At 69.9% G+C, this 84,724-nt stretch carries 81 protein-coding genes and 8 pseudogenes; 59 read left to right on the forward strand and 30 right to left on the reverse strand.

Features of this window, described 5'->3' with window-relative positions; genetic code table 11:
- Positions 1 to 72: 72 nt before the first annotated feature.
- Positions 73 to 456 (reverse strand): annotated as a pseudogene (locus NLX86_RS27870) (EamA family transporter); the annotation flags it as partial.
- A gap of 4 nt (positions 457 to 460) precedes the next feature.
- Here NLX86_RS27870 and NLX86_RS27875 point away from each other — a divergent pair.
- The 3 genes and pseudogenes from NLX86_RS27875 to NLX86_RS27885 all read left to right on the forward strand — a co-directional run.
- Positions 461 to 1,246: pseudogene (locus NLX86_RS27875) on the forward strand (aminotransferase class I/II-fold pyridoxal phosphate-dependent enzyme); the annotation flags it as partial.
- Positions 1,247 to 1,265: 19 nt separating this feature from the next.
- Complete coding sequence (locus NLX86_RS27880; protein WP_254374564.1) at positions 1,266 to 2,846, forward strand: alkaline phosphatase; 1,581 nt, start codon at positions 1,266 to 1,268, stop codon at positions 2,844 to 2,846.
- Between the two features lie 128 nt (positions 2,847 to 2,974).
- Positions 2,975 to 4,405, forward strand: coding sequence for a GNAT family N-acetyltransferase (locus NLX86_RS27885; RefSeq protein WP_254374565.1), 1,431 nt, complete (start codon positions 2,975 to 2,977; stop codon positions 4,403 to 4,405).
- Here NLX86_RS27885 and NLX86_RS27890 read toward each other — a convergent pair.
- Positions 4,308 to 5,534: a PLP-dependent aspartate aminotransferase family protein gene (locus tag NLX86_RS27890; RefSeq protein WP_254374566.1), complete on the reverse strand. Its 1,227-nt coding sequence runs from the start codon at positions 5,532 to 5,534 to the stop codon at positions 4,308 to 4,310. The two genes, NLX86_RS27885 and NLX86_RS27890, sit on opposite strands and share 98 nt — an antisense overlap.
- A gap of 59 nt (positions 5,535 to 5,593) precedes the next feature.
- Here NLX86_RS27890 and NLX86_RS27895 point away from each other — a divergent pair, with 59 nt between their 5' ends.
- From NLX86_RS27895 to NLX86_RS27905, 3 genes and pseudogenes are all read left to right on the forward strand, one after another.
- Complete coding sequence (locus NLX86_RS27895; protein ID WP_254374567.1) at positions 5,594 to 6,076, forward strand: Lrp/AsnC family transcriptional regulator; 483 nt, start codon at positions 5,594 to 5,596, stop codon at positions 6,074 to 6,076.
- A gap of 72 nt (positions 6,077 to 6,148) precedes the next feature.
- On the forward strand, positions 6,149 to 7,834 hold the full coding sequence (locus tag NLX86_RS27900) for a DUF885 domain-containing protein (protein WP_254374568.1): 1,686 nt from the start codon (positions 6,149 to 6,151) through the stop codon (positions 7,832 to 7,834).
- A 101-nt stretch (positions 7,835 to 7,935) separates the two neighbouring features.
- Positions 7,936 to 8,424: pseudogene (locus tag NLX86_RS27905) on the forward strand (hypothetical protein); the annotation flags it as partial.
- A 102-nt stretch (positions 8,425 to 8,526) separates the two neighbouring features.
- On the opposite strand, the gene NLX86_RS27910 reads toward NLX86_RS27905, so the two are convergent.
- Positions 8,527 to 9,027: a rhodanese-like domain-containing protein gene (locus tag NLX86_RS27910; RefSeq protein ID WP_254374569.1), complete on the reverse strand. Its 501-nt coding sequence runs from the start codon at positions 9,025 to 9,027 to the stop codon at positions 8,527 to 8,529.
- 94 nt (positions 9,028 to 9,121) lie between these two features.
- Between NLX86_RS27910 and NLX86_RS27915 the strand changes: the two genes are divergently transcribed.
- Entirely contained in the window at positions 9,122 to 9,568 is a 447-nt protein-coding gene (locus NLX86_RS27915) for an Lrp/AsnC family transcriptional regulator (RefSeq protein WP_254374570.1), read from the forward strand.
- On the opposite strand, the gene NLX86_RS27920 is transcribed toward NLX86_RS27915, so the two are convergent.
- A complete protein-coding gene (locus NLX86_RS27920; protein ID WP_254374571.1) occupies positions 9,558 to 12,572 on the reverse strand; it encodes an AAA family ATPase in 3,015 nt (1,004 codons plus the stop codon). The genes NLX86_RS27915 and NLX86_RS27920 overlap by 11 nt on opposite strands.
- Positions 12,569 to 13,732: an exonuclease SbcCD subunit D gene (locus NLX86_RS27925; RefSeq protein WP_254374572.1), complete on the reverse strand. Its 1,164-nt coding sequence runs from the start codon at positions 13,730 to 13,732 to the stop codon at positions 12,569 to 12,571. The genes NLX86_RS27920 and NLX86_RS27925 overlap by 4 nt, the downstream gene beginning before the upstream one ends.
- A 196-nt stretch (positions 13,733 to 13,928) precedes the next feature.
- Between NLX86_RS27925 and NLX86_RS27930 the strand changes: the two genes are divergently transcribed.
- The gene (locus NLX86_RS27930; protein WP_254374573.1) at positions 13,929 to 14,984 is read left to right on the forward strand and encodes an enoyl-CoA hydratase/isomerase family protein; all 1,056 of its coding nucleotides are present in this window, start codon (positions 13,929 to 13,931) and stop codon (positions 14,982 to 14,984) included.
- Positions 14,985 to 15,273: 289 nt separating this feature from the next.
- On the opposite strand, the gene NLX86_RS27935 is transcribed toward NLX86_RS27930, so the two are convergent.
- Positions 15,274 to 15,651: a DoxX family protein gene (locus tag NLX86_RS27935; protein WP_254374574.1), complete on the reverse strand. Its 378-nt coding sequence runs from the start codon at positions 15,649 to 15,651 to the stop codon at positions 15,274 to 15,276.
- Positions 15,652 to 15,991: 340 nt separating this feature from the next.
- Between NLX86_RS27935 and NLX86_RS27940 the strand changes: the two genes are divergently transcribed.
- Both NLX86_RS27940 and NLX86_RS27945 read left to right on the forward strand, forming a co-directional pair.
- Positions 15,992 to 16,381: a tyrosinase cofactor gene (locus NLX86_RS27940; RefSeq protein WP_254374575.1), complete on the forward strand. Its 390-nt coding sequence runs from the start codon at positions 15,992 to 15,994 to the stop codon at positions 16,379 to 16,381.
- Positions 16,382 to 16,418: 37 nt separating this feature from the next.
- Positions 16,419 to 17,246, forward strand: coding sequence for a tyrosinase family protein (locus tag NLX86_RS27945; RefSeq protein WP_254374576.1), 828 nt, complete (start codon positions 16,419 to 16,421; stop codon positions 17,244 to 17,246).
- A 33-nt stretch (positions 17,247 to 17,279) separates the two neighbouring features.
- Here NLX86_RS27945 and NLX86_RS27950 read toward each other — a convergent pair whose 3' ends face one another.
- Positions 17,280 to 17,906, reverse strand: a complete 627-nt coding sequence (locus NLX86_RS27950) for a YigZ family protein (RefSeq protein ID WP_254374577.1) — start codon at positions 17,904 to 17,906, stop codon at positions 17,280 to 17,282.
- Positions 17,907 to 17,966: 60 nt separating this feature from the next.
- Here NLX86_RS27950 and NLX86_RS27955 point away from each other — a divergent pair, with 60 nt between their 5' ends.
- Positions 17,967 to 18,374 (forward strand): CoA-binding protein, encoded by a 408-nt coding sequence (locus NLX86_RS27955; protein WP_254374578.1) that lies wholly within the window; start codon positions 17,967 to 17,969, stop codon positions 18,372 to 18,374.
- 268 nt (positions 18,375 to 18,642) lie between these two features.
- Here the strand turns inward: NLX86_RS27955 and NLX86_RS27960 are convergent, their stop codons facing one another.
- Complete coding sequence (locus NLX86_RS27960) at positions 18,643 to 19,197, reverse strand: YbaK/EbsC family protein (RefSeq protein WP_254374579.1); 555 nt, start codon at positions 19,195 to 19,197, stop codon at positions 18,643 to 18,645.
- Between the two features lie 43 nt (positions 19,198 to 19,240).
- The gene (locus NLX86_RS27965; RefSeq protein ID WP_254374580.1) at positions 19,241 to 19,813 is read right to left on the reverse strand and encodes an XRE family transcriptional regulator; all 573 of its coding nucleotides are present in this window, start codon (positions 19,811 to 19,813) and stop codon (positions 19,241 to 19,243) included.
- A 93-nt stretch (positions 19,814 to 19,906) separates the two neighbouring features.
- On the opposite strand from NLX86_RS27965, the gene NLX86_RS27970 reads away from it, so the two are divergent.
- Positions 19,907 to 20,773, forward strand: a complete 867-nt coding sequence (locus NLX86_RS27970) for a DMT family transporter (RefSeq protein ID WP_254374581.1) — start codon at positions 19,907 to 19,909, stop codon at positions 20,771 to 20,773.
- A 7-nt stretch (positions 20,774 to 20,780) separates the two neighbouring features.
- Here NLX86_RS27970 and NLX86_RS27975 read toward each other — a convergent pair whose 3' ends face one another.
- From NLX86_RS27975 to NLX86_RS27990, 4 genes are all read right to left on the reverse strand, one after another.
- Positions 20,781 to 21,542, reverse strand: coding sequence for an acyltransferase (locus NLX86_RS27975; protein ID WP_254374582.1), 762 nt, complete (start codon positions 21,540 to 21,542; stop codon positions 20,781 to 20,783).
- Between the two features lie 77 nt (positions 21,543 to 21,619).
- Positions 21,620 to 22,150 carry a gamma carbonic anhydrase family protein gene (locus NLX86_RS27980; protein WP_254374642.1) on the reverse strand — a complete coding sequence of 177 codons (531 nt, stop codon included), beginning with the start codon at positions 22,148 to 22,150 and terminating at the stop codon, positions 21,620 to 21,622.
- A 74-nt stretch (positions 22,151 to 22,224) separates the two neighbouring features.
- Positions 22,225 to 22,887 (reverse strand): DedA family protein, encoded by a 663-nt coding sequence (locus NLX86_RS27985; protein WP_254374583.1) that lies wholly within the window; start codon positions 22,885 to 22,887, stop codon positions 22,225 to 22,227.
- Positions 22,888 to 23,041: 154 nt separating this feature from the next.
- A complete protein-coding gene (locus NLX86_RS27990; protein ID WP_254374643.1) occupies positions 23,042 to 23,479 on the reverse strand; it encodes a DUF4442 domain-containing protein in 438 nt (145 codons plus the stop codon).
- A 109-nt stretch (positions 23,480 to 23,588) separates the two neighbouring features.
- Here NLX86_RS27990 and NLX86_RS27995 point away from each other — a divergent pair, with 109 nt between their 5' ends.
- Positions 23,589 to 24,641, forward strand: a complete 1,053-nt coding sequence (locus tag NLX86_RS27995) for a hypothetical protein (protein WP_254374584.1) — start codon at positions 23,589 to 23,591, stop codon at positions 24,639 to 24,641.
- Positions 24,642 to 24,843: 202 nt separating this feature from the next.
- On the opposite strand, the gene NLX86_RS28000 is transcribed toward NLX86_RS27995, so the two are convergent.
- The 3 genes from NLX86_RS28000 to tuf all read right to left on the reverse strand — a co-directional run bounded on the left by NLX86_RS28000 (position 24,844) and on the right by tuf (position 27,846).
- Complete coding sequence (locus NLX86_RS28000; protein ID WP_254374585.1) at positions 24,844 to 25,689, reverse strand: fused MFS/spermidine synthase; 846 nt, start codon at positions 25,687 to 25,689, stop codon at positions 24,844 to 24,846.
- A gap of 37 nt (positions 25,690 to 25,726) precedes the next feature.
- Positions 25,727 to 26,569 carry a patatin-like phospholipase family protein gene (locus NLX86_RS28005; RefSeq protein ID WP_254374586.1) on the reverse strand — a complete coding sequence of 281 codons (843 nt, stop codon included), beginning with the start codon at positions 26,567 to 26,569 and terminating at the stop codon, positions 25,727 to 25,729.
- Positions 26,570 to 26,676: 107 nt separating this feature from the next.
- Positions 26,677 to 27,846, reverse strand: coding sequence for an elongation factor Tu (gene tuf / locus NLX86_RS28010; RefSeq protein WP_254374587.1), 1,170 nt, complete (start codon positions 27,844 to 27,846; stop codon positions 26,677 to 26,679).
- Positions 27,847 to 28,340: 494 nt separating this feature from the next.
- Between tuf and NLX86_RS28015 the strand changes: the two genes are divergently transcribed.
- The 6 genes from NLX86_RS28015 (at position 28,341) to lnt (ending at position 33,667) form a co-directional block, all read left to right on the forward strand.
- The gene (locus tag NLX86_RS28015) at positions 28,341 to 29,042 is read left to right on the forward strand and encodes a TVP38/TMEM64 family protein (protein ID WP_254374588.1); all 702 of its coding nucleotides are present in this window, start codon (positions 28,341 to 28,343) and stop codon (positions 29,040 to 29,042) included.
- Between the two features lie 97 nt (positions 29,043 to 29,139).
- On the forward strand, positions 29,140 to 30,015 hold the full coding sequence (locus NLX86_RS28020) for an undecaprenyl-diphosphate phosphatase (RefSeq protein ID WP_254374589.1): 876 nt from the start codon (positions 29,140 to 29,142) through the stop codon (positions 30,013 to 30,015).
- Positions 30,016 to 30,171: 156 nt separating this feature from the next.
- Positions 30,172 to 30,351: a hypothetical protein gene (locus NLX86_RS28025; protein ID WP_254374590.1), complete on the forward strand. Its 180-nt coding sequence runs from the start codon at positions 30,172 to 30,174 to the stop codon at positions 30,349 to 30,351.
- 37 nt (positions 30,352 to 30,388) lie between these two features.
- Positions 30,389 to 31,417, forward strand: coding sequence for an aldo/keto reductase (locus tag NLX86_RS28030; protein WP_254374591.1), 1,029 nt, complete (start codon positions 30,389 to 30,391; stop codon positions 31,415 to 31,417).
- A gap of 51 nt (positions 31,418 to 31,468) precedes the next feature.
- The gene (locus NLX86_RS28035) at positions 31,469 to 31,957 is read left to right on the forward strand and encodes a nuclear transport factor 2 family protein (RefSeq protein WP_254374592.1); all 489 of its coding nucleotides are present in this window, start codon (positions 31,469 to 31,471) and stop codon (positions 31,955 to 31,957) included.
- Positions 31,958 to 32,074: 117 nt separating this feature from the next.
- Positions 32,075 to 33,667, forward strand: a complete 1,593-nt coding sequence (gene lnt / locus NLX86_RS28040; RefSeq protein ID WP_254374593.1) for an apolipoprotein N-acyltransferase — start codon at positions 32,075 to 32,077, stop codon at positions 33,665 to 33,667.
- Here lnt and NLX86_RS28045 read toward each other — a convergent pair.
- On the reverse strand, positions 33,591 to 34,496 hold the full coding sequence (locus NLX86_RS28045) for a Gfo/Idh/MocA family protein (protein WP_254374594.1): 906 nt from the start codon (positions 34,494 to 34,496) through the stop codon (positions 33,591 to 33,593). The genes lnt and NLX86_RS28045 overlap by 77 nt on opposite strands.
- Before the next feature lie 131 nt (positions 34,497 to 34,627).
- Here NLX86_RS28045 and NLX86_RS28050 point away from each other — a divergent pair, with 131 nt between their 5' ends.
- Together NLX86_RS28050 and NLX86_RS28055 are read left to right on the forward strand one after the other, a co-directional pair.
- On the forward strand, positions 34,628 to 35,143 hold the full coding sequence (locus tag NLX86_RS28050) for a DinB family protein (RefSeq protein ID WP_254374595.1): 516 nt from the start codon (positions 34,628 to 34,630) through the stop codon (positions 35,141 to 35,143).
- An 85-nt stretch (positions 35,144 to 35,228) separates the two neighbouring features.
- Positions 35,229 to 35,666, forward strand: a complete 438-nt coding sequence (locus NLX86_RS28055; RefSeq protein WP_254374596.1) for a hypothetical protein — start codon at positions 35,229 to 35,231, stop codon at positions 35,664 to 35,666.
- On the opposite strand, the gene NLX86_RS28060 is transcribed toward NLX86_RS28055, so the two are convergent.
- The 9 genes from NLX86_RS28060 to NLX86_RS28100 all read right to left on the reverse strand — a co-directional run bounded on the left by NLX86_RS28060 (position 35,654) and on the right by NLX86_RS28100 (position 43,350).
- On the reverse strand, positions 35,654 to 36,160 hold the full coding sequence (locus NLX86_RS28060) for a hypothetical protein (protein WP_254374597.1): 507 nt from the start codon (positions 36,158 to 36,160) through the stop codon (positions 35,654 to 35,656). The two genes, NLX86_RS28055 and NLX86_RS28060, sit on opposite strands and share 13 nt — an antisense overlap.
- 105 nt (positions 36,161 to 36,265) lie before the next feature.
- Positions 36,266 to 36,943, reverse strand: coding sequence for a uracil-DNA glycosylase (gene ung / locus NLX86_RS28065; RefSeq protein WP_254374598.1), 678 nt, complete (start codon positions 36,941 to 36,943; stop codon positions 36,266 to 36,268).
- A 69-nt stretch (positions 36,944 to 37,012) separates the two neighbouring features.
- Positions 37,013 to 38,599 (reverse strand): ABC transporter substrate-binding protein, encoded by a 1,587-nt coding sequence (locus tag NLX86_RS28070; protein ID WP_254374599.1) that lies wholly within the window; start codon positions 38,597 to 38,599, stop codon positions 37,013 to 37,015.
- Positions 38,600 to 38,706: 107 nt separating this feature from the next.
- Positions 38,707 to 39,480, reverse strand: a complete 774-nt coding sequence (locus NLX86_RS28075; RefSeq protein WP_254374600.1) for an SDR family oxidoreductase — start codon at positions 39,478 to 39,480, stop codon at positions 38,707 to 38,709.
- Between the two features lie 35 nt (positions 39,481 to 39,515).
- Positions 39,516 to 40,277, reverse strand: a complete 762-nt coding sequence (fabG, locus tag NLX86_RS28080) for a 3-oxoacyl-ACP reductase FabG (protein ID WP_254374601.1) — start codon at positions 40,275 to 40,277, stop codon at positions 39,516 to 39,518.
- 146 nt (positions 40,278 to 40,423) lie between these two features.
- Positions 40,424 to 40,807, reverse strand: a complete 384-nt coding sequence (locus tag NLX86_RS28085) for a DUF3037 domain-containing protein (RefSeq protein WP_254374602.1) — start codon at positions 40,805 to 40,807, stop codon at positions 40,424 to 40,426.
- The gene (locus NLX86_RS28090) at positions 40,804 to 41,646 is read right to left on the reverse strand and encodes a HipA family kinase (RefSeq protein WP_254374603.1); all 843 of its coding nucleotides are present in this window, start codon (positions 41,644 to 41,646) and stop codon (positions 40,804 to 40,806) included. Before NLX86_RS28090 ends, NLX86_RS28085 begins: the two co-directional genes overlap by 4 nt.
- 76 nt (positions 41,647 to 41,722) lie before the next feature.
- A complete protein-coding gene (locus NLX86_RS28095; RefSeq protein ID WP_254374644.1) occupies positions 41,723 to 42,991 on the reverse strand; it encodes a site-specific integrase in 1,269 nt (422 codons plus the stop codon).
- A 47-nt stretch (positions 42,992 to 43,038) separates the two neighbouring features.
- Entirely contained in the window at positions 43,039 to 43,350 is a 312-nt protein-coding gene (locus NLX86_RS28100; protein ID WP_254374604.1) for an AlpA family transcriptional regulator, read from the reverse strand.
- An 852-nt stretch (positions 43,351 to 44,202) separates the two neighbouring features.
- Here NLX86_RS28100 and cutA point away from each other — a divergent pair.
- Complete coding sequence (cutA, locus tag NLX86_RS28105) at positions 44,203 to 44,529, forward strand: divalent-cation tolerance protein CutA (RefSeq protein ID WP_254374605.1); 327 nt, start codon at positions 44,203 to 44,205, stop codon at positions 44,527 to 44,529.
- Positions 44,530 to 44,597: 68 nt separating this feature from the next.
- Here cutA and NLX86_RS28110 read toward each other — a convergent pair whose 3' ends face one another.
- A complete protein-coding gene (locus NLX86_RS28110) occupies positions 44,598 to 45,839 on the reverse strand; it encodes a helix-turn-helix transcriptional regulator (RefSeq protein ID WP_254374606.1) in 1,242 nt (413 codons plus the stop codon).
- A gap of 254 nt (positions 45,840 to 46,093) precedes the next feature.
- On the opposite strand from NLX86_RS28110, the gene NLX86_RS28115 reads away from it, so the two are divergent.
- Positions 46,094 to 46,480 carry an ATP-binding protein gene (locus NLX86_RS28115; RefSeq protein WP_308409655.1) on the forward strand — a complete coding sequence of 129 codons (387 nt, stop codon included), beginning with the start codon at positions 46,094 to 46,096 and terminating at the stop codon, positions 46,478 to 46,480.
- A 62-nt stretch (positions 46,481 to 46,542) separates the two neighbouring features.
- On the opposite strand, the gene NLX86_RS28120 is transcribed toward NLX86_RS28115, so the two are convergent.
- A complete protein-coding gene (locus NLX86_RS28120) occupies positions 46,543 to 47,043 on the reverse strand; it encodes an SAM-dependent methyltransferase (protein WP_254374608.1) in 501 nt (166 codons plus the stop codon).
- 72 nt (positions 47,044 to 47,115) lie between these two features.
- Positions 47,116 to 48,504, reverse strand: a complete 1,389-nt coding sequence (locus NLX86_RS28125; protein ID WP_254374609.1) for a Tat pathway signal protein — start codon at positions 48,502 to 48,504, stop codon at positions 47,116 to 47,118.
- 375 nt (positions 48,505 to 48,879) lie between these two features.
- Here NLX86_RS28125 and NLX86_RS28130 point away from each other — a divergent pair.
- The 35 genes and pseudogenes from NLX86_RS28130 to NLX86_RS28300 form a co-directional block, all read left to right on the forward strand.
- Positions 48,880 to 49,766: pseudogene (locus NLX86_RS28130) on the forward strand (glycoside hydrolase family 15 protein); the annotation flags it as partial.
- The gene (locus tag NLX86_RS28135) at positions 49,766 to 51,229 is read left to right on the forward strand and encodes an ATP-binding protein (RefSeq protein ID WP_254374610.1); all 1,464 of its coding nucleotides are present in this window, start codon (positions 49,766 to 49,768) and stop codon (positions 51,227 to 51,229) included. The pseudogene NLX86_RS28130 and the gene NLX86_RS28135, both read left to right, overlap by 1 nt.
- Positions 51,226 to 51,636, forward strand: a complete 411-nt coding sequence (locus tag NLX86_RS28140) for a roadblock/LC7 domain-containing protein (protein ID WP_254374611.1) — start codon at positions 51,226 to 51,228, stop codon at positions 51,634 to 51,636. The genes NLX86_RS28135 and NLX86_RS28140 overlap by 4 nt, the downstream gene beginning before the upstream one ends.
- A complete protein-coding gene (locus NLX86_RS28145; RefSeq protein ID WP_254374612.1) occupies positions 51,633 to 51,989 on the forward strand; it encodes a DUF742 domain-containing protein in 357 nt (118 codons plus the stop codon). Before NLX86_RS28140 ends, NLX86_RS28145 begins: the two co-directional genes overlap by 4 nt.
- Entirely contained in the window at positions 51,967 to 52,569 is a 603-nt protein-coding gene (locus NLX86_RS28150; RefSeq protein WP_175309475.1) for an ATP/GTP-binding protein, read from the forward strand. The genes NLX86_RS28145 and NLX86_RS28150 overlap by 23 nt, the downstream gene beginning before the upstream one ends.
- The gene (locus NLX86_RS28155; protein WP_254374613.1) at positions 52,566 to 53,744 is read left to right on the forward strand and encodes a cytochrome P450; all 1,179 of its coding nucleotides are present in this window, start codon (positions 52,566 to 52,568) and stop codon (positions 53,742 to 53,744) included. Before NLX86_RS28150 ends, NLX86_RS28155 begins: the two co-directional genes overlap by 4 nt.
- 13 nt (positions 53,745 to 53,757) lie before the next feature.
- Positions 53,758 to 54,990, forward strand: coding sequence for a cytochrome P450 (locus NLX86_RS28160; RefSeq protein WP_254374614.1), 1,233 nt, complete (start codon positions 53,758 to 53,760; stop codon positions 54,988 to 54,990).
- 24 nt (positions 54,991 to 55,014) lie between these two features.
- The gene (locus NLX86_RS28165; RefSeq protein WP_254374615.1) at positions 55,015 to 55,494 is read left to right on the forward strand and encodes a LuxR C-terminal-related transcriptional regulator; all 480 of its coding nucleotides are present in this window, start codon (positions 55,015 to 55,017) and stop codon (positions 55,492 to 55,494) included.
- Between the two features lie 92 nt (positions 55,495 to 55,586).
- Positions 55,587 to 56,303: an HAD-IA family hydrolase gene (locus NLX86_RS28170; protein ID WP_254374616.1), complete on the forward strand. Its 717-nt coding sequence runs from the start codon at positions 55,587 to 55,589 to the stop codon at positions 56,301 to 56,303.
- Entirely contained in the window at positions 56,300 to 58,147 is a 1,848-nt protein-coding gene (locus tag NLX86_RS28175; protein WP_254374617.1) for a hypothetical protein, read from the forward strand. The genes NLX86_RS28170 and NLX86_RS28175 overlap by 4 nt, the downstream gene beginning before the upstream one ends.
- Positions 58,144 to 59,100, forward strand: coding sequence for a thymidylate synthase (locus NLX86_RS28180; RefSeq protein ID WP_254374618.1), 957 nt, complete (start codon positions 58,144 to 58,146; stop codon positions 59,098 to 59,100). Before NLX86_RS28175 ends, NLX86_RS28180 begins: the two co-directional genes overlap by 4 nt.
- A pseudogene (locus NLX86_RS28185) lies at positions 59,097 to 60,826 on the forward strand (carbamoyltransferase). The gene NLX86_RS28180 and the pseudogene NLX86_RS28185 overlap by 4 nt, the downstream one beginning before the upstream one ends.
- The gene (locus tag NLX86_RS28195; protein ID WP_254374620.1) at positions 60,823 to 61,875 is read left to right on the forward strand and encodes a hypothetical protein; all 1,053 of its coding nucleotides are present in this window, start codon (positions 60,823 to 60,825) and stop codon (positions 61,873 to 61,875) included. Before NLX86_RS28185 ends, NLX86_RS28195 begins: the two are co-directional and overlap by 4 nt.
- A 96-nt stretch (positions 61,876 to 61,971) precedes the next feature.
- Positions 61,972 to 62,484: a topology modulation protein gene (locus NLX86_RS28200; protein ID WP_254374621.1), complete on the forward strand. Its 513-nt coding sequence runs from the start codon at positions 61,972 to 61,974 to the stop codon at positions 62,482 to 62,484.
- A gap of 31 nt (positions 62,485 to 62,515) precedes the next feature.
- Positions 62,516 to 63,364: a class I SAM-dependent methyltransferase gene (locus tag NLX86_RS28205; RefSeq protein WP_254374622.1), complete on the forward strand. Its 849-nt coding sequence runs from the start codon at positions 62,516 to 62,518 to the stop codon at positions 63,362 to 63,364.
- On the forward strand, positions 63,361 to 64,119 hold the full coding sequence (locus NLX86_RS28210; RefSeq protein WP_254374623.1) for a phosphotransferase: 759 nt from the start codon (positions 63,361 to 63,363) through the stop codon (positions 64,117 to 64,119). The genes NLX86_RS28205 and NLX86_RS28210 overlap by 4 nt, the downstream gene beginning before the upstream one ends.
- Positions 64,116 to 64,772 carry a histidine phosphatase family protein gene (locus tag NLX86_RS28215; RefSeq protein ID WP_254374624.1) on the forward strand — a complete coding sequence of 219 codons (657 nt, stop codon included), beginning with the start codon at positions 64,116 to 64,118 and terminating at the stop codon, positions 64,770 to 64,772. Before NLX86_RS28210 ends, NLX86_RS28215 begins: the two co-directional genes overlap by 4 nt.
- Positions 64,769 to 65,605 (forward strand): aminoglycoside phosphotransferase family protein, encoded by an 837-nt coding sequence (locus NLX86_RS28220; RefSeq protein WP_254374625.1) that lies wholly within the window; start codon positions 64,769 to 64,771, stop codon positions 65,603 to 65,605. Before NLX86_RS28215 ends, NLX86_RS28220 begins: the two co-directional genes overlap by 4 nt.
- 29 nt (positions 65,606 to 65,634) lie before the next feature.
- The gene (locus NLX86_RS28225) at positions 65,635 to 66,633 is read left to right on the forward strand and encodes an NAD-dependent epimerase/dehydratase family protein (RefSeq protein WP_254374626.1); all 999 of its coding nucleotides are present in this window, start codon (positions 65,635 to 65,637) and stop codon (positions 66,631 to 66,633) included.
- Positions 66,634 to 66,664: 31 nt separating this feature from the next.
- Positions 66,665 to 67,786 (forward strand): adenosylhomocysteinase, encoded by a 1,122-nt coding sequence (locus NLX86_RS28230; protein ID WP_254374627.1) that lies wholly within the window; start codon positions 66,665 to 66,667, stop codon positions 67,784 to 67,786.
- A gap of 4 nt (positions 67,787 to 67,790) precedes the next feature.
- Positions 67,791 to 68,342 carry an NUDIX hydrolase gene (locus NLX86_RS28235; RefSeq protein ID WP_254374628.1) on the forward strand — a complete coding sequence of 184 codons (552 nt, stop codon included), beginning with the start codon at positions 67,791 to 67,793 and terminating at the stop codon, positions 68,340 to 68,342.
- 34 nt (positions 68,343 to 68,376) lie between these two features.
- Positions 68,377 to 69,213: a 3-deoxy-manno-octulosonate cytidylyltransferase gene (locus NLX86_RS28240; RefSeq protein ID WP_308409654.1), complete on the forward strand. Its 837-nt coding sequence runs from the start codon at positions 68,377 to 68,379 to the stop codon at positions 69,211 to 69,213.
- Positions 69,214 to 69,599: 386 nt separating this feature from the next.
- Positions 69,600 to 70,067: an NUDIX domain-containing protein gene (locus NLX86_RS28245; protein WP_254374629.1), complete on the forward strand. Its 468-nt coding sequence runs from the start codon at positions 69,600 to 69,602 to the stop codon at positions 70,065 to 70,067.
- Positions 70,064 to 72,043, forward strand: a complete 1,980-nt coding sequence (locus NLX86_RS28250; RefSeq protein WP_254374630.1) for an ABC transporter ATP-binding protein — start codon at positions 70,064 to 70,066, stop codon at positions 72,041 to 72,043. Before NLX86_RS28245 ends, NLX86_RS28250 begins: the two co-directional genes overlap by 4 nt.
- 21 nt (positions 72,044 to 72,064) lie before the next feature.
- Positions 72,065 to 73,021 carry an NUDIX domain-containing protein gene (locus NLX86_RS34885; RefSeq protein ID WP_254374631.1) on the forward strand — a complete coding sequence of 319 codons (957 nt, stop codon included), beginning with the start codon at positions 72,065 to 72,067 and terminating at the stop codon, positions 73,019 to 73,021.
- A 124-nt stretch (positions 73,022 to 73,145) separates the two neighbouring features.
- On the forward strand, positions 73,146 to 75,473 hold the full coding sequence (fxlM, locus tag NLX86_RS28260; protein WP_254374632.1) for a methyltransferase, FxLD system: 2,328 nt from the start codon (positions 73,146 to 73,148) through the stop codon (positions 75,471 to 75,473).
- Positions 75,466 to 75,786 (forward strand): annotated as a pseudogene (locus NLX86_RS35185) (ASCH domain-containing protein); the annotation flags it as partial. The gene fxlM and the pseudogene NLX86_RS35185, both read left to right, overlap by 8 nt.
- A gap of 202 nt (positions 75,787 to 75,988) precedes the next feature.
- Positions 75,989 to 76,963, forward strand: a complete 975-nt coding sequence (locus NLX86_RS28265; protein WP_254374633.1) for a DUF6551 family protein — start codon at positions 75,989 to 75,991, stop codon at positions 76,961 to 76,963.
- A gap of 216 nt (positions 76,964 to 77,179) precedes the next feature.
- Entirely contained in the window at positions 77,180 to 77,587 is a 408-nt protein-coding gene (locus tag NLX86_RS28270) for a hypothetical protein (RefSeq protein WP_254374634.1), read from the forward strand.
- A 140-nt stretch (positions 77,588 to 77,727) separates the two neighbouring features.
- A complete protein-coding gene (locus tag NLX86_RS28275) occupies positions 77,728 to 78,591 on the forward strand; it encodes a hypothetical protein (RefSeq protein ID WP_254374635.1) in 864 nt (287 codons plus the stop codon).
- Between the two features lie 57 nt (positions 78,592 to 78,648).
- A protein-coding gene (locus NLX86_RS28280; protein ID WP_374213981.1) for an IS3 family transposase occupies positions 78,649 to 79,886 on the forward strand; the annotation gives its coding sequence in 2 pieces (ribosomal slippage) (positions 78,649 to 78,979 and positions 78,979 to 79,886; 1,239 coding nt in all).
- A gap of 46 nt (positions 79,887 to 79,932) precedes the next feature.
- Positions 79,933 to 80,256: a hypothetical protein gene (locus NLX86_RS28285; RefSeq protein ID WP_254374637.1), complete on the forward strand. Its 324-nt coding sequence runs from the start codon at positions 79,933 to 79,935 to the stop codon at positions 80,254 to 80,256.
- A gap of 338 nt (positions 80,257 to 80,594) precedes the next feature.
- A complete protein-coding gene (locus NLX86_RS28290; protein ID WP_254374638.1) occupies positions 80,595 to 81,707 on the forward strand; it encodes a hypothetical protein in 1,113 nt (370 codons plus the stop codon).
- A 184-nt stretch (positions 81,708 to 81,891) separates the two neighbouring features.
- A pseudogene (locus NLX86_RS28295) lies at positions 81,892 to 82,122 on the forward strand (NAD(P)H-dependent glycerol-3-phosphate dehydrogenase); the annotation flags it as partial.
- A 156-nt stretch (positions 82,123 to 82,278) separates the two neighbouring features.
- A pseudogene (locus NLX86_RS28300) lies at positions 82,279 to 82,686 on the forward strand (SIS domain-containing protein); the annotation flags it as partial.
- A 163-nt stretch (positions 82,687 to 82,849) separates the two neighbouring features.
- Here the strand turns inward: NLX86_RS28300 and NLX86_RS28305 are convergent.
- Positions 82,850 to 83,641 carry a helix-turn-helix domain-containing protein gene (locus NLX86_RS28305; protein WP_254374640.1) on the reverse strand — a complete coding sequence of 264 codons (792 nt, stop codon included), beginning with the start codon at positions 83,639 to 83,641 and terminating at the stop codon, positions 82,850 to 82,852.
- Positions 83,642 to 84,162: 521 nt separating this feature from the next.
- On the opposite strand from NLX86_RS28305, the gene NLX86_RS28310 reads away from it, so the two are divergent.
- A partial coding sequence (locus NLX86_RS28310; RefSeq protein WP_254374641.1) for a hypothetical protein occupies positions 84,163 to 84,724 on the forward strand: 562 nt, incomplete at its 3' end.

An 84,724-nucleotide genomic window follows, 5' to 3' on the forward strand; every position in this document is an offset into this window, starting at 1 on the left:
ATAAGCGAGATCATACGCTACTCATGACATGCAATAGACACTCATGGACACTCAATCAGCAGCAGCTTCCTACCCCTGGACGGTGAACGCTCCGGCCGCGACGAGCAGCGCGCCGTACAGCACCGGACGGGCGGGCCGGCGGCCGTCGGAAAGGGGGACGAGTGCGGCCACGAGTACGGGTGCGCAGCCGACGGACACGGCCGGGGACGGCGGGCTCCGCGGTCCGCTCGGCAGCGAGGACGGCCAGGTTGAAGCCGACCACCCGATCGCGGCCAGCAGCCCGAGCCGGCCCCATTGACGGGGGTTCAGGTTGCGCAGCGGCGCGAGTCCGCCCCGGCCGGGCAGGGGGATCAGCAGCAGGCAGGCGAGCCAGTAGCGCAGGGCCTGGCCGCCCGCGGAGGCTTGGCGTTCATGAGACCGACGCCAGGGAGCACACCGGTCCGGCTTAAGGTCCATTCTCATGCAGGTATCGGGGACCAATCCGGCGCGGGGCGGCGAGAGAGGGACAGCCGCGTGGGAGCTGCTGCTGCCCGCCGCGGCCGCGCCGGCGCGCCGGCGCGGGCGGCAGCTGCAGTCGGCGCTGCGCGAGGCGGTGCGGTCGGGGCTGCTCGCGGCGGGGACCCGACTGCCGTCGAGCCGGGAGCTGGCGGCCGACCTGGGCGTTTCCCGCGGGCTGATCACCGAGGCGTACGAGCAGCTGACCGCGGAGGGATATCTGCGCAGCGGCCGGGCCTCGGGGACCTGGGTGGGCGACGCGACGCGGTCGGCGGCCCGTGGGGCGCACGACCGGGCGCCGCGCGTCCCGTGCGGCGCCCGCGCCGACTTCCGGCCGGGCACACCCGACCTCTCGCTCTTCCCGCGCGCGGCCTGGGCGGCCGCCCACCGGGGCGTACTGGCGAAACTGCCGCATCACGCGCTCGGCTACCCCGATCCACGCGGGCTGCCCGAACTGCGCACCGCGCTGGCCGGGTTCGCGCGGCGCCGTGGTGTGGTGGCCGATCCGGAACGGCTCGTGGTGTGTTCCGGCGTGGCCCAGGCGATGACGCTGATCGGCTTGCCCTGCGCGGGCGGGGCGCGGTCGGCGTCGAGGACCCGGGCAGTCCCGAGCACGCCGCGCTGTTCGGCGCGGCGGGGGTCGGCCACCGTACCGCTGCCCCTCGACGACGAGGGGCCGGCACTCGGCCCGCTCGAAGCCTCGCGCGCCCGCCGCGGTGTGCGCGTGCGCCGGCGGCACACTGGTCCGACCCGTCACTGGAGGCGCACCGATGCCGCATCGTTCACCGCTTTCGTTCCCCGGCCGCCGGGCCGTCCTGCGTGGGTCCCTCGCCGCTTCCGCGGCGCTGACCGTGCCCGTGGCCCTCGGCGGCGCCCCGGCGCCGGCTCTCTCGGGCCGCCCGAGTGCCCAGTGGGGCGTACAGACCGGTGATGTGACCTCGACGTCCGGTCTGGTGTGGGTACGGTCGGACCGGCCGGCCCGGATGATCGTGCAGACATCAGCGACCGAGTCCTTCCGCAGGCCCCGCCGCTGGTACGGCCCGCTGCTCGGGCCAGGGACGGACTTCACCGGGACGACGGCGCTGCGCGGCCTGCCGCCCGGCGAGCAGGTGCACTACCGGGTGATCCTGGCCGACCCGGACGACCCGCGACGCACCGGACAGCCGGTGCACGGCAGCTTCCGTACCGCACCGGTCAGGCGGCGCGACGGCGTCCGGTTCCTGTGGTCGGGCGATGTCGCCGGTCAGGGCTGGGGCATCAACCCGGACCTCGGCGGCTTTCGCGTGTTCGAGGAGATGCGCCGCCGGAATCCGGACTTCTTCCTGTGCAGCGGGGACACCGTGTACGCGGACGGCCCGATCCTGCCGACCGTCACGCTGCCGGACGGCCGGGTCTGGCGGAACATCACCACCGAGGAGAAATCGAAGGTCGCCGAGACGCTGGCGGAGTTCCGCGGCAACTTCCGGTACAACCTGCTCGACGAGAATCTGCGCCGGTTCAACGCCCAGGTGCCGACGATCGCGCAGTGGGACGACCACGAGGTGAAGAACAACTGGTACCCGGGCCAGATCCTCGACGACGCGCGCTACACGGTGAAGGACGTGGACGTCCTGGCGGCCCGCTCGCGTCAGGCGTTCAGCGAGTACTTTCCCGTCTCGACCCTGCCCGCGCGCGGCGCGGAGGGCCGGATCCACCGGGTGGTGCGGCACGGTCCGCTCCTCGACGTCTTCGTCCTCGACATGCGTACGTACCGCAACGCCAACTCGCCCGGCCGGCAGACCGACGACCCGACCGGCATCCTCGGCGCGGAGCAGCTGGCGTGGCTGAAGCGCGAGCTGTCCCGGTCGCGCGCGGTGTGGAAGGTGATCGCCTCGGACATGCCGCTGGGGATCGTCGTGGCGGACGGTACCGCGAACTTCGAGGCGGTCGCGCAGGGTGATCCCGGCGCCCCGCTGGGCCGTGAGCTGCAGATCGCCGAGCTGTTGCGGCACATCAAGCGCCGGCGGATCACGGGCACGCTGTGGCTGACGGCCGATGTGCACTACACCTCGGCGCAGCACTACGACCCGTCGCGGGCCGCCTTCAAGGACTTCGCGCCGTTCTGGGAGTTCGTGTCGGGACCGCTCGCCGCGGGCGGGTTCCCCGCGGTGAGGCTGGACCCCACGTTCGGTCCGGAGCAGTCCTTCGTCAAGGCGCCGACCAGGGCGAACCTGTCTCCGGCCGAGTCTCCCCAGTACTTCGGCGAGGTCGACATCGACGGTGACAGCGGTGAACTGGCGGTGAGGTTGCGGGAGGAGGGCGGGGGGGTGCTGTTCACCAAGGTGCTGCAGCCCGGGCGCGTCGGCCAGTAGCCCACGACAGGGCGATCACTCTCAGCCGGAGTCGATAAGAAAAGCTACCTAATCGACCAGAAGCACGCTTAACCCGTCAGTCACAAAGCGTTCGTGATCACGCAACACCGCTCGTTCACAGTGGTGCCATGACTGAAGTGAATTCCTCCGCGAAGACTGCCCGCCACCACCACTGGCGACGGGACCTCGTCGAACTCGCCGCCCTGTTCACCGCCGTAGCCGTCGCGGACGCCATCGCGAAGATGGTCGTGAAGGGTCCGAAGGGCCCGGTTCTGCTGGTCGTCTCGGCCGTCGCACTGCTGATCACGGCCGGCTTCCACACATGGTGGGCCCGAAGGCACAGCCATGCGCCGCCGCCGTCCACGGATGCCCGCCGGGCTGATCACCGGGGCCCGCACTCCGGGCGACCCGGCGCGAGCACCGCCCTGTGGCGGATGCGGACGACCGTACGGGACGAGCCCGGTCGGCTGGCCGCGCTGTGCGGCGCGCTCGCCCGGCATGGCGCGGACATCGTGACCCTGCAGACGCATCCGCTGGCCGAGGGTACGGTCGACGATTTCCTGCTGCGCGCGCCCGACGGCCTCTCCGCCGCTCAGCTGACTCGGGCGATCTCGCTCGCGGGCGGTGAGGACACCTGGATCGAGCGGGCCGACGCCCACGATCTCGTGGACGCCCCCACCCGGGTACTGGGCCTGGCCACCCGCACCGCGCTGGACGCCGCCGAACTGCCGCTGGCTCTACGCCAGTTGCTCGGTCGCTGCACAATCCACTCGCTGCCCGCCACTTCGCTGACCGGCCGCCCGACCGGGGCCGACGCGCCGGTGGAGGGCGTCCTGGAGTCCACGGTCATGCGGCTGCGCGACCCGTCCGGCGGTGCGATCACCATCGAGCGGCCTTATCTGCCGTTCACGCCGACCGAGTTCGCGCGCGCCCGCGCCCTGGTCGAGCTGGACGCCCGGCTCGGCCCGCGCATCCCGCGCAGCCAGGATGTGCTGACCCTGCCCGAGGGCAACGAGATCACGATGCGCCGGGCGGACGTCAGTGACCTCGCCGCCGCCCGGGCGATGCACGACCGCTGCTCGGAGCGCACGCTCGGCCTGCGCTACCACGGCCCGGTGGCGGACGCCGACCGCTACCTGTCGCACCTGCTCAGCCCGCGCTTCGGCCGCACGCTCGCCGTCCAGACCGCTTCCGGCCGGCTGGTCGCCCTCGGCCATCTGCTCTGGGACGGGGACGAGACCGAGGTCGCGCTGCTGATCGAGGACGACTGGCAGCGCCGTGGCATCGGCTCCGAACTGCTGCGCCGCCTCGTGGCGCTCGCCGTCGAGGCGGGCTGCGAGAGCGTCTACGCCGTCACCCAGTCGTCCAACACCGGGACGGTCGCCGCCATGCGCGGCCTTGCCCTCCCCCTCGACTACCAGATCGAGGAGGGGACGCTCGTCATCACGGCCCGGCTGGACGCTACGCCGGTACGGTCTCGTCCTCCGTACGAGGAGACTCCGCACGAGGAGACGGAGCAGAGTCCGCGCTCGGGGCAGACTCGGCACGCCGGGCGCTGAGCGCGCAGTCCAGGTCGCGCCACAGGTCCTCGACGTCCTCGAGACCGACGGACATGCGCAGCAGCTTGTCGCTGACTCCGGACGACCGCCGGTCTCCCTCGGCCACGATGCGGTGGCTGATGGAGGCCGGGTGCTGGATCAGGGAGTCGACGCTGCCGAGGCTGACCGCCGGGGTGATCAGCCGTACTCCGGCGATCACCTCGTGCGGGTCGCCCGCCACCTCGAAGGCGATCATCGCACCGCCGAGCTTCGGGTAGTGCACCCGGGCGATGCGCGGGTCCTCGGACAGCCGCCGGGCCAGTTCGGCCGCCGTGGCCGAGGCGGCCCGGACCCGTACCGGCAGCGTGGACAGTCCGCGCAGCAGGAGGTATCCGGCCAGCGGATGAAGTACGCCGCCGGTCGCGAAGCGCACCTGCCGCAGCTTGCGCGCGAAGTCCTCGTCGCAGGCGACCACGCCGCCCATGACGTCGCCGTGCCCGCCGAGGTACTTGGTGGCGCTGTGCAGGACCAGGCGTGCGCCGCTCTCGGCCGGCCGCTGGAGCACGGGCGTGGCGAAGGTGTTGTCCGCGAGCAGGGGCACCGATCCGCAGGCGTGGGCGATCGCCCGCAGGTCGAGTTCGGCGAGCGTCGGGTTGGCGGGTGACTCGACCATGACCAGGCCCGTGTCGGGCCGGATCGCGTCCGCGATGCCCGCGGGGTCCACCCAGGTCACCTCGGAGCCGAGGAGGCCCGCGGTGAGCAGGTGGTCACTGCAGCCGTAGAGCGGGCGTACCGCCACCACGTGGTGCAGCCCCATGCCGATCCGCACCATCAGGGTCGCGGTGAGCGCCGCCATCCCGCTGGCGAACGCGACCGCGCTCTCGGTGCCCTCGAGCCGCGCCAGCGCGGTCTCGAAGCGGGCGGTGGTGGGATTGTCCAGCCGGGCGTAGACGGGCGGCCCGTCCGGCCGGGCGCCGGTGGTGGCGAACTCGTCGATCCGGGCCGCTTCGGCCCGGCTGTCGTACGAGGGGTACGTCGTCGACAGGTCGAGCGGCGGCGCGTGCACGCCGAGATCCGCGAGGTCTTCGCGGCCGGCGTGCACGGCTTCGGTGGCCAGGGCCCGGGGTGTGGTCGAGGCGTTCGTCGTCATGGCCGAACTCTGAACAGTTACCGGGAAGTAGCGTCGAACGTCCGTGCTACGTTCGGCGTATGGCCGAAACTGTCGCACTGGACCCGGTCGATCTGGACATTCTGCGCCTCCTGCAGAACGACGCACGGATGACGTACCGGGATCTCGCCGCCGAGGTGGGAGTGGCCCCGTCGACCTGCCTGGACCGGGTGGCGCGGCTGCGCCGCTCGGGGGTGATCCTCGGCCATCAGCTGCGGCTGGATCCGGCGAAACTCGGCCGCGGCCTGGAGGCCCTGCTCCTGGTGCAGGTGCGGCCGCACCGGCGGGAGCTGATCGGCCCCTTCGTCGAGCGCATCCGGGCCCTGCCCGAAACACGTGCCCTCTTCCATCTCACCGGCCCGGACGACTACCTGGTGCAGGTGGCGGTGGCGGACACCGCAGATCTGCAGCGGCTCGTCTTGGACGAGTTCACCTCGCGGCGCGAAGTCGCCCGGGTGGAGACCCGGTTGATCTTCCAGCAGTGGGAGTGCGGACCGCTGCTGCCGCCCGAGGCGGGTGGCTGACACATGGCTGAGACAGGTGGCTGAGACTGAACGGTAGTGACGCGGGCCCCTCTCCCGTACAAGGATGTCCGCATGTCCGACACCTTCAGCGGCAGCCCGCTGCCCCGCCAGGTCGCCGACGCGTACGTCGACGACCTCATCGCCCTCGACCCGATCACCGGCACCTTCCTGGGAGTGGCCGAGAGCTCCCGCAGACTGCCGGACTTCTCCCCCGCCGGCCGGCAGGCACTGGCCGGCCTCACCCGTACGACACTGCGCAGGCTCGACGAGGCGGAGCAGCGGCCGGGCGCCGGCAGCGACGCCGAGCGGCGCTGCGGCCGGCTGCTGCGGGAACGGCTCACCGCCGAACTCGCCGTCCACGAGGCCGAGGAGGAGCTGCGGGCCGTCAGCAACATCCACTCGCCGGTGCATTCGGTACGCGAGGTGTTCACGGTCACCGCGGCGGAGACCGACGAGGACTGGGCCGCGATCGCCGAGCGGCTGCGCGCCGTGCCCGACGCGCTGGAGGGCTACCGGGCCTCGCTGGCCCTCGGACTGGAACGCAAGCTGTACGGCGGGCCGCGGCCCACGGCCACCTTCATCGGCCAGCTGACCCAGTGGGCGGGTGACGGCCGCGGCTGGTTCGACGAGTTCGCGGCGGCCGGACCCGAGTCGCTGCGCGCCGAGCTGGACACCGCCGCGGCGGGCGCGACCGAGGCCGTTGTCGCGCTGCGCGACTGGATGCGCGACGTGTACGCGCCGGCGATCGAAGGCGCACCGGACACCGTGGGCCGTGAGCGCTACGCCCGCTGGTCCCGTTACTTCAACGGCACCGACCTCGACCTCGACGAGGCCTACGCGTACGGCTGGTCCGAGTACCACCGGCTGCTCAGCGAGATGAAGACCGAGGCCGAGAAGATCCTGCCGGGCGCCGGCCCCTGGGAGGCACTGTCCCACCTCGACGCGCACGGCACACACATCGAGGGGGAGGAGGAGGTCCGGGCCTGGCTCCAGGGCCTGATGGACGAGGCGATCGAGGCCCTGGACGGCACGCACTTCGAACTCGCCGAGCGGGTACGGAAGGTGGAGTCCCGGATCGCCCCGCCCGGCGGCGCCGCCGCCCCGTACTACACGGGCCCGTCCGAGGACTTCTCCCGGCCCGGCCGCACCTGGCTGCCGACCATGGGCGAGACCCGCTTCCCAGTGTACGACCTGGTGTCCACCTGGTACCACGAGGGCGTCCCCGGCCACCATCTGCAGCTCGCTCAGTGGGCGCACGTCGCCGACCAGCTCTCCCGCTACCAGGCCACCGTCGGCATCGTCAGCGCCAACGCCGAGGGGTGGGCGCTGTACGCGGAGCGGCTGATGGACGAACTGGGCTTCCTCACCGACGCGGAGCGCCGACTGGGGTATCTGGACGCGCAGATGATGCGTTCCACCCGGGTGATCGTGGACATCGGCATGCACCTGGGCCTGGAGATCCCGGCCGACTCGCCGTTCCACCCGGGCGAGCGCTGGACGCCGGAGCTGGCGCAGGAGTTCTTCGGCATGCACAGCGGCCGGCCCGCGGACTTCGTGGAGAGCGAGCTGACGCGCTACCTCTCGATGCCGGGCCAGGCGATCGGCTACAAGCTGGGCGAACGTGCGTGGCTGCTGGGCCGCGAGAACGCCCGCAAGGCGCATGGTGACGCGTTCGACGCGAAGGCATGGCACATGGCGGCGCTGTCGCAGGGCTCGCTGGGTCTGGACGACCTCGTGGACGAGCTGTCCCGGCTCTGACATCCGGGCCCATTCGGACATCGGGCGGCGGGGCCCAGCTCAGCGGTGCGAAGCCCGGCCGCCGTTCGGCCAACACTTCAGTTCCGAGAGGAGGTTTCACGGTGGGGACCGGGTTTCTCTTCTGTTCCGACCCGCTCAGAGCCGTCCGCCCCGATCCGCAGTTCGGCGGCGAGGCGGCCGCGGTGCGTGCCGGGGGCGGGACCGTCGCGTTGCTCGACCATGACGCGCTGACCGCCGGGGACACCGCCGCGGCCGTCGCACGGATCCCGCGCGACTCCGGTCCGTACTGGTACCGGGGCTGGATGATCCCGGCTGCGCGTTACGCCGAGCTGGAGCGGGCGCTGCTCGCCCGCGGCTGCGCCCTGCGCACCGGGGCGGCCGACTACCGGCGGGCTCATGAACTGCCGGGCTGGTACGGGACGTTCGCCGAGCTCACCCCGCGCAGCGTGTGGCGCGAGCAGGCGCCCGGCCGGCCCCCGACGGCCGGCGAACTGGCCGCGCTCGCCGCGCCGCTCGGCGGCGGACCCGGCGTGGTCAAGGACTACGTCAAGTCGCGCAAGCACGAGTGGGCGGCTGCCTGCTTCGTACCGCGCCCTCGGAGTCGATGGCCTGGCCGGTGCCCCACGCCGCCGCTGTCCACACCGGGCCGGGATTCACCGGTCCTGCGCGCAGGAGCTGTCATGCGGTTCGGGTCAGCAGCCGCAGTTCTCGGCGCCGATGGAGGCGGTCAGCGGGTCGGCGTCGCGCTTCTGCCGGCCCTCCCAGGTCTCGACCTCGAAGCCCTCCCGGAGCCAGTACTCGATGCCGCCGAGCATCTCCTTGACCTGGTAGCCGAGTTCGGCGAGGGCGAGGGCTGCGCGGGTGGCGCCGTTGCAGCCGGGGCCCCAGCAGTAGGTGACGACCGGCACGGACTTGTCGAGCAGGCCCTCCGCCTGCTCGGGGATCAGCGCGGTCGGCAGGTGTATCGCGCCGGGCACGTGGCCCTGGTCCCAGGCCTCGGTGGAGCGGGAGTCGAGGACGACGAAGCCCGCCTCGCCGCCGGCCTGCAGGACCGCCGCCACGTCGGAGACATCGGCGTGAAAGGCGAGAGAGGCGCCGAAGTACGCGGCGGCCGCGGCCGGGGAAGCGGGCGGGACACGGAGGACGGGGTTGGTGGAGGAAGGAGCCTGAGGGGTGAGCTGCGGTGTCGTCATGACCGCAAATCTACGACCGTTGATCATCTTCAGGAAGAGAGCTTCCCCGGCACTTGACTTGATCCGCCGGGGAATTCCCTGCTATCTCTGCCGCATGACCGGCTATTCCCCTGACGCCACCGACTGGCGCATCCTCGATGTCCTCCAGCGCGAGGGCCGGGCCAGTTTCGCCGAACTCGCCCGGGCCGTCTCGATGTCCGCGAGCGCGGTCACCGAGCGGGTGCGGCGGCTCGAAGAGGCGGGTGTGATCTCCGGCTACGCGGCCGTCGTCGAGTACGAGAAGCTCGGGCTGCCGATACTCGCGTTCGTACGGCTGCGCTATCCGCACGGCAACTACAAGCCGTTCCACGACCTGGTGGACGCCACTCCAGAGGTGCTGGAGGCGCACCACGTCACGGGCGACGACTGCTTCGTCATCAAGGTGGCCGCGCGGTCGATGCGACACCTGGAGGAGATCTCGGGCCGCATCGCGTCACTCGGTTCGGTCACCACGAGCGTGGTGTACTCCTCGCCCCTCCCACGGCGCCCGCTCAGCCGCTGACACCTGCGCCGCGGTGCCGGACCGCGGAGCCGCCGCGCTCCTTCACCACTTCGAGCTGTGCGGGGATGCGGCGCCGCAGATCGGCGACGTGGCTGACGATGCCGACGCTGCGGTCCCGCTCGCGCAGGGAGTCCAGTACGTCGAGCACCTCGTCCAGCGTCTGATCGTCCAGGCTGCCGAAGCCCTCGTCGATGAAGAGGGTGTCCAGCCGCATGCCGCCGGCCTCGTCGGTGACGACGTCGGCGAGCCCGAGGGCGAGGGCGAGCGAGGCGAAGAAGGTCTCCCCGCCGGAGAGGGTCGCGGTGTCGCGCTCGCTGCCCGTCCAGGCGTCGACGACATGCAGGCCCAGTCCGGAACGGCCGCGGCCGCCGGCCCGGGCGTCGGAGTGAACGAGGGTGTAGCGGCCCGCGGACATCCGCTGGAGCCGCAGGGTGGCCGCCGCCGCGACCTGTTCCAGGCGCGCCGCGAGGACGTAGGACTCCAGGCGCATCTTGCGTTCGTTGTCCGCGGAGGTGCCGGCGGTGAGCGCGGCCAGCCGCGCCACCCGGTCGTACTGCTCCCGCAGCGGACCGAGCCAACGCATCTCCTCCTCGGCGAGCCGCGACAGCCGCACGAGTTCCGCGCAGCGTGTACGGGCCGCGTCGGTGGCGGAGACCGCCTCGCGCTGCTGGCGGCCGGCCAGTTCGGCGGCCGACCGGGCGCCCTCGGGGCGGGCCGGCGGACGGGCTCCCGCCGCGGCGGTGTCGGGCTCGGCCAGCCGGTCCGCGACGAGCGCCTGCTCCGCCTGCCACGCGTCGAGCCGGTGCTGAAGGTCGCGCTGTGCCGCGTCACCGATCACCGCGGCGGCCGCGGCTCCGGGCGTGTCGAACCCCGCCTTGAACGCGGCGTCGGCGAGTCGGTCGTCCGCCGACTTCAGCCGCTGGGCGGTCGCGTCCACGGCCCGGAAGGCCTCGGCGGCCTCCGCGACCTGCCGTACCTGGTGTTCCAGGGCCCGCGCCTGCTCGGCGACGCTGCGCGCGCCGCCTCGGGCCCGCTCCAAATCGGCCTCCAGGGCGGCCTGTTCGGCGTCGAGCATCTCCCGCCGGGTGGTACGCGCCGCGGTGTGGCGTTCGGCGCGCTGCTGGGCGGCGAGCCGCTCGGCGTGTTCCCGGTCGGCGCGGGCCAGCGTCTCGCGCGCCGCGTGCAGGGTGGCGGCCTCGGTGTGGGCGGCCGCGTGCTCGCGGCTCAACTGCACGGTGAGGGCCAGGAGTTCAGCCTCGGTGGAGCCGCCGGCCGCGGCCCGCGCCTCCGCGCATGCCACCTGGGCCCGGCCGAGGCGCTGCTCCGCCTCGGTACGGGCCTCCTCGGCCAGCCCGTGCCGACGGCGGGCCTCCTCCTCGGCCGCGCGGTCGACGTGTCCGGCTTCGAGACGGGCGGGGGCGGGGTGTTCCCGGGACCCGCACACCGCGCACGGCCGGCCGTCAATGAGCGCTGCGGCGAGTTCGGCCGCGATGCCCTGCAGGCGCAGCTCCTTCAGCTCCAGCCAGCGCTCCCGTGCCTGCCCGGCCCGCTCCCGGGCGGTCAGCAGCGCCTCCTCGGCGGCCGCCGACTCACGCTCCAGTCTGTCCCGTCGGCGGGCCGCTTCCAGCCGCTCCCGGGCCGGTTCGAGGCGGCCCGCGAGCTGTTCGGCAAGGGGGGCGGCGGCCTGGGCCCGTTCGATGCGGTGCTGGAGGGTCCGACGGGTCGCGTCCCAGCCGGAGAGCCAGGCCGCCGCCTCCTGGGCGACCTCCTCGTCCGCCCGCGCCTCGCGTTCGAGGTTCCAGCGCTCCTCGGTGATGTCCGCGCTGCGCCGCTCGGCCCTGCGCGCCGCGTCCAGTGCGCCGAGGTCCTGCCGCAACTGCTGCTCTGCGTCGGCGAGTTGGTCGGCCCCCGCTTCCGCGAGGCGGGGCGGCAGCTGCGTCCGGCAGCGGTTCCGGCCGGCGCTCGCGGCGCGGTGCTCCCGCTCGGCGGACTCACGCAGCCCCAGCGCGGGTGCGACCAGGTCGGCCTTACGGGCCCGGTCGAGCCGGGCCCGTACCCGCTCGCGCTCCTCGCGGAGTGCCGCGAGTGCTTCGGCCCGCTGCCGTGCATCGGCGTGGCGGCGCTGGAGGCGGTCGAGTTCGCGCGTGTCCTCCAGCGCGCGGTGGGCGGCGGCGGCCCTGCTGTCGGCGGCCGCGAGGGCGTACTCGGCGATGTCGAGCCGCTCGAGCGCACTGCTGCGGGCCACGGCGGCCCACTCCCGTACCGCGTCGGCAAGGCCCGCCTCCCCGGGCGCGAGCTGCGGAAACGGCCAGTCCCGCAGATCTGCCGCGTCACCCGCGGCCTGGGCGATGCGCTGGGCGGTGGCCAGGACCCGCTCGTCCCCGGCGCGCACCTGCTGCTCGGCGGCGCGCCGCCGTTCGGCGAGCCGCTCCTCGACGGCGGCGAAGCGGCGCGTGTCGAAGAGCCTGCCGAGGAGCTTGCCGCGTGCCTCGGCATCGGCGCGCAGGAAGCGTGCGAAGTCGCCCTGCGGCAGCAGCACGACCTGGCAGAACTGTTCCTTGCTCATGCCGATGAGCAGGCTGATCTCTTCGCCGATCTCCTGGTGGGAGCGGCTGAGCGCCTTCCAGCCCGTGCCCGCGTCGTACTCGCGCAGCCAGCTCTGCGCCTTGTCGCGGGTGAAGCCGGTGCCGCGCTTCTTGGGGCGGCTCTGCTCGGGGCGGCGGGTGATCTCCAGCCGCCGCCCGCCGACGGTGAGTTCAAGACACATTTCTGTCGGCGTGTCGGCCTCGGCGTGGTCGCTGCGCAGCGTGGCGCCGGGCGACTGGCGGGCGCCGGGGACCGAGCCGTACAGCGCGTAGCAGACGGCGTCGAGGACGGAGGTCTTGCCGGCGCCGGTGGGTCCGTGCAGCAGGAAGATCCCGGCGGCGGAGAGTACGTCGAAGTCGACTTCCTGGGTGGAGGCGAAGGGGCCGAAGGCGGTGACGGCCAGCCGGTGCAGCCTCATCGGGCCACCTCGCGCACGGTCTCGTCCGTCCGTACGTCGTCGAAGGCGTCCCGCAGCACGGCGCGTTCCCGGTCGTCGGGCGCGCCGCCGCCGCGCACGTGCACCACGAAGTCCTCCGCGATCTGCTGGTCGCTTCGCCCCTTGAGCCGCTGCGCGTAGGAGGCGAGCGGATCCGACTCGGTCCGCTCCGGATCGAAGGCGAGGCTCAGGGTGTGCGGGAAGCGCGCGGTGAGCCTGGCCATCGGCTCGGCCGGACGGACCGGGTCGGTGAGCGTGGCCTCGACCCACGCGTCTTCGTACCGCTCCAGCGCCGGATCCTCCAGCAGCTCCGCGAGGTGCCCGCGGATCCGGGCGAGGGGGCGGGGGACGGGGCAGGGCAGGCGCTCCGCCGTGACCGTGCCCGCCGGGCCGAGGTCGACCAGCCACATGCTCTTGCGGTGGTCGGTCTCGGAGAACGAGTACGCGAGGGGGGAGCCGGAGTAGCGGACCCGCTCCGTGATGGTCTGGCAGCCGTGCAGGTGGCCGAGCGCGGCGTAGTCGACGCCGTCGAAGACCCCGGCCGGTACGGCGGCGACTCCGCCCACCGTGATGTCGCGTTCACTGTCGCTGGCTTCGCCGCCAGTGACGAAGGCGTGCGCCAGGACGACGGACCGGCTCCCGGCGGGCCGGCCGGCGAGATCGGCCCGCACGCGTCGCATGGCGGCCGCGAGGACCGCCTCGTGTCCGGCCTCCGCCCCGAACTCGTCCTTCACCAGGGCAGGTTCGAGGTACGGCAGGCCGTACAGCGCGACGTCCCCGTACGTATCGGTGAGCACGACGGGCGTGGCGCACTCGGCGGGGTCGGTCCGCAGGTGGATTCCGGCCCGGCCGATCAGCCCGGCGCCGACGCCGAGCCGGCGGGCGGAGTCGTGGTTGCCGGAGATCATCACCGTGGGTACATCGAGGGCGGCGAGCCGGTGCAGGGCCCGGTCGAAGAGCTCGACGGCGGCGAGCGGCGGCACGGCGCGGTCGTAGACGTCCCCGGCCACCAGCACCGCGTCCACCCGCTGTTCGCGCACGGTCGCCACCAGGTGGTCGACAAACGCGGCCTGGGCGTCGAGGAGGCTCACCCGGTGGAAGGATCGGCCCAGATGCCAGTCGGAGGTGTGCAGGAATCTCACTCGACTACTCCGACCTGCACGTTTGCCCTTTCTCCCACCCGCAACCAGCACTCCAGCGGCACGAGATCCGCTCCGCGCAGCCACCACGCTAGCGTCGCCCGGCCTCCGGTCCCCCACAGACCAGGAGTTTCGCACCCGCCTCGTATGCTCGGTCCGCCGCCTCCCCCCGGCTCCGCCGGCTCCCCCGCCTCCCCGCATGGAAGGGAACCCCGCGATGGTCCTCGCTGCCGCCGATGACGCCGATGACGCCGTACTGCTCAGCAAGCAGGGCAGATCGGGGCGGATCACCCTCAATCGTCCGCGAGCCATCAACGCTCTGACTCACCCCATGGTGCTGCGGATCGACGCCGCGCTCAGCGCGTGGGAGTACGACGACGAGGTGGCCGTGGTCGTGCTCGACGGCGCCGGCGGGCGGGGCCTGTGCGCGGGCGGCGACATCCGGGCCATCCGCGACTCCGCGCTGGCGGACGGCGCGGCGGCGCGGGCCTTCTGGCGGGACGAGTACCGGCTGAACGCCCGGATCGCCCGGTTCCGCAAGCCTTTCGTCGCGGCTATGGACGGCATCGTGATGGGTGGCGGCGTCGGCCTGTCGGCACATGCGGGCACCCGGATCGTCACGGAACGCTCCAGGGTGGCCATGCCGGAGGTCGGCATCGGCTTCGTCCCCGATGTCGGCGGCACGTATCTGCTGAGCCGGGCTCCGGGCGAGACCGGCACCCATCTCGCGCTGACGGCCGACGCGATGGCGGCGGCCGACGCGATCCTGTGCGGATTCGCGGATCACTTCATACCGTCGGCTCGGTTGGCGGCCTTTCTGGACTCCCTCGCCGGCACCGGACTGCCCGACGCGGTACGGGCGTTCGCCGAGCCTGCTCCGCCGGGCGGCTTCGGCGACACACGGGAGTGGATCGACGCCTGCTACAGCGCCGATACGGTCGAGGAGATCGTCGAGCGGCTGTCGCGGCTGGCCGACACCGGCGAACTGGCAGCCAAGGAAGCCGCCCGCCGGATCCTCGGCCACTCCCCCACCGCCCTGAAGGTGACGCTGCGCGCCCTGCGCCGGGCCCGCGCGCTGGCTTCGCTGGAGGACGTCCTCGACCAGGAGTACCGGGTCTCGTCCGTCGCGGCCACCGGTCCGGACCTGCCGGAGGGCGTACGCGCCCAGGTCGTCGACAAGGACCGCTCACCCCGCTGGACGCCGGACACGCTGGCGGCGGTCACGGACGCGGAGGTCGAGCGCCACTTCGCGTGACGTCACGCGCAAGTCGGGCGCCGGGACGCCTAGGGGGTGTCCGGCCGATCATGCCGGGCTCCCGTCGCTCCCCCAGCTACCGCTCGGGGTGCCCCCAGAGGCGCCCCCAGCCACCCACATCTGCCGCGTTGGCCAAATCCACCCATAGCTCCGCTATGGCCGAATCCGGCCGCCTTGCAGCTGCGCTCGGCATCCGGAGGATGAATCAAAGAGCCGAGACGGAGCGAGCGGAGCGAGTGCAGTGCACCAGCCGCCGCGCGCTGATCCGGCCTGATCGACCGGACACCCCCTAGCGGCGCGCTGCGTCGCCGACCTTCTTCGCCCAGAGAACGAGCGGTACTTGGAGCGGCAGGCGCCCGTACGCGAGCGCCCGCAGCGGCGCGGGGCGGGTCCGCCAGTCGTAGGCCATCTTCACATTGGCGGGGAAGACGGCCGCGAAGAATCCCGCCGCCGCGAGGGCGCTGACCCGCCGGGTGCGGGGCGCAGCGATGCCGGCGGCCAGGACGAGTTCCGCCACTCCGCTTGCCTGCGTCCAGGCGCGCGGACTGCCTGGCAGGCTCTCGGGCACCACGGCGTCGAACTGCTTCGGTATCAGGAAGTGCGCGGCGCCGGCCCCGGCCAGGAGAGCGACGAGCAGCCGGGCGGAGCGGTCGGTGGTGGCGGACAAGACGGCCTCCAGGGCGGTCGGACGACGACGTGGCGAGCAGCTTATTACTGACGGGTTCAGGACAGCTTGAGGGCGTGAGGGCGGCCACTCGGAGACGGGACACGCAGTAATCCCTGCGGTTTCACCGGGCTTTCGCCACAGAATCTTCACTTCACGTGCCGATCAGCCGCCCACGCCACAAGATCATTTTTGTTCAACTCTGCACTTCGGATCGGGACATGTCCGGATGGCGGCCAACCCGTCCGACCGGACTAACGGCCACCGCCCACGCGCCTGTAGGCATTTCCCCAGGACGACCTCGACCAGGTCGGCCGGGAAATCACCACAGGGGGTTCTCCACATGTCCGGATCCGGACTCACCCGCCGCCGCGCGCTGGGCGCCGCGGCGATCACACTCTCCGCCACTGCCCTTGCCACCGTCGCCAGTGCGGCGTCACGGCCCGACCGGGGCGAACACGACGCCGCGCGGCACGGCGGAGGGCCGCAGCAGTTCGACGAGATCTTCAAGGGTCGCCGCATCAAGGGGAAGCCCCACGGGGGTTCGCACCACCACGGGGTCGGCTACGCCGTGTTCGTCGACGGCAAGGAGCTGCATGTCATGCAGAACGCCGACGGCAGCTGGATCAGCGTGGTCAACCACTACGAGACGTTCTCCACGCCGCGCGCAGTGGCCCGGGCCGCGGTGCTGGAACTGCAGGGCGCCGCGCTCGTTCCGCTCGCCAGAGCCTGACGTCCGACCCGTCCCGTAGAGCTGAGAGACACCGCAAATGACCGTACGCAAGAACCAGGCGAATCTGTCCGCGACCGAGAAGCGGCGCTTCGTCGACGCGCTGCTGGAGCTGAAGCGCAGCGGCCGCTACGACACCTTCGTCACCACCCACAACGGCTTCATCATGAGCGACACCGACAGCGGCAGCCGCGTGGGGCACCGCTCACCGTCGTTCCTGCCCTGGCATCGCAGATTCCTGATCGAGTTCGAACAGGCACTCCAGTCGGTCGACCCGTCCGTCGCCCTCCCGTACTGGGACTGGACGGCCGACCGCACCACCGCCTCGTCCCTATGGGCTGCCGACTTCATGGGCGGTACGGGCCGCGCGAGGGACGGCCAGGTGCTGGACGGCCCGTTCGCCTTCGGCGCCGGCAACTGGCCGGTCAACATACGCGTCGACGGGCGTACGTATCTGCGCCGGGCGCTCGGCAGCGGCGGCCGCCCGCTGCCGACGCGGGCCGAGACCGACTCGGTGCTGGCGATGGCGACGTACGACATGCCCCCGTGGAACAGCGCCTCGGACGGCTTCCGCAACCACCTCGAGGGCTGGCGCGGGGTGAACCTGCACAACCGGATACACATCTGGGTCGGCGGCCAGATGGCCACCGGGGTCTCCCCCAACGACCCGGTGTTCTGGCTGCACCACGCCTTCGTCGACAAGCTCTGGTCCGACTGGCAGGCGCGGCACCCCGGTGCGGCGTACCTGCCCGCGGCGGGGACCCCGAACGTCGTGGATCTCCGCGGCACCATGCGGCCGTGGAACGACGTCACGCCGGCCGACCTGCTGGACCACACCGCGCACTACACGTTCGACAGCGCGGCCTGACCGCCCGGTGACGGGTGAGGCGTACGGGACCGCTCAGGCGTCCCCGTACGCCTCGCCGCCGAGCTCCAGCACGGCCGTTCCGGCAGTGGTGTCCGCGAGCCACGCCCGGAACGGCTCGACGTCCGACTCCGGCAGCCCGATCTCGATGGCGACCGCCTCGCCGTACCGCACGTCGCGCACCGCGCGCCCGGTCGACCGCAGGTCGTTCTGTATCTTCCCGGCGCGCTGGTGGTCGACGGTGACGGTGGCCAGCCGGAACCGCAGCCGGGTGAGGGTGCCGAGTTCGTCCAGGGCCTCGCCGACCACTCTGCCGTACGCCCGGATGAGCCCGCCGGCGCCGAGCTTGACTCCGCCGTAGTAGCGGGTGACGACGGCGACGGCGTAACGGATCTCGCGGCGCATGAGCATCTGCAGCATCGGCACGCCGGCGGTCCCACCGGGCTCACCGTCGTCGCTGGCCTTCTGTACGGAGGCGTCGGCGCCGATGACATACGCGAAGCAGTTGTGGGTGGCGGCCGGGTGCTCCTTGCGGATGCGTGCGACGAACTCCTGCGCCTCCTGCTCCGTGGCGGCGGGCGCGAGCGCGCAGATGAAGCGCGACCGGTTGATCTCGGTCTCGTGCACGCCCTCGCGGGCGACCGTGCGGTACTGCTCCTGCATCACCCCACCCTATGCGGGGCCCGGGGAATGGCCGGGGCGGGCCGCCGGTTGTGGCGGTACATGTATGCAGACGCGGAGACGGTCCACAGAATCCTGACCTCAAAGGGCGACACCTGGGCGGTGGTCGGCCTGTCCAACAGCCGTGCGCGGGCGGCCTACGGCGTCGCCGCTGTGCTGCAGCGCTTCGGCAAGCGCGTCGTGCCCGTACACCCCAAGGCGGAGTCGGTCCACGGTGAGCAGGGGTACGCCTCGCTCGCGGAGATCCCGTTCCCGGTGGACGTGGTGGACGTCTTCGTCAACAGCCATCTGGCCGGGCCGGTGGCGGACGAGGCGGTGGCCGCGGGCGCCAAGGCCGTCTGGTTCCAGCTCGGGGTGATCGACGAGGTCGCGTACGAGCGGACCCGCGCGGCCGGTCTCGACATGGTCATGGACCGCTGCCCGGCGATCGAGATCCCGCGGCTGGGCTGAGGGCGCAAACTGGGCTGAGCGCACAACAGTCCCCGGTAGTCCTCATCGACGCCATGAGTCTCAGTCGTCGCTGATGACTCCGGTATCGAGAAGAGCTGCCGGGGGCCTGGCCAGAGCCGAGAACAGGGTCACGCAGGTCGGCGGACGTCTCCGACGACGGGTGCGGCTCTTTCCGGTTGTCCGGTGTATTGACCAGTTTCCTCCCTATTTGCCCCCAGTCAAGACGTACGGGCAAGACAGACGGGGAAGATGTACTGGCGGGTTCGCCTCAGACCGCGAGACCGTCGAGCACCACGGCACCCGGGAGTTCCGCGAAGAGCTTGCCGGGCACGATGATCTTGCCCCGGCGCCGGCCGCTGCCGATCAGGACGTACGGAATGTCGATGACGGCGGAGTCCACGAGCAGCGGCCAGTCCGCCGGCAGGCCGATCGGCGTGATCCCTCCGTACTCCATGCCGGTCCGCTCCACGGCGGTGTCCATCGGGGCGAACGATGCCTTGCGCGCGCCGAGTTGGCGGCGGACCACGCCGTTCACGTCGACCCGGCCGGCGGAGCGGACCACGCAGGCGGCGAGCGTCGACTCGCCGCCGCGCTTCGCGGCGACGACGACGCAGTTCGCCGACCGGTCGAGCAGCTCCCGGCCGTAGTGCTCGACGAACGCCGCGGTGTCGGCGATGGCCGGGTCGGTGTCGACGTAGATGATCTGCTCGGCCGGGACGCTTCCGCGCCAGGCGCGGACCGCGTCGGCCACGGGCGGGGTCAGCAGATCGAGGCAGTCGGGAGCGGGCGTGGCATCGTCGAAGTGTCCGAGGGGAGCGCGCATGCCCGCACGCTAACAGGGCGAACGGCGGACCCGGTTGGGCGTCTCAGCCGACGGGCGGGATGGAGACCGCCATGGTCATCTCCACCACCTCCGGCCCGTCGTTGCGGTAGGTGTGCGGAACGTTCGCCTCGAAGGTCGCGGAGGTTCCGGCCGGCACGGCGTACGGCTCACCGTCGACGAGCAGGGTGAGTTCGCCTGCGGTGACGTGCAGCAGTTCCACCGTCCCGGAGGGGTGCGGATCGGAGGCGCTCGCGTCCCCCGGCATCAGCCGCCACGCCCAGAGTTCGAGCGGCCCGCGCTTCTCGGTGCCCACGAGGAGGGTGGTGTGACTCCCGGCGTCGGTGGACCACATCCGCACGGCCTGGTCCGGCGGTACGAGCCGGACCTGCGGGCCCTGTTCGTAGTCGAGGAGTGTGGTGATGCTGACCCCAAGGGCGTCGGCGAGCTTCACGGTGGTGCCGACGCTCGGGTTCGTACGGGCCTGCTCGATCTGGATGATCATTCCGCGGCTGACCCCGGCCCGTGCGGCGAGGGCGTCCAGGGTGAAGCCGCGCTCACCGCGCCAGCGCTTGAGGTTCCGGGCGAGCGACTGCGTGAGCTGGTCGAGGTCCGACACGTTCCGTCCAATATTCTGGATGACAGGGTGCAATAGATTGAACTACGGTGTGGTGCACCTGATCGTTCACTGCACTGTACTGCGAGGTCCGCCATGACAGCACTCTTCGCCCTGGCCACCAGCCTGCTGTGGGGACTGGCCGACTTCGGCGGCGGCCTGCTGACGCGGCGCATCCCCGCGCTGACCGTGGTCGTCGTCTCCCAGGGGATCGCGGTCGTCGTGCTCGGGGTGATCGTGGTGGCCACCGGCGCCTGGAGCGAAACCGGTCCGCAGCTGTGGTTCGCGGTGGCGGCGGGCATCGTCGGACCGGTCGCGATGCTCTCCTTCTACAAGGCGCTGGCCCTCGGCCCGATGGGGGTCGTCTCCCCGCTCGGCTCGCTGGGCGTCGCGGTGCCGGTCGGCGTAGGGCTGGTGCTGGGCGAGCGTCCCGGGCTGCTGCAGTTCGCCGGTATCGCGGTGGCCGTGGCGGGCATCGTCCTGGCGGGCGGGCCGGAGCTGCGCGGTGCGCCGGTGCGGCGGCAGGCGCTCCTGCTCACCCTGGTGGCCGCCTTCGGCTTCGGCGCGGTCATGGCCCTGATCGCCGAGGCGTCGAGCACCCTGACGGGCCTCTTCCTCGCCCTCTTCGTGCAGCGGGTGACCAACGTGGCGGCGGGCGGCGCCGCGCTGTACATCTCCGTCCGGCGCGGCGGGCGCGCCCTGCCCGAGGACGGCGGGTGGAGCGTCATCCGCGCCTCGCTCCCGGCACTGGCCTTCGTGGGCCTCGCGGACGTCGCGGCGAACGGTACGTACTCCATCGCCGCCCAGCACGGCCCGGTCACCGTCGCCGCCGTGCTCGCCTCGCTCTACCCGGTGGTGACGGCGCTTGCCGCCCGCGGGGTGCTCAAGGAGCGGCTGCGGGGGGTGCAGGCGGCGGGAGCCGGCCTCGCGCTGGTCGGCACGGTGCTGCTGGCCACCGGCTGAGCGGGCCTCAGGCCGCGCCGCCGCCGGACGCCTGCTCCGCGTCCAGTTCCGCGAGTGCGAGCAGCTGCTCCGAGGTGACGCCCTCCGGTATCGGTACGGGAGGCGGGGTACGCAGCGGTGGCTGCCAGCCCGCCTCCGGGTCCCAGCTCCGTACGATCCGCGCGGGCGACCCGGCCACCACGGCGTGGTCGGGCACCTCGCCCCGGACGACCGCGCCGGCGGCCACCACGACGTTGCGGCCCAGCCGTGCTCCGGGCAGCACCACGGCGCCGGTGCCGAGCCAGCAGCCCGGGCCGATCTCCACCGGCTCCATGCGCGGCCACTGCTTGCCGACGGGCTCGTGCGGATCGTCGTAACTGTGGTTCGTGGACGTGATGTAGACGTACGGGCCGCAGTACGTGTCGTCGCCTATGGCCACCCGGGTGTCCGCGATGACATGGCTGCCGCGGCCGAGTACGACCCCGTTACCGAGCAGCAGTATCGGTTCCGCGCCGAGATCCAGACCGGGCATCATGCCGGCGGTCAGAGTGACCTGTTCACCGATGATGCAGTGGTCACCGAGGTGGATCCACGGCTCACCGAACACCGTCCCCTGCGGGAACGCCAGCCGGGTGCCGGTGCCGATCCGCCCGAAGCGCAGCCGTCCCGGGGTGTCGGCGGTCACCGCTCCGGTCCGCTGCATCCACTGCCAGCCGCGGTGGACGGCACGGGACACGGCGCGGCGCCGCCAGGCGGCGAGCGATGAGAACGTGCTGCGGTTCTTCGGCACCCTTACACGGTACCCGCCGGTAGGCCGGGCGCTCCGCGCCACCTGACCGTCCGGCCTCGGCCGGCGCGCCTCGGTCGTCAGCCGCCGTGCGCCTCGCGGTGGCCCTTTGCCAGCTCCAGGTACATCATCGCGTTGAGCTTGATGCCCTCGCGCTCCTCCTCGGTCAGCTCCCGCCTGACCTTCGCGGGCACACCGGCGACCAGCGAGCCCGGCGGTACCCGCATGCCCTGGGGCACCAGGGCCTGAGCGGCGATCAGCGAACCGGCACCGATGTGCGCGCCGTTGAGCACGGTGGCTCCCATGCCGACCAGGACGTCGTCCTCGACCGTGCAGCCGTGCAGGACGGCGTTGTGCCCGACGGACACCCGCTTCCCGACCGTGACGGGGAAGCCGGGGTCGACGTGCACCGTGCAGTTGTCCTGGATGTTGCTGTCGGTGCCGAGGACGATCGGGCCGCAGTCGGCGCGCAGCACGGCGTGGTACCAGACGCTCGAACCCGCCGCCATCGTCACGTCGCCGATCACGACGGACGTCGGGGCGGCGAACGCCTCGGGGGCGATGTCGGGCTCCTTGCCGCCCACACCCGAAATCAACGCCTGTTCCGCCATCGCCTGCTCCTCGCTCTTCCTCCGTCGCACCTACCGGCACGGTAAGCGATGCCGCGAGGTCACCGGCTGCCGGGTCAGTCCGCTGCCGGGGCGAGTTCGCGTTCCGGGGTCGGTTGGGGCGGCTGCGGCTTCGCCGCCGCCTTCTTCGCGCGGCTCTTGATGACGAGCATCGAGGTGACGCCGATCACCACGGCCAGCACCAGGCCGAGCCACGAGAACCGCTTCAGCCAGGCTTCAGCCACAACGCCGACGTAGTAGACGACCGCGGTAGTGCCGCCCGCCCAGAGGATGCCTCCGAGCACGTTGGCGATGGCGAACTTCCAGTACGGCATGCGCAGCACACCCGCCAGCGGGCCGGCGAAGATCCGCAGCAGGGCCACGAAGCGGCCGAAGAAGACGGCCCACATGCCCCACTTCTCGAAGGACCGCTCGGCCATGGCGATGTTCTGCTCGCCGAAGTGCTTGGGGAACCTGCGGCCGAGCCGCTCCAGCAGCGGTTTGCCGCCCTTGCGCCCGATCGCGTAACCGATCGAGTCACCGATGATCGCGCCGGCGACGGCGCACGCGCCGAGGATCACCGGATCGACGTCCCCGTGCTGGGAGGCGAGCAGTGCCGAGCTGACCAGGATGATCTCGCCCGGCAGCGGGATGCCCAGACTCTCCAGTCCGATGACCACACCCACCAGGATGTAGATGCTGACCGCGGGGACGGTCTCGAGCCACTCCTGGATATGCAACGCCGGTTCCTCCCGCTCGATGGGCCACTGCCCGGTCGCGCGCCGCGGCGGCGCACGGCGGGCAGCCTACCCGGTCGCGCGAGGGCAGGCCGCTTCCGGAACGCGGCAGGGCGCCCCCGACGGGACGCCCTGCGGTGCGGCGGTGCGGACGAGATCAGGAGTGGGGGCGCAGGGTCCACACGACAGTCATCTCACCCGTCACGGCTTCGTCCTCGCGCCGGATCGCGATGGCCACGGGGAACTCGGGGCGGCCGCCGGCGTCGAGTTCGGCGACCACCTCGGCCACCGGACGACCGAGCGTCGCGGTGGCGGTGACGACGCCCATGGCGAGCTTCTTGTAGCCGATCTCCGCCTTGACGGCGAGCGGCACGGCCCGCGACAGCTGGTCGCCGAAAGCGGCCAGGACGATCGCGCCGCTGGCGGACTCCGCCAGCGTGAACATCGCACCGGCGTGCGGGCCGCCGACGTGGTTGTGGAAGTCGGGCTGGTCCGGCATCCGCACGACCGCCCGCTCCGGGGTGGTCTCGAGGAACTCCAGGTTCAGCGTGCGGGCCATCGGCACCGTGGCGGCGAGCATCTCGCCGATCGACATCTGGTCTGCGCTCATGACCCAGGATGTTACCCACCGGTAAGGCCGTTGGCCATCCCGGAAGAGGGGCGGCCGTAGCCCGGGTGGCGCGGCACCTCTATCGTTACTCGCCATGTGGCCAGGACAGCAGCCGCCCGGGGGCGAGCAAAACCCGCAGGACCAGAACCCGAATCCGTACCAGCAGCCGGGTTACCAGCAGCCGGGTCCGGGTTACCAGCAGCCGAATCCGTACCAGCAGCCCGGCTATCAGCAACAGCCGCCGGGCTACCCGCAGCAGCCCAACCCGTACCAGCAGCCGACGGCCCCGCAGTGGAACGTCCCGCCGGCTCCGCTGGGTGCCCCTCAGCCGCCCCAGGGCGGCGGTGGCAAGAAGACCGCCACGGTGGCGATCGTCGCGGCGGCCGTCGTCGTGGTGGCCGCGGCGGTGACCGGCGTCCTGGTCTTCAAGGGCGACGACGCGAAGCCCACCGCCGAAGGCGACGGCAAGCAGTCGGCGTCGCCGTCCGAGCCGGCCGGTGAAGCGCCTTCGTCCCCGGCCGCCAACCCGCGTGACGGCAGCACCGGATCGGAGAAGCCGCTCATCGCGGGCTGGAAGGTCGTGGTGAACCCCAAGTACGGAACGGCCTTCGAGGTTCCGCCGGAGTGGGTCGTCAAGACACCGGACACCTACTCGGGCTTCGCGGACGCCAAGAAGGACGACGGCGCACCCATGATCACTATGTCGGCGCCCGCCTTCCTGAAGGAGGAGTGGTGCACCGACGATTCCGACAAGGACGGCAATACGGAGGAGACCAGCCTCGCCGGCACCGGCACCAAGGGCGGGCAGGGCGCCAAGAACACCGCCGAGGCCGCCCGTAACGAGGCCGGCACCTGGGTCTGGGGCGCATACGCCCAGGAGATGCCCAAGAGCACGGTCAAGATGACCCCTGCAAAGGCCTTTACCAGCACGTCCGGGCTCAAGGGCCACGTCGTGACGGCCACCGCCGTCGGCGTCACGAAGAAGACCAAGTGCGACTCCGACGGCAAGTCGGTCGCCTTCACCTTCAAGACCGCCAAGGGCGACTTCTCGACCTGGGTGCTCTACGCCGCCAAGGGCGTCAAGGACGAGGTGCCGGACGCGACCATCCAGAAGATCCTGGGCACGGTCCGGCTGACCTCGGGCTGACCTCGGCCGACCGGCAACCGCCCGCCCGGAAAAACCGGTTGGGAATCCGGGGCGGCGGCGGGGACAGTCCCCGGGTGCCCCCGCCCGCCGACCCCGTATGGTGCTGCTTGCCACCGCGCCGGCAGGCCCGGCGGTGCTCCTGGTGCCCGGGGTGCGGCAGTTGACCCGCCGTACGAAGCATGTGGCCGCGGCGGTCGCGGCCTCAGCCGATGCTGAAGGCCCCGTCGGGCGGCTCGGGTGACGGCACGGCTTCTTCGTCCCGTACGGGGACCGCGTCCCCGATGAGGCGGGTCAGCGCCGCACTGTGCTCGACCCGCGCCGGGAAGGCGTCCGACGCGGTGCGACGGGCCAGCAGCGCGATGTCGAGCTCCGCGTGCGAGGCCAGCAGTACGGCGTTGCCGAAGCGCCGCCCGCGCAGGACGGCAGGCTCGGCGATCAGCGCCAGCTCCGCGAAGACGGCCGCGAAGGTGGCCAGTTGGGAGCGGAGGAAGGCGAAGGGCGCGCCGTCGGCGAGATTCGCGGCGTACACGCCGTCCGGCCGGAGCACCCGTTCCGCGGCGCGCGCGTACTCGATCGACGTCAGGTGCGCGGGCACCCGTGAGCCGCCGAAGACATCGGCGATCAGCATGTCCGCGGAGCGCGCCGGCGCGCTCTCCAGCCACGCCCGCGCGTCCGTGCCGTGCACGGCGATCCCTGCGCCGTCCGGTACGGGCAGATGCTCGGCGACGAGCGCCAGCAGCCCGTGGTCGGCCTCCACGACCTCCTGCCGTGAACCGGGCCGGGTCGCGGCCACGTACCGGGGCAGAGTGAGCGCCCCGCCGCCGAGGTGAACGAGGTCCAGGGGGGCGCCCTCGTCCGCCGCGCAGTCCACGACGTGCGCGAGCCGCTGCGCGTACTCGAACTCCAGGTGGGTCGGCTCGTCGAGGTCCACGTACGACTGCGGCGCCCCGTCCACCGTGAGCAACCAGGCCCGCGGCAGGTCCACGTCGGGCATCAGCTTGGCGGTGCCCCCGTCCACGTCCCGGGTCACGGGTATCGGCTCGTTCACCGCACCATTGTGCGCGCGGCGCAGCGCCAAGAGCCGCTCAGCCCGTCCAGACGGCCGCGACCTCCTCCGCGTGCGCGGCGGCCTGCGCCAGACCCGCCCTCGCGGCGGGCGCCCGGCGGGCGGGGTCCAGCACATTGCGGCCGAAGGCGTCACGGGCCGCGCGGTCCGGGGTGATCAGCAGGACGCGCGCGCCGTCGGCGGCGAGCCGGGCGGCCTGGGTGCGGGCGGAGGCGATGGGTCCGCCGCCTGCCGTGATGGGGGCGAGGATCACCACGCGGTCGTATCCGGCGGCCAGGTCCGCGTTGGCCGAGGAGCGCATGCCGCCGTCGATCCAGCGGCGGTCGCCGACGGTCATGGGCGGATAGACACCGGGCACCGCGCAGCTGGCCGAGACGGCGTCGACGAGCCCGGCCCCGCTGTCCCGGTCGAACGCCTTGAACTCGCCCGTCAGGGCGTCGACGGAGGTGACCACCAGCCTCCGGTCCGGCCACTCGTGGGAGACGAGCCGCGCGGCGATGACCGCCCGCCGCTCGGACTCCTCCGGGGTACGGGCGGCGAGCGCCATGGCGCCCATGCGCACCCCGTAGCCCTCGGCGTCCCGGGAGCGCAGGACACCCCAGGCGTACCGGGCCATCAGGCCGGTGCCCAGCCGGGCCACGCGCTCGCCGGTGGCGTCGGCGAGCTGACGCTCGTACAGCTCGACGGTGGTCAGCAGGCCGCAGATGAGCTGCGCGCCGACGATCGATCCCGCGGACGTGCCGACGACCAGTTCGGCGGTACTCAGGTCCACACCCGCCTCGGTCAGGCCGTGCAGAATGCCGCACTCCCAGCCGATGCCGGTGAGGCCGCCCCCGCCGAGCACAAGTGCCGTGCCGCCCATCGCCGCCGCCCTCCGTCGTCCGTGTTACTGGCAGCAGTGTGACGGACGGCGCCTGCCCCTCCCACCCCCGGGGGAGGACAAGCGCCGTCCTCAGCAGAATTCAGGACTCAGACAAGGCCGGTCACCGTGCCGGCGCCGACCGTGCGGCCGCCCTCACGGATCGCGAAGCCGAGGCCCGGCTCGAGCGGCGTGTCCCGGCCCAGTTCCACGGTCATCGTGACCGTGTCCCCCGGCCGCGCGACCGCCGTCCCACCGAGGTCGACGTCCCCGACGACGTCGGCGGTACGGATGTAGAACTGCGGCCGGTAGCCGGTGGACACCGGTGTCGTCCGGCCGCCCTCCCGGGCGGAGAGGACGTACACCTGCGCGGTGAACCGGCGGCTGGGCACCACGCTGCCGGGCGCCGCCACCACATGCCCGCGGCGTACGGCGTCGCGGGGCACCCCGCGCAGCAGCAGCGCGACGTTGTCGCCGGCTTCGGCGGAGTCCATCGGCTTGCCGAAGGTCTCCAGCCCGGTGACCACCGTCTCAGTATCCGCGCCCAGCACCTCCACCCGGTCGCCGACCCGTACCGTCCCGCGCTCGATGGCTCCGGTGACGACCGTGCCCCGCCCGGTGATGGTGAGCACGTTCTCGACGGGCATCAGGAACGGCGCGTCGGTGTACCGCACCGGCATCGGTACGTACGTGTCGACGGCGTCCAGCAGCGCCTCGACGGCGGCCGTCCAGCGCGGGTCGCCCTCCAGCGCTCTGAGGCCGGACACCCGTACGACGGGCACCGCGTCGCCGCCGTAGCCGTGGGCGGAGAGCAGCTCGCGGACCTCCAGCTCGACCAGGTCGGTCAGCTCGCCGTCGCCCGCGTCCGCCTTGTTGAGCGCCACGACGATGTGGTCGACGCCGACCTGGCGGGCGAGCAGGACGTGTTCGGCGGTCTGCGGCATGATCCCGTCGAGCGCGGAGACGACGAGGATCGCCCCGTCGAGCTGCGCCGCGCCGGTGACCATGTTCTTCACGTAGTCGGCATGGCCCGGCATGTCGACGTGGGCGTAGTGCCGGGTGTCCGTCTCGTACTCGACGTGCGCGATGTTGATGGTGATACCGCGCTGCGCCTCCTCGGGCGCCCGGTCGATGCGGTCGAACGGGACGAAGGAGGCCCCGCCGCGGTCGGCGAGGACCTTGGTGATGGCGGCGGTCAGGGTGGTCTTGCCGTGGTCGACGTGGCCCATGGTGCCGATGTTCAGGTGCGGCTTGGTGCGCACGTATGCCGTCTTGGGCATGGTTCCTTCCTCGGAACTCGAAGCGGTGTGAGACCCCTGGGCCTTGCCGACCCTCCCCCTGCGGGGTCCGCCGGACGATCCGGGAAGGGTCAGCTTCGGGCGCCGTCGAAGGGCGCTGCGGCAGCGAATGCTGCGGGGAACGCCGCGGGGAACGCGGCGACTGCGGAGGCGGTGACCACTGAAAGCGCGGCAGCCTTCGGCGCATCCGCGACTGCGGACGGCGCTGCGGGGAAGGCGTACCGGGACATGCGCTGATCATGGCTCAGCCGCGGCGGCCCGTCGACCGAATTTCCGCGCGGTGGGCGGTCCTTGTCCGTACGCGGCGGCCCCTCGGGGCGTACTGGATCGGCAGCGGCCGGATAACACGGCGGTCGAGCCGCCCGAGGACGGTGTCGGCGATGTCACTGGACGGAACCGGCCGTGCTGTCGCGGCCGACGGTCCCATGAGGCCCGCATTACGGCGATCACACCCGATTTTCGGTTAGTCTCCCCGGATGCTCGACCCCGCCATCCGGCCCGCCGGCCTCACTGTGCGCTGCGCGCGGGCGCTGCTGTCCCCCTGGTCCCGGCTCTCGCTGCTCCTGGTGCTCCTCGCGTCGGCCGCCGTGACGGTGCTGCTGTTCGAGCCGCAGCGGCTGCTCGCCGACGGCTGGCCGCCGCAGGTCGCCGGCTCGACCGCCGTGGTGCTGTTCGGCGCCGCGTACGGGCTGTGCACCGCCGCCTTCGTACCGCGCCCGCTGCTGAACCTCGCCGCGGGCGCCGTCTTCGGGTCGCAGTTCGGCCTGGTGTCCGCGCTCGCCGGCACGGTACTCGGAGCGGGCATCGCCTTCGGGCTCGGCCGGATGCTCGGGCAGGACGCCCTGCGTCCCCTGCTGCGGGCCCGCTGGCTGAAAGCCGCCGACGGGCAGCTGAGCCGGCACGGTTTCCGCTCGATGCTGGCGGTCCGGCTCTTCCCTGGTGTGCCGTTCGCCGCCGCCAACTACTGCGCCGCGGTCTCGCGGATGGGCTGGCTGCCGTTTCTGCTGGCCACCGGCCTCGGATCGATCCCGAACACCGCCGCGTACGTGGTGGCGGGCAGCCGCGCCTCGACCCCGACCTCGCCCGTGTTCCTGGTCTCGATGGGCTTCATCGCGCTGACCGGCCTCGCCGCGCTGGTCGTGGCGTGGCGCAAAAGGCATCGCCTGCGTTCGCGGTAGCGCGCTCCAGGGGGACCCTACGGTCATTCAGTCTTCGTACGGGCCATAGCATCTGGGTCGAACTGCCCGACGATCACAAGGACGAGCGCACCCCGACATGAGCTGGTTCGAATCATTCATCCTCGGCCTCGTCCAGGGTCTCACCGAATTCCTGCCGATCTCCTCCAGCGCCCATCTGCGGCTGACCGCGGCCTTCGCGGGCTGGGAGGACCCGGGCGCGGCGTTCACCGCCATTACCCAGATCGGCACCGAGACGGCCGTCCTGATCTATTTCCGTAAGGACATCGTCCGGATCGTCTCGGCCTGGTGCCGCTCGCTCACGAACAAGGCGATGCGCGGCGACCACGACGCCCAGATGGGCTGGCTCGTCATCGTCGGCTCGATCCCGATCGGTGTGCTCGGCGTCACACTCAAGGACCAGATCGAGGGTCCGTTCCGTGACCTCCGGCTGATCGCCACCACCCTGATCGTGATGGGCATCGTGCTCGGCATCGCCGACCGGCTGGCCGCCCGCGACGAGGCCGGCGGCAGGCACCGTGCCATCAGGGACCGCAAGACCCTCAAGGACCTGGGTGTCAGGGACGGTCTGATCTACGGTGTGTGCCAGGCGATGGCGCTGATCCCGGGTGTCTCCCGGTCCGGTGCCACGATCAGTGGCGGCCTGCTGATGGGCTACACCCGTGAGGCGGCGGCCCGGTACTCCTTCCTGCTGGCCATTCCCGCGGTGCTGGCCTCCGGGGCGTTCGAGCTCAAGGACGCCAGCGAGGGCGGCCATGTGTCGTGGGGCCCGACGGTCTTCGCGACGATCATCGCGTTCGGTGTCGGGTACGCGGTCATCGCGTGGTTCATGAAGTTCATCACCACCAAGAGCTTCATGCCCTTCGTGATCTACCGGATCCTGCTCGGCATCCTGCTGTTCATCCTGGTCGGCACGGACACGCTGAGCCCGCACGCGGGCGAGTCGGCGGGCTGACGGGCCGCCCGTCGCGCACCGTTGTGTCATGGGCGGGCCACAACTCGGCTCCGGTGCGGTCCCGTCCGCATCGTTCCCCACCGGGCGGAACGTCGTTGTCCCTGTGTGTGGCGGCTCGCACCTGAGCCGCCCGAGAAGAGTGGCTGGGGGTGCCGGATGACCGGCCGAGTGGTGTTGGAGCGGTTCCCCGCGGGGAGCCCGCGGGGAAGTTGGCCGGCCGAGGAGTACGCCGCGGACCGGCTCCGCGAGGGCGTGCCCGCGGAGGTGGTCATGGACCTCGAGTCGGACGCGTTCCTGGTGGTCGTACGGCAGCGCGCGGCGTCGGCGGCACACTGAAGGGCGACGCACCCGAACCGAACAGGAGTGGTCACTCATGTCCTACACCGCCTCCTACGCCGCCGCCGCGGACCGCTACAGCGCGATGCGGTACGGGCGTTGCGGGCGCAGCGGTGTGCTGCTCCCCCGGATCTCGCTCGGGCTCTGGCACAACTTCGGCGACGGCGACCCGCGCGAGACCCAACGTGCCGTGCTGCGCCGGGCCTTCGATCTGGGCGTCACCCACTTCGACCTGGCGAACAACTACGGAACGCCGTTCGGCTCGGCCGAGAGCAATTTCGGCGCCCACTTCCGTACCGATTTCCGCCCGTACCGGGACGAGCTGTTCATCGCCACGAAGGCCGGCAACGAGATGTGGGCGGGACCCTACGGCGAGTGGGGATCACGCAAGCATCTGCTCGCCAGCCTCGACCGGTCACTCGCGCGGCTCGGTCTGGAGTACGTCGACGTCTACTACTCGCACCGCCCGGACCCGGACACTCCGCTCGAGGAGACGATGGGGGCGCTCGACACCGCCGTACGCCAGGGGAAGGCGCTCTACGCCGGCCTGTCGAACTACAGCCCGGAGCAGACCGCCCGGGCCGCCGGGATCCTGCGGGAGCTCGGTACGCCGCTGCTGATCAACCAGCATCCGTACTCGATGCTGGAGCGCGGTGTGGAGGGCGGACTGCTGGCCGCCTCCGACGCGGCCGGGGCCGGTCTGATCGCCTTCTCCCCGCTGGCGCAGGGACAGCTCACCGACCGCTATCTGCGGGGCGTGCCGGCCGGTTCTCGGATGGCCGCCGGGCACTTCCTCAAGCGCGAGACCCTGACCGAGCGCCGGCTGACGCTGCTGCGGGCCCTCGACGCCCTCGCCCGGCAGGGCGGCCGGACGCTGGCCCAGTTGGCACTGGTCTGGCTGCTGCGGGACCCGCGCGTCACCTCCGTACTGGTCGGCGCAAGCAGCGTCCGGCAGCTGGAGCAGAATCTCGGGGCGCTGGACGCGCCGGATCCGGGCGCGGACGAACTGCACGAGCTAGACCGGCTCTGCGCCACGGGAGGGGTGAAGATCCCCTCCGGGGAGTGAGCGTGCCGCGCGGCCCTTGGCGCCGGGCTCCGTCTGTCCCACACTGAGCCGATGACGCAGCGTGTGGAACTCGCGACCGTGATGGACCGGCTGGCCATCGATGCGGTGATCACCGGTTACGCGGTGGCCGTGGACGACGCCGACTGGACCGCCTACCAGGCCCTCTTCGCACCGGACGGACGCGCGGACTACCGCTCGGCGGGTGGCATCGAGGGGCCCGCCGGCGAAGTGGCGGGCTGGCTGGCGGAGACGATGCTGCTCTTCCCGGTGCGCCAGCACCTGATCGTGAACCGGCGGCTGCACCTGGAAGACCTCAACGGCTACACCGGGGACAGCGCCGAGCTCCAGGCCGACTATGTGAACCCGATGCGGCTGGACGGCGGAACGGGCGACGGGGCGGCCGGGTCCACCGCGCCCAACTTCGTCTCGGGCGGCCGGTACGCGTTCAGCCTGTTGCGCACGGCCGACGGCTGGCGGCTGCGCGCGGTCGTCGTCCACGAGAAGTGGCGCCGTCCGGAGGGGGCGCTCGGCGGGGTCTGACGCGCCGCGGCGCATGCGCCGGTACGGCTGCCCTCTGTCGGTGATCGCCGCACTCCCCCACACTGGAAGTCCACACTGGAAGACATACTGCTCGCGGGGTGGACGAGGAGGCGCACGATGCGGGTTCCGGCCGGGCGGCGGCAGCAGCAGCGGCGCCTGACGAACCGGTGGTGGCGCGCGGCGGCCGCGGTACTGGCCGGTGCGCTGCCCGCGCTCGCCTTCCCCGCCCCGTCGCTCTGGTGGTTCGCGTACGTCGCCCTGGTGCCGTGGATGCTGCTGGCCCGCTCGGCCGGCTCGGGCCGGCGCGCGGCGCTGGACGGCTGGCTCGGCGGCGCCGGGTTCATGCTCGCCGTACACCACTGGCTGGTGCCGAATCTGCATGTGTTCATCCTGGTGCTGGCGGCGCTGCTGGGGCTGTTGTGGGCGCCCTGGGGCTGGCTGGTGCGGCACATGCTGGGCGGGGCGCCCTCCCCCGTCCGCGTGGCGGCGGCTCTGGTCGTGCTGCCGTCCGGCTGGCTGGTGGTCGAACTGGTCAGGTCCTGGGAGGGCTTGGGCGGGCCGTGGGGCCTGCTCGGTTCCAGCCAGTGGGAGGTCACGCCCGCTCTGCGGGTGGCCTCGGTCGGCGGGGTATGGCTGGTGAGCCTGCTCGTGGTCGCGCTGAACACGGCGGTCACGGCGCTGGTGGCGGTGGAGTCGGCGCGTACCGCGGCGGTGTCGGGGGTGGTGGTGTGTGCGGTCGGGGTGGGCTCGGTCTGGGTGTGGGCTCCGCGCCCCGAGCCGTCCGGCCTCACCCGTGTCGCGGTGGTCCAGCCGGGCATCATCGACGGCGTGGGCGGCGCGGACCGCCGGTTCGCGCGCAGTGAGGAGCTGACCCGCGCGCTGGACGGGCGTGACCTCGACCTCGTGGTGTGGGGCGAGAGCAGTGTGGGGGCGGATCTGGCCGACCGGCCCGATCTCGCCCAACGCGTCGCCGCCCTGTCCGCCGAGGTCGAGGCTCCGTTGCTGGTGAATGTCGACGCCCGGCGCTCCGACCGGCCCGGCATCTTCAAGAGTTCGGTGCTCGTCGCTCCCGGCGGTCCGACCGGAGACCGGTACGACAAGATGCGCCTGGTTCCGTTCGGCGAGTACATCCCGGCCCGTTCGCTGCTGGGCTGGGTGACCTCGGTGGGAAAGGCGGCCGCCGAGGACCGCAGGCGCGGCACGGAGCCGGTGGTGATGCGGCTGCCCGGCGAGGAGGGCCTGCGGATCGGCCCGCTGGTCTGCTTCGAGTCCGCGTTCCCCGACATGAGCCGTCACCTCACCCGGGACGGCGCGCGGCTGCTGGTCGCCCAGTCGGCGACCTCGACCTTCCAGAGCAGCTGGGCGCCCGAGCAGCATGCCTCCCTCGCAGCCCTGCGGGCCGCCGAGACAGGCCGCCCGATGGTCCATGCCACGCTCACCGGGGTCAGTGCCGTCTACGGGCCGCGCGGCGAGCGCGCGGGTGTGCTCCTGGGCACGGACCGCAGTGCCGCCGCCGTGTACGAGATCCCGCTGGCTCGCGGCACCACGCCCTACGTCAGCCTTGGCGACTGGGCGGTCTACGGGGCGCTGGCCGTCCTGGCCGTGCTGTGCGCGGTCGAGGGCGTACGCTCGCTCAGGCGGCCTGCTCGAGGGCTGCCCGTACCACCCGCTCGCAGAGCTCATGGGTCTGCAGCGCGTCCTGGGCGCTGAGTACCTTTCCGGCCCGCACTGAGTCAAGGAAGGCGAGCACGGCCTGCTCGATTCCGCGCTGGCGGGCGACGCTCACCCAGTCGCCGCGCCGGCGGACGGTCGGCTGGCCCCGGTGGTCGATGACTTCGGCGAGATTGACGACCTGGCGCTTGGTGTCCTGGCCCGAGACCTCCAGGATCTCCTCGGTGGAGCCGCTCATCCGGTTCATCGTCCCGATTGCGGTGAAACCGTCGCCGGAGAGCTGGAGCACGACGTGGTGCATGAGCCCGTCGCGGATCCGGGCACGTACGTCGACATGGTCGACGGTGCCGGGCAGCAGGAAGCGGAGGGTGTCGACGACATGGATGAAGTCGTCGAGGACGAGCGTGCGCGGGTCCTCGGGCAGGCCGACCCGGTTCTTCTGCATCAGGATCAGCTCGCGGGGGTGCTCGATGCACTGCGCGTAGCCGGGTGCGTAGCGGCGGTTGAAGCCGACGGCGAGGCCGGTGCCGCGCTGCTCGGCCAGCTCCACCAGTCGACGTGAGTCGTCGATTTCGTACGCGAGCGGCTTGTCGACGTACGTCGCGACGCCCGCCTGGAGGAGCCGGGTGACGATCTCGGGGTGCACGGCCGTCGGCGCGTGGACGAACGCGGCGTCCAGGCCCTCGGCGAGCAGGGACTCCAAGGTGGTGTGGCAGTGCTCCGCGGGGATGCGGTGGCTGTCCGCGACCCTGGAGAGCGTGGCGGGGGTCCGGGTCTGCAGGTGCAGTTCGACGCCCGGCCGAGTGGTGAGTACGGGCAGGTATGCCTTCTGCGCGATATCACCGAGTCCGATGCAGCCGACCTTCACCTGTGCCTCCCTGTCGCGTCGCCGTTCGAGCGTTTGCCGTTCGAGCGCTCCCTGTCCCGGCAGCATACGGACCGGACCGCCGGAAGCTTAATCCGTGGCGCTGAGCTGGGCGTTCATCCAGGATGGCGGCCATGACGACACCTGGGCGCGACGAGCCCCTCCCCTCCGCCGACGAGCGCGCGATGCTCGACGGGTGGCTCGACTACCACCGGGCCACCCTGGCCCTGAAGTGTGCGGGGCTCAGCGACGAGCAGCTGCGGCGGACGCCCCTCGCCCCGTCCGCCCTCTCCCTGATGGGCCTCGTCCGGCATCTGTCGGAGGTGGAGCGGCACTGGTTCGCCGTGGTGACGGCAGGCGAGGAGCCCGCGCCGATCTACTACAGCGAGGAGGACCCGGACGGCGAGTTCCATCTCTCCGAGGCCGACACCTGGGCGGAGGCAGAGGCGACCTGGCAGGCCGAGATCGCCCGCTCCCGCGCGGTAGCCGCGGCCCGCAAGCTCGACGAGCTCACCGTCCGCAAGGACGGCCGCACCGGGGAACTGTTCAACCTGCGCTGGGTGTACACGCACATGATCGAGGAGTACGCGCGCCACAACGGCCACGCGGACCTCATACGCGAGCAGGTCGACGGGGCGACGGGCGAGTAGGCCCTGTTCGGCCGTCGTCACCCTTGCGGGGGCATTTCCGCTCGCCGGGCCTCCACGGACGCCCGCGACCAGCAGAGTTGCGCGGGTGCACCGAACCCGAACCACGACGACGCTCCTGCTGGGAGTGGCCGTCTCGGCCGTCTCCGGCTGTGTGAGCGTGGACCCGGCCACCCCCTCCCCCGTACCGGCCCGCCACGAGCCTCGGCTCACCCGGGAGGCCGAGCCGAAGTTCGTACAGGCCCCCGCCCGTGAGGCGCTGGATGCCGCCGGAAGGACGCCGGTCCCGGAGCCGGCGTCCACCCGCCCGGTCCAGCCGCCGCCCGAACGGCCGTCCGCTGCCGTGCCCCCGAGTCCGCCGCGCGTCGAACCCCGGCAGCCGGCCGACGAGACCCGTACCCCGCGGCGCGTGCTGCCGTCCACGCCGGTGGAGACCGTTGACGTCTGCGCCCTCGGCCGGGAGTACGGCGGCTGGCGGGCGGACAGTCCCGAGAGCCGTATCTGCCGGGACACCTACGGGAATTGACCCGGGAGCGGGCCGGAACCGCGCTCGCCGGCCATCCGCGCCTCCAGACGCTCGACGGCGGCGCGGATGCCGTTGCCGTATCCGTCGTCCGCGAGGGTGCCGGTCGCGGCCCGCGCCCGGTCGAGGTGGACCCGCGCGGCGTCCGGGCGCTGGAGCTTGACATAGTCGGCGGCGAGATTGAGATGGAGCGAGGGGTAGAAGGCGCGCACCGCGAGCGTGGCATGGTGTTGTGCCAACCGCTCCTCGCTCAGCCCGTCGGCCGCCGACAGCGCCCGCAGATCCCAGGCGAGCTCGTCGGCGGGATCGTCCTGGGTGTCGGCCATGTAGTGAGCGAGCGTGCAGCGGTGCAGTGGATCGCCGTTCTCGCCGATCTCCGACCAGAGCGCACCGAACCGGTTGCGCGCCTCCTCGCGGTCCCCGCCGTGGAGAAGCATGAGCGCCTGCCCGATCCGGGTCATGACGACGTCTTCCGACGACTCCTGCTGCTCCGTCACTGCTGCCTCCCGGGGCCGTACGCCGAGTCCGATGATCCAGACGCTAGCCGGACGCACTGACAATCCGGTTCAGGCTCGGGGACGGCCCCGGCGGCACTGCGCCGGTCAGCCCAGGTTCGGGATGCGCCAGTCGACCGGCTCGTGGCCCTGGGCGGCGACGGCCTCGTTGATCGCGGTGAACGGGCGGGATCCGAAGAACTTCCGCGCGCTCAGCGGGGAGGGGTGGGCTCCCTTGACCACCGTGTGCCGCTCCTGGTCGATCAGCGGCAGCTTCTTCTGGGCGTAGGCCCCCCAGAGGACGAAGACGGCCGGGTCGGGCCGGGAGGCCACCGCGCGGATCACCGCGTCCGTGAACTTCTCCCAGCCCATCCCCTTGTGCGAGTTGGGCTCGCCGGCCCGCACCGTGAGCACGGCGTTGAGCAGGAGGACTCCCTGCTCGGCCCACGGCATCAGATAGCCGTTGTCCGGGACGGGGTGCCCCAGCTCCTCGTGCATCTCCTTGTAGATGTTCCGCAGGGACGGCGGCGTCCGCACGCCGGGCCGCACGGAGAAGCAGAGCCCGTGGCCCTGCCCCTCTCCGTGGTACGGGTCCTGGCCCAGCACCAGAACCTTGACCCGGTCGTACGGCGTCGCATCGAGGGCCGCGAAGACCTCCCCGCGAGGCGGGTAGACGGGACCGTTCGCCCGCTCCTTCTCCACGAACTCGGTGAGCTCCTTGAAGTAGGGCTTGTCCAGTTCCTCACCGAGGACGCCGAGCCAGGACTCGGGCAGCTTGTCGGTCACGTCAACAACCTCCGGTATGCGATCACTTCTTGTCCTGAAGAACCTACCGGCGACCACTGACAGCCGGTCCTACCAGCTGGTCTTGCGGTACAGCTCCCACATCTGCATGACCGTCTGCGGGTCGAGCGCCCGCTCCCCGCCTGCGATGTCCTCCTGCGCGGCGATGTACAGCTTGCCCTGCCAGAGCGGGAGCAACCGGACGTCCTCGACGAGGATCTCCTGCGCCCGCTCGAACTCCTTGCTCACGGCTCCACGGTCGCTCTCCCGGCGCGACTTGGGCAGCAGCGTCGAGGTGATCTCGGGCACGTCGTACGGCGTACCGAGCGCGTTGTCCGCGCCGCCTACGAACGGGGCGATGAAGTTGTCCGGGTCCGGGAAGTCCGGGAACCAGCCGCGGCCGAACACCGGGTACTCGCCGTCCTGGTAGCCGTCCTGGAAGTCCTTCCACGGGCGGCTGTGCAGGGTGATCTTGAACAGCCCGCCGGCTTCGAGCTGGCGCTTGAGCTCGGCGAACTCCGCCGCGGTGGAGGATCCGTAGCGGTCCGTCGTGAACCACAGGGTGAGCTCCACGGGCTCGGTGATGCCCGCGTCGCGAAGGGTCTTCTTCGCCTTGGCGGCGTCCGGCTCGCCGAAGGTGTCGAAGAACGGCGTGGTGTGGCCGGCCACGCCCTTGGGGACCATCGAGTAGAGCGGTTCGGCCGTGCCCTGGTAGACCCTCGAGATCAGCGCGTTGCGGTCGACGACCTGGGCGACGGCCTTGCGGACGGCCGGGTTCTTGGCCGCGGGGTCCTTGGGGTTGAAGACCAGGAAACGGATCTCGGCGCCGACCGTCTCGATCAGCTGGATACCGCTGTCCTTGGACTGCGGCCCCTCCATGTCCTCGATCGCTTCGGCCGTGATTCCGCGGTAGGTGGCGTCGATCTCCTTCTTCTTCAGTGCCGAGATCATCCCCTCGGACTCCTCGAAGTAGCGGATCGTGACGGCGTCGTTCTTCCGCTCGGCGAAGCCCTCATACGCGGGGTTCTTCACCAGCTCGGCCTTGGCGCCCTCCTCGTACGACTCCAGAACGTACGGGCCGGACCCGGTGATCTTCCCGTCCTCGCGGAGCTTGTCCGCCGGGTAGTCCTTGGGACTGACGAGGGAGGCGCCGGGCGTGGCGAGGACAAAGGGGAAGGTGGCGTCGGGCGTGTTCAGATGGAAGACGACGGTCAGGTCCCCGCTCGTCTCCACCCGCTCCAGGCTGCCCAGGAGGGCCTTCGGGCCGGTCTTCGAGTCGATCTTCATGATCCGGTCGATCGAGTGCTTGACCGCTGCGGCGTCGAGCGGCTCGCCGTTGGAGAACTTCAGGCCCTTCCGGAGCTCGCAGCGGTAGGACTCGTTGGCCGCGTCGGTGAACTTGCAGCTTTCGGCCGCGTCCGGCTGCGGCTTGGTGGATCCAGTGGGGAAACTCAGGAGAGTCTGGTAGATATTCCGGTACAACTCCCACGAATCGTCCCATGCCGCGGCAGGATCGAGCGTGCTGGGCGCACTCGTCGTACCGACGGTGATCTTCTGCTCATCTTCACCGCCGCTGTCGGACAGCAGGCCGCACCCGGTGAGCAGGGATATGGACGCAAGGGCCGCAGCGGTCTGCAGACGTCTGGTCCGGTTGAACACGTGCACGCTCCTCGATCAGCCATGGGTCGGCCGACCATACCGCAGTGCCCCGCCGAATCAACGGGCAGGATCGACGGGGCACTTGCCTCAATACGTACCTAAACCGGTCAGTGGACTCCGGCGTTAAGGAAGATGCCACCATCCACGACCAGCGTCTGTCCAGTAATCCAGTCGGACTGGTCCGAAGTGAGGAACGCGGCCGCGCCCCCGATGTCCTGCGGAACGCCGAGCCGGCCCAGCGGATAGGCGGCCGCCGCCTCCGCCTCGCGGCCCTCGTACAGGGCCTCGGCGAACTTGGTCTTCACCACGGCGGGGGCGATCGCGTTGACCCGTACCAGGGGCGCCATCTCGTGGGCCAGCTGGAGGGTCAGGTTGACCATCGCCGCCTTGCTCATGCCGTACGCGCCGATGAACGGCGAGGCGGAGATGGCGGCGACGGAGGCGATATTGACGATCGCGCCGCCGTTCTCCTTCTGCCAGGCCTTCCAGGTCTGCTGCGCGAACCCGAGTGCCGAGATCACGTTGGTCTCGTAGACCTTGCGCGCCACATCGAGGTCGAGCTCGGCGATCGGGCCGAAGACCGGATTCGTGCCGGCGTTGTTCACCAGGAAGTCCACCCGGCCGAACGCCTCCATGGTGCGCTCCACCGCGACGGCCTGGTGCGCCACGTCGTGCGCCTTGCCGGCCACGCCGATGACGCGGTCGGGGCCGAGCCGCTCGACGGCCTCCTTCAGCGCGTCCTCGTTGCGGCCGGTGATGCAGACGCGGTCGCCGCGGGCGACCAGCGCCTCGGCGACGCCGTAACCGATGCCGCGGCTGGCGCCCGTGACGAGGGCGACCTTCCCGCTGTCCGGTACCTGGCCCTGTGCCTGTCCAGTCATGATCGTGTCCCTAGTCCCTAGTCCCTTGATTCGCGTCAGTTGAGCGGGCCGCCGGCGACGTACAGGACCTGGCCGGAGACGAAGCCGGCCTCCTCGCCCGTGAAGAAGGCGATCGCGTTCGCGATGTCCTCGGGCTTTCCGACGCGCTGGACGGGGATCTGGGTGGCGGCGGCGGCCTGGAAGTCCTCGAATCCCATGCCGACGCGCGCGGCGGTCTGGGCGGTCATCTCGGTGACGATGAAGCCGGGCGCCACGGCGTTCGCGGTGATGCCGAACTTGCCGAGCTCCTTGGCGAGCGTCTTGGTGAAGCCCTGGAGCCCCGCCTTGGCCGCAGCGTAGTTCGCCTGTCCCCGGTTGCCCAGGGCGGAGCTGCTGGACAGGTTGACGACCCGGCCGAAGTTCGCGTCCACCATGTGCTTCTGGCAGGCGCGCGACATCAGGAACGCTCCCCGCAGGTGCACGTTCATCACGGTGTCCCAGTCGGTGTCGCTCATCTTGAACAGCAGGTTGTCGCGGAGCACGCCCGCGTTGTTCACGAGGATGGTGGGAGCTCCGAGCTCGGCGGCGACCCGCGCGACGGCGGCCTCCACCTGGGCACTGTCGGAGACGTCGCAGCCGACGGCGATGGCCTTGCCACCCGCCGCGCCGATCTTCTCGACGGTGTCCTTGCAGGCCGCCTCGTCAAGGTCGAGTACGGCTACGGCGCGGCCTTCCGCGGCCAGCCGTACGGCGGTGGCGGCGCCAATGCCGCGCGCCGCCCCGGTCACGATCGCGACGCGCTGCTCGGTGGTGGACATGCTGGTTCTCCTCGCCCTTGGGTGCGGCTCCTGCCGATGCGCTCCGATGCGGCTCGATCGGTGAGCAACCGCTTAGTCTCTCAGCAGACGAGACGCTAGAAGCCCTGGCACTCGGTGTCAACGGCCCACGGGTCCTGTGACACCCCTCAGCGCACCAGCAGCTCGAGCAACCGCTCGACCTCGGCCTCGGGGTCGGTCGTCAGCCCGGTGTGGACCGGCCCCGGCTGGACGACCGTACTGCGCGGCGCGATCAGCCACCGGAACCGCCGTCCGGCGTCGTCGCCCGCGGCCTGACCGGCCTCCGCGCCGCCGCAGCAGACGCCCTCAACCGCACGCAGAGCGGCCCGGACCCCCGCCACGTCCGCCTCCGGATCCAGCGCCCGCAGCTTGCCCTCGTCGAGGTGGGTGCGGGCGGCGACGAAGGACTTGGCGCGGCAGTACACCAGTACGCCCGCGTTGAACTGCTCGCCGCGCTCGACGCGCGGCACCACGCGCAGCAGCGCGTACTCAAAGACGTCCCGCTCGCTCACCTGGCGCCGCCGCTCTTGTCGCTCTTGTCGCTCTTGCCGCGTCCGGTCAGCCAGCCAGGGGCCTGCGACGGCCTGTCCTCGCGCGGGGCCCCGAGCGTGATGCGGGTGTGGATCGTTGCCGCGCGCGGCAGCAGCGCCTCGACGTAGGCGCGGCGCAGCGCGTCGGTGCTGTCGAAGCCCGGCTCGTCGACCAGCCATTCGTCGGGGACGTCGGCCGCGACCTCGGTCAGCAGCTCCTCGCTCACGCGCGGCGCGAGCTCGGCGGCGGCCGCGGCGACGTCGGGCCCGACGGGTGCGAGTACATGGTCGGAGGCGTTGTACGGCTTCGCAGCGGCCGCCTGCGCCGTGGGCCAGTTGTGGTGCCAGATCATCGTCGCGCCGTGGTCGATGAGCCACACATCGCCGTGCCAGACCAGCATGTTGGGGTTCCGCCAGGAGCGGTCCACATTGTTGACCAGCGCGTCGAACCAGACCACCCGGCCCGCCTCCAGCGGGTCCATCGCGTAGGCCAGCGGATCGAAGCCGATCGACCCGGGCAGATAGTCCATCCCGAGGTTGAGGCCGCCGCTGGCCTTGAGGAGCTCCTGCACTTCCTGGTCCGGTTCACCGAGTCCGATGACCGGGTCCAGCTGCATCTGCACCAGGTCGGGCACCCGCAGCCCGAGCCGGCGGGCGAGCCGGCCGCAGATGACCTCGGCCACGAGGGTCTTGCGGCCCTGCCCCGCCCCGGTGAACTTCATGACGTACGTACCGAGATCGTCGGCCTCGACAATGCCGGGGAGCGACCCGCCTTCGCGCAGTGGTGTGACGTAGCGGGTCGCGGTGACCTCATTCAGCATATTCCCAGGCCACCCATCTCTTCAGCCTTGCAATCCACGGTCAACCCTAGAGGGGCGTAACAGCGGGAATCACCCGTCAACGGGCCTGGGGAGAATCTGGGGAGTTTCGGCTGGCCTCCCGATCTCCCCGCTCCCCGAGCAGTCCGTCGATGGCGATGCGCCCCTTGCTTCCGGCCTCCGGCATGAAGTGAGCATAGTAACCGAGGGTGATCGCGGGCGAGGAGTGCCCGAGCCACCGCGCCAAGGTCACGACGGACTCTCCAGCCTCCAGCATGAGCGAGGCATAGGTGTGCCGCAGCACATGGAAGCCGTCCTTCGGGGCCGCCGCCCACTGCCAGGGTTTCGCTCTCTCGGCGCGCGGTGGGATGATGCCGGCCTCTGCCAGCGCGGGCTTCCAGGTGTAGGTGTTCCACGTGTTCACCGCGATGGCGTTGCCGAATCGTGTGGTGAGCAGCAGCGAGAACTTCCTCGCCTGACCCTCCGGCTTCCCCCACGGAAGCTCCACTTCCACCGGTGGGAACGCTTCGACATGACGCTTCAGCTCCTCGGCCACTGAGGAGGGCATGTCGACGGTACGTGTCTTCTTCCCTTTCGGCAGTGCGAAGTACAGCCTTCCACGGATCACCTGGATTTGGCGGCGGACGTGCAGGACGCCTCGCGCGTAGTCGATGTCCTCCGGGCTCAGCCCAAACACCTCGCCCTGACGGAGCCCGCATCCCAGGCCGACTACGACGGCTATCCGGTTTCGTGGGCTGATGACGTCGCGAACTCGCAGCGCCGTCTCCAATCGCCACGCGTCGCGTCGCTCTTGCGGCGCCTTCGGCCACCGCACGGACTTCGCGTGCATGGGGTTCCTGGCCAGCCGCTTGTCGTCAACAGCCGCTTCCAGAATGGAGGAGAGCTCGGACAGAATGCCGCGCTGGTAGTCGACCGAGGAGACGGTTGACTGCAACTTGGCTATGTAAGCGCGCAGATCCGCCGCCGTGATGTTCCTGAGGGGGAGTTGACCCAGGTGCGGAATGATGTGAAGGCGCGCTCTCCGCTCCTGGTTGTCTTGGGTCTTCGGAACTCCGCCCCTGCCCGGCGCCCAGTGCATCGCGATGTAGTCGGCAAGTGTGATGGATCCGTCGCGCGGGTCCACAAACTCGCCCCGCTCTTCGTCCGTGGCTGCTCGACGAAGCCACGCCTTGGCGTCCTCCAACGTGTCGAAGGAGCGATCCCGGACTCCGGGGATACCGGCGACCTTGTACCGCTTCCCCTTGCCGTAGCGAGCGGTTCTTTCCCTCTGCCCGGTTATCGGGTCCTTCTTCTTCTTGATCCAACGATCTTCGATGTAGCCGGCCAGGTGATACTCCTTGTCGAGGGGAAACGGCGCTCTGAGGCGTGGGAGCGTTAGGCGTTGGGGATTCGGCTGGGCCGTTGCTGAGGAGTGGCGCTCAGCGGGCTCAGGACGGCGTTGGAGCGGGAGTCGGCCTGCTCCTGTTCACGGATCCAGGCGTCGACGGCTTCTCGGCGGTACATGACGCGACCGCGAGGACCCATGCGGAAGCTCGGCGGCCCCTGCCGCCGGTGCCGCCAGACGTAGAGCGTGTGCGGTGAAAGGCCGAGATACTCGGCGGCCTCCTTGACGTTGAGGAATGCGGCGCGTATGGCGCCAGCAGGAGCGGGTGCGGCAGATGGAAGGAGCAGCGATCGTGCAGGCATGGAAGTAATGGTCACCACGATCACCGGTTTGGCTAACCGGCGATCGTGGCCTATGTTGCGCTCGCGCTCCGCCAGAGGCTTGTCCCGCGCTGTCAGTCACGCCCCCGAGTTTCCGCACCACGAAACGCTCAGGAACCCCGATGGCACGGGGCCACATGCCGAGTTGCAGCTCCGGGTGCACCGCAGCATGTGCGAGGACGGCCCTATCGCGTCGGTAGCCGCATTGCAGCAAGTCCTCGCCGAAGAGGCCGGCAGCGCGTACGCACAGCCCGGTGGAGACGGCGCCATAGTCGCCCGCCGCCTGGCCGTGCCAGGCGTTCAGTGCGCCGAGGGCAAAGAGAGCGGGTGAAGTGAAGCGAGCCGTCGAATAGCGGGGGCAGACAGGCGAACCTCCCAAGTAGGGGCCATGCCAGCAAGGCAGTCACACGCGGTGCAGGATTCCGAGATATTTCGCAACCCGGGCCGCAGCGGAGTATCTGCGCATCCTGGCCTGGTGTTTTCCGGGACGTTGTACGTTGACATGGCCCCGGCGGAGGTATCCAGTCCTGTCGTCCTATTTCTCGTCTGCCGTGAGCGAATGCCCGTCGGCGGCCTGCATGAAGTCCTCTTGTCGTGGACTTATGGAGGTGCAAGGGATGCGCCGGCGCCTGCATCATGCAGCCGCACAACCTCATTGATGAGTGGACCTGCCACCGCAGTGCCGAAGCGACGCGCAACCCCGAATGACACGCTGCCGACTGACTGATCCACGTCGTGGTCGAGCCCCACTCACCTTCACGGTTGGCGACCGGCTTTCGGTGTGCCCTGGACGGCTGGGTAGGGTCGCGGTACCCGAGCTGGAGAGGTAGTTGCATGGCCAACGAGATTGTGATCGCGCAGACGACCAGTGACGACGAGGATCAGGCGAAGGCGCTGGCCCGGGGCGCGGTCGAGAGCAAGCTGGCAGCGGGCGTTCACATCGATGCGCCGATCACCGCCTTCTACTGGTGGAAGGGGAAGGTCGAGACGGCGCAGGAGTGGCGGATCTCGTACATGACTACGACGGACCGTCTCCCGGCACTGCAGGCGTGGCTGCACGAGAAGCACCCGTATGACATCCCCCAGTGGATCACGCTGCCCGTGACCGGAGGGTCGGAGGCGTACCTGTCCTGGGTGGTCGAGGAGACAGCACAGGGCTGAGGAGCGACGGGCCGGCCGAACGACGGCGTTCCGCGTCCTGGGCTTGCCCGCGTACCGCGCGAGGGGACTCAGGATGCGAACTGCCGGAGGTGCACGGCGAGTTCCCGCTCGCTGTCGGGGAGCGACGCTGCGATGGTCACTGCGCGCTCCTTGCCCATCGTGTTGGGCTTGGCCTGTGCTGCTGCGGCAAACTGGCGTGACACGTAGACCCCTTGGTCAACGTCACCTCCACGCAGCACGGCCGAAGCGAGATCACCGAGAACCACGACGCCTCCGTCCGGGAGTTCGTCTCCGAGGCGGTCGACTGCTGTGTCTGCTGTAGCGGTGAGTTCGGGACTCCCCAACTGACCGTAGACGGAGAGGGCCAACGAGTCCATGCGGTACGGGGTCACAAACCGGACCCACGCCTGCTCACTGGTGTGATCCGCGAAGTCGTAGGCGAAGCGCGCTCGCTCCAAGGCCCGGAGCGCCCCCGTCTCGTCGCCGGCCGCCGCAGCTTCCTCCGCGTGCCTGCCGAGGACCCAGGCGGCAGCAGTAGCGTTGCCGTGACCTCGCACGTCGCTGGCCGCTTGGGAAAGGGACTCCAACTTCGCCTTCGGCGTCGAGGCGCCGTAGCTGCTATAGGTCAGAGCCAGGGCTCGGAGTGGAGGGTGCCCGGCAGTCGCCGCGCACTGCGACGTGACCTTGTAGTAGGCGTCGGCTTTGTCGTGCTCACCCAGGTCCCAGGCCACCCAACCGGCCAGAGCGGCGGTTTCTCCGGCAGCGATAGTGAGAGCCCGCTCGTGCTCGCCGGCACGGGGCAGGGCCGAGGTGATCGCGTCAAGATGCGACTCGACCGTGCCTTGTAGTCGCCGGGCGCTGAGATTGAGTTCCTGGACGTGCAGTTCAGCAGCCCGGTCGATGAGCGCGACGGCGGAGGGCGAATCGATCTTGGACCCCTTACTGAGGGCGAAGGCGAGGCGCCCCCAGGGCTCGGCAGCCGCGCTCACGCCGATGGCGGCACCACCCAGCAGCGTGCGACGCTTCACGGCGTCCTGATCCTCCCCTGCATTGGCATGCCCCTTTCTCTTCCGAGCGCGGGCAGCCTTAGCCTCCCGCTGTAGTTCCTCGAAGGGGACACCGCAGGCCGCCGCGATATGGCCGATTGTGTGATTGGTGGGAATGTTCTCAAAGTTCTCATAGCGGCTGATCTCTCGGCGGGTCATGGTGTCCCGGCCGGAGACAGCGTTGATCGCGTCTGCCTGCTCCTCCTGCGTCCGGCCCGCATCCTGCCGAAGCCGGAGGAGCAGGTCGGCGAACGGATCTGGCATGAGTGTGACCTCTGTTGGTGGGCGGAATCCAATCATGGCCTCAATTCCCCCTTCGGTTTCCCCCCTTGACAGATTTTTCCCCCTCTGGATTCCCCTGGTCGACGGCGTCGCCGCGCGGTGCGATAGCCCCCATGACCAGGTTCGAAGAGGCGACCCCGCCCGGCGGGGGCATCCGTAGTTCTGCGGCCACAGCAGGCATGTCGTGTGTGAGGCCGGCCCAGGAGGACCGACGCAGCACATCGGCCTGGGCCGACATACCGGCGGCACCCCATGCCTGTCAGGCGGCCTTTCTTCCGGATCCCACGAAAGCTGGGGAGATGCGGCAGACAACCAGGGCGTTCCTGCGACGGTGCCGCGTTTCGCCGCCGGTGGCGGGGTTCGTCGTGCTGGCCGTTTCGGAGCTGGTCACCAACGCCATGGTTCACGGTGAGGGCGAAGTCGTGCTCCGGGTCACGGTGACCGTCGAGGTGGTGCGTGTCTCGGTAACCGACCGCAACCCGGCCCCCGCTGTACTCAAGGAAGCCGGACCCGACGGTGAATCCGGTCGCGGAATCCGGCTTGTCAATGCGATCTCAGACGCGTGGGAGAGCAGCGGCGAGGAAACTTGGTGTGAGTTCCGGTACGCGAGGGCTGCGGCTTGAGTCAGACCTCCAGCTGGTCCCCGACCAGCCAAACGACGAGCAGCACAGCTCGGTCACTCCCGTTACGCAGGGCGCTCCGAGGGCCGTTCGCTTGCCTTCGCCCAGTAATTCGGTTCGAGCATCTCGCCAGGCCACGCGGGCTGATGGATCGGGCCCCGAGGTCCCATCTGTTCGAAGTACGGTGCCAGGTCGATCACGGGCGTTCCGTCTACGGCGTCGAGATCGGTGACCAGCAGGTCCCGGCCTTCGACCTTGAGCAACCGCGGGTAGCTGATGGCCAGTTGGTTGGGGCGTCGGTGGTTGCGGTGGACGAACGTACCTGTCGGCGGCCAGTTCTGGTTTCCCCGTGGGCTGCGCGCGTGGAGCTCGACGTCTTCGGGTCGCGCCAGGTGAAAGCGCCACGTCACCGTCAGGTGGGAGAACTCTTCGATTCCCTGCAGCGTTTCGAGAGGGTACGCGTCGTCGAGCCGGATGATCGATTCGACCCCGCCCTGGTAGTCGTCCTGAACGCGGGTGTGGCCCCCGACGACTGTTGCGATCGACTCGGCCTCGTACGTCGCCATCGGCGCTCGTTCCTCTCCCTCGGCGTAGCGTGCACGCCGGCCCCCGGCCAGCGCGGCGAACCTGCTCTGTGGTCAGCCTATGGTGCGCAGCATGCCCCGTGCCCGGTGGTCCAGTTCGGCGACATGGCGACCGCCGCGTTGCCGGACGGGCGAGAGGTCGCTCTGCATGCGGACGATGACGTCGCGGGCGCGGCCGGAATGGACACCGGCCATGGCGTCGAGGGCCTGGTTCCAGGTGGCGCACGCCTCGTCGAGGCGTCCCTGCTGAACCTGGACGGCGCCGAGGTAGCCGAGGGTCACGCTGTGGGTGCGGGCGTACTGCTGGCGGCGGCGCGTGGCCACGCTGCGCTGGAAGTGGATTTCCGCGTCCACCGGCTGGCCCATGTCGCGCAGGGCGCAGGCTGTCTCGTGGGCCAGGGAGGCTTCCTGGAAGAAGCTCATGCGGCCCGGAGCGTCGTTGCTGTCGGCGCGGGAGAGGTCCCGCTCTGCACGGCTGATGGCGGCGAGAGTGCCGGCGCGGTCGCCGTCGGCCGCGAGGGCTCGTGCGTGAACGATCGCGAGCAGTGCTTTCTCGCGGTGGCTAGCTTGGCCGTAGCGGTCGCGGTTCATGGAGGCGTCGGCCAGGACGAGGGCACGGCGGGGGTGTCCAAGGTCCACGGCTTGGTGCGCGAGGGCGCGCAGGATGTGGCCGCCGAGCGGCCCGTCGCCCGCTTCGGCCGCTATGCGGGCGGCGAGAGTGAGGTAGCGCTGGGCGGTGCGGTGCTCGGAGGCGTCGAACGCCATCCACCCCGACAAATAGGTCATCTCCGCCACGGCCGAGTAGGTGTCGCGACGAAGCTGCTCCGTGCGGAACCTGCTGCCGAGCAGGGGCACCGCTTCGTCGCGAAGATGGCCGGCGAGGGCCGAGCGTCCCGAGGCTCCACCGCGCTGCTGGTCACGCGCGGAGTAGAAGGTCGTCAGATCGCGGACATCGTCGATGTCGGCCTGTGTCACCAGTCGGGGCGAGACTGCTGGGCGCTTCGCCGCCGCGGCAGGAGCGGCTGCCCACCACGAGGCGGTGGGCAAGGCGAGGCCGGCGGCCGAGTACGCGGCGGTCGCCAGCAGCTTGCGTCGGTGCATATCGAGGTCGTCGCTTCCCAGCTCGGCCAGCACGGTCAGAGGCTCGACGCTCCAGTCGGAACCGCTGTCGGTCTTGCCTGTCGCTTCACCTTCCAGCCCGAGGTCGGCCAGGGTGAGGCGGCGGCCAAGCCTGCGGGACAGCGTCTCGCGAAGGATATGAGGTGCCTGACCGCTCGGCTGCGTGCCCTGCACCCACATGGCGATGTGCGAGCGGGAGATGGCCTCCAGCTCACGCATCCCGCTCTCCGCGGCTACCCGGGCGACCGCTGCGGCTGCTTGCGGCTGAGACCAGCCCGCTTCGCGCAGAAGTGCGGCGAGGGCGACGTTTCGCACACGGGCCATGGGCTGCCCCTCGGTTCCGAAATGATCTTTGACGCCTTTGACGGCCTCGTCGGTCGCGCAGGCATACCCCCCAACGGGGATTCACGGTTCGCTCAACGTAGCGACCGGATCACTCACTTTGCACGACGACCGTCACCCCCGCACGGCGAACCCCGATCAACTTGGCTTGATCCGAACAGGAGTTGTGTCATGCGTCTCTCGCTGGCTCCCCGCCAGGACGCCTGTCAACGCGTCGCGTCCAACAGGAAGGGCCGCATTGCTGTCGAGCCGGTTTCACAGCGCAATCAAGCGGTGGCCGCGGCGGAGACAGTGGCGCTCGTGCTGGACGAGGGTTCGCCGCTGCCGGAGACCGCCGCCGATGTTGTAGACCTCGCGAGGCGTCTCCAGGAGCGGGAGCTGCGGTGGCTGCCCGGCTACGAGAACTCCGGCCCGGTCCGGATCGGCAACGGGGCTGTAGACCAGCTGCAGCTCGACGTGTACGGCTACGTGATCAAGACCCTGTACCTCGCCCACCAATGCGGGGTAGCCCGCTGCGGGGACGCCGCGGTCCTGCACCAACGACTGGTCGAGCACCTCGCCGAGCGGTGGCAGACGCCCGACGAGGGAATCTGGGAGATCCGAGGTGAGCGCCGCCACTTCGTGCACTCCAAGGTCATGGCCTGGGCCGCGATCGACCGGACCATCCGCCTGGTCGAATCCGGCGCCCTGGACGCCGACCTGTTCGCCCTGATTGAACTGCGCGCGGCCATCCACCAGGAGGTGTGCACGCTCGGATTCGACCCGGTCCGCAACACCTTCACCCAGTCCTACGGATCACATGAGATCGACGCCGCCCTCCTGCTGATCCCCCGGGTGGGATTCCTGCCTCCCGACGACCCCCGAGTGCTCGGGACGGTGGAGGCAGTACGCCAGCAACTGTCCACCCCGGAGGGCCTCGTACGGCGATACCCGACCGCATCGGGCTCGACGGCCTGAACGGTGACGAGGGGACCTTCCTGCTCTGCTCGTTCTGGATGGTCGACGCGCTCGCCCTGACCGGCCGCCCGGACGAAGCCCACGCTCTCTTCGACCGGCTCCTCGCCCTGCGCACCGACCTCGGTCTGCTCGCCGAGGAGTACGACCCAGCCACCGGGCGACAACTGGGCAACTTCCCGCAGGCGTACAGCCACATCGGGGTGATCGGGTCCGCACTGCTGCTGCAGCAGCTCGACTCGGGGGCGTTCGCAGCCGAGGCCGACGTGCTCTTGGCGGCGGGTGTCTGATGAACACGACCGCCACCACCATGGTCATCGTGCTCGCCGCCGCGGCCATCGTCGCCGTGGCAGCGGCCTGGGTTACCCACCACCGCTGGCAGATGACGCGGCGGCAGGCACACCTCCTGGCCCGCGAACAACAGGCCACCGAGGGTGCCCTGCACAAGCTGGTCCACGAGACGCTGCCCCAGATCCACCAGTCGGGCGGTCGGATCACGGTGCCGGCCCCCGCACCGGAACTGGCCGGCACCGCAGTCGGTGAGCAACTGACCAACGTGGTCAAGGGCACCGCCGGCGTCGTCCAGGCCGTGATCCGCGACATCCAGTACGCGGCGCACCAGGAGATCGAGCAGGCGAAGACGCTCGGGGCGGAGGAGTTGCGGCGTTCGCACACCGCCGCCCAGGAAGAGATCGCTCGGGTAAGTTCCACTGCCGTGCGGTCGACCGAGGCCGCAGTGCGCAGTGTGTCGTCGGCGCTCGTGGGCATGGCCGCCAAGACCAGCCGCAAGGTCAGCGAGGGCGTGCGCGAGCACGAGGACGACGCCGCGTTCGAGACGCTGACCGATATCGACCACACCGTGCAGCAGATGCTGCTGGTCGCTCAGGGCTGGACCATCTTGGCCGGCGGCAAGCTGACCCGGCACTGGCCCACGACGACGCTCACCGATGTGGTGCGGGCCGCGATGGGCTACGTCGAGGACTACCAGCGCGTACAGCCCCAGGAACTCACCGTCGCGGTGAAGACCCGCGTGGTCGGGCCCGTGGTGCACGCCCTCGCGCTCCTGCTGGACAACGCGCTGCGCTTCTCGCCACCACAGTCGAGAGTGCACGTGTCCTTCGAACAGGGCCACCACGGAGTCACCGTCTTCGTGGACGACAGCGGCCTGCAGATGATGCCGGAGCAGCTCGACAGCGCCCGGGACATCCTCACCGGGCAGCGCACGGACGACATCACGCAGCTCGGCGCCCGCCCGCAGACCGGGTTCCGAGTCGCCGCCGCCCTCGCGCGCGCCTACGGATTCCGGGTCGATGTCCAGGCGCCCAACTCCCTTCTGGGCACCCGCGCGCTCCTCACCCTCCCCCAGGACCTCCTCACCACGGCGCCCCAGGCGCCGCCGGCATCCTCGCAGGCGGCGCAGGAGGGCCCGTCAGCTCCTCTCGCCTCCGCCCCGTCCGGCCGGCTCCCTGCTCTCGCCCCGGTTCCGGTAGCCACGCAACCCGCGCTCACCCCCGTCCCGCCGACGGCCGGGGAGTCCGACCAGGAGGGTTCCGCTGTCCGCACGACCGCCAGCGGACTGACGGTGCGCAGCCGCCGCGCCGCACCCGCCTCCGCTCCCGTTCTCCGCCCTGCTAACGCCGAGCCGGGGCGGGCGAGCGTGATCGCCGCCTGGGCCCGTGGCACTCAGCGCGCCCGCGCCGAGCAGGGCACCCACGTCCCCACTGCCGACAACGACCAAGGACACGACGCATGACCGACAAGGACCTCGGCTGGCTCCTCGAAAGCCTGGAGGAGACCGCCGGCGTGGAATACGCCGTGCTGGTCGCCGCGGACGGCATGAGCCCGGCCTACACCGACCGGCTGCCGCGCGAGCGCGCCGAGAAGATCTCGGCCATCGCCTCCACGCTGTGGGGAGCATCGCGGGCCTACGACCGGGAGACGAACGGCGGGGGCGTCCGCCAGTTCGTCATGGAGTCGGTCGACCACATCTCCCTGCTCATCCCGGCTGGCGAGAACACCATGCTCGCCGTCCGCACCGACAGCCCTCACGCGGACATCGGGGTGATCAGCGAGGCCGCCCTGCGCTTGGCCGCGAGCGTGGGCGAACAGCTGGGTGTCCAGACACGCATCGCCGGGGGCACGGAAGCACCGCTGGCATGAGCAGGCCGCGGCAGGACCCGGATCTGGTCAGGCCCTACGTCCGCACGGGCGGACGTACCCGCCCCAGCAAGGACGTGCGCCTGGAGAGCCTGGTCTTCGCCGCGACCGGCACCCGTCCCGGCCTCAACCCGGACGCACGGCGCGTGCTCGCCCTGTTCGCACCCGCGCAAGGCGGAGGGCTGGCCGTCGCCGAGATCGCCTCCGCACTCACCCTCCCGCCCTCGACCGCCCGGATTCTCGTCGCCGACCTCATCGGACACGGACTCATGACCCTCGCCCAGGGCCAGGACGACGACCGGCCCCCGGCCTCACTCATCGAAAGGGTTCTCCATGGACTCCGCGCTCACGCCTGACCGGTTCGTCGCGCGCACGGTGACGGCTACCGCGAAGATCGTGGTCGCCGGAGCCTTCGGCGTGGGCAAGACCACCTTCGTCGGCAGCGTCTCCGAGGTGCCTCCGGTCCACATGGAGGAAACCATCACCCGGGCGAGCGCCCTGGTCGACGACCTGGCCCGCACGCCTGCCAAGTCCACCACCACCGTCGGCGTGGACTTCGGACGCAAGCACCTCAGCGACGACCTCGTGCTCTACCTGTTCGGTACCCCCGGCCAGGCCCGATTCAGCTTCCTGTGGCAGGAGTTGATCATCGGCGCCCTCGGCGCCCTGGTCCTCGTCGACCCCCGCGACCTGGACGCCTCCCACGAAATCCTCGGCCTCCTCGAAGAGAACGGCGTCCCCTACGCGGTCGCGGTCAACCAGTTCGACGGCGCGCCCCGCCACCCGCTCGAAGAAGTCCACGAGGCCCTCGCCCTGGAGGGACACACGCCGCTGACCGTGTGCGATGCCCGCGAGCGAGCGTCCTGCATGCAGGCCCTGATCCAGCTCACCGAATACCTCGCCCGTCTCGCGCACCGTCTGGAGCCCCGACCGTGAGCACCGCGACCCACCGCATCCCCCTGTACGAAGCGGACTTCGCCCAGAATCCGCACGCCGCCTACCAGCGCATGCGCGAGCAGTTCGGCCCTCTGGTCCCCGTGGACCTGGCCCCTGGCGTGCCCGCCACGCTGGTCGTCGGCTATGAGGAGGCTCGCCGCATCCTCGGCGACCCGCAACGTTTCCCCGCCGACCCGCGCCAGTGGCAGACCTCTGTCCCCGACACCTGCCCCATCCGGCCGATGATGGAGTGGCGCCCCAACGCCCTGCGCTCGGCCGGTGCCGAGCACGCCCGCTACCGGGCCGCGAACACGGAAGCCCTCGTGGCTGTCGACCAGCACGCGCTGCGAGCCCACGTCGAACTGGTTGCCGAGCAGACCATCAACGCCTTCAAGGGCAGCGGCAAGGCGGACCTGTTGTCCCAGTACGCCTGGCCTCTCGCGTTCCAGACGCTCAGCCACCTTCTCGGCTGCCCCGACGAGGTCGGCCACCGGATCGCGGACGGAATGGCGAAGATCTTCGACGGGGTCAACGCCTCCATCGGCAACCAGATCATGGCCCAGGCCGTGGCGGACCTCGTCGCCCTGCGCCGCCGAGAGCCGGGCGACGACGTGACCAGCAGGCTCCTCGTCCATGTCGCCCGGCTGGACGACACCGAGATGGGCCAGCAGCTCATCACCCTGTACGGGGCGGGCATCGAGCCCCTGACCAACCTGATCACGAACACCCTCCTGGAGATGCTCACCAACAGTGAGTTCTCCGGTGACCTGCACGCTGGCGACGCCTCCGTCCGCGAGGCCCTGGACAGCGTCCTCTATCGCGACCCGCCGCTCGCGAACTTCGCGATGTCCTACCCGCCCCGCCCGGCCGACATCGGCGGGTACCTGCTGCCCGCCGACCAGCCGGTGGTCGTCAGCTATGCCGCCTGCAACAACGACCCTGCTCTGGGAGCCCACCGGCCACTGGGCAACCGGGCCCACCTCGCCTGGGGCGCCGGCCCGCACGGCTGCCCGGCCAGCACGCACGCCTACCTCATCGCCGAAACCGCCATCCTCCACGTCCTCGACGCCCTGCCCGAGATGGACCTCGACGGCCACCGCGACGACCTCGTCTGGCGCCCCGGCCCCTTCCACCGCTCGCTGGTCGCCCTCCCCGTCACCTTCCCCTCAAGCTGAAAGAGGCCCCAACGTGTCCGAACGGCAGATACTCGTCCTTGACCCCACCGGATCCGACCCGGACGCCGAACACCAGGCCCTGCGCGAGCGCGGCTCCGCCACTCTCGTGGACATCCTCGGCGTGCGCGCCTGGTCCGTCTCCGACCCGGCCCTCCTTAAGCAGCTTCTGACCAGCAAGGACGTCTCCAAGGACGGCCGCGCCCACTGGCCGGCCTTCGCCGAGACGGTCCCCACCTGGCCGCTGGCCCTGTGGGTGGCGGTGGAGAACATGTTCACCGCCTACGGCGGCAACCACAGCCGCCTGCGGCGCATGGTCGCCCCCGCCCTCTCGGCCCGCCGTACCGCCGCCCTCCAGGCGGACATCGAGATCCTCGTGAACGGCATCCTCGACGACCTCGACGACCTCCCGGCCGATGAGGTGGCCGACCTGCGCGAGCACCTCGCCTACCCGCTCCCGATCGCCGTCATCGGCAAGCTCATGGGCGTCCCCGCCGGCCGGCGCACCGAGTTCCGCACCGTGGTGGACAACGTATTCGCCACCCACCTCTCCGCCGAGGAACAAGCCGCGAACACCGCCACCCTGTACGGCCTGCTGGACGCCCTGATCGAGATCAAGCGCACCGAGCCCGGCGAGGACATGACCTCGCTGCTGATCGCCGCCCACGACGAGGAGGGCGACGGCTCCGCCCTCAGCGACGCCGAGCTGCGCGACACGCTCCTGCTGATGATCAGCGCCGGGTACGAGACCACCGTCAACGTCATCGACCAGGCCATCACCACCCTGCTCTCCGAGCCAGAGCAGCTGGCGCACGTCCGGGACGGCCGTTGCACCTGGGAGGGCGTAGTCGAGGAGACCCTGCGCCACCAGCCCGCGGTCAAGCACCTTCCCCTGCGCTATGCCCGCACCGACATCGCCCTCCCGGACGGGCAGACGATCAAGACCGGCGAGGCGATCCTCGCCTCCTACGCCGCCGCCAACCGGCACCCCGACTGGCACGAGGACGCCGACCGCTTCGACGCCACCCGCCCCAGCAAGGAACACCTCGCCTTCGGACACGGCGTCCACTTCTGCCTCGGCGCCCCACTCGCCCGCCTCGAAGTCGCCACCGCCCTGCGCCTGCTCTTCGAACGCTTCCCCGACGCCCAACTCGCCATGGACAGGCCCGATCTGAAGAGGCTGCCGAGCCTGATCAGCAACGGACACACCGCCGTCCCCGTGCGCCTGCGACCGACGTCGAGCCGCTGACCGATACCGACGAGGAAGACCACCATGACCGCCCCCGCCCCGACCACACCGCTCACCCCGGCCGAACGGCGCATCGCCCAGCATGTGGTGAACGGCCTGCCAACAGGCCAGATCGCCGACACCGAGACCCTGTCGCACCACACGGTCCGCGCCCACATGGTCTCCCTGCGCAGGAAGCTGCACTGCCCCGAACGCTGCTCCCTCGCCGTCATCACCCATCGTCTGCTCAGCGCAAACGAGGCCACGGCCCCGGCGCCGGACACGCCGGCCCCCGACTTGAACACCGAGCAGACGAACCTGCTGAAGGCCGTCGCCGAGCACACCAAGCCGCTCGACATCGCGCGCGGCGCCAATATGGCGCCGGCGGACCTCCGCGCGGCGCTCGTCCAGCTGCTCGCCGATACAGGGGCACCGGACACCACCCGGCTGGTCGCCTGGGCCCACGGCTGGAACCTGCTGAACGCCCAGCAGACCAGCACGGTGCGGAGCGGAGCGAGCAAGTGACCATGTCACCCGTTCCCACGACCGCCGAGCAGACGACCAACGCACCGACCGCACCCTTGACGCCGACCTTGCAGCGTGTCGCCCAGCACTCCGTGGACGGCCTCACCCCCGCGGCCGGAGTGCCTTCGCCCAAACCGTCGGCACTCCAGCCTCCCGATGCTGAACGGGCGCTTCTTCTTGACCTGGACGGTGTCCTACTGGACACGCGGCCGGTGATGCGCGAGGCGTGGAGGAAGGTCCAGGAAGACCACCACCTCGATATCCCGTTCGCCGCGTACGAAGCCCACCTGGGGCGGGAGTTCAGCGACATCATGGAGCGGCTCGGTGTCGTCGACGCCGACGGCGTCCACCGAACCTACGGAGCCGCCTCGACCGCCGCAGCGCATTTGGCCCAGGAGTTCATCGGGATCACGGACGTCCTGCACGCGTTCGTGGCGGCTGGCTGGCGGCTTGGAGTCGTGACCTCCAAGCACGTCGACCGGGCCGGGCCCCTCCTGGCGCAGCTTGGTTGCCCCTTCGGCACCGTGCGGACACCCACGGGTTCCGGGCGGTCAAAGCCGGCACCGGACCCTCTCCTCCTCGCGTTGGTGGAACTCGGAGTCGATCCTGCATCGGCCGTATACATCGGGGACATGCCGGTGGACCGGGAGGCAGCAACTCGTGCCGGCGTCCCCTACATTCATGCCGCCTGGGGGTACGGCGAGCCCGGCTCTCCTGCTGTAGCGGTCGCCCAGTCCCCAACCGACCTGCTCGCCCTCCTCCACCAGGCCACGGCGTGCACTCCCTTTGTCGAAGGGAGCCTGGTGTGACCACCTCGGCATTCGGAGACTTGGGCCTTGTCCGAGGAGAAGACGGCAACCGGCCCGCCTGGGTCCTCGTCGGCGCCGGCCGCTTCGACCTCGCCAACTCCCCCCGCATCAGAACACGCGACCTGGAGGAGCTACCGCTCAACCAGCAGGACCTCCGCTCGTTGACCGAACACGTCATGGCCGCCCTGCACGAGTACAGCGGCGGCCGAGCCCACACGCCAGGCGGAGCTGACTGGCTCCACGTCCAGCACGTACCGGTCCGCCGACTGGTCACGCAGGTCCTGCGGAAACTGCTGGCACTGAGCCTCTGGGAGCCATTCGTCACCGCACCCGGACCCATCACCCCGGTGCCGTACGAAGGTCTCGTCGGTGTGCGGCCGAGCAGCTCTCAGGAGTACCGCACCTACACGGTCACCTGGTCGGGCATTGCCTATCTGCTCGGCGGCACAGCGGCACACAATCCGCCGCACACTGCTGAGTTGAGCACGCTCTTACCCGCCGACGTGGCTATCACCGAGCCGCCCCCGCTCCCCACGGGCCTGCAACGGGGCGGAGTCGTGGCCCTTTCTTGGTCGTCCCGTCACGCCGAGACCCTGATGCCGGTTCTTCGGGAGTTGGCGCGCAAGGGGCACGACAGCGTGCTCATCGACCTCGCCACTGATCCCGGTCAGCGCTGCTTGGCCGAGGGCAGCGAGAGCGTGCGGGTGTGTCCTGCACCGGTTGGGCTCTTCCGGCGGTCAGGCGAGGCGGACGGACTGCGTCCCGCGGATGACGACCGGACCGTCGAGGTCGGTCCGCACGCGATCCGCCTGTCCCGCCTCGTCCGGTTGTTGTCCACGCTGCTGGCGATGAGCGGCGGCTGCACGCAGCCATCCTGGCCTGCTCTGGTCCAGGCGGAGAACTGGCTGGGCCACGTTCTGAGCGCCGTTCGTCCGCACTCCGTCGTCCTCAGCAACGACACAAGTCCGCTCGGGGCGTTGGCGATTCACCTTGCTGATCGGCACGACTCCAACACGGTGCACGTCCAGCACGGCGCCTGGACGGAAGAGTCCGTCGCGTGGCCCGCCCTCCACAGCCGGGACGTGGTCGTGATGGGCGAGCGCGACCATCCGCTCGCCCTCGCCTGGGCCAAGCACCCGAAGAGTGAGGTGCACGTCCTGGGGCAGCCCCGCTTCGATGCCCTGGCCGCTTTGGGCCGTGGGGCACAGCGCCGGTACCTGGAAAAGCTGTTGTCGGTCGGCACACGGCGTGCCCCGTCAAAGATCGCCCTATGGGCCTGCCAGCCCTTCCGGCCCGAGCATCTCGCCCGCCAGGCCGAACTCCTCCTCGGCGGGCTGCGGTCGGCCGGCCCGGACTGGGGACTGGTCATCGCTCCGCATCCGGCGCAGCGCGACAGCGTGTTCGCCCCGCTTCTTGAGCAGGCGACCGGTCTTCCGGCGGCCGTCGCCGACACTCGGGTTGGAGCACGCGGGTGCCTGGCCGGCGCGGATGTGGTCGCGAGCGCCTACTCGACATGCGGCATCGAAGCCGCGCTGCTGGGCGTGCCCGTCCTTGAACTTGCCGCCCCGGGCGAACGGACCCTCGGCCTGGCCGACCACGGCATCGCGCAACGGTGTGGCTCCGCAAACGAAGTCGGCATCGCCCTCGCGGAGCTGCCCCGCTCTCGCCAGCCGGCCGGAGCCGCCGATTCGGTGTGCCGGTGGCGCGGCGACAGCGCCGCCCAGGTCGCCCGCCTCATCGATCACCGCGCCACGCACCCCGAGCTGCCCTTTGACCCCCTTCACGACGATGCCCGCAGCACGCCGCCCGTGCCTGAGCAGGGCGAAGGAGTCCCAGCCTCATGACCCATCTGACCACCGACAACATCGGCGAGTTGTTCTCCGGAGCCGTCACGCTGACGAAGTCGGGCGATAAGGTCAGCCCGCGCGGCATGCCCACGCGGGAAGTCCGCGACGTCCATTTGCTGCTCACGCAGCCGCGGGCCCGCCTGCTGTACGCGCCGCCGGCCAGGATCCTGAACCCGGCGTTCGCCGTGGCCGAGAGCGTCTGGCACCTGTCCGGCTCGGACGATCCGTGGATCTTCGACTACAACACGCGGCTCCGGCAGTACGCCGATGACGGGGTGCTGCTCGGCGCGTACGGCCCCAGGATGCGGAACTGGGCCGGCAAGGTCGATCAGCTCAGCCGTGTCGTGGAGATCCTCAAGGAGGACCCCGACTCCCGCCGTGCCCTGATCCAGCTCTACGACCCGGTTCAGGACGCCGCCGGGCACAAGGACGTGCCCTGCACCCTCGGCTTCCGCTTCCATCTGCGTGCTGGCCGGCTGCACATGGCAACCATGATGCGGGGCCAGGACGTGTGGATCGGCATGCCGTACGACGTCTTCTTCTACACCGTCCTGCACGAGCTGGTCGCCGGATGGCTCGACGCGGAGCTGGGCGAGTTCCACCTGTACGTGGGGTCGCTGCACATCTACGAGGAGCACCTCGACCAGTCCGAGCAGCTGGCCTCGCTCACGGCGAGCCCCGTCATGCCCGACCTGCGGACACGGTGGAACGGCTTCGCCGGTCTGCTCGATCAGGTCGCGGCCCGGGACGTGACCGGCCACCCCGGCTGGGACACGATGGCCGGGACGCTGCGCAGCTACCGGCTGTGGAAGGACGGACAGCACCAGCAGGCGTGGCGCGTGGCCGACGGCATCGACGGCCCCCTCGGCCAGGCCCTCACCGCCTGGTACGGCGAGCTGAAACGACGCTCCCGCCAGCCCGCGGCTGCGACGACGGCCGGGGCGAGGTGACGGCCGCCGTGAAGCGCACTCCCTCGGTCATCCTCGGCCTGTGCTCCTACACCCACGACTCGTCGGCAGCTCTCCTGGTCGACGGCGAACTCATCGGCTTCGTCGAGGAGGAGCGCCTCTCCGAGCAGAAGCACACCAAGCTCTACCCCGCTCATGCTGCGGACTGGCTGCTCGGCCGGGCCAAGCTCACCTCAGCCGACGTGGACACCGTCGCCTACAACTTCCAGCCCGCCCGCTACCTCGCCGAATCGCCCGCCGCCCTGCGCATGGCGCTCTCCCCGACAACTCGTGACCGGGCGTTCGCCCGAGCGCACGGGTTCGCCAAGGTGGCCGTGCGCACCCAGCGGCGCCTGCGGCTGATCGGCCGGCAGTTCCCCGCCGCCCGTGTCACCCCCGTGCTGCATCACCGCGCCCACCAGCTCACGGCCTTCGCCGCCTCGGGCTGGGACGAAGCCGCCGTGCTCGTGGTCGACAGCCTCGGCGAGCGGCAGACCACCACCATCGCCCGCTGCCACGACACGCTCCGTCCCCGCGCGCAGACCCTGGAGGCGATCAACGACCCAGCCTCCCTGGGGTACGTGTACGGCGCCGTCACCGAGCACCTGGGCTGGCGCCGAGGCGACGAGGAGGGCACCGTGATGGCGCTGGCCGCCCTCGGCGACCCCGCCCGCTTCCGCTCCCTCTTCACCCAGGCCGTCCACACGACCGCAGCCGGCTTCCGCATCAACCCCGCCTACTTCCCCACGCGCACCCTCACGTCGGGATACGAGCGGACGTCCCGCCGCTTCGTCACCGAGACCTGCCCCGAACGGCACCCGGGCGAGCCCCTGGCCGACGTCCACCGGGACCTGGCGGCGGCTCTCCAGGAGCGGACCGAGCAGGTCATGGTGCACCTGGCCCGCCGCGCTCGCGTGCTCACCGGCTCCCGACGCCTGTGCGTGGGAGGCGGTGTCGCCACGAACTGCGTGAGCATCGGCCGGATCATCGAGGCCGGCATCTTCGACGAGGTCTTCGTGCCTCCTGCGCCTGGTGACGCCGGTACCGCGATCGGCGCCGCCCTCGCCGTGCATGTCGGCGGACGCAGCCCGCGACCGGTGGCCGGCGTCGCCCGCACCTGCTACCTCGGCCCGTCCTACGAGGACCAGGCCCTCGACCTCACACCCTGGCCCGGCCTTCACCAGAAGACCCTGGGCGTCGAAACCGCAGAGTTCCTCGCCGACCAGCTGGCCCACGGCACGATCGTCGCCTGTTCCAGGGGGCCGTCGAAGCCGGGCCGCGCGCCCTGGGCAACCGTTCGATCCTCGCCTCCCCGCTGGAGCCCGGCGTCGTCGAGCGGCTGAACGCCACCGTGAAGTTCCGCGAGCCGTTCCGGCCCTTCGCCCCCATGGTCCTGGCCGAGCGCGCCGGCGAGTTCTTCACCCTCGGCCAGCAGGCGCCGTACATGTCCATGGCCTCCGGCGTGACGGACAAAACGCGCGAGCGTGTGCCGGCCATCGTCCACGCCAACGGCACCTCCCGTCTCCAGACCGTCACCAAGGCGCAGAACCCGTTCATGCACGAGGTGCTGACTGCCTTCGCCCGCCGTACCGGCGTGCCCGTACTGATCAACACCTCCCTCAACGTCAAGGGCAAGCCGATCTGCGGGACACCGGAAATGGCCCTCGACTGCCTGGCCGACTCCGGTCTCGACGCCCTGCTGCTCGAAGGGCGGTGGATCACCAAGTGAAGATCGGATACAGCTTCTGGGGCTTTCTCGGCAGCGGCATCACCGACACCCCGGACGGCGGGCGCAGCCATCGTCGCCCCTTCATTGATGCGCTCCTCGACCGCGGGCACGACATCGTGTTCCTGCAAGCCGACCGGGATCGCCTCGAAGCCGGCGACGACCTCGGCAGCAAGTACATCTTCGATGGCGGATTCCCCGACATCGGCGCCCTGTTCCTGGAGTGGCGCTGGGCGATCCCCGGCCGCAACACGACCGCGTGCGGCACGGAGGGCCACACCTGCGACCTTCACCGCCAGGCCCAGCTCATCAACCACTACACCGTGCGGCACCAGACACCCACGGTGATCTGGGACAAGGACCGCACCCTGCGAGCGGAGAGCGTGTGGCGGCGCACGGCACACGCCGTGGTCTGCGAGGCCGCTCTCGCCCCGACCCCGGGAGCACGCTCCCTGCTCTTCCCTGTTGCCGAGGATCTTCTCGATCACTCGGACCCCGCCGCGCTCGCCGCCCGTCCCCGGGATCTCGTGCTCGGCTACGTCGGCAATCAGTACGACCGCGACGAGCCCTTCGACCGCTTCTTCGCGCCGGCCGCCGCCCGCTTCGAGCACGTGGTCGCCGGGAAGTGGACGAAGACCGACCGCTGGCCGCACGTGCACTTCCTTGGGCGCGTCCCGTTCGAAGCCGCGACCGCCGTGTACAGCCGTTCACTGGCCACGGTTCTCATGCTGCCGGAGCGGTACGCCGCCGCCGGACAGATGACGCAGCGCATCTTCGAGGCGGTGCTGGCCGGATGCCTGCCCCTGGCCCCGGCCGACATCCTCTACGTCGAGCGTTTCGTGCCGGCCGAGCTGATCGTGCGCTCTGGTAGCGAGGTGACCGAGCGGCTCTCCCACCTGCGCTCGATCGCAGGCACTCAGCAGCATGCGGACCTGATCACCGCGTGCGTGGACCGTCTGCGCCTGTTCGGCCTGAGCAGACAGGTCGACACCCTGGAGTCCGTCTTGCACCAGCTCGTCCAGCCCGCCGCGACCGAGCGGGGTGCGGCCTGATGCAGACCTCCCGACAGGCCGAGGCGCCTGGATCATCCGAACGTGTTCCGGGGGCACGCCCCCTCGGACACCCGAACCTCTCTACGCTGGAGCACCATGAAGAAGGTCGCCATCGTCGGCTGCGGAGGCAGCGGCAAATCCCACGTGGCCCGCGAACTGGGCAGGATCCTCGACGCCCCGGTGACGCATCTGGACGCCGCGTTCTACGACGACGAGTGGAACCAGCTGCCCATGGACAAGTTCACCGAGTTGCAGCGGGAGCTGGTCTCGCAGCCTCGGTGGGTGATCGACGGCAACTACAACTCGACGCTGCAGGTCCGGTTGGAAGCCTGCGACGCGGTCGTCCTGATGGACGTGTCGACGGTGGCCGCGCTCTACGGGATCTTTTCTCGGCAGATTCGTCATGGGGCCGGGCACAAGGGCAATGGAGTGCACAACCGCATCCACTGGGGTGTGATCAAGTACGTCGCGACGTACCGCCGCAAGATGCGCCCCCGCGTGATGGCCAAGATCGAGGAGTTCGCCGCCGGCCGGGCCGAGGTGGTGCTGCTGGGCAACCGGCGGCAGACGCGCCGCTGGCTGAGGAAGGTCGCGGGCGAGCAGTCCTGAGCGTCCCGCGCTCCCGGAAGCGGAGCGCGGCATGAGCGAGGTCAACCCGTTCCTGGATCCTGCCCGGCAGGAAGAGTTGTACGGCGACGCGACGCGGCTGGCCGGTCGAACCGGCGCCTTGATGCGGGCGAAGACGTCGGGGTGGCCCGTCCCAGAAACGGTCGCCGGTCTGCTGAAGGCTCACCACGAGCGCCCCGACCGGCTGGGCCTCGTGCTCGATATCGGATGTGGTCGCGGCACGAGCACACTGGTGCTCGGAGAATGCCTGAGAGCCCGACGCATCGTCGGACTGGACGCTTCCGCCTCCCTGCTCTCGCAGGCGCGTGCGCGCATCCAGGACCCGTCCGATACCCGAGTTGATTTCGTCGAAGGGGACTTCCACGATCTTCCGCTGGGCGCCGGTGCGTGCGACGCAGCCGTCGCGGCATTCTGCCTGTACCACTCGCTACGCCCGCAGGACGTTGTTGCACAGATCGCTCGGGTCCTGGCACCGAGCGGCGTGGCCGTGCTCGTCACGAAGGGGCTCGGCAGCTACCGCGAGATGGACCAGCTGGTCGCCGAAGCCGGGTTGGACATCCACGCGACTCGGCACGAAAGCCTTTATACCGCCGCCCACAGCGGCAACCTCGCGGACCTGGCCGTCACGTCGCTTGACGTGATCGCCGTCCAGGAGGAGGAGCACACCTTCACCTTCGACGGCCATGATCACGTGGCGCAGTACCTGGCGACCAACCCCAAATACGAGTTCGGGCCCGGCCTGTACGGCAACCCCGAGGCCATCGCCGCCACGCTGCACGAGCTTCTGCCCGACCGCCCGCTCTCCACGCGCTCGCTCATCACTTTCGTCGTTGCGCGGCAAAAGAAGAGGGGGAGCGCGTGAGCGACCAGTTCACGAAGCACTACGCCGAGCCGGAACGCACTGCAGCCGCCGTCCGCCATTACAGGTGGTTAGCCCAGCATGCAGAGCCGCTTAGGCAGCCAGCGCTTAATGTCATCGGCCCTCTGAGCCTGACCTTCGAACACATCGATGGCCGGCCGGTCCGCCCGGACGACCTTCCGCGTGTCGCGGCGATGATGGGGGACGCGCACGGAGCCGCCTGTACGACAGACCTGGCCACCGCGACGCTGAACACCCCGCACAGTTTTCAGGACGGCACCGTCTTCGCCGACTACCTCACCCCCCGGCAGACGGCACTTCAACGCCGTCTAGAGCAGGGCTACTTGCCCAACACAACCGCCCTGCGCGCGATGCTGGATCTCCTGGAGAAAACCGCCTCGGGCCCCTGTGCCTTTTACAAGGACAGCAACCCGCGGAACTTCATCATCACCGCGGCCGGTGACATCTTCACCGTCGACACCGACGACCTCAGTCTCGCGCCCATGGGCTACGACCTCGCGAAGCTGATCGCCACGCTTCTGCTCACCTACGGGCCTCTCACGAGCAACGCGATCGACGCCGGGTGCGACGCCTACAACCAGGCGCTCCGCCAGCGCGACCCACGGCTGGACACCACAGACCGGGAACGCCTCGACGACTTCCTGGCGCTGCACGCCGTCCTCACCGCGCCCTACCTCGGCCGGAACGGCTACAGCTGGCCCTCCCACATCCGTCTCCGCCTTCAAGGAGCATCGTGATCACCACCGAACTCGTCTTCGTGCGGCACGGTGAAGCCCAGTGCAACGTCGACGGCCTCGTCGGAGGCCCTCGTACCTGCACGGGACTGACCAACCTCGGGTACGCCCAGGCCGAACAGGCCGCGCGCCGCCTGGCCACCGAGCATCTGAAGAAGTCCTTCGACATGGTCTACGCCGGCCCGCGTGTTCGCCTCGTCCAGACCGGCGAGATCATCGCCCAGACGCTCCAGATTCCGCTGCACATCGACGACCGACTCGACGGCCCCCTCCACGGTGATGCCGATGGCAAGCCCTGGGACGTGGTGAAGACCACCGCCGATGGCGGCCCGCACGCGCACCCCGACGCTCCCTGGGCCCACGGCTCCGACACCTGGAACGGCTACCTGAAGCGCGCCAGCGAGAACCTGAGCCAGCTCATCGAGGAAAACGAGGGGAAGCGGATCGTGTTCGCCGCCCACGGGGAGACGGTGATCACCGCGCACACTCTGCTGCTCGACATCCCGATCGGCTCGCCGGCGGGATTCACGCACAACCACGCCTCCATCACCCGCTGGCAGCACCACCGCAACCGCCTGGGCCAGATCCGCTGGATGCTCGATCGGCACAACGACACCGAGCACCTCACCCTTCTCACGCCGGAGCCGACCCCGTGATCGCCACGTCACGCGACCCCCGGATCCAACTGGCGTGCCAGGTCCTCGGTGAGGTTCAGTCCGTGCCGGACCCGCAACTTCCGCCGCGCGTCGTGCAAGTGATCGACGCGGACGGACGGCACTACTTCGTCAAGCGACACACCGATCGCGATCGATACGCCCGTGAACTCCACGCCTACCGAACGTGGGGTGAGCATCTGCGGGGACACGCGCCTCACCTGATCGGCCGACAGGACTCGAGCTGCACCATCCTGCTCACCGCGCTCGCAGGCAGGCGGGGGGACAGCACACCACCGGACTCACCAGACGAGGAGTTGGCCCACTACGAGGCCGGCCGCGTCCTCGGGGCGCTCCATCGAGCCACCACGATGCCGAGGGGCGGCGCCGTCGGCGCAAGCCTGGCGCAGAAGCTGCGCGGGTGGACCGAGCTGGCGTTCCAGGCCGGACTGATCACCAGGTCCGAGCACAGCGCGCTCAGCCGGCACGCCGACATCCTGGACGGCAGCCGTATGGACAGTGCGACCTGCCACCTTGACTACCAGCCGCGCAACTGGATGGTCGGCGACGTCTTCGGTGTCTGCGACTTCGAGCACATGCGCCGAGACGCCCGAATCCGTGACTTCGCCCGGCTCGAGTTCCGGCGCTGGCAGGCGGCTCCTCGATTACGGACGGCCTTCTTCGCCGGATACGGGCAGCGCCTCAATGAAACCGAGGAGCGCCTCATGGACTCCTTCGGCGCCATCGAGGCCGCCACGGCCCTGGTCAAGGGCCACAACGAGAACGACCCCACACTCCTTGCGCACGGTCGGGCCGTCCTGGCCCGGCTTGCCTGAGCGCACCCTCTCATTCTCTGGAGAATCACGTGTCCCAGCACACGGCTGAACGCCCCGCCCCTGCACTGCGCAGGGTGGTCGTCACAGGGTCCGCGGGCTTTATCGGATCCCATCTTTCCCACGCGCTCATCCGGAGCGGTGCCAAGGTCGTCGGTGTCGACCGGCGAGACCCCGGCACTGACGCCACGGCCGGCGCCAACCTCGCTCGACTGCGTGACCGGCCCGAATACGTGCACATCACCGCCGACCTGCGTGACTGCTCGATCGAGCCCATGTTGATCGACGCAGACGTGATCTTCCATCTCGCCGGAATCCCGGGGGTGCGGCCTTCCTGGGGGCCCCGATTCGGGGACTACCTCTCCTCCAACGTCCTTGCTACGCACCGGGTCCTGGAAGCCTGCTCTCGCATCGGCGTCCCGCGAGTGGTCGTGGCCTCGTCCTCCAGTGTGTACGGGCCCACCGATGGAGGTGCCAGCGCCGAGACCGACCGACCGGCGCCGGCGTCGCCCTACGCGGTCACCAAACTGGCCGAGGAACAGTTGTGCCTCGCACATTCCGGGAAGCTCGGAGGGCCCAGCGTCGTTGCGCTGAGGTACTTCACCGTCTACGGTCCGCGGCAGCGATCCGACATGTTTATCCACCGCGCCATTCAGGCCGCGCTGACCGGGCAGCCACTGCGACTGTACGGAGACGGTCACCAACGCCGGGACTTCACCTACATCGACGACGCGGTCACCGCCACGATCGCCGCCGGGGTCATACCCACCGCTCACGGCCCGATCAACGTGGGCGGCGGCGCAACCGCCTCACTGCTGGAGATCATCAACATCGCCAACGGCCTGGTCGGCCGCGAAATCCAACTCGAACACGACCACGCTCGCAGCGGAGACGTCATCACCACCCGAGCCGATCTCGGCCGAGCCCACGAGGTCCTCGGGTGGCAGCCTCGCGTCGACCTCCACAGCGGAATGCGCGCCCACCTGGATGACCTGGCCTCTCAGCACCCGCCACTCAGCCGGGCCGCATAGCCGCCTGCCCGAATTCCGACAGGAGTAGACGATGGAGAGCCCCGAACGAGCACGCCTGGACGCGTTCTTCCGAAGCATCGTCCAGCAGTTCCCCGCTGGCGGCATGGCCACCACTCTGGTCATCACACACCTGCTCTCCGAGCGGCCGGCATTTCTTCACGCCATGGCCAAGGTGTCCACCGTCGGTGCCGTGCTGCCGAAGCCGCGGTCCATCCACCAGCCCACCCTCGACGAGGTCCGGGGCACGTTCACGGTTCACGACCTGACCCGGGAGCTGTTCGCCGACACCAGTAGCGCGCTGGACTACTTGGAGGACGCCGCCGGCGGAAAGGACGTCGTCCTGCTCGATATCGGCGGCTACTTCGCGCCGAGCCTCGACACGCTCGTAGGAAAGTTCTCCGGCAGGATCCTCGGTGTCGTCGAGGACACCGAGAACGGCCACCAGCGGTACGCAGCGCTCGAAGACCCGCCGTGCCCGGTCGTTTCCGTGGCGCGTTCCCCGCTCAAGGACTGCGAGGACCACCTCGTAGGTCGCTCGATCGTCTTCTCCACCGAGGCTCTTGTGCGCGGGCGCGGAGATATTCTGACCGGCCGCAACGCCTGCGTCATCGGCTTCGGGAAGGTCGGGCGCGCTATCGCGCAGACGCTGCGCGCGCTCGACCTGCGCGTCACGGTGTACGACAAGGACCCGGTCAGGCAGGTGCAGGCGCACTCGCTGGGCTTCCGTACCTGCGCGTCCGCCGCGGACGCGGTCCGCGAGGCGGAACTCGTCCTGTGCGCGACCGGCAACCTCGCCCTGCAACAGAGCGACTTCGCTGCCCTACGCAACGGCGCGTATCTCGGATCGGTCACCTCCTCGGAGGACGAACTCGAGCTTGGAAGCCTCCACAGCCTCTACCAACGCACGTCTATCAGCCCGCAGTTGACTCGGTACGAAATCACCGGCCACTACTTCTTCGTGCTCGCCGACGGCGGCGCGGTCAACTTCGTGCACGGCGCCGCCGTCGGCTCGTACATCCATCTCGTCCAGGCCGAAATACTCGCCGCCACAGCAGCTCTTAGCCACGACCAGTTCGAGCCCGGCATGCACGAGATGGCGGCATCCGACCGTCACGCCATCGCCAAGACCTGGCTCGACCACTTCGAAAGGTAATTCCGTGCCCCCTTCCGCACAGCACATCCGGGCCGTCACCGAAATGTACCTCTCCCGCTACCCGCACGAACGCGACGGGCTGGCTCCACTCTTCACCGCACTCGCCGGCGACGACGACCCCACGAGCCGCACGACGTTCCCGGCCCATGTGACATGCAGCGCCATCCTCCTCGACCGCGACAAGAGGATCCTTCATATCCACCACAAGGTTTCCGGGAAGGTTCTCGCTCCCGGGGGCCACAACGAGGCAGACGACCCCGACCTCCCCAGTGCGGCATTGCGCGAACTCCACGAGGAAGCCGGCATCCCGCCGAGCGCCGTTGTCGCCCTTCCTGAATTCGCAGACATCCCTTTCGACATCGACGTGCACTCGATCGATGCAAACCCGTCCAAGGGCGAGCCGGATCACCAGCACATCGATTTCCGCTGGATCTTCCGCCTCCGTTCGGAGCACGAAGTGACATTGCAGGCCGCGGAAGTGGGCGGCTACGAATGGCGTCCCTTCACCGAGGCCGCCGCGCCCACGGTCCGCGCCAAACTCGCCCTTCTCTCCTGACCTCCGACACCCAGCCGACCGCTAGGAGACTCTCGTGGCCGCCACCACAGCCTCACCACCGAAAGCACCGAGGCGCCGGCACATAGCCGTCATCCCCTGCCGGTGGGGGGCTTCACGATTCCCCGGCAAACCCCTGGCCCGTCTGGGCGACAAACCGCTGCTCTGGCACGTTCACCAGCGCTGCCTGGAAGCCACATGCCTGGACAGTGCCGTAGTGGCGACGGACGACGAGCGCATCGAGGCAGCGTGCCACGAGCTGGGCATCGGCTGCGTACGGACCGGCGAGCACGCCACCGGCACCGACCGCGTCGCAGAGTGCGCCGAGCGTCTCCGCGCGGACGCGTATATCAACGTCCAGGGCGACGAACCCTTCATCGAGCCGTCAGCCATCGACGCCTTATCCAAGGCGCTCGCCAACCTGGACAGCAAGGCCCTGGCCGTCAACGCGTACGCCGAGCTGCGCGACACCGCCGCCGTCCTCGACCACAACGTCGTCAAGGTTGTCGTCGGAACCGACAGCCAGGCGCTGATGTTCTCGCGGCAGCCCATCCCCTACCCACGCAGCAGCCGGCCTTCCTTTCTGCGACAGCTCGGCCTTTACGGCTTCACACGCGAGGCTCTCGAACGCTTCCGGCAGCTCCCGCAGGGCCCTCTCGAACAGGCCGAGGGCGTCGAGATGCTGCGGTTCATCGAGCACGGCCACCGAGTCCAGATGCTGCCCGTGTCCGACAGCGGCATCGCAGTCGACACCCCAGAGGATCTCGCCCGCGCCGCCGCGATGCTCTCCCGCCGCACCGCATCACACCTACGGCTTCGGTCACCTACGCCTCCTCGGCTCGCCACGGCCGCAGCGCCCTCGCGACCCACCTGACGGCCCATCACCACTCACGGCCGCAACCTCCGACACGGCGACGAAGCCGCGTCGCCCCCCACACGCGTGACGAACTTGCGGCCCGCCTCCCGGAGGACACGGGAGCACCTGGCCAAACCCCCAGAACAGCACATGCGTTCCAAGAAATACCCCTTATGTGCCCCGAACGACTGGCCCAACGGGCCGTTATTCCGAGCACCTGTCCGAGAGCACGCACACCGAGGAGGCCGTATGCCCCGCCAGATGATCGCCATTGGCGCGCACACCACGCTCGAATTCCCCGTGCCCGTGCGCCTCGGATCTCCGCCTGGAGCCTGTCCCCCTCATCCCTGCGCTCCCGCCGGCGCTACGGAGCGCCTCGGCGTGGCAACCGGGGAGGCGTCCGCGTGAGGGACCGCTACACCAGCATCGTCGATGTGCTCATGCTCCCGTACCGCCAGGACGGACGGATGCCGCTACTGCGACGTGCGCAAGACCAGTACGCGCCGGGCCAACTCACAGTGGTGGGAGGCCACTTGGGGGAGGGCGAATCCCCTCTGGAAGGGGCGATCCGGGAGGCCGAGGAGGAGCTGGGGATCCGGATCGACCCTGCTGACGCCGAGTTCTGCGGGCTCTTCCAGTTCGTCGCCGCAGGCGGGGCCCGGCGACTTGGTGCCGCCTGGGTAACCCGCTCCTGGGAAGGGACCCCGACCAACAAAGAGCCCGACAAGCACTCGGAGTTGCTGTGGGCCGAGCCAGGCGACCCACCCCAGGACTGCCACCCCTACACCCAGGGCGTGCTTCGCCACTTCGTCGAAGGGACCATGTACGCCGTCATCCAGGTCACTCCCTCTGCAGCGGGTGATGCTGCATGAGGGTTCTGCGCCGTCCGCAGGTGGAGGACCCCAAGGTCTCCACCTCTGAGCAGGAGCTGTTCGGAGGGCCGCTGCGCTACGACATGGGGTGGACTGAACACGAACATGCTCGACTGGAATTGACGCTGTGGACCGCCCTTCGCTCCACGCCTCATCAGGTATGGGGCACCCTGCGACGAGCCTGGCGGGCCGACCGGGGCGCCCTGCTGAGCGTCGGTGCCTGCGAGATCGGACAGGGGATCGTCACCGCGGTGAACCTGCTCGTCCTCAATGCCGTCATGCATGCGCTGCTGGGCACTGGAACTCCGGCGGACCGCGTCAGCACGGCTCTGCCGGCGCTACTCGTCGGCGCGGGCGCTGCCGTGGTCAACTCGGGTCTGGCCAGCTGGTCGACATCGCGCGCAGGCCGTCTGGAGCCGCTTGTCGAGCGAATCGCCACCACGGAGTACCTGGACGCGGCGCAGGCGGTCGAACTGGAGGCGATCGAGGACCCGGCCTTTCGGCGGCTGCTTGACGTGGCCTACTACGGCCCCACCTACGCACGTCGCATGATCTCCACTTGCGTCGCCGGCCTGAACAGCACGATCGGGCTCGTCTCCACCGCTGGCATCCTGTTGGTGCTCCACTGGGCCCTCATCCCGATGCTGCTGCTGATCGTGGCCCCTCGGGGCTGGGGTGCGATGCGGGTCGCGCAGCGGCGCTACGTGTCGGTACTGAACTGGGTCGAGCACCTGCGGGCCAGTCGTCTCATCGGCAACCTCCTGACCGAGCGGAGCGCGGCCCAGGAGGTGCGGCTGCATGGAGTGGGGCCGTATCTCCTTGCCCGCTACCGGGACATGGCCGAGAACGCGGAGGAGGAGCAGCAGCGGCTGGCCAACGGGAAAGCGGCGACCGAGCTGCTGGCGACCGCGATGTCCGGCCTCGCCACGGCGGCGACCTACACGGTGATGTTCTGGTTGATCACGGGTGGGCGGATGAGCCTGGCCGTCGCCGGCACCGCAGTGTTCGCCATTCGCTCCGGCTCGGCCAGCCTCGGCTCTCTGGTGATGAACGTCAACGACCTGCATGAAGAGTCGTTGTACGTCCAGGACCACGAGCGCTTTCTGGTCGAGGCGGCTCGGCGCGCCATCCCCAGGGGCGGCGCGGAGCTGCCAGCGCGCATCGACGCGATCGTTCTGGACCAGGTCGGTTACCAATATCCCGACCGGGACGAACCGGCCTTGGACGAGGTGTCGTTGTCCCTGCCCATGGGCAGCGTGACCGCTGTGGTCGGTGACAACGGCGCGGGCAAGTCCACTCTTGTGAAGATCATCAGCGGCCTCCTCGTCCCCACCACCGGCTCGGTCTCCTGGGGCGGTTCCCCGGTTGCCAGGCTGGACCGCTTCCAGCTCTTCGAGCGGGTGGGACAGCTGACCCAGGATTTTCAACGATGGCCAATGACCGCCGCAATGAACATCCGGATCGGCCGCCCCAACCGCCCCGCCACCGAAGCCGAATTGGACCAGTCCGTGCAGTTCGCGGGGGCCGCACCGGTGCTCGACAAACTGCCGGACGGGCTCAACACCCTGCTAGCACGCATGTTCCGAGGCGCGACCGAGTTGTCAGGCGGCGAGTGGCAGAAGGTGGGCCTGGCGCGGTCGCACTGGCGCACCGAAACTTCCATCGCGGACAGTGTCCTGATCGTCGATGAGCCGACCTCTGCGCTGGACCCCGAAGCCGAAATCCGCGCCTTCGACCGCATCCGCGAACTGGCTGCGCCCCATCGCGCCGTGGTGCTGGTCACGCACCGCATGTCCGGCGTGCGGTGGGCGGACCAGATCTACGTCCTGAACAAGGGCCGCGTCGTCGAGCACGGCACCCACGACGAACTCATCGCGGCCAACAACCAGTACGCGTCCATGTTCCGCGTCCAGGCCGCTCAGTACGCCACCACCCTTCCCCGCCCCGCCCGGCCCACGGCCGCCGAATCCGCCTGACCAGCCTCCTGAAGGAGCACTGTGTCCCTTCCCCCTACCGACACCGCGACCGCTCCCTTTCACGCGAACGTACGCCCTAGGAACGGTACCGCCGCACTGCTCGTCAACGACGCCGGTGAGTACCTGCTGCACCTGCGCGTGGCCAACAAACCGATCTGGCGGGCCGGCCACTGGTGCCTGCTCGGCGGCAGGCTCGAAAGCGGAGAAGGCAGCGACGACTGCATCAGGCGCGAACTACAGGAGGAGATCGGCCTTGTCGTAGAGGACCTCCTCCCGTTCCGGACCCGGGACACCCTCGATACGAACGGTGTGCTGATCAACCGTGTCCATGTCTACCTCGGCACGCTCAACCGGGCTGTCCACGAGATCGAACTCTGCGAAGGCATCCAGCTGCGCTGGACGCACATCGAGGAGACCGCTGAGATGACGATGGACCCCAGCACCATGTCGATCCTCGACGAGCACCAACGTCATCCACAGCCCCTATTCGACGACGCTGGTCTGCCCGCCGTCGTACAGGTGACAGAGCCGGCCGAGCACCGGGATAGCAGCATCGTCGGCGCGCACCTCGTCCTCGTACGCGACGCTGCGGTGCTGCTCGGACAACGCCACCCCAACAGCGCGTTCGCGCCCGGCGCCTGGCACCTGCCGGCCGGGCACCGCGAGCCCGGCGAATCGGCCCTCTCCTGCATGGTCCGCGAGTCCGCCGAGGAGGCCGGGCTCACCATCGCCGCCACCGACCTCCAGCTGGCCCACACCCTGGACCTCCTCGACCCAGACAGCCCCATCCCGCGCGTCCAGATGTTCTTCACCGCCTCCCGGTGGAGCGGGGAACCACGCGTGCTCGAGCCCGAGCGGTGCACGCAATGGCGATGGTGGCCGCTGGACGCCCTGCCCGAGCGACTCGTCGAGTACACGCGCGTCGCGCTCCGCGCCATCGCCGACAACGAGCCCTACTCGGCGATGGGCTGGAACTGATCCACCGGCCCCCGGCCGCCTGACGCGCACCGCCGTGGTAGTTCCGGCTCACCCGGCCCGCCGTCCCGATCGCCTCGACCGGGCCAACCTCAGACCGCCCACTCGACCAAGGAAGTGCCACTCGTTGTTCACCTCGCAAGATGACTGGAACAGCGGCTACGCCCAGGGGCGCGGCTACCGGCCGCTCGACGCCGGCGAGCGCGAGCTGCTCGCCCAGCACGCGCCCGCTCCCGAGAGCGGACGCGCCCTCGACGTGGGATGCGGCACCGGCGAACTCGCCCTGCATCTGGCGTCCATGGGCTACACCGTCGACGCCCTCGACTGGGCCGATTCCGCCCTCGCCGCCGCCGAGACACCCCCTGAAGCCTCCGTCCGCTGGCTGCACCTGAACATCGAGCGTGACAACCTCAAACCGCTGGAGCCTGGCGGCTACGACCTGATCACGCTGCGGATGGTGTACGTGTTCATGCGCGACCGCACCCGGCTGGCCCGCACGCTGGGCCGACGGCTACGCAAGAACGGCGCCCTCGTCGTCATCACTCCACTCGCCGCGACCACCCCCGCCGAGCGACGGGGCATCGCCCTCGACGAGGACGAGATCGCCCACCTGATGAGCATGTGGGACCAGGCACAGCGCTTCGCCGCGAACGGCATGGCCGTACTGGTACTGCGCGGCCTCAAGAAGGCCGCCGTACAGATCACGCACACGCCGTGCCCAGAGCCGAGTTCGGTGACCGGCGTACACGCCGTTGTCACGGACGCCGATGGCCGGGTACTGCTGAGCCGGTCGGCACAACAGGTGTGGGACTTGCCCGGCGAGCCGACCGCGCCCGGAGAAGGGTTCGAGCAGACGGCGGTGCGGGCCCTCGCCGAGCAAACCGGTGTGGCGGCCGATCCCGTCGACGCACACGTCCTCGGACTGCTCCTCGATGCACCGGACAGCCTCCCCCGGACGAGCGTGGTGGTCCGCATCACTGCTCATGCTGGGCAGGGCCAGCCGCTAAAACCGGACGAGTTCGGGCACGTGGACTGGCATCCGCTGCACGCCCTGCGCCGTCTGGACCGGCTGTCCTCCACCTCTGCGCAGGCCCTGGACATGGTCTGGCCCGGCGTCCTGCCGTACGTACCGTCCGCACACGCGTATCCGGTCGACAACGCCTACCCGCCGGTGCCCGGCGAATCGCCAGAGGCGGTCGAGCGGCGCGAGAGGATGGCTGACCGGGTCATTGCTGACGGCTGGGCCTCCTCGCTCCCGGTCCAGCAGGCGCTGCGTGCGGTGCCGCGGCACCGCTACACCCCCGAGAGCCCTCTGCTGACCGCATACCACAGCAACCTGGCCGTGGTCACCGAGCACAACGACCTTGCCCAGGCGACCAGTTCAGTGTCCGCGGCCTGGCTCCAGGCCGACATGGCCGAGCACCTGCGTCTGGCTGAGGGGATGACGGTTTTCGAGGGCGGCTCGGGGGGCTACAACGCCGAACTGATCGCCTACATCGTCGGCCCGACCGGCCGCGTGATCACCGTCGACCTCGCCCCGTACGTCGTGCGCCGCACACAGCGGCTGACCGCCGAGGCCGGTAGCGGTCGCGTCACAGCGGTGCTCGGCTCTGCCAGCGATGGCGCCCCCGAGCACATGCCCCGCGGCGGCTTCGACGCCTCGGTGATCACTTACAACTGCTGGGACATCGCCCCCGCTTGGCGCGACCAGCTCGCCGACGGCCGCTATCTCGTGCTCCCACTGGAAGTCCATGACTACACCCGCGCCATCGCCTTCCAGAAGCACGACCAGGTGCTGCGTGCTACGGACTTCACGTTCTGCGGGTTTATCCGTGACCGCGGGCCCGCGGCCCGCGCCGTCCCCGCCTTCGACCTCGCCGACGGCGAACTGCAACTCCGTTTCCCCGACTGCGTACCCGCCGACACCACCGGTCTGAACGATGCCCTCGCGGGCCCGCGCCACGAAGTGGCCACCGGCGTGACCGTGGCCGGCAACGAGTCGTTCGAGACCCTGCAGCTCTTCCTCGCCACCACGCTGCCCGGCTTCTGCCGCCTCGCCCGCAACCATGGCCAGGACAGTGGCCTCACTGCGCTGCCCAAGCGCTCGGACGCCGCCGCGATCACAGCGGACGGCTCCCTCGCCTACCTGACCCACGTCCTGGTCCAGGACGGCTCCACGGCCGAACAGCGCCGCTCGGAGTTTCTGGCTCACGGGTTCGGGCCATCCGGGCCCGCTCTTGCCGAACAGCTCGCCTTCGCCGTGCGCCGCTGGGACGTCCACGAACGAGCGCACAGATACCCCGAGTTGGAGGTTCATCCCGCCGGAACCCCTGACGCCGAGCTGCCCGCAGGCCACGTGCTGGACAAGACCCACAGTCGGCTCGTGTGGACGTGGCGCTCCGACGTCGCCGACGCCCCGGCCGTGCAGCCCAAGAAGGTGAGCGCCCATGACTGATCCGGTACCCGACCGGGTCGAGCCGCAGCACCGGCTGGGCCTGTACGAGCGTTACTACGCCCAGGTGGAATCCGGCCGCAAGACCATCGAAGTCCGGGTGCGCACGCCCCGGATGACGGACGTCGCGGTCGGCGACGTGCTCGTGTTCTACGGCGAGGACTCTGGACGCGAACTCGACGTAAGGGTCGCGCGGATCACGCCGTACGCCTCGTTCGCCGAGCTGCTCGCCGCGGAGGACACCTCCCGCATCGACCCTGCCGCCACATGCGCCGAGCAGCTCGCCAACCTGCGCCGCATCTACCCGCCGGAGAAGGAGGTTCTGGGACCGCTCGCGATCGAGTTCGACCACCGGTCGGCACTCGCCCACGCCGTGTCAGTCCATCGCTCCGGCCTCACACCCACTGGGCTCCCAGCGGCACATCAGCGCGAGGAATCTCAAAGCGCTAGAGAATTTGACGCGCGGGAAATTCCCATGATTGACTCTGTGTCACCTATCCACTACCAAAGGGGGATACGTGGCACGCACCGCCGAGAAGACCGCCGTCCCGGCACAGGCCGGACCGACGAAGACCGTCCGGAAGCGCTACGAGGAGATCCGCGTCGGGGACCTGCACGTCGATCAGACCCTCGACTCTGCCCGGCTGTTCGGCACCAACACCGCCGAGGAGGCCGGCCCGGCCACGCAGCGGAAGAAGGACGCCGCGTGGACCGCGCGGCTCACGAAGATGTGGGATCCCTTCGCGCTGCTCCCGGCGATCGTCTCCCTCCGAGAGGACGGCCGGTACTACCTTCTCGACGGCCAGCACTCCACGGAGGTGGCGGTCGAGAAGGAGGGCCCGGACTTCCTCCGCGACTGCATGGTCTACGAGGGGCTCTCCGACGAGCAGGAGGCGAAGTTGTTCCTCGCGGCGAACCGCGACCGCAAGGCCGTGAAGCCGTTCGACATCTTCCGCGTCTCGATCACCGCCGGCGACCCGCGCAACACCCGGATCCTCGCCGAGGTCGAGAGCCGTGATCTCGGCATCTCGGGCAGCACCTCTGCGAACAAGATCGGCGCAGTGCAGGCACTCACCGCCCTCGCGGTGATGGACGAGAAGCACGCCGCCCGGGACGAGAGCGGGAGCCTGATCTACCCCCTCGTCCTCCCCGAGGGGCGCTCCCCGCTGATCCCGCAGGTGTTGCAGGTCGTCGAGGACGCGTGGGGCCGCAACCCCGCAACGTGGGAAGGGATCATGTTGCGCGCCATCGCGATGGTCCTCGACCGCAACCCCGGCGCCCAACTCGACCGCCTGAGTAGGAAGCTTGCCGGCCACGGCACGCGCAAGCCGCTCACGGTCGCGCAGTGGAAGGAGTCCTCCATCGCGAACACGGTCGGCGGCGGCGGCTCCTCCTCCCGCTCCGCCCCCCTCGCAAAGCTCATCGTCAACGAGTACAACACCGGGCTGACCGAGCAATTCCTGATCCATCCCGGCCGGCCCGACAAGGACTGAACCACCTTCACCGGGCCCCCGCGCACGCAGCGTGGGGGCCCTTCGCTCCAACTGTGTCAGGCAGCTGTTGAGGCGGACTGTTCCCGGCGGCTTCGCGAGCGACAGAGCTTCCCAGGCCCAGCACCTGGCTCGTGATCAGCGTGGTGAGCGCAGCTGAACTTGGTTGGGCGATGTCGGCCGATTACCTGACAGTTGAGGACTGGGTCCGGTAAGTCTGTGCAGGTGAATGAATCCACTCCGCCCGAGGACGGCGAGCCCACCTCCTTCGCCGAGAAGACGAAGACCTGGTATGAGAGGCACAAGCCGAAGATCCGCGTCGCCCTCGGCGTGACTCTAGCCGTGGGCCTGGGCCTGATTGTGGTCGCCCATCGCCACGAGAGGCAGGCCGGCGAGAGGTACGATGCCGAGGGCATCGGGGATTGGGAGCCGGTCTCCGGCAGTGACGCCACGGACGAGCCTCGTCGGTCCTTCCTTGACCCTGACCGTGATCCCTTCCTGCGGAGGCTCCCCGCTGGTCAGCAAGCCAGCGAGGAGGCCAACGCGAGGTATAGGGAACTGAGGGGCTGCGACCTCCCTCCTGGTTACACCTGCGTTCGCCCGTGGTCCATTGAGACCGCAGCCTGAGCACCTGAGCGAAGGTCACCGTGGCCTCTCATTCCTGTGCGGTGCCGACGGAGTCGCTGCAGGACGCTCGTACTGCCTCTGACCTGCGCATTCGCCCGTCACTGGCGAGCGCCGTCGAGGGCCTCGTCGATCCTGGAACCGTGGCAGAATCCGAGCTGCAAAATAGGACCATGCCTGTGATGTTGACCGATATGCCGCCCGACCGGCTGGACGCGCTGGTGAAGCATCCGTTTCACCGGGAGACTGGTGAGCGGCTGGTCAGTTTTATCAGCGACTTGCGTCAGTGTCATGGCCCCGAGGACTTCGTGGCCTTCCAGGAGCGACTGCTTGTTGCCACTCTCGCAGCCAGTGAGGCACGGGCGCAGCGGTCCCGGGTGATCAAGCGGCTGAGGAGGGGCGCCCGGCTTCCGGCCGATGCTCCCGAGCTCGCCGTCGGTGATCCGTACGACATCGAGGATTGGCGCCTGGAGTCAGATGTCCTTGAGCGCGTCGGCCGGCAGCTGCGGTCCATCGGCGACGCCATGGCCTGGCGCGCGTTTGGCTACGACCGCCGCTACATTCTCGCGCTGCGCCGCAACGAGTCGCCGGGCCCGATGACCCTCAGCAAGGAGGGAACGGTCCACGAGATTCAGTTCGCGCAGGAGCAGTGGAGCGAGCACCGCCGTTTCGCGATGCTCCACGATCTCACCAACTGCCTGCGCATCGGCGACGTGACCGTGTTCGACAACCCCCGGGAAGACGGCGAGCAAGAGATCTTGCTGCACGAACTCAAGACGAACCCGCGGCGGCGGGAGAGCGCGCAGCTCATCCGCACGCGGATGGCGGCTGATGCCCTCCACACGAATGGGCCTCTGTCTGGGCACGAGAAGGCCCACTTCTTTGCCACCGGTGTTCCCTACAAGGCTCACCTGGACACCCTCCGCGATGCCTTCGCATTCGCCCACCAGGACGGCCTGAAGACGATGCGGGTGCCCGGGCAGCGCGGCCTAGGGGCCTCCCCCTGAGTGGTGGACACGCTGATACTGGATCTGCTTGATCCGGAGGAAGCGAGAAGACCGCCGATGGCGATGAAGGATTACTCGGACGAGTTCAAGGCCGATGCCGTGGCCCTGTACGAGTCCACACCCGGGGCGATCTACAAGAGCATCGCTGCCGACCTGGGCGTCAACCGGGCGACCCTGCGTGAGTGGGTGCTGCGGGACCGCGAGCGCCGTGGCATCACCGCCGCGGCTGCGAGGCCGGGCGCCCAGCCTCGGGAGGCGGTGCCGTCCGCTGATCCGGACGAGCGGGTGCGGCAGTTGGAGGCCCGGGTGGCCGAGCTCGAGGCGAGTGAGCGCAAGCTCGCCACCGAGCGGGACATCCTCCGCAAGGCGGCCAAGTATTTCGCCGGAGAGACGAACTGGTGAGGAGCCGCTTCCAGTTCGTTGACGACCATCGGAACACCTACGAGGTGAAGCGGCTCTGCCAAGTCCTGGACGTGAACCGGTCCAGCTACTACAAGTGGCTCGCCGGCGCCGAGGCCCGGGCCGCCCGGCAGTGGGAGGACCGGATCCTGGCCGAGGAGATCCGCGAGGTCCACGGCGAGTCCGGCGGCGCCTACGGCTCCCCCCGAGTGACGGCCGAGCTCCGCGAGAAAGGGCGGCGGGTCAACGAGAAGCGGATCGCCCGGATCATGCGGACGTTCTCCATCACCGGCATCCGCCTGCGCAGACGCGTGCGCACCACCGTCCCGGACCCGGCAGCCCCACCGGTCCCGGACCTGTTCCAGCGGGACTTCACCGCCATCGAGCCGGGGCGGAAGTACATGGGCGACATCACGTATCTCCCGCTCGCAGGCGGGGAGTTCCTCTATCTCGCGACCGTGCTGGACTGCTTCAGCCGCAAGGTCGTCGGCTGGTCCATCGCCGACCACATGCGCACCGGCCTGGTCGCCGACGCACTGCGGATGGCAGCCTCGACCCGTGGCCGCCTGGACGGCGCCGTGTTCCACTCCGACCACGGGAGCCAATACGGCTCCCGGGCCTTCGCCGGCCTCTGCGACCAGCTCGGGGTCACCCGGTCGATGGGCGCGGTCGGCACCAGCGCCGACAACGCGGCCTGCGAAAGTTTCCACGCCTCCCTGAAACGCGAGACCCTCCGGGGCGCCCACGACTACGGCGACGCCGAGACCTGCCGCAGGACCGTCTTCGCCTGGCTGACCCGCTACAACACCCGCCGCCGGCACTCCGCCAACGGCCACCTCAGCCCCAACGAATACGAACACCGACACCACACCGCTAAACTCACGCTCGCCGCGTGATCAATAACCGCGTGCCCACCTTCGCGGGGGAAGGCCCCTAGTCGCAATGGACATTTCCGCCGTGGGCAACAGGTGGGGGATGCCCGAAGCAACCCGGCAGTTCGAATCGGCCTACGCGGCGTTGCTCCGCCGTACCAGGCTGACTGGGCAGCGTGTCTGCTTCGGCAGCGGGGACCAAGCTGCCCGCAACACGTTGCTGCCGCCATGGGGCATCTATCCGCTCCAACCAGCAGAGTGTGCCGGCCTCATCGCCGATGTCCTGGTCTTTACCGTCACGACATCCTCCGACGGCTTCGTCGAAGAGGTACGCAAGGCTGGAATCGACGCGCGCTGGGTCCTGCCGGAAAACACTGAGATGGGCCCGAACTAAGTTGTCGTGGAAGTCGAGGGTTACGGGCACCGCGTCACGATGACGAGATGGGAGATCGAACGGTTGCTACTGGAGCTGACCGACCTGCCGACCTGGGCAGAAGGGATCAAACGGCTTCTCCGCCGAGGCCCGGCTGGCTGGCAGCCATGGCCGCACTTCCTCAACGAGCACCTGATATGGGACTGACCTGAATTGCTGCGCCACGCGACCGCTCGTGAGGAAAACTGCCAGGCCAGCGCAAGTGCGCTGTGGCTACGCTCCCGGTCATGAGGACTTCCGCCGCCGACTACGGCTGGCTACCGGACCACCAACTGCATGTGGTGCCCACCTTGGCCCATGTGGACCAGCTGATCGACCACGTCACGCGGATCGTCCATAACTACTCCGATCAGGACCCGCTGACCCTCGCGGAGGTCGTGGACGGCGACCGGGTCCACATCAAGGTGACCGCTATCGCACCGATACCCGAGTTGATGCCTCGGCTTGTAGCGGACGCCCTCACCCAGCTCCGCGCCGCCCTGGAACACACCTTGTACGCCGAGGTCGAGCACCTCCTGCAGCGCCGGCTGACTGACCAGGAGGCGCGAAGCATTGAGATGCCCGCCTGCACCGAGCCAGCCCGCTTCGATACCTGGCTCGCACACGGACGCCGGAGCCGACTGGCCCCACTTGCCGTCGGCGCTGTGCTCGCGGAGCGCATCCGAGCGTTGCAGCCCTTTCAGCGCCGCGACTTCGACGACCACCCACTCCGGCTCCTGGCCGAGCACACCAACCTGGCCAAGCACCGCACCCCGGCCGTCGCCGCCACCCGCCTCGGCGCCGTCTATCCCGACCGCCAACACCCCGATCTCACCGTCGCTCTCCCCTTGAAGCGCAACCCCCAGCCTGGCCATAGCCTTCGTCTCCAGCCCGGAGACATTCTGGCCAGCAGTCCCCGCAACACCAGAACCGAGCTTTCGATCGTCCCGCCCGTCTGCCTGCAGCGTCCGCATACCGGAGTGTGGAACATCGCGGTAAAGGAACTCGGCTGCCTCGAAGACTGGATCCGGACCACAGCCATCCCGATCCTCATCACCGGGTCCCGCCAGAGCACCCCGATCCCGCCCCAGCTCGACATCACGACCGGACACAGCGATCTCCGGCGCGCGCTCCTGTCGGCAGGTGCCATGCCCGCAGCAGAACGGGGCGCCCTGAGCATTCAGGCCACACAGGCTCGCCGTGATCTTCCCGGAATTCTCTCCATGCCGCCAGTGAGCGCTGACCGAGAAACAATCAAGGCATGGGTGTCGTCCCTGGATGACGCGAGGGTCGTGGGCACGGTCGCCCGTATCGCACTGGTGAACCCCGACCCGAGGGCCCTGCTGCACTATCTAGGCGAACTGTGCGCTGAGGCTCACGCCTACAAGAGCCGGGTGTGGGACGAGTCAGGAGAACAAACAGGGTCCGCATAGCCTGAGTCCGGGACCCGGGAGCGGATCCCGGGGCTTCGGCCCGGGCCGCGCACCTTGACTAGCACCCAGCTTGAAGGCCGGCGCTCTCCGAGCACCTCGCGGACCACCAACGATACGAACCCCTGGTCAATCACCCAACAGGTGAAAGGCCATATGTCTCATGAGACATGCTGAACGTGAAGAACGTAGGTTCGGCACCCACCTCGGCCACGGCCTGACCGTCGAAGAGGCCACCGCCGCCACCCGCCAGACCACCGAGGGTGTCAAGAGCGCCGAGGCGATCCTCGCCCTGGCCCACGCCCACGACGTCGAGATGCCGATTACCGAAGTCATCTCCGCCCTGCTGCACGAGAAGGTCACCCTCGACCAGGCCGCGGCCGCGTTGATGCAGCGGCCCCCCAAGCCCGAGCGCTGACCCCCGCGGAGACCCGCGTTGCGCGACACCGCCAACCACCTTCACCCTCCCGACACGGAGGTCCTCACCCCTGCACGGATCCGTGCTCTCCGCTCTCCAGCGTCCAGAGCGCCGTCGCCCTCGCACTTGTGGAGTGGATGATCAGCGGGCAACGGCGGCTCGGCGGCCGAGGCCCTTCACTGGAGCTCCGAACTGGTCGGCCGCTTGCCTGCCAAGCGGGCTGCCCGCGATCGCCCTGCACGCCGGCTCCTCCCAGTTACCGCCATCACCAACGACTACGGCGCGAAGGAGGTCTTTGCCCGGCAGGTCCGCGTGCACGGCCGGCCGGGCGACGTCCTGCTGCTGCTCTCCACGTGCGGCGCCAGCCCCAACGTGCTCGTCGCCTCGAAGGCGCATCGGGAGCTCGGGCTCACCATGTGGGCCCTGACCAGCCCGGCCCCGAACCCGCTCGCTGAGGCCGCGGACCAAGCTGTATGCAGTGGATGCCTGTTCGGGGGCAGCTCGCCTCCGCAAAAGCTCACAACGGGTGCGCACGTGAATGCTGCCCATCAGAAATCGATATGAGCAAATCACTAATTGACCGGCAGTCACGTCCTTGGCGACAAGCTGCAAGACAGTGAGAGCAGGACCCGGAGAAACCCGACACCATACGGGCTCGCTGACACGCGCACGCATCGCGACCCATTAACGCCGAGACCGGGCGACTTCGCCATCAGAGACCCGTCCCCTATTTCACGGGCGTGATGGCCATCAGACGACAGGACGGCAACTCCATGGGGGTAAACGGTAGAAGCCGTATGGCGAACTCCTTGCCGCCCTGTCGAGGCAAGTAGAGTCGCCGCGGCTGGTGCGATGCCGGGTGCGTAATGGCTGGCAGGTTGGGCGCGTTCCACAGCTTGCCTGCGATTGGGTCAGCCATGACGGTGCCGATAACTGCCTGGAGTCGCGCATCTTGGGGCCATTGTTCGGCGTGCAGACGGAGTTGGGCGATCATCGGCAGCGCCCATTCATCCTGCCAGTCGATGAGCTGGGCACGGGCTTCGGGCCAGGTGAGGGCCCACTCCATCACATTGAGGCCATGCCGAATCCAGGGGAAGTATTCGCGGGTCTTGGCGTTGTAGGCGAGCACGTCCCAGCGGTGGTCGTTGACATAGAGCGCCCACGTGGGGCTCTGCTCGACGAGATCACGGATCGCATCCGGCAGCAGGCCACTGAGAGGGCTGACGGGCGCCGAGTTGGGGACTCGGCCGCGGGTGATGCGGTACACGATGTCCCACTCCTCAGTACTCAGGTCAAGGATCCGCCGGACAGCCTGCAGAAAGTTGTCGCTGTAGTTCTTCGGCCGGCCGGATTCCAGGGCGTTGTACCAACGACGGCTGACGCCGGCCAGTTGCGCTGTCTGGGCTTGGGTGATTCCGACAGAAGACCGGTCACCGAACGACGCCACAAAACCCGGTATGTCCGAAGTGTTACGCCGCGCACGGGCTTGCCTCAGAATGCGGGTAACGATCAACTGCATCTCACTCTTATTCATAACGTTCACATAACGACGGGAGGGTGGGGCTCAGGTCACATTGCCGTCGCATTCACGGTCGCCCCACTCACGCGGCCACCGGTATCTCGGCGTGCCTTTAGGGGAGTTGACCCCGAACACCTCACCTACTACTTGAAGCGTGAAGGTTCTTGCGGGGCAGTGTGAACTGGGAGTTCTCATCAGAAGGATAAGCGCAGGGTTTGCGTTGCTGTGACGCACGGGCTGTCGCCTAATCTCGCTGAGACCGCTGAGGCACTCAATTCCCAGAGGCAGTAAGACCGTCGACCCGCAAAAAGGATCTTCATGACGCGCTCCAATCCGATCACCGGGGAAGCAGCGGTATTGGCTACACCCGCCCCAATGACCGGCCCGGCTTGAGCAGATCAGGCAGCGATATGTTTTGGGCAAGCCTGCGCGGAGGCTGGCGCCGACCCTTGAGCGAACGTGGCCGGCGGAACCCGCCCAAGGCCGCGGAGCGGCGTCGTGCCGTGCGCGAGGAGTGTCGGGTGCTGCTGGAGCAGATGCCGATCCCGCGACCGTTCACGCTGGACGGGCTGATCGCCGGCATCGAGGCGGCGCGCGGCCGAAAGATCAAACTCGTGGCCATTCCCGACTACCTGCTGGCCAACACTGACGTGTGCGGCCTATGGCTGCACCTCGATGACGCACCCGTCGACATGATCTTGTACGTGGAGGGCACCACCACCTTCCACCGCATGCGGATCATCCTCCACGAGCTGGCCCACATGTGGTGCGACGACGAGACCGAAGTCAGCTACGAGGAACTGGCCAGACTCCTGCCGGACTTTCCACCCAACGTCCTGCACCGCCTGACCCGGCGCGGCCGGATCATGGCCCGGCATCGGTACGACTCCCACACCGAGATGCGCGCCGAGATGCTGGCCGACCTCCTCCACAACGAGGCGTACGCCATCGACTACATCGAGGACACGACGCTCCGTCACCTCGATGAAGACCTGTCCCATCCCCTCCTAGGGCCTGTTGCGAAAGTGGATCTCGCCTGTGAAATGATCTTGTGTTGTGGCGCGTGCAGATCTGACGGACGAA

The sequence above is a fragment of the Streptomyces sp. A3M-1-3 genome (assembly GCF_024213665.1).
Taxonomy (GTDB): Bacteria; Actinomycetota; Actinomycetes; order Streptomycetales; family Streptomycetaceae; genus Streptomyces.

Coding starts and splice junctions, on each gene's coding strand:
- NLX86_RS27880 (WP_254374564.1), top strand. CDS start 1,266: ATGCCGCATCGTTCACCGCTTTCGTTCCCCGGCCGCCGGGCCGTCCTG.
- NLX86_RS27885 (WP_254374565.1), top strand. CDS start 2,975: ATGACTGAAGTGAATTCCTCCGCGAAGACTGCCCGCCACCACCACTGG.
- NLX86_RS27890 (WP_254374566.1), bottom strand. CDS start 5,534: ATGACGACGAACGCCTCGACCACACCCCGGGCCCTGGCCACCGAAGCC.
- NLX86_RS27895 (WP_254374567.1), top strand. CDS start 5,594: ATGGCCGAAACTGTCGCACTGGACCCGGTCGATCTGGACATTCTGCGC.
- NLX86_RS27900 (WP_254374568.1), top strand. CDS start 6,149: ATGTCCGACACCTTCAGCGGCAGCCCGCTGCCCCGCCAGGTCGCCGAC.
- NLX86_RS27910 (WP_254374569.1), bottom strand. CDS start 9,027: ATGACGACACCGCAGCTCACCCCTCAGGCTCCTTCCTCCACCAACCCC.
- NLX86_RS27915 (WP_254374570.1), top strand. CDS start 9,122: ATGACCGGCTATTCCCCTGACGCCACCGACTGGCGCATCCTCGATGTC.
- NLX86_RS27920 (WP_254374571.1), bottom strand. CDS start 12,572: ATGAGGCTGCACCGGCTGGCCGTCACCGCCTTCGGCCCCTTCGCCTCC.
- NLX86_RS27930 (WP_254374573.1), top strand. CDS start 13,929: ATGGAAGGGAACCCCGCGATGGTCCTCGCTGCCGCCGATGACGCCGAT.
- NLX86_RS27940 (WP_254374575.1), top strand. CDS start 15,992: ATGTCCGGATCCGGACTCACCCGCCGCCGCGCGCTGGGCGCCGCGGCG.
- NLX86_RS27945 (WP_254374576.1), top strand. CDS start 16,419: ATGACCGTACGCAAGAACCAGGCGAATCTGTCCGCGACCGAGAAGCGG.
- NLX86_RS27950 (WP_254374577.1), bottom strand. CDS start 17,906: ATGCAGGAGCAGTACCGCACGGTCGCCCGCGAGGGCGTGCACGAGACC.
- NLX86_RS27955 (WP_254374578.1), top strand. CDS start 17,967: ATGTATGCAGACGCGGAGACGGTCCACAGAATCCTGACCTCAAAGGGC.
- NLX86_RS27960 (WP_254374579.1), bottom strand. CDS start 19,197: ATGCGCGCTCCCCTCGGACACTTCGACGATGCCACGCCCGCTCCCGAC.
- NLX86_RS27970 (WP_254374581.1), top strand. CDS start 19,907: ATGACAGCACTCTTCGCCCTGGCCACCAGCCTGCTGTGGGGACTGGCC.
- NLX86_RS27980 (WP_254374642.1), bottom strand. CDS start 22,150: ATGGCGGAACAGGCGTTGATTTCGGGTGTGGGCGGCAAGGAGCCCGAC.
- NLX86_RS27990 (WP_254374643.1), bottom strand. CDS start 23,479: ATGTCGATCGGCGAGATGCTCGCCGCCACGGTGCCGATGGCCCGCACG.
- NLX86_RS27995 (WP_254374584.1), top strand. CDS start 23,589: ATGTGGCCAGGACAGCAGCCGCCCGGGGGCGAGCAAAACCCGCAGGAC.
- NLX86_RS28005 (WP_254374586.1), bottom strand. CDS start 26,569: ATGGGCGGCACGGCACTTGTGCTCGGCGGGGGCGGCCTCACCGGCATC.
- tuf (WP_254374587.1), bottom strand. CDS start 27,846: ATGCCCAAGACGGCATACGTGCGCACCAAGCCGCACCTGAACATCGGC.
- NLX86_RS28015 (WP_254374588.1), top strand. CDS start 28,341: ATGCTCGACCCCGCCATCCGGCCCGCCGGCCTCACTGTGCGCTGCGCG.
- NLX86_RS28020 (WP_254374589.1), top strand. CDS start 29,140: ATGAGCTGGTTCGAATCATTCATCCTCGGCCTCGTCCAGGGTCTCACC.
- NLX86_RS28025 (WP_254374590.1), top strand. CDS start 30,172: ATGACCGGCCGAGTGGTGTTGGAGCGGTTCCCCGCGGGGAGCCCGCGG.
- NLX86_RS28030 (WP_254374591.1), top strand. CDS start 30,389: ATGTCCTACACCGCCTCCTACGCCGCCGCCGCGGACCGCTACAGCGCG.
- NLX86_RS28035 (WP_254374592.1), top strand. CDS start 31,469: ATGACGCAGCGTGTGGAACTCGCGACCGTGATGGACCGGCTGGCCATC.
- lnt (WP_254374593.1), top strand. CDS start 32,075: ATGCGGGTTCCGGCCGGGCGGCGGCAGCAGCAGCGGCGCCTGACGAAC.
- NLX86_RS28050 (WP_254374595.1), top strand. CDS start 34,628: ATGACGACACCTGGGCGCGACGAGCCCCTCCCCTCCGCCGACGAGCGC.
- NLX86_RS28075 (WP_254374600.1), bottom strand. CDS start 39,480: ATGACTGGACAGGCACAGGGCCAGGTACCGGACAGCGGGAAGGTCGCC.
- fabG (WP_254374601.1), bottom strand. CDS start 40,277: ATGTCCACCACCGAGCAGCGCGTCGCGATCGTGACCGGGGCGGCGCGC.
- NLX86_RS28090 (WP_254374603.1), bottom strand. CDS start 41,646: ATGCTGAATGAGGTCACCGCGACCCGCTACGTCACACCACTGCGCGAA.
- NLX86_RS28100 (WP_254374604.1), bottom strand. CDS start 43,350: ATGCCTGCACGATCGCTGCTCCTTCCATCTGCCGCACCCGCTCCTGCT.
- cutA (WP_254374605.1), top strand. CDS start 44,203: ATGGCCAACGAGATTGTGATCGCGCAGACGACCAGTGACGACGAGGAT.
- NLX86_RS28110 (WP_254374606.1), bottom strand. CDS start 45,839: ATGCCAGATCCGTTCGCCGACCTGCTCCTCCGGCTTCGGCAGGATGCG.
- NLX86_RS28120 (WP_254374608.1), bottom strand. CDS start 47,043: ATGGCGACGTACGAGGCCGAGTCGATCGCAACAGTCGTCGGGGGCCAC.
- NLX86_RS28125 (WP_254374609.1), bottom strand. CDS start 48,504: ATGGCCCGTGTGCGAAACGTCGCCCTCGCCGCACTTCTGCGCGAAGCG.
- NLX86_RS28135 (WP_254374610.1), top strand. CDS start 49,766: ATGAACACGACCGCCACCACCATGGTCATCGTGCTCGCCGCCGCGGCC.
- NLX86_RS28140 (WP_254374611.1), top strand. CDS start 51,226: ATGACCGACAAGGACCTCGGCTGGCTCCTCGAAAGCCTGGAGGAGACC.
- NLX86_RS28145 (WP_254374612.1), top strand. CDS start 51,633: ATGAGCAGGCCGCGGCAGGACCCGGATCTGGTCAGGCCCTACGTCCGC.
- NLX86_RS28150 (WP_175309475.1), top strand. CDS start 51,967: ATGGACTCCGCGCTCACGCCTGACCGGTTCGTCGCGCGCACGGTGACG.
- NLX86_RS28165 (WP_254374615.1), top strand. CDS start 55,015: ATGACCGCCCCCGCCCCGACCACACCGCTCACCCCGGCCGAACGGCGC.
- NLX86_RS28180 (WP_254374618.1), top strand. CDS start 58,144: ATGACCCATCTGACCACCGACAACATCGGCGAGTTGTTCTCCGGAGCC.
- NLX86_RS28200 (WP_254374621.1), top strand. CDS start 61,972: ATGAAGAAGGTCGCCATCGTCGGCTGCGGAGGCAGCGGCAAATCCCAC.
- NLX86_RS28205 (WP_254374622.1), top strand. CDS start 62,516: ATGAGCGAGGTCAACCCGTTCCTGGATCCTGCCCGGCAGGAAGAGTTG.
- NLX86_RS28230 (WP_254374627.1), top strand. CDS start 66,665: ATGGAGAGCCCCGAACGAGCACGCCTGGACGCGTTCTTCCGAAGCATC.
- NLX86_RS28250 (WP_254374630.1), top strand. CDS start 70,064: ATGAGGGTTCTGCGCCGTCCGCAGGTGGAGGACCCCAAGGTCTCCACC.
- NLX86_RS28285 (WP_254374637.1), top strand. CDS start 79,933: ATGGACATTTCCGCCGTGGGCAACAGGTGGGGGATGCCCGAAGCAACC.
- NLX86_RS28305 (WP_254374640.1), bottom strand. CDS start 83,641: ATGCAGTTGATCGTTACCCGCATTCTGAGGCAAGCCCGTGCGCGGCGT.